Genomic DNA, 115,343 nt, shown 5'->3' with positions numbered 1-115,343 from the left:
AAAGGTCTTGCTAGCTCTCTGGGAGATCCGTATACAGTTTACATGGATAAAAAAGACTATCAAGATTTTACGACACAGACGACAGGTTCTTATGCAGGTGTCGGCATCGTAGTTTCAGTTGATAATGATGGACACATAGTTGTTGTATCTCCAATGAAAGGCACACCTGGTGAGAAAGCTGGAATAAAATCGGGTGATATAATAGTTTCTGTTAACAATGTAAAAGTCAGTGGAAATAACCTTGATCAAGCGGTATCTTTAATGAAGGGGCCTCAAGGCACAAAGGTTTCACTTGTGTTAATGAGGGATAACAAACTTATAAATAAAACATTGACGAGAGAGATAATCAAATTGCAGACAGTAAGCAGCACAATGCTGCCAAACAAAATAGGCTACATCAAAATGACGATGTTTGATGAAAATACATCTGCTGATTTTACTAAAGCACTGAATAATCTAAAAACTCAGGGTTTGAATGGATTGATAATAGATTTGAGGGATAATCCTGGAGGGATTTTAGAGCAGTGTGTCAATGTGGCTAATGAGCTTTTGCCGAAAGGGCTTATTGTATCGACTAAAGGCAGAAACAAGAAGGATAATCAGGTTATATATGCAAAAGGCCCGGGATTACAAAAGCCAATTGCCGTACTTGTAAATGGAGGAAGTGCCAGTGCATCTGAAATCCTTGCTGGTGCCATAAAAGACAGAAAAGTTGGAGTGCTGGTTGGAACCAAGACATTCGGAAAGGGTCTAGTGCAATCAGTTATAGATTTTGGCGATGGTACAGCACTTAAATATACTTCTGCAAGGTATTATACTCCAAGTGGAGTAAATATTCAGGGGAAAGGCATTGAACCAAATTACGTTGTTGAGCTTCCTAAAAATTACGTTGTGACAGATACACCTGATTTAAAAGGTGATACACAGCTTGTAAAAGCATATGACATAATAAAATCGGAAATCAAATAAGGTGTTTATATGGTATATTTAAAGTTAATCTGGCTGATAGTAAAGTCTATTGCTCTTATGATATTAAACCCATTTATGTGGGTAGTCGTGGCATTTATATTTTTTCAGTATAAAAAAAATATAGAAATTGAAAGACAGATGGTGGGTAAAGAGCAGACTTCTCTTAAAGATCAAGTTTTGGATTCCACCATATACGGGTTTTTGACAGGAATTTTAGGCAGTGTCATCATAGTTTTGCTGGGTATAACAATCGACAATATAGGAATAGAGTATGTATTTCCTCTTGCAATACTATTGATGATTATAAATCCTAGATATATATGTTTCTCTTATGCAGGAGGCATTGTATCAATCATAAGCTTAATAACGGGCTTTCCTAATGTTAATGTATCTGGCCTTATGGCTATAGTCGGAATACTTCACTTAATGGAAAGTATACTTATATACATTGATGGCTCTGTAAACAGCATACCGATTTTTGTAAGACTGAGAAATGGTAAAGTAGCTGGTGGATATACCATGCAAAAATTCTGGCCAATTCCCTTTGTGGCATTATCCACGACCACAGCCATACTAGGTGGAGCATCGTCTGTAAATATGCCTGATTGGTGGCCTCTTTTAGGTCCTTCATCAAATTTAAAAAACATAGTTTTTATTATGATGCCTGTAATTGCAGCATTGGGTTATGGAGACATTGCACTTACGGAGATGCCACAGAAAAGGGCCCAAAAATCTTCAAAGAGACTTTTTGCGTTTAGCTTAATTCTTATAACATTTTCCTTGCTAGGCAGCAAAATTTATATTTTTAAGTGGGTTGCCGCAATTTTTGGGCCATTAGCACATGAGGTACTTATAATTATTGGCCAAAAGGAAGAAAGGAACAGAAAGCCGTTGTTCGAATCACAGGACAATGGATTGATGATTCTGTCTGTAATGAAAAATTCTCCTGCTGAGCATATTGGCTTAAAACCCGGCGATATCATATTGAAAATAAACGACATTCCTATAGATAGTGAGGAAGATATAAAAAGGCTGCTTTACAATAATCCCACAATATTGTTTATCATTGTAAAGGAACCTGATGGCAATTATGTGAAATATGAATACAGAAATTGCAAAGGCGTAAATTGGCTCGGTGTTTTAGTAGTACCACGTTATCCGGAAAATATATATCGTATAGATGAAATGGAAAATGGAGGTTTGTTAAAAAGTCTAATCCGAAAATTCAGGAAGAAAAACTAGGAGGTCATGCAAGTGTTTGTAGAAACTTATGAGACATATAATGCAGTTTACGACAAAATTCTAAAAGGTAAAGTAGTAGTTGTAATAGATACATTGAGAGCCACCAGTGTCATTACTACTGCTCTTGTCAATGGTGCAAAAGAGATAATTCCTGTTGCAGATATTGAAGATGCTATAAATATTTCTGGCCATTTAGAAAGAGACATGATTTTACTAGGTGGTGAAAGAAATGCTGTAAAGATTGAAGGATTTGACCTATCAAATTCACCTCTGGAGTATTCAGAAGATGTTGTGAAAGGCAAAACTATTATAATAACTACAACAAATGGTACGAGGGCATTAAAGAAAGCCTCATCATCAGATGATGTAGTTGTTGGGTGTCTTCTAAATGTGACGTCTGTAGCAGATTACATTTACAAAGAAAATAAGGATGTAGTAATTATTTGCGCCGGAACAGAAGGGAAATTTTCTATCGATGATATCATTACTGCCGGTGCTATATTGGATAGGCTTGAGAAACTTTCTCCGTATGAAAGTGATGATTTGTCTAAAGCGTCGTATTTTTTATATAAATCATTTCAGGACAATATTTTAAACATAATGAAGTATGGGTATCATTTAAACAGAATTGAAAAGTTAGGTTTTCATGAAGATGTGGAGTTCTGTACGACTATAGATAAATTTTCAGTAGTTCCGAAATACGTAAATGGTGTAGTAAGATTGATATAAAGCCGGCATTTGCCGGCTAAAAACATATGTTTGTGTTGATTTTTTATATATGGTATAATATTATAAAATGTTTGGAATGGATTTATAGAAGGTGTTAATCATGAGTGAGTTTAAACTTGTGTCAGACTACAAGCCAACAGGTGATCAACCAGAAGCGATAAAAAAATTGACGGAAGGCGTCAATATGGGTCTTAAGTGCCAGACATTGCTTGGTGTTACTGGTTCTGGAAAAACATACACGATGGCTAATATCATAAAAAATGTTGATAAGCCTACGCTTGTTATAGCCCATAATAAGACTTTAGCAGCTCAGCTTTGCTCAGAATTTAAAGAATTCTTTCCGGAAAATGCCGTTGAATATTTTGTAAGTTACTATGATTATTACCAGCCTGAAGCATATGTTCCACAGACTGATACGTATATAGAAAAGGATGCATCTATCAACGAGGAGATTGATAAATTACGCCATTCGGCTACTGCGGCTCTTTTTGAGAGAAGGGATGTTATAATTGTTGCCAGTGTTTCATGTATATATGGACTGGGGGATCCAGAAGATTATGAAGACTTGATGCTTTCCCTAAGACCAGGCATGGTAAAAGACAGAGACGAGATTTTAAAAAAATTGGTTGATATACATTACGAGAGAAATGACATAAATTTTGTCAGAGGCAAGTTTAGAGTAAGAGGAGATGTCATCGAAGTTTTTCCTGCATCATCATCTGATAAAGCTATCAGGATAGAGCTTTTTGGAGATGAGATAGACAGGATTACCGAGATAGATGTACTGACTGGAGAAATAGTTGGAGAGAGGAACCATGTGGCTATTTTCCCGGCTTCCCACTACGCCACGTCAAAAGAAAAATTAAAAAGGGCAATAGAAAGCATTGAAAAGGAATTGGAAGAAAGGTATAAAGAACTTAAAGATCAGGGTAAAATTTTGGAAGCAGAGAGACTTAAACAGAGAACAAATTATGACATAGAAATGCTCCAAGAAGTAGGCTATTGCTCAGGAATAGAGAATTATTCAAGGCACATATCAGGGAGGCCTGCCGGAAGCCCACCATATACGCTACTAGATTATTTTCCTGATGATTTTTTGATGTTTATTGATGAATCGCACGTCACAATACCTCAGATTAGAGGCATGTACAATGGAGACAGGGCTAGAAAGGAATCTTTAGTAGATTTTGGATTTAGGTTGCCGTCAGCATTTGATAATAGACCGTTAAAATTTGAAGAATTTGAAGATAGGATAAATCAGCTTATATGTGTATCCGCAACACCTGGGCCTTATGAGCTGGAGCATTCTGAAAGGGTTGTGGAGCAAATAATACGTCCTACAGGATTAGTAGATCCTGAAATTAAAGTAAAGCCTGTTAAGGGGCAGGTAGATGACCTTTTAAGCGAGATAAAAATGACTGTAGAAAAAGGTTACCGCGTATTAGTGACGACGTTGACCAAGAAAATGGCGGAAGACTTGACAGACTATTTCAATGACATGGGTGTGAAAGTGAAGTATCTCCATTCAGATATTGAGACGATTGAGAGGATGGAGATAATAAGGGATTTGAGGCTAGGAAAATTTGATGTCCTAATTGGAATAAATCTGCTGAGGGAAGGTCTTGATATACCAGAAGTAGCATTGGTTGCCATTCTTGATGCTGATAAAGAGGGCTTTTTGCGTTCTGAAACTTCGCTTATACAAACTATAGGTCGAGCTGCTAGAAACGCAGAAGGAAGAGTTATCATGTACGCTGATACAGTGACAGAATCTATGAAAAACGCAATAAACGAAACCAATAGAAGAAGAGCCATACAGATGGATTACAATAAAAAGCACGGTATCACCCCAAAGACAATTGTAAAAGGGATAAGAGATGTAATAGAAGCAACAAAGGTAGCTGAGGATAAAGCTCCATATAGTATAAAGGAGGCAGAAGTAGTAGACAAGGTATCTATTGAAAAAATGATAAGTGAACTTGAAAAAGAAATGAGAAAAGCTGCGAAGGAACTGGAATTTGAAAAAGCTGCTAAACTCAGGGACAGAATATTTGAACTTCAAAAGATGATTGAAAATGCTATATAATTATCTAAGAAATTATTTATACCACTTTGTTTCAATTGAAAGGAAGAAAGTAAATTGGCAATAGATAAAATCGTCATCAAAGGTGCAAAAGTTCATAATTTAAAAAATATAGATGTGGAGATACCGCGGGATAAATTTGTAGTAATAACTGGTCTATCTGGTTCTGGCAAATCTTCCCTGGCATTTGACACCATCTACGCTGAGGGTCAAAGAAGGTACGTTGAATCTCTCTCTGCGTATGCAAGGCAGTTTTTAGGGCAGATGGATAAACCTGATGTGGAGTACATTGAAGGCTTATCGCCTGCGATTTCCATAGATCAGAAGACTACCAATCGAAATCCTCGCTCAACGGTTGGGACAGTTACAGAAATATACGATTATTTGAGGTTATTGTACGCAAGGATAGGCGTGCCGCATTGTCCTAAGTGCGGTAAAGAGATTTCAATGCAGACGGTAGACCAGATGGTAGACAGGATAATGAAATTAAGTGAAGGTACAAGGATACAAGTACTTTCTCCAATAGTTAGAGGACGGAAAGGCGAATACCAGAAGCTTATAGAGGATATCAAGAAAAGCGGATACGTTAGAGTGAGAATAGATGGAATAATGTACGATTTAAGCGAAGAAATAAAATTAGAAAAGAATAAGAAACATACAATTGAGGTTGTAATAGATAGAATCATTATAAAACCACATATCGAATCAAGACTTACAGACTCAATTGAATCTGCTTTGAAATTATCCGACGGCGTTGTTACAATCGATGTTATAGATGGAGAAGGGTTTACCATGTCTGAAAAGTATTCATGCCCTGACTGCAATATAGGTATAGAAGAACTATCTCCAAGGATGTTTTCTTTCAATAGTCCATACGGGGCTTGCCCAACTTGTGCAGGACTTGGCGAATTTATGAGAATAGATCCAGAGTTGCTTATAAGGGATAGAAGCAAGTCGTTGAAAGATGGAGTGTTTTCTGGATTTATCGTTTCACAGGAAAGTTACACATATCAAAATATTTTAAGCCTAGTAGAAAGTTATGGATATAGTGAGAATACTCCATTAGAAGAGTACAGCGATGATTTAATAAATATATTGTTGTACGGGAAAGATAAAAACGGTAAAAGGCATGGATTTGAAGGAATTGTAAATAATCTTGAGAGAAGATATAATTCTACAAATTCAAGCTTTATGAGGGAAGAAATCGAAAAGTATATGAGACCAATTGTTTGTCCTGATTGCCATGGTGCTCGCCTAAAACCTGAAGTGCTGGCTGTTACAGTAGGCGGTATGCCAATAAATAAGATAACCGATCTATCTGTGACAGAACTTTTGAGATTTATGGATGAGCTTAAATTGACAGAGAGAGAAGAGTTTATAGCGCATCAGATAATAAAGGAGATTAAAGCGAGACTTAATTTCTTAAAAGACGTAGGACTTGATTACCTTACTCTTTCAAGAAATGCAGGCACTTTGTCAGGTGGAGAGTCTCAGAGGATAAGGCTTGCTAGCCAGATAGGTTCAGGATTAGTAGGGGTCACTTATATACTTGATGAGCCTAGCATTGGGCTACATCAAAGAGACAACGAAAGGCTTTTAAATTCCCTTAAAAAGTTAAAAGATCAAGGAAATACGTTGATTGTTGTAGAACATGACGAGGATACGATGTTTGCGGCTGATTACATTGTTGATGTAGGTCCAGGGCCTGGAGAACACGGTGGTAAAATCGTGGCAGCAGGAACAGTAGAAGATATCATGGCATGTGAAGAATCTCTTACTGGTCAATATTTAAGTGGAAAGAAAAAAATAGATGTTCCTAAAACGAGGAGAAAACCTAATGGTCACTATTTGACAGTGCGTGGTGCTAGCGAAAATAACTTAAAAAACATCGATGTGACATTTCCTCTTGGGATTTTGATATGCATAACAGGTGTGTCCGGGTCAGGTAAAAGTACACTCATAAATGAAATACTTTATAAAGCGCTTGCACAAAAATTGTACAAAGCAAAAGACTTGCCTGGCAAATACTCATCTATAGAAGGGATTGAATTTATCGATAAAGTGATAAACATCGACCAGTCACCTATAGGCAGAACTCCTAGGTCAAATCCAGCCACATATACAGGTGTATTTGATCCAATAAGAGAATTGTTTTCAAATACGCCGGATGCCAAGATGAGAGGTTATAAACCTGGCCGCTTTAGCTTCAATGTTAAAGGCGGAAGGTGTGAGGCTTGCAGTGGAGATGGTATAATAAAGATAGAGATGAATTTCCTTCCTGATGTATATGTACCGTGTGAAGTCTGCAAAGGCAACAGGTATAATAGGGAAACTTTGGATATAAAATACAAAGACAAGAATATTTCTGATGTTTTAAATATGACGGTGGAAGAGGCATTAGAGTTTTTTAAAAACATACCAAGGATAAAAAGCAAACTTGAGACATTAAATGATGTTGGACTGGGGTATATTAAGCTGGGGCAGCCTTCCACACAGCTTTCTGGCGGCGAAGCCCAAAGGGTTAAGCTTGCAACAGAATTGTCTCGTCGTTCAACAGGGAAGACTGTGTATATACTTGACGAGCCGACTACAGGTCTTCATTTTGCTGATGTAGATAGGCTTCTAGACGTTTTAAACAGGCTTGTGGATGGAGGCAATACGGTCATAGTGATAGAACACAACCTTGACGTCATTAAATCAGCCGATTATATTATCGATATGGGACCTGAAGGCGGTGACAGAGGAGGAAGGATTGTGGCTACCGGTACACCGGAAGAAGTGGCTGAAAACAACTTTTCATATACTGGGCAGTTTTTGAAAAAAATTCTTGCCAGACAATGAGGTGTTTTTATGTATCAACTGGCAGCAAATATATTAAAATATGTATTATTACTGCTTATATATCTATTTTTGTACAGAGTTTTTAAAATTATATATCTTGATATAAAAGGCGTAAGAAAAGAGAGAGAAGTGACAAAGGCAAAACTGGTGTCACTTTCTGGTAGGGGCAGCTTTAATCTTTTTGAGGTGACTACGATAGGAAGAGCTGATGACTGTGATATAGTCGTGGAGAATCCTTACGTTTCCAGCAAACATGCCATGATAAGGAAGAAAGGTAAAAAATTCGTCATACAAGATTTGAATAGCACCAATGGCACATATGTAAATGGAAAGCGTGTCAAAAATATAGCTAGGATTAAAAACAATGATGTAATAAAATTTGGCAATGAAGAGTACAGATTTTTGATTTAAGGTGGTATTTTAATGGAAGAATATGTTAAGACAGGCTCAAAGGCTATGAAAGATATCTTTTTGATATTCGTAATAGCGTTTATGCTGCTTTTCATATATCATAAGCCTAAAGGCTTTGATACAATATACCTTACAATAGCCTTTTTGCCACTTATTTATATCGTATATTATCTACATGTCAGATTATTTCCAATGGGAGAAATTCAGCTTATAATTTTAAGCTCTTTTCTGGCAGAGATGGGCCTTATAATGATATACAGAGTAGCGCCGGATTTGATTTTAAAACAGATTGCGTGGATTTTTATTGGTTTCATCCTGTATTTTGTTTCATCTTACGCTTGCAAATACTATGACTTCTTTTATAAATTCAAATATGGAAATTATGTGTACTTGGCAATATCATTTATATTGCTATTTTCTACGTTTGTATTAGGTAAAGAAATTGGAGGTTCTAAAAACTGGCTTACTTTTGGCTCCATTTCAGTGCAGCCGTCGGAAATTGTAAAGATAATATATATAATTTTTCTTGCAAGATACCTAAAGGATAATAAAACTGCAAAAGATATAATTAAAGTTGGTGCAATAACAATCGTTATTGTTGGAATTTTAGTCATTGAAAAAGATCTGGGTACTGCCCTTTTGTTTTATTTGACCACTACATTTATGATATTTGCTGCAACGTCAAGCCTTTTGTACACTGCAGCAAGCGTTGCTTTTCTTGGATTTGGTGGAGTAATTTCATATTTTCTTTTCAACCATGTTCGCGTGAGGATTCAGGCATGGCTAAATCCATGGATGGATGTTCCTGGAAAGACGTATCAGATAGCTCAATCGCTTTTTGCAATTGGTGCGGGTGGATTTTTCGGTACCGGCCTTGGTATGGGGCATCCTGAATATATTCCTGTTGTGGCCAGTGACTTTATTTTTTCTGCTATAAGCGAAGAATTTGGTATGTTAGGTTCAGTTGCGATAATTCTAGTGTATTTTGTAATCATGTATAGAGGCATAAAAGTTGCACTTGATGCAAAAGATGACTTCGGAGCATTAATTGCGATAGGTCTTACAAGCATGTTTAGCTTGCAGGTTTTTACTATTATAGGCGGCGTCATTAAGTTCATACCACTTACAGGTGTAACACTGCCTTTTGTAAGCTATGGAGGCAGCTCAATGGTAATGAGCTTTATCACATTGGGTATGTTGAATGGTATCGCAGTAAGAGAGGATGAGGATGTTGAACAGTATGAACCGCAACATTAAAATACTTTTTGCCGTCTTTTCAATTCTATTTTTAAGCCTTATTGCATATTTATCGTATTTTCAGTTATATGAAAAAAACAAGCTTATAACTAGTTCATATAGTGTATACAACAAAAGACTCATTGAGCAGGAAAAGAAGATTTTAAGAGGCAGTATATACGATAGAAATGGCAATGTTCTAGCAAAAAGCACTATTGTAAATGGTGAGCAGATAAGGCAGTATCTTGATGGTGTTCCATTTGCAAATATAATTGGCTACAGCCGGAGAATATATCAGCAGGGTAGTACAGGAATAGAAAACACATACGACAGAGAGCTTCTCGGAATGATAAATACAGATCCGATGACTTTTTTAAGGGAGACTGTTTTAGGGAAAAGCCAGACAGGTGATGATGTTGTACTGACTGTAGATAAGAGATTGCAGGATTTGGCTTACAATTTATTAGGCGGCAGAAAGGGTGCGGTGGTTGCACTAAATCCAAAGACAGGTGAAGTTCTGGCATTGGTATCATCACCATCATACGATCCAAACACGCTTAGTGAAAATTGGGACAGCATCATGAACAGCCCTGATCATCTGGTCTTAAATAGAGCGACACAGGGCTTGTATCCACCTGGTTCAATATTTAAAATAATTACTGCTTCTGCTGCTTTGACATATAAGCCTGACATTTATAATCAAGTATTTAATGATCCAGGTTATGTAATTGTTGATGGAGATAAAATAACCAATTATGACAGTATAGCATATGGAACAATAGGCTTTCAAAAGGCGTTTTACGTTTCTTCAAATACATCATTCGTAAAAATTGGACTTCAGGTGGGAAGGTCTGATCTTGAGTCTATGGCAAATAAATATGGGTTAAACGATAGTGTTCCATTTGATATACCTGTTGAAAAAAATCAGTTCCCGTCAATTCCTTTAATAAATGGGAAAGTTCAATTGGCAGAAAGCTCTATAGGTCAGGGTAAAACATTAGTTACGCCATTGACAATGGCATTGATGGCATCTGCGCCTGCCAACGGTGGAGTAATAATGAAGCCTTATCTGATGGATTACGTTAAAAACCCTGTTACGGGCGAGATATTAGAAAAGACAACGCCAGAAAAATATCTAAATCCTATAAGCAAAGATGTGGCAGATAAGATAAAGCAGCTTATGATAGGTGTTGTGCAACAGGGTACGGGCACAGCGGCACAGATACCGGGCATAACAGTTGCAGGAAAGACCGGCACTGCTGAAAATCCACAAGGACAGGCACATGCTTGGTTTGTAGGATTTGCGCCTGCAGAAAATCCTAAAATTGTTGTTGCTGTCATAGTTGAAAATGGAGGTTCTGGCGGAGCTGTTGCGGCACCTATTGCTAGGGAAATAATGAGAGCATATTTGGGATATTGAGATTATTCTTTTTCAGCATACATTAATGAGTCTCATAAGGTGATGATATGGTTAATATTGAGGAAAAATTGAAGTTGCTGCCGGAAAAACCCGGCGTTTATATAATGAAAGATTCAAGCGGAAAGATTATCTATGTAGGGAAAGCTGTAATTTTAAAAAATCGAGTAAGACAGTATTTTCAAAATCAGGCAAACCAACTACCAAAAGTTAGAACAATGGTGAAACATATTGCTGATTTTGAATACATTGTAACAGATACAGAGCTTGAAGCACTCATATTGGAATGCAATTTGATAAAAAAACATAAGCCTAAGTACAACATATTATTAAAAGATGACAAAAATTATCCGTATATAAAGATAACCGTAAATGAAGATTATCCGAGAATACTCTTTACAAGAAGAGTTGAAATGGATGGTGCCAAATATTTTGGACCTTACAGTAGTGCCTTTGCAGTTCGTGAGACTATAAAACTTTTGAGGCATATGTTTCCACTTAGATCGTGCAATAGAAATATAGAAAAAGATATTGGCAAATGCAGAGAGTGCTTATATTATCACATAGGATTGTGCTCTGCTCCATGTACAGGACAAATATCAAAAGACGATTATATGAAATTGGTAGATGATGCCGTAATGTTTTTAGAAGGCAAACACGATGTACTGCTTAAAAAATTGAAAGAAGATATGGAGAAGGCCGCAAAAAACATGGAATTTGAAAAAGCTGCAAAGCTTAGAGATCAGATATATGGTATCGAGAAGACATCTGAAAAACAGAAGATAATTTCTACATCAGGTGAAGATCAAGACGTCATATCAATGGCTAGAAGTGCGGATGATACTTGCATCCAGGTGTTTTTCATAAGGGGTGGAAAAGTAAGTGGAAGAGAGCACTACTTCTTGAAAAATACTGATGAAATGAGCAGAGGCGATATAATGTCATCGTTTATCAAACAGTTTTACGATGGTGCGCCGTATATACCAAAGGAAATAATAACAGACGTTGATATGGATGAAAAGCATGTTTTAGCAGAATGGCTGTCAAATAAAAGAGGAAACAAAGTTATGATTTCGTTTCCTTTAAGAGGAAAGAAAAAAGAACTTGTCGATATGGTTTATGAAAATGCCCTCGAAGCGTTGAAAAATGACATCAATTTAAAGATGAAAAGGCAAAAAAATGATGCTGTATCGGAGCTATCCAAATTGCTTGGTCTGGAATATGCAGAGAAAATTGAAGCCTTTGATATTTCAAACATAAGAGGGACTGACAATGTTGCATCTATGGTTGTATTTCTTGACGGGAAACCCCACAAATCGTCATATCGGAAATTCAACATAAAGACCGTTGAAGGTCAGGACGATTATGGAAGCATGAGGGAAGTCATTTTAAGAAGGATAAAACATGGAATAGAGGAGCGAAAATTGATTGACGATGGAGAGCTTCAAGAGGATAAAGCTAAGTTCCATATAATGCCTGACTTGATACTTGTTGATGGTGGACTTGGCCATGTAAATACGGCAAAAGAGGTGTTACGTGAATTAAATATGGATATACCTGTATATGGAATGGTGAAGGACTCAAAACACAGAACAAGAGGGCTAGTATCGCCTGATGGGGAAATAGATATGCCTATGACGGGGAAAGCTTTTAGACTTGTGGCAGAAATACAAGAGGAAGCACATAGATTTGCTATAACATTTCATAAGGAAACGAAAAGCAAAAAATTAAGAAGTGATCTTTTAAACATTTCAGGCATTGGAGAAAAACGCATGAAAGCTTTATTTGAGGCGTTTAAGACGATAGATGGCATCAAAAATGCTACAGTAGAGGAGTTAAAAAAGTAGATGGAATGAATGAAAAAGCGGCTAAAGCTGTCTATGATTATTTTAGGAAATAGAGGTATCATTGGGTAGATGATACCTTTTCAAACGTAACCAAGCAAACCTCTGACGGAGACGTCGCCGGATGCGATAGTTTTTTTCTCACCATTTTTAAATACAACAATTAGATTGCCGTCATCGTCGATATCAACAGCACGCCCTATGCATTCATTGTTGTTTATTATTACTTTTACATCTTTGTTTAGCGTCAATGAATATTCTTTGCATAAATTTCGTATAGATGAAAATCCATTTATTAAAAATATCCTATAGTATTTTTCAAAATTATTAAGTATCGATGCTGTCAGAGGCTTTCTATCTAAAATTTTGCCTGTTTCAATAGAGAGGGATGTTGCCTTGCCACACAAATTTTCTGGAAAATTTTGTACATTTACATTTATACCGATTCCAATTACTATGAAATTTACTCGATCTATTTCCCCATTCATTTCTGTAAGTATTCCGCAAACCTTTTTACTGTTTATTACTATATCATTTGGCCATTTTATGCCAGATCTTATATCAGCTATTTCTTTAATGGTTTCTATGACAGCTACTGCTGCAACTTGCGTCAGCTTGACTGCTTCATTAGGACTTAAGTTCGGCTTAAGAATTATAGACATCCATATTCCTTGCCCTTTATTTGAAACCCAGTGCCTGCCCATGCGGCCTCTTCCCGATGTTTGTTCTTCTGCAACAATCGCTGTACCGTCTGTGGCGCTTGGTGCAATTTCTTTTGCATAATCATTTGTGGATGATATGCTTTCAAAGTGTAAATAATTCCTGCCTATGAATTTTGTTTTTAAATATGGAGAAATTTCCATATAATCTATGATATCGGGTTCTTCCATCAAAAGATATCCAGATTTGTGTTTCGACTCTATGATGTAACCATCCGATTTCAATTCATTTATGCATTTCCACACTGCCGTTCGAGACACGTTTAGCATTTCGCATAATTCTTGACCTGATATATGTTTGCCTTTATTTGATTTTAAAATTGATAAGATATCATTTTTTAACAAAGCCCACTCACCTTCAACTATAGATTCAAGTTTATTATACAGTAAAAATAATTTTCGACAAATAGTTTTGTTAAACAAAGAGACAATTTTAACTTTTCAGGATTAACATTAATTGAAATAAATGTTCAGATAATTTTTGAATTACAATGAATAAAAATGTATTGACAACATATATAGAAGATGATAAAATAATTACGAAAATACGTTATAAAATTTAGGGTTGTTACTGATTCGATCAGGCGATACCTTAGCTAATCTAGGATATTTGATTAATATTCTGGATTGACTAAGGTTTTTATTTCTTTAATGAGCATATATGTGAGGTGGGAGTGGGCACAAATGATAATAGAAAAGATATTTAATAACAATGCCATAGTAGCCAAGGATTCAGATAATCGTGAGTTAGTTGTTATGGGGCGTGGAATTGGATTTAAGAAGAGTGTTGGCGAGAAGGTAGACGAAACTTTAATTGAGAAAACGTTCATACTTAAACAAAATGATGCTTCAGAAAAATTTAAATTATTGTTAGAGGATATTTCCACTGAATACGTTTCGGTATGCTATGACATTATTGAATATGCAAAAAATATGCTAAATACAAAACTAAATGATTATATATACGTTACCCTCACTGATCATATTTACAATGCTATTAAAATGTTTGATGAAGGTTTAGAAAATCCTAACCCATTGATTTGGGAAATTAAAAAATTTTACCCTAAGGAATTTCAAATTGGATTAAAAGCATTGGAGTTTATTGAAGATGAGTTAAATAAAAAACTTCCAGATGATGAGGCTGGCAATATAGCTCTTCATTTAATAAATGCACAGATAAATAGCTCATTCAATAAAGTGGAAAATGTAGCTGAACAAACAAAAAAAATACATGACATTTTAAATATTGTTATGTATACCTATGGCATCACACTAGATGAAAAATCTATCAGCTATGAAAGATTTGTTACTCATTTAAGATTTTTTTTCCAAAGGCTGAATAAAAAAGAACAGGTGAAGGAAGTGGATGATTATCTATTTAAAAAAGTTAAGACAAAGTATAAAAAAGCTTACGATTGTATGCTTAAGATAGAAAAATATTTAGAAACTGAGTTATCAAATGAGGAAAAACTATATTTAACTCTTCATATTCAGCGTGTTACTCAAACATAAATTGAATAATTTTTGGATTGTTACTGGTAATGCAGGCGAGACCAAATCAGATAGTATAAAAATTATACTGTCTATTTGTTCTCGCCTTTTTTATACAAATTAAAAAAATTATTAATTCAAAAAGGAGAGATTGTCATGAAGTATGAAAAATTAGCCAAAGACATTATAAAAAATGTTGGCGGCAAAGAGAATGTAATTAGTTTAACCCACTGTATTACACGTCTTCGCTTTAAACTAAAAGACGAAAGCAAGGCAAATACAGAAGCTCTTAAAAAAATGGATGGTATTGTTACCGTTGTAAATAGTGGTGGGCAATATCAGGTTGTTATAGGAAACCATGTACCAGATGTATATGCTGATGTTGTTGCTATAGGAGGTTTTCAGACAGAAGGTAAAGAAGAAGCAGCCTCAAGTGAAAAGAAAAATTTATTTAACAGTTTCATTGATACCATTTCAGGTGTATTTGCGCCAACGCTTGGTGTACTTGCCGCAACAGGCATGATAAAAGGCTTAAATGCATTATTTGTGGCTTTACATCTTCTAACTGCTACTTCAGGAACTTATCAGATTTTAAATGCCATAGGAGACAGCTTTTTTTACTTCTTCCCAATATTCCTTGGCTTTACAGCTGCTAAGAAATTTAATGCCAATCAGTTTGTTGGCATGACGCTGGGTGCAATACTTGTTTATCCAACGTTTGCTAGTATAATGGCAGGAAAGCCTTTGTACACATTATTTAATGGGACGGCAATTCAATCGCCTGTGTATTTAACTTTCTTAGGTATTCCTGTTATATTAATGAATTACTCATCAAGCGTTGTTCCTATTATATTAACCGTATATGTTGGATCTAAAATTGAGAAATTCTTTAGGAAGATAATACCTGATGTAGTTAAAACATTCTTAGTGCCGTTCTTTACGCTTTTAGTAGTTGCTCCTTTAGCTTTAATAGTTATAGGACCTATAGCAACTTGGGCAGGTAAATTACTTGGCGCATTAACGATTGCTATATACAACTTAAGTCCGATCATTGCAGGATTATTTATGGGTGCTTTTTGGCAAATATTTGTTATTTTTGGATTGCATTGGGGACTTGTAGCAATATTGATCAACAATTTAGCGGTGCTTCATTATGATCAAATTATTGCAACCTATTTTGGAGCTTCTTTTGCACAAATAGGTGTTGTATTAGCTATTTTAATTAAAACAAAGAATTCTAAATTAAGAACAATAGCAATACCTGCATTTGTTTCAGGGATTTTCGGTGTTACAGAACCGGCAATATATGGTGTTACATTGCCTCGTAAAAAGCCATTCATACTAAGCTGTATAGCAGCTGCAGTAGGCGGTGGCATTATGGGATTTATGGGAACTAAAATGTATATGCTTGGTGGACTTGGTATTTTTGGAATTCCAAGCTACATTGGTCCGCATGGAATAGATAGAGGATTTTACGGTGCTATAATAGGCATTATCGTAGCATTTGTATTAGGCTTTATATTAATGTTCTTTGGTGGTTTTAAAGACGAAGAAACTAAAGAAGAGGTAACTAGTGGAGACACACTAATAAAGCAAGAAACTGTAGTTAGCCCATTAAAAGGGGAAGTCAAAGCCTTATCAGAAATAAAGGACGAGGCTTTTTCAAAGGGTGTACTAGGCAAAGGTGTTGCAATCGAACCAACAGAAGGCAGGATAGTTGCACCTGTAGATGGAACTGTAACAACTCTATTTCCAACTGGCCATGCTTTAGGAATTACAAGCGATAAAGGTACAGAAATTTTAATTCATATTGGTATGGATACAGTTCAATTGGAAGGGAAATATTTTCATGCTAAAGTAAAACAAGGTGATAATGTAAAGGCAGGTCAGGTACTGGTAGAATTCGATATTGATGCTATAAAGAAGGAAGGCTATTCTTTAACAACACCTATAGTGATTACAAATTCAAATAATTACTTGGATGTTATTGAAACAGATAAAAAGACTGTCAACTATAAAGATGATTTATTAACAGTGATGATCTAGATATTTAGCAGAAATTAAAATATTCAAGCATCAGAGGTGAAGCTAAGTGTCTCTGATGCTTAAAAACCAATTTACAAGGAGGAGAAATGAGATATGGAAAATTTGATTAAGAAATTCCCGGAAGGATTTTTATGGGGAGGAGCTACTGCTGCTAACCAATGTGAAGGTGCATATAATGAAGGTGGTAAAGGATTGAGTACTGCTGATATTTTGACAAGTGGAAGCCGTACAACTCCAAGACGTATTACTCCAGTCTTAGAGGAAGGAGCATATTATCCAAGTCATGAAGCAATAGATTTTTACCATCGCTATAAGGAAGATATAAAATTATTTGCTGAAATGGGCTTTAAAGTCTTTCGTATGTCAATTGCTTGGACAAGAATATTTCCAAATGGTGATGATGCTGAACCAAATGAAGAAGGTTTAAAGTTTTATGACAATGTTTTTGCAGAATTAAAAAAATACAATATAGAACCTTTAGTTACAATATCACATTATGAAGCACCATATAATTTGACTAAAAAGTATAATGGATGGGCAAATAGAAAAGTAATAGATTTCTACGTTAAATACTGCGAAACTATATTTAAGAGGTACAGAGATGTAGTTAAGTATTGGCTGACATTTAATGAAATTAATGCCTTAACAATGCCTTTTGGAACTTTTATAGCTGGTGCAATTATGCCAGAGGGAAATGGTGAACTCACCAACAGCAAATCAAACAATGAGCAGATTAGATATCAAGCACTTCATCATCAGCTTGTAGCAAGTGCAAAGGCAGTGAAATTAGGCCATGAAATTAATAAAAACTTTAAGATAGGCTGTATGATTGCATATATGTGCACTTATCCTTTAACCTGCAAGCCTGAAGATGTATTATTAGCACAACAAAAAGATAATTTAAGCAACTTTTTGTGTTCAGATGTTCAAGTAAGAGGTGCTTATCCTGGTTTTGCAAAAAGGTATTTTAAGGAAAATAATATAAATATAGTGATGGAAGAAGATGATGAAAAGACATTAAAAGAAGGCTGTGTTGATTTTTATACATTTAGCTATTATATGTCAAACTGTATAAGCTCTGATCCTAATCAAGAAGAAATCGGCGGTAATCTATCAATGGGACTAAAAAATCCATATTTAAAAGCAAGCGATTGGGGATGGCAGATTGATCCAAAAGGATTAAGATGGACTTTAAATAACATATACAACAGATATCAAATTCCTATTATGGTTGTTGAAAATGGCTTAGGTGCAGTTGATACTGTTGAAGAAGATGGTTCAATCAATGATGATTACAGAATAGAGTATTTAAGAGAGCATATTAAGGAGATGAAAGAAGCAATTGCTGATGGAGTTGATTTAATTGGTTATACTACATGGGGATGCATAGATTTAGTTAGTGCATCTACAGGGGAAATGGAAAAACGCTATGGCTTTATCTATGTGGATAAAGACAACGAAGGAAAAGGCACACTAAAAAGAATTCCGAAAAAAAGTTTTTATTGGTATAAGAAAGTAATTGAAACAAACGGTGAAGAATTATAATAACAAGTATTTTAAATAAATTTGATGCCCTACTTTTGATGTATGATAAGTAGGGCAATTTATTTAGGTAATTTATTTACATCTTAGATATAAAATAATATAATTAATGTAAAGCCAGCAAGTGCCGATTAGGAGGTAATAGATTTGTTAAGTGTATCAGTTCCGGATTTGATAAAAGATTTGGATTTGGAAGTAGTAGTAGAAGCTAACGAGAAGATCGATATAACGACAAGTGATGTAAACAGGCCTGGTCTTCAGTTTTCGGGATTTTATGAACATTTTGCAAATGAACGTGTGCAAGTTATTGGAATGGTTGAAACAGCGTTTATTGATAGGATGCCTTTAGATGTACTTGCAGAACGTGCCGATAAGTTTTTTGAATATCCGGTACCGTGCGTAATTGTTACAAGAGGATTAAGCATAAAGAGGGAGATTGTGGAGGCGGCTCAGAAATATGGCAGATATCTTTTAAGGACAAAGGAATCCTCTACGAAATTTATAAGCAGGCTTATCAACTATTTAGAAGAAAAATTGGCACCTCAGATTACTATTCACGGTGATCTCGTTGATGTCTATGGTGTTGGGGTCCTTTTGCTTGGAGAGAGTGGTATTGGGAAGAGTGAGACTGCACTAGAGCTTATAAAGAGAGGTCACAGGCTTGTGGCTGATGATGCTACAGAGATTAAAAAAATAAGCGATTATGTTTTGCAGGGCAGTTCACCTGATATAATAAGGCATTATATAGAGATAAGAGGAATAGGGATTCTTGATATTAGGACACTTTACGGTGTGGGTTCTGTAAGGGATACTATGAATATTGATTTGGTTATACAATTGGAAGAATGGGATGAGGACAAGTATTATGATAGGCTTGGTCTTGATGACGATTACATAAAGTTTTTGGACATCAAGGTTCCAAAATTGACGATACCTGTAAGACCAGGAAGGAATCTTGCCATAATTGTGGAGGTTGCAGCGATGAACCATAGACAAAAACAAATGGGTTATAATGCTGCACATGAGCTTAACAAAAAATTGTTGAAACAAATTTCAACTTAAAATATAATTGTTGTAGCAATCGTATTGAATTTCTTACATATGAAGGGGATGTAAATTCTGATGAATCTTTTACTTGACACACATACACATACAGTAGCAAGCGGTCATGCGTACGGCACGATAATGGAAAATGCAAAAGAGGCTTCAAAGAAAGGTTTAAAGCTTATTTGTATGACGGATCATGGTCCTAAGATGCCGGGAGGACCTCATATTTTTCACTTTGGAAATTTAAAAGTCATGCCTAAAGAGATAGACGGTGTAGAAATATTGAAAGGTGTTGAAGCTAATATAGTGGACAGAGATGGGAGCCTTGACATTCCGGAAGAAATTTTAAAAAGATTGGATGTGGTTATTGCCAGCCTTCATGATGTATGTTTTCCTTATCGGGATATAGATTCAAATACTGAAGCGATTATAAATGCAATGAAAAATCCATACGTAGATATAATTGGACACCCAGGAAATCCTATTTTCGAGATTGATGTTGACAGGGTTCTTGATGCAGCAAAAGAATATGATACATGCATTGAGATTAATAACAGCTCTTTTGTTTCATCTAGAGTTGGAAGCTACGACAACTGTTTATTAATCGCCAAGAAGGCTGCAGAAAAAAATGTCAAGATTTGTGTTGGAAGCGATGCACACATATCATTTGATGTAGGCAGGTTTGACAAAGCATTGGAAGTAATAGAAAAAGCTAATTTAAATGAAAGTCTTATATTAAATACAAATGTAGATAAATTTAAAGAATACTTAAAGAACAAGGGAAAGCTGTAAAGATTTATTCAACAGGGGGAAAGATAACATGAGAATTGGCGTCGATATTGGTGGAACAAACATAGCTGTAGGATTAGTCAATGAAAAAGGCAAAATAATGGCAATGGGTTCGAGACCTGCAGAGCCTAAAAGAGGCTATGCTGCAATCGCAAAAGACATTACAGAAATTTCATTGGAATTAATAAAAAGATGTGGTCTTGATATTTCAGATGTAGAGTCTATGGGGATTGGTGTTCCCGGCGTTGCAGATAACGAAAAAGGTATTGTTTTAAGAGCTGTAAATCTTTATTGGACAAAAGTTCCGTTGGTAAAGGAAATACATAAATACATCGATATACCTATAAATATGGACAATGATGCAAATGTTGCTGCACTGGCAGAAGGAATATTTGGAGCAGGAAAAGGAACAAATTCATCTGTCACTATAACTTTAGGAACTGGTGTTGGCTCAGGATTCATATTAAATGGAAAAGTGTTTAATGGCGCACACCATTTTGCGCCAGAGCTTGGGCACATCGTTTTAGGGGACAATGGCGTTATGTGCAATTGTGGCAAAATTGGCTGTTTTGAGACGTATGCGTCTGCAACGGCTCTCATCAGAGAAGGCAAGAAGGTTGCAATGAAGGACAGCAATTCACTTATCTTGAAACTGGCAGGCGGTGAAATAGAGTCTATTACAGCTAAAAATGTCATTGATGCTGCAAAACAATTTGATGAAGCAGCTATGATGATTTTCAATGATTATGTGAAGTATCTTGCAATGGGAATTGTGAACATTATAAATATACTTGATCCAGAAGTTATAATAATCGGTGGCGGTGTCGCTAATGCTGGAGATTTTCTTTTAAAGCCGCTTAAAGAAGAAGTAAGTAAAAATATATTATTCAAGGATCTGCCGTATGCTGACATTAGAAAAGCTGAGCTTGGAAATGACGCAGGAATAATAGGTGCGGCAATTCTCTAAGAAAAGGGGTTTTAATGTGAAGATATATGAATTTTACGAAAGAAATACAAAATTAAAAGATCATGTTGCAATAAAATTTAAAGATGAAATAATTACATATGGTGAGTTGCCAAAATACGTCGATAGCTATGCAGCTTACCTGCAATCACTGGGTGTTAAGAAGGGTGACAAAGTAATACTTAGCATGCCTAACTGTCCTGAATTTATCTTTGCATATTTAGGATCGGCAAAGGCTGGTGCTATAACAATTCCATTAAATCTTATGTATACAATGGAAGAAATACAGTATGTTGTGATGGAATCTGGTGCAAACACTATTGTAGTTCATCCTGTTGTACTTAAAAATGTAGATACTTCAGCATTTAGTAAGCTAAATTTAAAAAATGTAGTTGTTTTAAACGACGATACAAAGAAAAAAATAATGAAACACACTAATTACGTTCCTGTAGAAATAAATGATGATGATGTATGTACATATCTTTATACATCTGGTACAACTGGTAAACCTAAAGGTGCAATGCTTACACATAAAAATTTTGAAGCAGATGTTGTTGCGATGGATGAAATATCGGATCTTGGTCCAAGTGACAACTTTTTATGTGTGTTGCCGCTTTTTCACAGCTTTTCTTGGGCTGTAAATGTGCTGCTTGCATTTTATCTTGGAAGTACTGTAACTATAAAGGACAGCTTTATGCCCAAAGACACATTGGAAACACTTTTAAATGAAGATATAACAGTATTTTGCGGTGTGCCATCTATCTTTGCATTTTTAATAAGAATGGTAGAAAAAGGTCAATTTAAAGCATTGAGGCTTGCTATTTCAGGTGGTGCGCCGTTAGCACCGGAGATACAAAGGGGATTTGAAGAGAAATTTAATTTTCCGCTTGTTGAAGGTTATGGATTGTCAGAGGCTGCGCCTGTAGCATTACTGAATCCCCTTGGAGCTGATGAAATAAGGAAGCCAGGCTCTATAGGGCTACCTCTTCCATGCAATGAAGCTAAGATAGTAGATGAAGACGACAATGAGGTGTCAGTTGGCGAGGTAGGTGAGCTTATTTTAAAAGGCTCCAACATAATGGTAGGATATCATAATATGCCTGAGGAGACAGCAAAAACTTTGAGAAATGGATGGCTTCATACGGGTGACCTTGCGAAGAAAGACGAAGATGGATATTATTACATAGTTGATAGACTGAAAGACATGATTATCTTGGGCGGGTTCAATGTATATCCCAGAGAAGTAGAAGAAGCACTTATGGAGCACCCTGCAGTAAAAGAGGCTGCAGTAATTGGAGTAGGCGATAAATATAAGGGTGAGGAAGTAAAGGCATTTATCGTGCTAGAGGATGGAAAGACTGCAGACAGAAAAGAGCTGCAAAGCTTTTTGCACGACAAATTGGCAAAATATAAGATACCTAAAATATTCGAGTTTGTAAATGAGCTTCCAAAGAGCCCAACAGGTAAAGTCATGAAAAAACTTCTCAAATAAATTAATAGAAAACTTGAAAGTCATGCTTAAAGCGGCATGGCTTTTCATTTTGAGACAATCTCGGTTTTAGTATAAAATAGAAGTATTTTGAAGAAATTCGATGATAGATGTTGTATATCATTCTAAATCAAATATCTAGATAAATTATTGGGATTGACTTATGGCAAAATCTGTTTTACTATTGTTATGTAATCCGTTACGTAAATTGTTTTTGCAGTAGTGAAAAATAAGTTATTATTCCTAAAAATTCACCTAAACTACATAGTAATCAATTACGAAGGAGTTGTTATGATAACGATAAAAGATGTTGCAAAAGAAGCTGGTGTTTCAGTTGCTACAATATCAAGAGTCCTTAATAACAAACCTGGCGTTTCAGATGAAACTAGAGAAAAAGTTTTGTCTGTGATAAAAAGACTAAACTACAACCCCAATCTTTTAGGCAGAAATCTGCGTAGAATGGAAACAAAGATGGTACTTGTGCTGCTTCCTGCAATATCAAATCCATTCTATGCCAGAATAGTTAAAGGAATAGAAGATGTGGCACAAAAAAATGGATATGGTGTAATGCTTTGCAACACTGATTCTGATATTGAGAGAGAAAGGATGTATTTAGAGCTTTTAAAAAATAAGCTTTCTGATGGAGTTATTTTTATGGCTCCTGAGATTGATGAGGAAGAGCTTAATGACATAGGAGAAAAATATGCAGTTGTGCAGTGCTGCGAATACAAGGAAGGTGCTAATGTTTCACATGTGTCTATAGATAACTACAAAGCATCATATAAAGCGGTAAAACACTTGATAGGATTGGGACATAAAAATATAGGGTTTATAAGCTGTAAGAATAATTTTCTGTCGACGAAGCACAGAGAAGCAGGATATAAAAAAGCTTTGGAGGACTCTGGAATTGAATTTAATACTGATTACATCCGGTATGGTGATTATTCATTTAAAAGCGGCTTCAGAGCAGCACAAAGTCTCTTAAATGATTTTAAAGAAATAACAGCAATATTTGCCATATCGGATATCATGGCAATAGGTGCTATAAAAGCATGTTATGAAAATGGGCTGAAAGTTCCTGATGATATTGCTATAGTTGGATTTGATAACATAAGTTTTGCTCCAATGTACAATCCATCTCTTACAACGGTGTCCCAGCCTAAATACGATATCGGTTGTACGGCAATGGAGTTGCTTATAAAGCAAATAAAAAATAAAGGGGGGTATAGAGAGAATATAGTTTTAGAGCATGAACTTATAATAAGGCAGTCTACTGTAAAATAGAAGGAGGAATTTTTGTGGGAGAAAAAGTTAGAGTTGGAATAATAGGATGTGGTGGCATAGCCAGTGGAAAACATATGCCAGCATTATCAAAGTTAAAAAATGTCGAGATGGTGGCGTTTTGTGATGATGATGAAGAAAGAGCATTAAAAGCTGCGAAAGACTACGGCGTAGATGGTGCAAAAACTTATAAGGATTATAGAAAACTGCTGGAAGATAAGACGATTGATGTGGTACATGTTTGCACTCCAAATAAGTCACATGCTGATATAACGGTTGATGCATTGGAATCTGGGAAACACGTAATGTGTGAGAAACCAATGGCAAAGACTGCTAGTGATGCAAAGAGAATGCTAGATGCAGCAAAAAAGACAGGGAAGAAATTGACTATAGGATATCAAAACCGTTTTAGACCTGACTCACAATATTTACATAAATTGTGTCGAGATGGTGTACTTGGAGAAATATACTTTGCAAAAGCACATGCAATAAGACGCCGTGCTGTTCCTACATGGGGAGTATTTTTAAACGAAGAAGAGCAAGGAGGAGGCCCGTTAATCGATATAGGGACACATGCTCTTGATCTTACATTATGGATGATGAATAACTATAAGCCTAAATACGTTGTTGGCAATACTTATCATAAACTGGCAGAAAGAAGAAATGCAGCAAATGCTTGGGGACCATGGGACCCGGATAAATTTACCGTTGAAGATTCGGCTTTTGGCTTTATAACCATGGAAAATGGTGCAACGATTATACTTGAGTCAAGCTGGGCTTTAAATTCCCTTGATGTGGATGAAGCAAAGACGACGTTGTGCGGGACAGAAGGTGGAGCAGACATGAAAGATGGGCTTAGAATCAATGGAGAGATGAATGGACGATTGTACACTACAAAAATCGATTTAAGTTCAGGTGGTGTGGCATTTTACGAAGGAAAGGCAGAAGATGCTGCTGACTTAGAGGCAAGGTTGTGGATAGAAAGTATCATCAACAATACGGAACCTGTTGTAAAGCCAGAAGAGGCATATGTAGTATCACAGATATTAGAGGCTATATACACATCTTCAAAGACTGGTAAGCCAGTATATTTTAACGAATAGGGTGATTTATATGGATATACCTTTGTCATTACAGCTTTATACCTTAAGAAATGAGATGAAAGAAGATTTTATAGGGACTTTAGAAAAAGTTGCTGAAATAGGATATAAAGGTGTTGAATTTGCTGGATATGGTGGCCTAAAGGCATCAGAACTAAAAAAACACCTTGAACGTCTTGGATTAATTCCTACTGGAAGTCACATAGGATTAGAAATTTTAAAAAATAGACTTAACGAAGAAATAGAGTACAATTTGGAAATAGGAAATAAATACATTGTATGCCCCTGGAATAAATACGAAACAAAAGATGATTTCATCGAAGCCTCAAAACTTTTCAATGAAATTGGAGAAAAATGTGCCGATAAAGGATTGATTTTTTGCTATCACAACCATAACCATGAATTTGTAAAATTTGATGGCGAATATGGATTAGATCTAATTTATGAAAATACTGATTCAGAATTTTTAAAAGCGGAGATAGACACGTATTGGGTTAAGTATGCAGGTGAAGATCCTGTTAAGTACATTAAAAAGTACAGTGGAAGAGTGCCATTGGTTCATTTAAAGGACATGGAAAGTGATACGAGGGACTTTGCAGAAATTGGCGAAGGAACTATGAATATTGAAGATATAATAAGTGCATCAATAGAGGCTGGTGTTGAGTGGTTTATAGTCGAACAGGATATATGCAAAAGACAGCCTATTGAAAGTGCTAAAATAAGCTTTAACAATATCAAAAAAATGTGAGGAGAGATAAAATTATGCATCTTGGATTTTTAACAGTATGCCTTGGAAATATGGAGCTTAAGGACAAAGCGAAGTGGGCATCGGAAAATGGGTTTAAATCTTTAGAAATTGCTTGTTGGCCACAGGTAAACAGCAGAGATTACTCTAGCTGTGATATAGATGTTGAAACATTGACAGAAGAAAAAGCTGAAGAGATAAAGAAATACATGAAGGATTATGGTCTATCTATATCATCTTTGGCTTATTACGACAACAACTTGGATCCAGATTCTGAAAAAAGAGCTTATATAAATAATCACACTAAGAAATGCATTGATGCTGCAGTTATGTTAGGTACATCTATGGTTGGAACTTTTATAGGGAGAGATCCCAATAAAAATTTGAAGGAGAATTTTGATGAATTTGAAAAAGTGTTTGGCGACATTGTTGGTTATGCAGAGAGCAAAGGTGTAAAGATTATAATTGAGAATTGCCCTATGGAAGGCTGGCAGAAAGAAGGACTTCCAGGAACAATATCATTTACTCCTGAGCTTTGGGAAGAGATGTTTAGAAGGATACCATCTATGAATTTTGGGCTCAACTTAGATCCATCGCATCTTTTATTTCAGCTTATAGATTATTTAAAAGTTGTTCCAGCGTTTAAGGACAGGATATTTCACGTTCATGCGAAAGACGCTGAAATCTTTAAGGATAAGCTTGAATGGTACGGGGTATTTAATAGACAGTTTCCTAAAAAAGGTGAAACGGGTTATTGGAGGTTTAGAATGCCAGGTCTTGGCCAAGTAGATTGGGATAGATTTATAAAGGCGCTAAAAGACATAGGTTACGATGGCGTTATAAGCATTGAGCATGAAGACCCACTGTATGAAGGCAGCGAGGAAAAAGTCAAAGAGGGATTGAAATTAGGGTATGATCATTTAAAACAATTCATATAAATACTTCACATAGGCAAGTAGTCGAGTCTACTTGTCTATAAAATGTTTTTATTTAATCACAATAGGAGGTAGAAAGATGCCAATAAAACTTGGAATAATAGGCTATGGTGGCATGGGAATGTGGCATCATAAAAATGCCCCAAAAGTTAAAGGTGTTGATGTAGTAGCGGCGTACGATATTGATGCATATCAAGTCGATGTAGCGAAAAAGGCTGGACTTAGAGGATATGATAAGTTGGATAAATTTTTAAAGGATGATGAAGTAAATACTGTATTAATCGCAACTCCCAACGATGTGCATAAGGATCTTGCAGTTGCATCAGCCAATGCTGGAAAGAATGTCATAGTTGAAAAGCCTGTTGCAATGTCGATGAAGGAAATAGATGAAATAATAGAGGCTGCAGGAAAGAATAATGTAGTATTTACAGTACATCAAAACCGCAGATGGGATAAAGACTTTAATAAAGTAAAAAAGGCTATAGAATTAGGCATGATTGGTGATGTATATACAATCGAAAGCAGAGTACACGGTGCAGGTGGATTGATTTACGGTTGGAGGAATAAAAAAGAGTGCGGCGGTGGGATGCTTTTAGATTGGGGTGTCCACCTTATAGACCAGATTCTGTATATGATTCCCAATAAAGTAGTTAGAGTGTACGCTGAACTATTTAGCGTATTAAACAAAGATGTGGACGACTATTTCAAGCTATTGATGAAATTTGACAATGGGTTATCTGCACAAATAGAAGTTGGAACATTTTGTCTAAAGCCGTTACCGAGATGGTTTGTTGGAGGAGACAAAGGGACATTGGTAGTAGATGATTTTGAAGGGCATGGCGAAATTGTCAAGCTAAATAAGCTTGCCGACAGATTTGATGCGGAAATAGTAGAGACAACAGCAGGACCGACCCGTACATTTGCGCCGAGGCCGGAAGAAGTAAAAGATCATTTTGAGCTTCCAAATGTAGATACGGAGTGGATAGAGTTTTATGCAAATGTCCGCGATACGATCGAAGGAAAAGCAGAGCTTATAGTAAAACCAGATGAAGTAAAAAGAGTTTACTCGATAATAGAAGCTGCGTTTAAATCAAGCGAAACAGGAAAAGCTATTGAGCTATAAAATAAAATATATTGCGGGAAGCGACGATAATCGATCACAAAGCTTTTATTTTAAACAAGATTAACTAGATGGAAAGGTATGTATTTTGCAATATTTTTGCTATATACATACCTTTTTATATTTTTAAAAAATGATATAATTAAAGAAGGAATAATAAATGGTGGTGATAAAAATGTCAAACTCAATCAATGATAAATTGGATAATATAATATATGAGAAAGTAAAAGCAATGCCTAAAGATGAACAGAAAGAAGTTTTAGATTTTGTAGAGTATCTAATACAAAAGAGGTTAAAGATTGTAAAAGATATGTTTGAAACAACAAAGGAAACTAAAAAGATATTAGAGGGATACGGCTATTCAGAAGAAAATATTTCTGATTTGGTAAAAGAAATAAGGTATACAAATGATTAGAGCATAATCCCCTTTGCATAATGCACAGGGGATTTTTTATATCATATTGAAAAGAGCATCTTTTTCTTGGAAAAACCTCATTATATAGCATATTTCATCATCTGGTATTATTATAGAATATTTTGTGTTTAAATGCGTCAATGCTTTTTTTACTGCGTTGTACAATGATTTGTTGTTTTTAATATATTCTTCTTTTCCTATATACTCAATGCTTTTTTCTCCTTTTTTGATTCTGCTTACCATAAAAGCAAAGTGAAGTATTATGCCAAGCAGCATGTCATCATCAAAGCAAATTGACAGCGTGTCGCAAAGCTTCATTATAGTGTTTTGTATATCGATGTAGAGTTCCTCGCCATCGATGTTATGGATGTTTTCTTTCAATACATTGCCCATCTTGATAAGGGTTGTCTTAATATCAACTATCTCCTGCAATTCTTTTATGACTTTCAAGCTTAAGACGTCATTCATGCTGTACTGTTTAATATTAGTATCCAATGGAAAAGACGATACGATAAAAGCTATTTCCATGTTTTCCTGGATTTCGTTTATTTTCTTCATTGTCATGTGTTTATCAAGGCTGTCAATTGGTATTATGTCAAATAAATCTTTGTCGTACTTTAAGTTGTTTTTTAAGAAACTTTTGATTGCAACAGAGGCGCCTTCCCCAGTGAGACATGCTGTTATGATTGCGATTTTCTTTTTGCCGCTTATCAGTGGGGCGAAATCCATGTTGTTCTCCATGTACGAATTTATCGATTGTACGCTCATGTAAATATTGTTAAGAGGCATACCTAATAGCGCTTTTCTGGTAGCTTCGATGACGTGGAGAGTGGAAATAAGCGGTATAACTTTTACTGGAACATTAAACTCTTTTTCAATCGTTTCGCCAAATGTTGTAAGGGAGCCCATGTCTACTAAAAGAAGGTATCCTGCCTGATTCATATCATTCCTCACGTAGTCTTTCAAGCTTTCTAAGACTTCAAGAGGACTTTTGTCAAGATGAGCGTCTAAACCTATTGCATAATTTTCGCCCAACAACTTATTAGCCACATCTGCCATGGAGGTAGCGGTAGAATTGCCGTGGGCGATTATTATCACCTTGACTTTCTCGCTTTGCTTATTGATGTATTCTTTGTCCGAAATGAGAAATATTGCGATAAATCCAGCTTCATCTTCTGGAATCGAAACGTTCAAATATTTCTCTATGATTTTTTTAGCTTCAATCGCAACTTCAAATTCTCTTGGGTACAATTGCTTTATTTTTGACAGTTGAGGATTTACAATAGGCTTATTTTTGTTGACCCTTTCAATAAGCGTGTTTAAGTGCAAAGCAAGTGCAGTATAGCTGTTTTGACTGAGATCTTTCCCAAGTAGTTCGGATACCAGTTCTGCAATCCTGTCTGTAATGCTTACTATGTCTTCTCCTAAGATATGAATTAAATTCTGCTTGTTTTTCTCATCTGTTATACCGTATATCTGTTTGTGGAAGTACTTTGCTATGTCTTTTTCCAAAATTGATTCAATGTCTATATCAGATATACCTTTTGCTTTAAGCTGCCTTAGTCTGTCGTTTATTATCTCGTAAATGCTGTTATCGTTAGATGCGGTTGGAATCTCCTCTATTTCATTTGTAGGAGAAAACTTAAAGAACTCTATATCATCGCCTATGACTTCATTCCAAAGCATTCTATGCTGTTTATCTGTGTATAATCCCTTCTTTATATAATCAGGCAAGTCTCTGCTGCAGATCCTTATGTCGTTTTTCTTGTTAGTCAAAAATTCTGAATAGACCTTTGCGCATATAAGTTTGACATCACTTTCTAATTGACCGATATTGTTTGGACAGTCATATGAACAAAATGCCCTCATGGAATTAAGTGATACAAATATATCCCTGTTTAGCTTTATGCTTTCGTGTTTAAAGAACCTTTTTAAAAGGTAAAACCTTTCTTCCAAAGTCCTATCTCTAAGTGGCGGTATTTTAATTATCATCGGTATTCTTCTGGTAAATGTATTTAAAAGGGATGAAGAAGGATCCTCAGTTGTAGCCGATATGATTAGTACGTCAGATGTCCTGTTTTCCACATCGCCAACTCTTCTAAAATACCCAGTATCGAGGAAAGTGAATAAGATCTCCTGCCCTTCAGGCGGCAAGCGATGAACTTCATCAAGAAATAAGATTCCTCCATTTGCCTTCTCGATTAACCCTTCTTTGTCTGTATCAGCGCCTGTATAAGCCCCTTTTTTGACTCCAAATAACTGCGCTGTCAAAAGCTGAGGATTGTTGCTGTAATCTGCACAGTTAAATGCTATAAATGGAGCGTCAGGCTTTTTCACACCCATATCTATGGCGTATTTGTGCATAATTCGCGCAAAAGTTGATTTTCCTACACCTGTTTCACCCAATATCAAACAGTGGATTCCCTTGGGAGGATATAAAATAGCAGCTTTTGCTTGTTCTCCAGCTTGTTTTAGGCTTATATTGTTTTTAATAAGCATGTCCAGTTCATACAATTTGCTGTCACTGGAGTTGCTTTTTGTGCTTTCAAACACGGGTGAAAACAGTACTGGCCTGCCATCTGACTTTACGACTTTTCCCTCTTTACACAAAAGATTTAACTCATGACTAACGTTTGCTCTCGACATATTTAAAGCATCTGCTAATGTTTTTGCATCTATACCTTTGCCCTTATTTAGCTCTATTAATTTTTTAAAAATCAAGTCTTTTCTTTTCAATTTAAAGATCCCCTTTACCATGACGATTTCTTTCTATCATACCTCTATTATATATTTTGCTGTAAGTTTTTCAATAGTGATTTAATAGATTAAACACTATTAAAACATTAAAACACTAAGAAAAATTTATAAAACAATATGCGATTTTTATTAAACACTAAAAAACACTGTTTATTTTAATATGTTTTTCATGTGAAAAATGTGGTGTTTTTCAATGTTCTAGTGTTTTGGCATAGTTCTTGCATATATTATTAGGTGAACCCCAAAATAGATAAAACCAATTCAAGGAGGAAAATAATATGGATATGCAGCAAATAGTTATGGAAATAATTATACAATCTGGTGAAGCAAGGGCATATGCACATGAAGCGCTTAGGAAGGCGTATGATGGCAAATTTGAAGAAGCTGATAAGTTAATCGCTCAAGCTAATGAGGCAATTGAGAAAGCACATAATGTGCAGACAAGCATGTTGCAAAAAGAAGCATCAGGCGAAAAATTAGATTTTTCTATATTGTTTGTGCACTCACAAGATCATCTTATGACTGCTATATCAGAGAAAAATCTCATATCAGAGATTATTGAACTTAGAAAGATGTTGGAACCAGTTCTTCATACATGCGTGACAAAATAAAAATTAAACACTAAATAGGAGGATAAAATGATTAAAGCGGTACAATTTTTGAATCAAGTTCAAGCAGGATACGGAACAGATGAAAAAATGAATATGGAACCTCAGTCTCAGTTTGGGGCTATAGGATTGGGTATGCTTTTGAAAAACACCATGATGAGAAACGGCGGTGACATAATCGGCACCGTAATATGTGGTGATAACTATTTTCTTGAAAATAAAGATGAAGCTATTGAAAAATTATTAAACATGATAAAGGCATTTAATCCAGATGTTGTCATATGCGGTCCTGCATTAAACTACAAAAGATACGGTGATTGCTGTGGATATTTGACAGAAGCCGTTATAGAGAAATTAAATATTCCTGCGTTTGCGGCTATGTCAAAAGACAACACAGGTACAGAATTGTTCAGAAAAAAGATATACATTATAGAGACTCCCAACAGAGGTGGCATAGGACTAAACGATTCATTGAGAAAGATATCAAAGTTTGCAGTGAAGTTGGCTCAAGGGCAGCCTATAGGATCTCCTGAAGAGGAAGGATATTTTCCACAAGATTAAGGGGTGATGCCGATGTTTTTGGATTGAATACTTTTGCTTTCAAGGGATTTCCCTCTTTTTAAGCTGTTTTAATAGTTCTTGTCTTGATATGTTGAAGTAGGGAAATCCTTGAAGATAAAATGAAAAATTGCTTTAACAAACTGAGATTTTTTTGAAAGGAGGGAAAACGTTAATGCTTAAAATTATTCTATTTTGCTCTTCAGGTTCATCCACAAGCATGTTGATTGGAAAAATTGAAGAAGCAGCAAAAGCAAGAGGCATAGAGGTTGCTGTCGATGCATACCCTGAGGCACAGATGGAAAAATACGTAGAAGAAGCAGATGTAGTTCTCTTAGGTCCACAGGTAAAATTCATCTTGCCAAAAGCAAAGAAAATATGCAGTGAAAAAGGTGTGCCTGTAGATGTGATAAATCCAGTCGTCTACGGCATGATGGATGGGGAAAAAGTGTTAGACCAAGCTTTAAGCATGGCTAATAAATAGTTCTCATTTATAAGTTTTAAAACCAAAAATCTAAATTTAAGATAAGGAGTGTTATAAAAATGAGTAAGTTTACAGATTCGCTTGAAGAAAAATTGATGCCTATAGCAGGCAAAATCTCCGAAAATAGGTACTTGACATCAATTCGTGATGGCTTTATGCTTGCTGTTCCACTCATTACAATAGGTGCTGTTTTCTTGTTGCTGGCGTTTTTGCCCATACCTGGATACTCTGATTTTATGGCAAAGGCTTTTGGACCAAACTGGAATACATTCTTTATGAGGCCCTTTGAGGCTACAATGTCAATAATGAGTATATTTGTAGTATTTGGCATTGCGTACAGCCTCGCAGGGCATTACAAGATTGATGGTTTAAACACGGCTGCAACTGCACTCGTTGCATTTTTGATATTTACACCGTTTATAGTTAATTATACACCTGAAGGAGCTAAAAAAGCAATCCAAGTAAGTGGTGGCATACCAGTTGATTGGATGGGCTCAAAAGGTCTATTTGTAGGTATTTTGACGGCGATACTGTCAGTTGAAATCGTAAGATTTGTTATAAAAAGAGGCTGGGTAATTAAGATGCCAAAAGGTGTTCCACCTGCAGTTGAGAGAGCTTTCTCTGCATTGATACCTGCGGCTATAGTTGCTATCATCATCGATGTTATAAGAATGTTGTTTGCTATGACATCTTATGGCACAATACATCAATTTATTTACACGGTATTGCAGATACCTTTGACAAGACTTGGAGATACACTGCCTGCTACGTTGATTGCTAACTTCTTCGAAGGACTTTTCTGGTCATTTGGTATACATGGTGCAAACGTAGTTGGATCTGTTATGGGTCCAATATGGTTGGCACTTGCAGCAGAGAACTTGCAGGCATTCCAAGCTGGTCACCCAGTTCTACACATCATAACACAGCAGTTCCACGATATGTACATGCTAGTAGGTGGCTCAGGCAGTACATTAGGACTTGTGCTTGCTATGCTTTTCTTCTCAAAATCAAGACAGGTTAAGACTGTTGGAAAACTTGCTATAGTTCCTGGTTTATTCAATATCAATGAACCGGTAATATTTGGACTTCCAATCGTTTTAAACCCAATAATGGTAATACCATTCATATTGACACCGATGATCTTGGCTACTTTGACTTACATCGTCATGTCAATAGGTCTTGTTGGGCACCCAACAGGTGTTGTAATACCATGGACTACACCACCTATCATCGGAGGACTTTTGGTATCAGGCTTTAGCGGTGCTATATGGCAGATAATTGAATTAGTGATTTCATTCTTCATATACTTGCCATTCTTAAGAGTCGTAGATAGACAGTACCTTGAGCAAGAGCAAGCAATGGCTGCTGAAAGCCAAAAAGGCTGATATAATTGCAATTAGGCGGTTACAGTTGTAATCGTCTAATTGCTTTAAACATTTTAGGTGTAAGGAGATAAAATTTATGGGTGTCTTGGAAGAGCTAAAAATAAGCCTGTTTATGCCTCAAAACTACAAAAGATTAAAAGGCGAATCTATAATAAAACTTCTCAGGTTTGACCTTATCTTGACGATTTTTGGTGTTGTTTATTTAACGGTTATTAAACTTATAATATCACTATTTACAGGCAATTTTTCAGTGTTTTTAAATAGCTATTTAAAACTGTCAATAAAAAATATTGCATCTTCACTACTATTTCTGTACATTGGTTTGATAGCATCGTCACTTGTACTATCATTTGTCTTTTATGTTGTGGCACTTATAAAGAAGCAAAGAGAATTGAATTATTACGATTTGATAGTTTATGCGACGCATGCACTGGCAATATGTATTGTATTGGAAGAATTCTTCGGTCCCTTAGTGATAATATTTTCCGTAGGCTATTTTCTAATATCATTAGGTGGGGAAAAATTTATTGCAAGCTATGTGACTAACAAAACAAGAGGAGGAAAGAAAAATGGCAAAAGAGTATAAATTTCCGGAAGGTTTTTGGTGGGGTTCTGCCACATCTGCAACACAGATAGAAGGTGCTGCAAGCGAAGACGGGAAAGGAATGAATGTATGGGATTATTGGTACAGGCAAGTGCCAAACCGATTTTTCAATGGTGTAGGACCTGAAGTGACATCTGATTTTTACCATAGATATAAAGAAGACATAAAATTGATGAAAGAAATAGGACACAATTCATTTAGATTTTCTATATCATGGTCAAGATTGATTCCAGGCGGAGTAGGTGAAATCAATAAAAAGGCAGTAGATTTCTACAATAACGTCATAAATGAGCTTTTAGAAAATGGTATTATGCCTATAGCTACTTTGTTTCACTTCGATATGCCGATTGAAATGCAGCACATAGGAGGATTTGAAAGTCGTCAAGTTTTGGAGAATTATAAGAACTATGCCAAGACATGCTTTGAGCTTTTTGGAGATAGGGTAAAAAGGTGGATTACTTTCAATGAACCTATAGTTCCAGCAGAGGGAGGATACCTTTATAACTTTCATTATCCTGATATCGTGGATTTTAAGAAGGCTATACAGGTATGTTTCAATACAGTTTTGGCAAGCGCAATGGCGATAAACGAGTTCAAAAAGTTAGACATAAAAGATGGAAAAATCGGGATTGTATTAAACTTAACTCCATCATATCCTCGCAGCAATCATCCTGCAGATCTTAAGGCGGCAGAGATAGCTGATCTTCTTTTCAATAGAAGCTTTTTAGACCCATGTGTCAAAGGAGAATATCCTGAGAAACTTGTAGAACTTTTAAAGAGTTACAATCATTTACCGGTGTATACTGAGGAAGATCTTGAGCTCATAAAGAGTAATACGGTTGACTATCTTGGAGTAAATTACTATCAGCCAAGAAGGGTTAAAGCAAAGGAAAATATGCCAAATCCTTATGGTGTATTCACACCTGATTGGTTTTTTGATGAATATGTAATGCCAGGAAGAAGGATGAATCCCTACAGAGGATGGGAGATATACGAAAAAGGAATATATGACATCTTGATAAATGTAAGGGACAACTACGGAAACATTGAATCGTATATTTCAGAAAACGGCATGGGCGTGGAAGGAGAAGAACGTTTCATAAAAGACGGTATAATCCAAGATGATTACAGAATAGACTTTATCAAAGGTCATTTAAAATGGCTTCATAAGGCGATTGAAGAAGGATGCAATGTAAAAGGCTATCACCTTTGGTCTTTCATGGACAACTGGTCATTCCTAAACGCCTATAAAAATCGCTATGGGCTCGTATCAGTCGACATATCAACACAAAAGAGGACTATCAAGAAAAGTGGATATTGGTATAAAGAATTATCGAAAAACAATGGGGTTAGTGAGTGAATTTTTCCCTCTTTAAGAGGGATTTTTTTCTTTGTTATAGAAATTGTTATCTATAAAATCATTTTTCGACAAATTTCTTAAAATTAAGACAGTAGCAAGAATACGATTAGTACGTGATTTACAACACTTTTTTGAGATAAAATTTTTTTGTGACAAAGCAGGAATTTTTGAATTTTTGTAGAATAAATATTATAGTATAGAAATTGATTACTATGGAGGTATTTGATTTGGAAAATGTAACGATAAAAGATGTTGCAAAGTATGCACAAGTATCGATAGCAACTGTCTCAAGAGTTTTAAACGATAATTATCCTGTTAGCAAAGAGACTAAAGAAAAAGTTTTAAAAGCAATGAATGAGTTAAACTTCAGACCGAATAGCATAGCCAGAAGTTTGAAGAGCAATATTACGCATTTAATTGGCGTAGTCCTTCCTGACATTTCTAATTCGTTTTTTATGGAAATAATAAAAGGAATTGATAGTGTTGTCAGCAAAGAAGAATACAGTTTAATTCTTTCATACACAGATGAAAATTTTGAAAAAGAATTAAATGTTCTTAGAAGATTGTCACAAAAACGGGTTGATGCGATAATATTAGCATCTTCTAACACAGACAATAAGTATGTTGATGACCTAATAAAAGAAAATATCCCTGTTGTTTTGATAGATAGAAAGATTAAAACCAGCAATGTGGATGTTATTGTAAGTGATGACTTTGGAAGCTCATACACGTTGACTAAATATTTAATAGAAATGGGACATAAAGATATTTGCATTGTAAATGGCAATTTAAATGTTAGTACTGGTATAGAAAGATATGAAGGATTTAAAGCTGCCATGATGGACCACAATATTGAGATTAAAGATGAGTTTGTCCTTAATGGATATTATTCTTGGGAAAAAGCTTATGAAGAAGTAAAAAAACTTATTACAGATAAAAAGAAGATACCTACGGCAATATTTGCAGCAAACAATAGAATGGCAGAGGGTACGATGTTAGTTCTGAAAGAGAATCGTCTAAAAATTCCTGATGATGTTTCACTTGTGACTTTCGAAGAAATTGAAAACCAGAAATTGATAGAACCAAAACTTACATGTATAAAACAAAATGCGTTGTTGATGGGGAAAAAAGCTGGACAAATGATTTTAGAAAGAATAAAAGATAAAGAAACGAATCCTAAAGAAATAGTTGTGGTGTCTGATCTCATTATTAATGGTTCTGTCAAAAAAATAAATTAAATTATAGGTGGTGAATATAATGCCTGGAACAAATAGTATTTTAGTGATATCAAAAAATCAGATTAATAAAATCAACACTTGGATGTTTTTGATTCGTGGATGTGCGATTTTGATTTTGATATCTACATTTATTCCTGCATTAAACCCAGCGATGGTCAGCAGTTTGATCGATAAGAATTCTGCTTTATTTACTATGGCAGCATCATACAGTTCGCTTGTAGAAGGATTTACACGAGCGATAAACAGAGGATGGGTTAATAGCAGTACAGTGCTAAATATATATATTTCTTCGCTTCTAACCTTTCTTAGCGTTGCGGCGATTGTAGCAGGTTGTTGCATGACGCTGGGTAAGTTGAAATTACAAAGATTAGGTATAAAAATTATTATTATAGGGTGTGGAGGAGGTTTAATTTCTTTGCTTCTTTTGTTTCCAGCATATTATGCTCTTTGCGGAAGTGCTAACCTTAATGCAGTTCAACCTATGATATCATATTCATATTTGATTTTTGCCATCTTTTTAATTGTTTGTGCTATATTAGGGCTTGCCAATATAAAATTACTACCCAAGCCTTCGGAAAACGATAAATATGAAATGGAAGCAAAATATAAGCTATTTTTAATGGCGCTCCCGTTTGTAATCCTTTGCTTTTTGTTCTCGTATTTACCTCTTTGGGGATGGCGCTATGCATTCTTTGACTATACTCCAGGACTTGGACTGAGTTGGAATAATTTTGTTGGACTTAAATGGTTTGAATTTTTATTTAAAAATGCAGCTAGTAGAGCTGATATTGTAAGGGTTATGACAAACACTCTTGCAATGAGTGGAATTGGCATTGCGACGTCGTTTCTTCCAATGGCTTTTGCAATTTGTCTTACAGAAATCAGATCGTTAAAATTGAGAAAAACAATTCAGGTTGTTACTACGATACCGAATTTCATTAGTTGGGTTTTGGTGTACAGCTTGGCTTTTGCTATGTTTTCTACTGAAGGCTTTGTCAACACAGTTTTGATAAATTTAGGTTTGGAAAAGACAGCCACTAATTTTCTGATGAGTGGAAGTCATATTTGGCTTAAAATGTGGTTATGGGGAACATGGAAAGGTCTTGGATGGAGTGCAATTATATACATAGCAGCTATCTCAGGTATAGATCAGCAGCTATATGAAGCAGCTACTGTGGATGGTGCTGGACGATTTAAGAAAATATGGCATATCACTATACCGGGACTGATGCCGACATTTTATGTGTTGCTTCTTTTAAGCATTGCTGGGATTCTTTCAAACGGAATGGATCAATATTATGTATTTAGGAATGCGGCAAATCAAAATTCAATTGAGGTGTTAGATTTATATGTATATCTATTAGGGCTTGGCAGCGGAGGAACTGGAAATATACCACTGGCGACGGTTGTTGGTATGTTGAAATCTGTAATCAGTATTACATTATTAATGGCTGCAAATTGGTTTTCTAAATTGCTACGTGGTGAAAGTATAATTTAGGGGGATTAATTATGAATGCAGATAGTGTAAATAAGCCTAATTTATCATCTAAAAAGTTTACGATATTTAAGGTCAGAAATGATAGAGGTTTAGGCGATATAATTTTTGATTTCTTTAATCATGTGTTCTTCATATTATTTGGGTTAATTTGCTTATTTCCATTTTATTATCTTTTTATAAACACCATAAGTGATAATAATTTAGTGAGTTCAGGACAGATATTATGGTACCCTAAAGGAATTCACTTTGATAATTACTTGGCTTTGCTACAAGTACATGATCTTGCAACTGCAACATTTGTATCTGTAGCCAGGACTATCATTGGAACAGCATTAATGGTATTGGCATCGGCTTTTGTTGGATATTTAGTCACAAAACAAAAAATGTATGGTCGTAGATTTATTTATCGATTTATAGTAATTACCATGTATTTTAATGCTGGTTTGATTCCTTGGTATTTAAATATGTCTATGTTAGGTTTAACTAATAACTTTTGGGGATATATAATTCCGGGTATAGTATCACCATTTAATATTATATTAGTAAAAACGTACATTGAATCAATACCACCAGATCTTGAAGAAAGTGCTGAAATAGATGGGGCAGGATATTTCACTATATTCTGGAAAATCATTTTACCGCTTTCTAAGCCTATTTTAGCCACGATTGCCATATTTGGTGCTGTTGGTAACTGGAATAGCTTTACTGATTCTATGATATTAATGTCTGGAAATCCGTCATTATACACATTGCAGTATAGGCTATATATATATTTGACAAGTACGTCAGATTTAGCGACTCTCATGAATTCAGGAGGATCGGTTTCTCAAAATGTCATAAATTCAGTTATGAATATGAGGACGATGAGAATGACGGTAGCGATGGTTACTCTTATTCCAATTTTGCTGGTATATCCATTTATGCAGAGGTACTTTGAAAAAGGAATCATGATCGGTGCTGTTAAAGGATGAAACAGAAAAAGCCATCAAGGTTAAGTTAGGAAAAAATTAATATTTTTAAAATATTAATTTTTATAAATATCATAATTTTAAAGGAGGTTTTAATGTGAAGATGAAGAAAATTATAGCCATCTTGGCAGCCAGCTCCATAGTGTTATTTACACTATCTGGCTGCACTCCTAAAGTCACTCAAACCAAAACAAATAATTCAAATGCTGTTTCAGCTAATGCAAAAGAAGGCGACATTGCCTCAATTAAACCAAAGAGTCCCATAACTCTTACTGTTTATAGTCAGCTAGCTAATTTTCAAGGTGAACAGACTGGATGGTTTGCGAAAGTCCTTTTGGACAAATTCAATGTAAAATTGAATATTGTCAAGGATGGAGATGGTGTTTTTGCTACAAGATTGGAATCAGGTAATCTTGGCGATATAGTGGTATTTGGAGATGACTCTACAGATTACCAGACAGCTGTAAAAGCTGGCGCGTTACTTGACTGGAATAAAGACAATTTACTTGATGATTATGGCCCGTATATTAAGTTTCACATGCAATTGGCTTTAGAAAAAAATAAATCCATATCTGGTGGTCATATATGTGGATTTGGACATGATGTGGGTAGTAGCGCTACAGAGCATTCAGCATCATTTTATGGACCTTTCATCAGATGGGATCTGTATAAGCAGTTAGGATATCCCAAGATAAATACATTGGAAGATTTTATTCCACTTTTGGAAAAAATGCAGCAATTGGATCCTACTTCTGATACCGGTAAGAAAACGTATGGAGTCTCTCTATTTAAAGACTGGGATGGCAATATGGTTATGTTTGTAAAAGCTACGGCGGCTTTATATGGCTGGGACGAGTTTGGATTTGGGTTATATAACGTAAATACTGGAGAGTATCAAGATGCACTAAAACCGGGCGGAGAATACTTAAGGATGTTAAAGTTCTACAATACTTTATATCAAAAGGGGTTACTTGATCCAAACTCCATGACTCAGACTTTTGACGACGTAACACAAACTTACAAAACAGGTGGTGCATTCTTTAATATATTTGACTTTATGAGCAGTGCTATTTATAATACACCAGATCATCTGAAAGCAGGAAAAGCAATGTTGCCTTTGGTAGCTGCCGATCAAAAGAATGTAGCTTATGGTTTAAACATGTACGGAGGGAATCGCATTTGGACTATTGGTGCAAAAACACAATATCCTGAATTGTGCATGGCTATAATTAACTGGTTAAGTACACTTGAAGGGGTAATGACAAATAACTATGGACCTAAAAGTGTAACTTGGGATTACGATAAAGAAGGCAGACCGATTTTAACGCAACTGGGTGAAAAAGTCATGAGTGACGGTAATACAGAGCTTCCTGTTCCATACTCGGGAAAATTCAGTGATGGAATTGACAAAATAAATAACACTACTTGGGCAATAGATTCTAAAAATCCAGACGCGAAAAACGGCGATACTTACAACTATAAATTCTGGGAGACGCGGCAATCACTACCTGTAAGTTCAATTGAACAGGATTGGAGAGAGAAAATGGGCGTTCCCAACTTAGATCAGTATTTGGTAAAAAACAACCAATTGGCAATTTCACTGGGAACTACTTATTCTGCTACTCCAATGTCTAATGAATTAACTACTACTTGGAACCAAGTAAAGCAGATAATTGTTAACGGTTCATGGAAAGCAATATATGCAAAATCAGATGCGGAATTTGACTCTATTGTAAAAGATATGACAAATCAAGCATACGCTCATGGATATGAGGACTGCGTCAAGTATCAACAGCATGAAGCAGAGATACGCAAGTCATTAGATGACAAAGTGAGAAGTAAATAAGCAGTATTGGGGTCTTACGCTTATTGGGGAAGATCCCAATTTTTCAACCAGTTCAAATGAAAGGAGTGGAATTTTTAATCATGTGCATTGAAGAAAAAAATCGCTTTTCGGATGAGAGATTTGGCAAGAAAAATTATAATAATTTTAAAGCTGCAATATACTGCCCTGTTGGCGACTTGATAGGCATTACAGATATAGAGCTCTTTGCAAAAAAGTTTGAATGGATAGAAAAGCACATAAATGTAGGAAAAGTCTACTTGGAAACATATCGGCAAGGCATAACTATTCAGAAGGAACAGGTTAGAAAGTTAATAGACTTTTTTAAAGAAAAAGGAATTGAGATTGCAGGAGGAATTACGACTGACAGTGCTCCAAATGGGGAAGGAGGTTTTAATCCACTATGTTATACAAATCCTGATACAGTGCAATTGTTAAAAGATGTGGTGGAATTTACTGCTTCGTTATTTGATGAAATAATTTTGGATGATTTCTATTTTACAAATTGTAGATGTCCATCATGCATCAAAGCAAAAGGAAATAGATCTTGGAAAGATTTTAGACTAGAATTGATGAAGGAAATCTCTGAAAAAATAATAGTCGGTACGGCTAAAGCTGTGAATCCAAAGGTAAAGATGATTATAAAATATCCAAATTGGTATGAGCATTATCAGGAGACAGGTTATAATCTTCAAGAAGAACCAAAGATTTTTGATGGAATTTATACAGGCACAGAAACACGAAATCCTATGTATACTCAACAACATTTACCAAAGTATCTAAGCTATTTTAATATGTGTTATATGGAGAACGTGGCACCTGGGCGGAATGGTGGCGGTTGGTATGATCCATTTGAGTGTTCATACAATCTTACATCATATGCGGAACAAGCTTACTTGACATTGTTCGCAAAAGCGAGAGAGGTAATGATGTTTAGCTTAGGTTCATTATTAGATCCAGAATTTTCATTATGCGTGCCTATAAATGGTCAAATTTTTGTGGATTTGGATTCTTATTTGGGGGAGCTGGGCGAACCGATTGGTATTGCTACGTATTTGCCATACCACAGCCATGGTGAAGATTATCTTCACGATTATATAGGCATGTTGGGAATTCCACTTGAGCCATATCCTCAATATCCAGAAAGTGCCAAAACAATATTTTTAACAAAAAGTGCAGCTATGGATAAAGATATTGTTTTTAAAGTAGCTAAAAGTTTATCAAATGGCGCAGATGTGGTAGTCACTTCTGGTTTTGTTGAAGCAGCAACAAGCCTTGGATTTCATGATGTACTGACAAATGTTACAGTAACAAACAGAAAGATAAATGTTAACAGTTATGCTTACTCAAATGATGGAGGAATTACATTCGGCGGTTGTGAAGAGTCAGCAAAAGCAATTAAAATACCGCAGGTGGAATTTCAGACTAATGATACTTGGGAGCTTATTGCAGGTTTTGGAGAGGATAACAACTTTCCTATATTGACAAAGACAGTTTATGGGAAAGGGTATCTATATATTCTTACTATACCTGAAGACTATGGTGATTTGTACAATTATCCCAGAAAAATTCTCTATATAATTCGATCTGTATTTTTGAAAAATAGTCCCATAATGTTAGATTCAGTTTCGAAGATAGGATTGTTTCTTTATGATAACGACTGCTTTATTTTGCACTCTTTTATACCGTGGTATGATGAAGTCCGCTTAATATTGAAAAATGGGTATACGGCTGTAAAAGATTTGGTGAGCAAAAAGATTTTAAAATCGGAAATTGAGAAAGGGAATAATGTCATAAGGCTTCGTGTTTCTCCAGGAATAAATAAAGTATTTAGGCTTATAAAAGAATGAATAGTGCTATCGGGTATGAATTTTTATGTTCAAAGTTGATAAAAATGGAGGTTTTGTTATGGGGCCAAATAAAATGGAATCCATTGATTGGTTTACAAATGCCCGCTTTGGTATGTTTATACATTGGGGATTGTATGCGATTCCTGCGCGAGGTGAATGGGTACGAAGTCAAGAAAGAATATCTAATGAAGATTATGAAATATATTTTAGTGAATTTAACCCAATAAATTATGTTCCTCAAAAATGGGCCCAATTGGCTAAATATGCAGGAATGAAATATGCTGTAATGACTGCGAAACATCATGATGGATTTTGCTTATTTGATAGCAAATTGACTGATTATAAATCTACAAATACACCAGCCAAAAGAGACATTATAAAGGATTATGTGGATGCATTTCGAAAGGAAAATTTGCGTGTCGGATTATACTATTCATTACTTGATTGGCATCACGATGAATATCCGGCATATAATGATCCTTATCATCCAATGAGAGGGAATGAATTATTTAGAAACAAGAAGTATGATTTTTCCAAGTATATAGATTACATGCACGGTCAGGTGAGAGAGCTTACAACAGATTATGGTAAGTTAGATATTATATGGTTTGACTTTTCTTATGATGATAAAACAGGAGATGCATGGCGAGCATCAGATCTTGTCAAAATGGTTCGCTCTAATCAACCAGAAATATTAATAAACAGTAGATTGGGCGGCAATCTAAAATCAAGAAATCCTGAAATATATGCGGGTGATTTTGCAACACCTGAGCAGATGATTCCAACTGAAGGCGTTTTTGATGAATTGGGCAACCCTGTGCCATGGGAAGCATGCATAACAATGAATGATCATTGGGGGTATTGTGCAATAGATAAAAACTTTAAATCCGCAAAACAGATTATAAGACTTTTGGTAGAATGTGTGAGTAAAGATGGCAATTTGCTTTTAAATGTTGGTCCAAATGCCAAAGGGGAAATACCAGAAAAATCTGTGGAGGTACTTTTACAAATAGGTAAATGGATGAATAAAAATAGTGATAGTATTTACAATTGCGGGTCATCTGAACTGCCAAAGCCAGAGTGGGGAAGGTACACAAAAAACGGAAAAAAACTATATGCACATATTTTTGAAAGAGGTTTAGGACCAATAGTATTGAAGGGATTAAAAGGGAAAATAAATAAGGCCAGATTGCTATCTGATCTTTCAGAAATTAAAGTCAATGATAATTGGCATGACAATTTAGATGATCAAGATTGCGCATTTCTTGACGTTCGGTGGACAGAACTTCCGGACGAAATCGATACTGTAATTGAGTTGGAATTAAAATAACAAAAATATGTTTTAACATAAAGTTTACTGGAGGTAATTTTATGTGTAAGTGTAAATCAATAAGTGAAAAATATCCACACTTTCTTCATGGTGGAGATTATAATCCTGACCAATGGTTAGATTATCCTAAAATTTTGGACGAAGATATAAGATTGATGAAATTAGCCAATTGGAATGTGGTAAGCCTTGGTATATTCGCATGGGCAGCCATAGAACCAGAAGAAGGCAATTATCAATTTGAATGGCTGGACAGTATAATGGATAAATTGTATGATAATGGAATATATGTCATACTTGCAACACCTAGTGCTGCACCTCCGGCATGGCTTGTGCAAAAGTATCCAGAAATAGCGAGGGTTGATTCAAATAGAGCAAGGCATCTTTTTGGAGGAAGGCAGAACCACTGCTTTACATCACCAATATACAGAGAAAAAGTAAGTAATATTAATAGAAAATTAGCAGAGAGATATAAGGACCATCCAGCTTTAATTGCTTGGCATGTATCAAATGAATACGGTAATGATTGCCATTGCGATTTATGTCAAGAAGCATTCAGAACTTGGCTTAAGAAAAAATACAATAACGATATAAAAAGATTAAATCATGAGTGGTGGAGCTACTTTTGGAGCCATACATTTACAGATTGGTCACAGATACAAACGCCTTCACCGCGCGGTGAAACAACGATACATGGATTAAATTTAGATTACAAGAGATTTGTAACAGATCAGACGATAGATTTTTTTAAAAATGAGATTGCACCTTTAAAAGAGTTAACACCCAATATACCTATAACAACTAATTTTATGGGGACTTTTCCTGGGCTTAACTATTGGAAATTTGCTAAACATCTTGATATCATATCATGGGACAGCTATCCGACTTGGCATGGAAACGAAGAGGATTGGGTAGTTGCATATAAAACAGCATTTGTCTACGACATCAATCGTTCACTTAAAGGTGGGCAGCCATTCATGCTTATGGAGAGCACACCAAGTGTTACAAATTGGCAGCCTGTCTCAAAATTGAAAAGACCAGGAATGCATGCTTTATCATCAATACAAGCAGTTGCACATGGAGCAGATACTGTTCAGTATTTTCAATGGAGAAAAAGCAGGGGAGGATATGAAAAATTTCATGGTGCAGTAGTAGATCACTGTGGACATGAAAACATAAGAGTATTTAAAGATGTTAAAGAAGTAGGAGAAATACTAAAAAGGTTAGATCCGATTATAGGCACATCTGCAAAACCAGAGGTGGCTATAATTTACGATTGGGAGAACAGTTGGGCGATAGAAGATGCAAAAGGTCCGAGGCAAGAAAAAAAGGATTACCTTTTGACGTGCCAATCACACTATAGACCATTTTGGAGTAAAGGCATTCCGGTAGATGTAATCGACATGGAAAGCGATTTTAATAAGTACAAATTATTAATAGCACCAATGCTTTATATGTTAAAGGAAGGTGTAGCTGAAAAGATAAAGCAATTCGTAAAAAATGGTGGAACTTTTGTAACGACTTATTTAAGTGGCATAGTAAACGAAAATGATCTTTGCTATCTAGGTGGCTTTCCTGGACCGCTGAAAGAGGTATTGGGGATTTGGAGCGAAGAAATAGACGCATTGCACGACAAAGATGAAAATTATGTAGTCTTTAATGAAGCTAACGAATTAGGCGTTAGAGGTGAATATAAAGCAAAGGAGCTTTGCGAAATTATTCATCTTGAAGGAGCAAGAGATTTAGCCAAATACAAAGAAGGCTTCTATGTAGGTTATCCTGCAGTAACTGTCAATAGTTATGGCAATGGGAAAGCCTATTATATATCATTTAGGAACAATGAAGATTTTGTCAATGATTTTTATGGCAAAATAATAGAACTTTTAAATATAAAAAGATCGATAGATATTGATTTGCCAATTGGAGTCACTGCTCAATCGAGGACAGATGGAAATAGAGAATTTGTATTCTTGTTAAACTTCACAGATGAGAAAAAGGAAATAGATTTGAAAGACATTGAATATATAGATATAGTAGATAACGGCATATTAAGCGGAAAAGTTATATTGCCGACTTATGGATTTAAGATTATAGAAAAGAGAAACTAAGGGGTTGATAGAAAATGAAATTTACAGATGGAAATTGGCTTGTGAGGAAAGAATACAACATTTTTGGAGCTACTGAAGTAAATGATTATGAGATTAGTAGTAATAGCGTAATTTTATATGTACCTACATTTCATGTAAACAGTAGAGGAAATTCATTAGGTGGTCCTCTTTTGACTGTAGAAATAAGCTCGCCGATGGAAGATGTGATTAGTGTTAAATTATATCATTTTAAAGGCAAGACAAAAAAGAGTCCTAAATTTGAAATAAACATAAAAGATGACGTAGAAGTAGATATAAAAGAAGGTGATGGCTATATTGCTTTTACAAGCGGAAATCTTACGGCGATGATAAAAACTGAAGGAGATTGGTCAATTGATTTTTTCATAGGTGATAAGCGCATTACTGGTACAGGTTTTAAGAACATGGCATATATAACATCGCAAAATGGAGAGACTTACGTAAGGGAACAATTAGACTTAGGTGTTGATGAATATGTATATGGCTTAGGCGAGAGGTTTACGCCTTTTATTAAAAATGGTCAACAGGTAGATATATGGAATAGGGATGGTGGTACCAGCAGTGAACAAGCGTATAAAAACATACCTTTCTATGTGACAAACAAAGGATATGGTGTGTTTATCAATGATACTGGACTCGTATCATACGAGATAGCTTCTGAGAGAGTATCTAAAGTGCAATTTAGCGTAATGGATGAAGAGATGGAATATTTTATAATAGGAGGAGGAACCATAAAAAACGTACTTATAAATTATACTTCTCTAACAGGGAAGCCATCATTGCCTCCTCCATGGTCATTTGGATTGTGGCTTACAACATCTTTTTTAACAAATTATGATGAGAAGACGGTTAGCTTTTTCATAGATGAAATTCTAAGGAGGGACATACCACTTAGTGTATTTCACTTTGATTGTTTTTGGATGAAAGAATTTCAGTGGTGTGATTTTGAATGGGACTCAAGATACTTTCCTGATCCTGAAAATATGTTAAAAAGGTTAAAGGAAAGAGGTGTTAGGATATCTGTATGGATAAATCCATATATAGCCCAAAAGTCGAAACTTTTTGATGAAGCAGCAGAAAAGGGCTATCTTCTGAAAAAGGCAAATGGGGATGTCTGGCAATGGGATCTATGGCAGCCTGGAATGGGAATAGTTGATTTCACAAATCCTCATGCGAGCCAATGGTTTTCATCAAAATTAGAAAAACTTATTGACATGGGAGTAGACTGTTTTAAGACAGACTTTGGTGAAAGAATACCAACAGATGTTGTATATTACGATGGCTCTGATCCTGAAAAAATGCACAACTATTATACATTTTTATACAATAAAGTAGTTTATAATACACTTGCTAAAAAACTTGGGAAAGATAAAGCAATTGTTTTTGCAAGATCGGCAACGGCAGGCAGTCAACAGTTCCCAGTTCATTGGGGTGGTGACTGTAATGCCACATATGAATCAATGGCAGAAAGCTTACGCGGTGGTCTATCACTAAGCATGTCGGGATTTGCTTTTTGGAGTCATGACATAGCTGGATTTGAAAGTACAGCCACACCGGATATATATAAACGGTGGACAGCTTTTGGGCTTTTATCATCACATAGTAGACTTCACGGTAATGCAGCATATAAAGTGCCATGGTTATATGGTGAAGAAGCTGTCGATGTTTTAAGGTATTTTACAAAATTGAAAAACAAACTGATGCCATACCTTTATTCAAAAGCTTATGAAGCATCAGCTACTGGAGTGCCTGTCATGAGACCAATGGTTGTGGAATTTTTAGACGATCCAACTTGTGCGTACATTGATAAACAGTATATGCTTGGAGATTCTTTATTAGTCGCTCCAATATTTAACGAAGAAGGAATTGCAAAATACTATTTGCCAAAGGGAAAATGGACTAATTATTTAAATAGCACAGTCGTAAATGGTCAACAATGGATTCAAGAGAAACATGGCTATATGAGCATACCGCTGATGGTTAGACCCAATACGATTATTGCAACAGGAAATATCGATAGTAGACCTGACTATGATTATTTGGACAATGTAACTTTTGAGATATTCCAATTAGAAGATGGTTTAGAGGTATCTACAATAGTTTATGGAATAAACGGAGAAGATCAAGTGACTGTAACTGCTAAAAAAGAAGGAAATTTAATTGTAGTAAATGTAGATGGTGCCGAAAAACCTTGGAATGTATTGCTGAGAGGAATTTATAATGTAAAAAAAGTAATAGGTGCCTCATATGGTGAAGATGAGTTTGGAACACGTATAAAACCTGAAAAAAACAGTTCAGAAATAAGCATTATATTGTTGTAGATATTGCTATTAACAGATAAAAGGTTTCCATTAATAAATCAAAAAAATGGGAGCCTTTATTTTCGTATAAAAAAATTTTTAAACCAAAGAAGGAATTTTAGAAATGACGTCGAATATAATATATTAAGATGTACGTACAATTATAAAATTACACATAATTTATAAGCACGTAAATGAAAATGCTTCATAATCATTGATAATCCAATGGAAGAATGCCAAGCATAAAAATTTTTTAAAAAATTTTTAAAAAACAAGGAGGAATTTTAAAAACATGTAGAATACATATTAATATAAAATATACGTATAAATAAAAAATATTACTCCAAATGTATATATAAGTGTAGTATTTGCGGAGGATGAGGCAAACTTTTATATAAAGGAGAATATCTATGTTAGCAAAAATCGTTATCAATACAGACATCAAAAAAGGCAAAATCAGCAAAAATATCTACGGCCATTTTGCAGAGCATTTAGGAAGATGTATTTATGGTGGTTTTTGGGTTGGAAAAGATTCGGAAATCCACAATATAGATGGGATTAGGAAAGATGTCGTTGAAGCATTAAAAAAGATTAAGATACCTGTATTGAGATGGCCTGGTGGATGTTTTGCAGATGAATATCACTGGAAAGATGGCATAGGCCCTTATGAATCAAGACCTAAGATGATCAATGTATATTGGGGTGGTGTAATCGAAAACAATCATTTTGGAACACATGAGTTTTTTGAATTATGTAATCTTTTAAATGCAGAGCCATATATTTGTGGCAATGTTGGAAGTGGCACAGTTCAAGAGATAAGAGAATGGATAGAGTACATGACATTTGATGGAGAATCGCCAATGGCAAATTTGAGAACCTCAAATGGAAGAAAAGAACCGTGGAAGCTTAAATACTTTGGTGTTGGCAATGAAAGCTGGGGCTGCGGTGGTAATATGCGTCCAGAATATTATGCTGATGTATATAGAAGATATTCCACATATGTCAGGAATTTTAGCGGTAATAAAATATTTAAAATTGCTTGTGGACCTAATGTAGACGATTATAATTGGACAGAAGTGTTGATGAGAGAAGCTGGCAAGTACATGGATGGCCTAAGTTTGCATTACTATACAGTACCAGGCACATGGGAAAGAAAAGGCTCAGCTACAGATTTTGATGAAGAAGAATGGTTTATCACCATGAAGAAAGCCTTGCACATGGATGAATTAATAACAAAACATTCCACTATTATGGATAAATATGATTCTGAAAAAAGAGTTGCATTAGTTGTAGACGAATGGGGTACATGGTATGATGTAGAACCAGGCACAAATCCTGGATTCTTGTATCAACAAAATACAATGAGAGATGCTTTGGTTGCAGGCATTCACTTTAACATATTTAATAAACATTGCGATAGAGTCAAAATTGCTAATATAGCACAGACTATAAATGTTTTACAAGCAGTAATTCTTACAGATGGAGCTAAAATGGTACTTACACCAACATATCATGTATTTGACATGTATAAAGTTCATCAAGATGCAGAATTATTAGATTTTAATATTGATACGCCTGAATATAATATAAATTCGAAAGAAAGCATTCCTCAGGTAACAGCAACTGTTTCTTCTGATGATAGTGGAAGAATTCATATTTCTCTATGCAATCTAAATCCTGAAGAATCAGTAACAGTGGAATGTGAACTTAGAGGAGCGAATGTAAGCAAAGTAACAGGTACAATTTTAACTGCTGATGAAATGAATGCGCATAATACTTTTGACAATCCTAATAAAGTTGTACCAAAAGAATTTGACGAAATTAAAATTGCTGAAAATAGGATAGTCATGACAATGCCTAAGATGGCTGTTATAGGGGTAGAAGCAAGCAATGAGTAAAAATGATTTAAGTAATTTATTTTATAATTTGGTTTCATAAGGATTTTTCCATTATAGTTAAAGGACAAACTAAATATGTTTTAGGCATCTGACTGGAAAAATCCTTTGAAATAAATTAATACCCAATATAATTATACAATCAATTACACAAAAAATAAATGAAAGGAGAGTTATCAGTGAAGAAAATGAAAAAAATTATTGCTTCAATTTTAGTTCTTGCAATGTTATTTTCATTAAGCGCATGTGGCAATACTAACTCAAACAAGACAGCACAAAATAATAGCACTAATAGCAGTGGTTCAACAACATCAAATTCAAACTCTAATAATAAAAAGATTAAAATTGGTGTATCTATTTGGAGCTCAACAGACGTTCTTGGTAGTCAATGCAAAAAAATGCTTGATGAGGCAGCAAATGCACTTGGAATAGAATTGATGTATGTGGATCAGGGACATATTTCTGAAAAGGTCACAGCCAGTGTCAAGACATTAGCTGCTGCCGGATGCCAAGGTATAATAATTTGCAACTCCGCTGATTCAGAAATGGCATCAGCAATTCAAACTGCCGATCAATATCATGTGTATCTTGCACAATTTTTCCGTATGATCAGCAAAGATAGGAGTCCGCAAATATATGAACAAGCACAAAAGTCTAAATATTTTGTTGGTGCAGTCCATGAGGACGAAGTTGTTAACGGATATAATCTTGTAAATATCTTAATAAACAAAGGTAAAAGATTTATAGGATTAATAGGATGGAATCCAGGAGATGCTACATTCCTCTTGAGATGGGAGGGTTATAAAAAGGCTGTTGCTCAATGGAATCAAAACCATCCAGATGATAAAGTTTTCATGACACAACCTGTATACGCGGGTACTACCGCTGATGGTGGTGCATCTTCAGCTACTTCATTAATGAACTCATATCCAAAGATGGATGCATTGATTGTTGCAGGCGGTGGAGGAGATCCTCTAGTTGGCGCATTAAATGCCATAAAAAATGCTGGGAAGACCGGGAAAATAGGTGTTGTTTCTACAGACTTTTTGCCTGACTTAGGACAAGAATTACAAAGTGGTGCAATGACTGCTGAATCAGGTGGTCACTTTGCAGATCCATTATTTGCTCTTATGATGGTATACAATGCAATAAGAGGTAATTATGTAAAACCTGATAATAGTTTTTACGAGATAAAGTTCCCGTATCTATATGTTTCATCTCCAAGTGAATACAACGATTATCAGAAATATTTTGTAGACAGTTTGCCTTACAATACTGAAGAGCTAAAAGCAATGGCAAATGATTCATTCCAGCAATTAGCTGAGCAAGCATTGAATTTGTCTATAGATGATGTAAAGAAACGTCATGGTGGACAGTAAAATTTGTAAATTTGATTAATTTAATTTGAGAAGCCGTCAACCATAGCGGCTGACGGCAAAATATAATAAAGGCGGTGATAGCTATGGATAATGCTGAATTTGTCAAAAAGAAAAGCATTGAAGTATATTTCAGAAAGTATTTTGGTGTTTTATTGTTAATATTTCTTACAATAATATTTTGGCTTATTTTTAAAATAATTTCGCCAAATAATTTTGGAACTCCAGGAAGACTTTTATCATATTTGCAATCAAGTTTAATTTATGCGGTTGGTGGATGTGGCTTATATTTCATTGTTGCTATGGGATTATGGGATTTTAGCATTGGTGCTAACCTTGTTTTATCGTCGATATTGGCATGCTATTTTTCTCAACAGTATGGATATCTAGGATTAATTTTGGTACCCATTGTTAGTGGGACATTGATAGGTTTATTGAATGGTATTGTTTATATAAATTTTCATATACCTTCAATGATAGTTACTGTTGGACTTTCACTTATATATGAAAGTTTAAGTGTGTTTGCGACACATGGACAAGAACAGATTTTGGGTCCAAATTATCGTGCTTTTGGTATGTATCCATATAATGTAATTTTGGCAGTATGTGCTTTTATATTTGTGAGTTTGGTTATTAAATACACTAAAATGGGAACTTATATGTATGCAATAGGTAGCAATGAATATTTAGCTAAAAATATGGGCGTAGATGTAAATAAATTTAAAGTATTATCGTTTGTAATATGCGGTTTTTTAGTCGGGATTATGAGCATTCTAAATATCAGTTATGGAACTTCTATGACTGCTGCATCCGGTATGTCATCTATGAGCATGAATTTTACACCTTTAATGGGAACTTTTTTTGGAATGTCTTTTAGGAAATATGGAACGCCTGTAATAGCTATCATAATTGGTGAATTTATAATTTCACTAATTTTTAACGGATTTGTCGCTATTGGTGCTCCAACTACAATTCAAAAGGTTGTTACAGGAATAGCTTTGTTGTTGATAGTTACAATTACTACAAAACCAGTTAGAGGCATTGTCGTCAAGTGAGGTGAAAAATATTGAAAGAAGAAATTTTAAGGGTAGAAAAATTAAATAAATATTTTGGTAGTAATCATGTTGTAAAAGATGCTACTTTGTCATTTAAAAAAGGAGAGATACATGGTCTAATTGGGGAAAATGGTTCTGGAAAATCTACGTTAGTTTCTATGATAGCTGGTATTTATGAAATAAATAGTGGAAAAGTTTTTTTGGAAGGCAGAGAAATTAAGGCAAGATCACTTGTTGAAGCAAATAGAAATGGTATCTCAATAATAGTTCAAGAAGCTGGTACAATATTAGGTTTAACTGTAGCAGAAAATATTTTTTTAGGTAATGAAGAAAAATTTATAAAACATGGCATTAAAAATATCGTTTCTATGAACAGAGAAGCACAAGGATTGTTGGAAAAATACGAATGTAGTAACATAAATGCGACAGATTTAATCGATAAATATAATTTTGAAGAGCGAAAACTTATAGAAATAATTAAAGCAATATATATTGGACCAAAAGTTTTTATTGTTGATGAAACAACTACTGCTTTGAGCCAAAATGGCCGTGAACTATTATATAAGCAGATGACACGAATAAAAGAAGAGGGAAATACTGTTATTTTTATTACTCATGATTTAGATGAATTAATCAGATGGACTGATCGCATTACTGTAATGCGTGATGGTGTAGTTGTTGACACGGTAGATAGTGGTTCGGTTACTGAAGATGATATAAAAAGGCTAATGGTAGGAAGAGAATTAAGCGGACATTATTATCGCACAGATTACGAAAAACCTGTATTTAAAGAAACAGTATTAAAATTAAGCAATGTAACCGTACCAGAACAAATCAATAATATTAGCTTTGAATTACACAGAGGAGAAATACTCGGAATTGGTGGACTTAGTGAATGTGGAATGCATGAGGTAGGTAAGGCAATTTTTGGAGCATCATTTAATAGATCTGGTGATGTTATTCTTGGTAATGGAGTCAAAATTAACTCTATTGAAGTTGCCATAAGAAACGGTATTGCTTATGTCTCAAAGGATAGGGATAATGAATCTCTTATAGTTAATGATACAATTTCAGATAATATTTGCATTACATCATTAGATGATTTAAAAGAGCATAACATAATATTTAATAGTAAACTTAATAAATTTGCTAATAAATACGCAGAGGTATTAAGTGTAAAAATGGAAAATGTAAACCAGTTGGTATCTGACCTATCTGGTGGCAATAAACAGAAAGTTGCTTTGGCAAGGTGGATTGCAAAAAATTCTGAAATATTTATATTAGATAGCCCTACTAGGGGTATTGATGTTAAAGTAAAAGCTGATATTTATGAACTGATGACTGAGATGAAAAAACAAGGAAAGTCAATACTTCTAATTTCCGAAGAAATCTTAGAATTAATTGGTATGTGCGACAGAATTTTAATAATGAAGGATGGAGAAATCAACGGCGAATTTATGAGAGATATTAATTTGACAGAAGAAGATTTAATAATGAAAATGATTTAAGTGAGGGTGAAAAGAATGACTGACTTGCAAAATAGTGTTGAAATTAATGGTTTTAAAAGTAAATTACAGAAGTATTTAGAGAAACCAATTGCACGAAATATTTTGCCGGTAATTGGGCTTATAGCTGTATTAATCGTTTTTACAATATTAACAAGTGGAAAGATTATAAGTCCATTAAATATAACATTATTGCTTGATGGAGTATATGTATTAATGATTGCCTCAATTGGAGTATTTTTTATCATGACTATGGGTTGTTTAGATTTTTCTCAAGGTTCTATACTTGGAATTGCATCGATAGTATTTTCTTATCTATCTGGTTTTAATATTTTATTGGCTATTATAGGTGCAATAATTGCAGGTGCACTTATTGGAACAATAAATGGTTTTTTTCATGTGAAGCGTAAAATACCTTCATTTATTGTCACAATATGTACAATGTTTTTATTTCGTGGGTTTATTGCGTATTTAACGACAAATTCTCCTGTTTATGCAGTGAGTGACATTTTAAATTATAATACGGTATTAGTTAAATTAATATCAACAGTGGTAATTCTATTGCTTGCTTTCTTAGTTTTTCATTTTACGAAACTAGGAATTTATTTAAAAGCGATTGGTGCGGGAGAAATTGGTTCAAGATTTGCAGGAGTGGATGTTGATAAGATTAAGTGGTTAATGTATATAGTAGCTGGAATGATTACAGGATTTGCAGCATTCATAAATGTTATTGAGGTTGGTTCTGTAACAGCATCAGGTGGTAGCATGTTTGAAACGGAAATTTTAATTGCCTTAGTTTTAGGTGGATTACCAATTACAGGAGGTGTGATGGCACGTTTTTCCAACATTATCACAGGTGTGCTGACATACAAAGTATTATCTGCAGGACTGAATATGATAGGTCTTACAACTCAGACTCAACAGTTAATAGAAGGTGTTATATTTTTGTTAGTTGTGGCGTTGTTTAGCGATAGAAAATCATTGCATATTATTAAATAAATTTCCTACGAATATTTCAATTATAAAAATTGAGAAATGACTATTATTGCAAGAAGGCTTATAGATAAAGTTTTTTAATAAGTTGATTTAAAAATGGAAGGAGGTGTTAAGATTATCTTTGGGAGTAGTTATGAATATAGGAAGTAAAATTAATTGATCGAGGAGGTAACTTAAATGAAAAAATTTCTAAGCTTTTTACTTGTAATTACTTTGCTTATGACAACAATGCTAGCTGGATGCGGACAGAAAAGTCCATCATCGTCCGCTAACCAAGGCAACAGTAGTAATGCTAATAGTAGTACAAATACAACTACAGATTTGACATTATGGACTTTTGTCGGTTTACATGCGCAAATGTATAACGCAGCTGCAAAAAGATGGAATGAAACATATCCAAATCAAAAGATTAATTTAAAAGTAGTAACATATCCGTATGAAGATATGCATAATAAGTTGTTGGTAGCATTACAATCAGGTGTTGGAGTACCAGATATTGCTGATGTTGAACTGGGAAGATTTCCTCAGTTTTTAAAAGGGACACCTCAATTAGCAGATCTAACAGATTTGGTAGCTCAAGATAAAGACAAGTACATTGAGTCAAGATTGGAATTATACAGCAAAGACGGAAAGCTTTATGGTTTGCCTACACATGGTGGTGCAGTAATGGCATTTTATAATAAGGATATTCTTGATAAAGCTGGCATTGATCCTAGTACAATAAAGACTTGGGACGATTTTATTGCTGCGGGTAAGATAGTTAAAGAAAAAACGGGGAAACCTATGTTGGCTGTTTCTCAAACTGCAATGTGGGAATTTAACACAATGATTGGTCAACAAGGTTCTGATTACTTTGATCAAGACGGGAATGTAATTTTAGATAATGATACTAACATTAAAACGTTACAATTTCTACATGACATGATTTACAAAGATCAGATAGCAGTTATACCTCCTGGAGGTCAACCAGATACTACCCAAGCATATGGTTGGATTGACAAAGGAAATGTTGCAGCAGTTGTTATGCCTTTCTGGTTTATGAGCAGATTTGTTAGTTATATGAAAGATTTAAAAGGAAAGATAATAGTCGAACCAGCTCCAATCTGGAAAGATGAGAATAAATATCCGACAGTAGGTCAAGGTGGTACAGGCACAGTAGTTCCATCAGCAGGTAAGCATGTAGATATAGCTAAAAAGTTTTTAGCGTTTGCAAAAGAAACGAAAGAGGCTAATTTGGAGATTTGGAACACATTAGGATTTGATCCACCACGTTGGGACGTATGGCCGCAATTGGCAACCGATCCCGGAGATAATCAATATACACAATATTTTGTTAACGGGAAAGATATATTTAAAATCTTGTATGATTCAACTAAAGGAAATATAGTGTCATTGAGAAGTACCCAATTAAGTGTTACTGCTAATGATCTAATGGCAAATCAAGTTTTATATAAAGTTTTAAAAGCAAATAGTGCTACGGCTGAACAAGCTTTAAAAGCAGCTGCCAATGAATTAAGAAAGGATAAAAATAGTGGTCAATAATAAATAGAGTGAAATTCATGGGATTTATGAGTACAAAAATGTTTTTCTCATAAATCCCATATAGCACAAGTTGAAAGGAGAAAATCATAAATGGGTAAAAGGAAAAATTTCTTGACTGATATATTATACACTCCAAAATGGGCACCATATTTCTTTGTATTACCATTTTTGATAACATTTTTATTATTCTTTTTATATCCTTTTATAAATGCTTTTGTAATGAGTTTTGAAAATATAATAGGTCCTAATCAAGTAGAATTTGTTGGATTTCAAAATTATAAAAGTCTACTTAATTATCATTTTTACACTGCTTTATGGAATAGCACACGTTATACATTTTGGACATTACTTATTTTAATTCCGTTTCCTTTAATTTTGGCGGTTTTATTAAATTCGGAAAAGTTAATTGGAAAAAAATTTTTTAGAGCGGCGCTTTTTATTCCGATTTTAACATCTGCAGTAGTAGCGGGTATAGTATTTAGTTTGATTTTTGGAGATCCACAACTTTCGCCTGCAAATAGTTTTATTAAAATTTTTGGAATGGCACCAAAAACTTGGCTGCGTGATGTTAATGTTGCAATGTTTTTACTTGTTCTTTTAGCTACATGGAGATGGACTGGAGTGAATATTGTATATTTTTTATCTGGTTTACAAAGCATACCAAAAGATTTATATGAATCAGCAGAAATTGATGGAGCAGGAACTTTTTCAAAATTTTTATATATAACTATCCCTCTTTTGAAGCCAGTAATTATTTATGTGTTGACAATTAGTATATTTGGTGGATTCGCAATGTTTACTGAATCTTATATTTTTTGGGGAACACATTCACCTCAAGATTCTGGTTTAACCATAGTAGCATATTTATACCAGCAAGCATTTGAAAATGGCAATTTAGGACTTGGGTGTGCAATTGGAGTAGTGTTATTAGCCATAGTTTTGATAATTAATATAATTCAGCTAAGATTTTTTGGTTTGTATAAGAAAGAGGAGGTTTAAATATGGAATCCCATGCTTCAAATATTGGCAGTAAAGAAAAATATAATGATTCTAGCTATAAGAATAATTTATTTGCAAGAAATATAATAGGTAGATTCTTTATTGTTGCGTTTTTTGTTGTATTGAGCATAATTGCTTTATTTCCTTTATATTATTTAATTGTTAGTTCGTTCAAACCAGCGGATCAGTTGTTTACAACAGGACTTGATGCAACAATAAATTTAAAAGTTATGAATTTGAAAAATTATATTAGTTTGTTTGGAAGTCAAGGAGGCTTGTATTTGTCATGGTATAAAAATAGTCTTATCATTACAATTTTAGGAACGATTTTGACGTTGCTATTATCATCAATGGTAGGATATGGACTGGCTGTTTATCAATTTAGAGGAAGAAATTTAATATTTACATTAGTTTTATTTATAATGATGGTACCTATGGAAATGCTTTTATTGCCTATGTATAAATTAATGGTTTCACTAAATTTATTAAATACTTATTGGGGCGTTATTTTACCAGGTGTGGTATCCCCTACTGCGGTTTTCTTTTTTAGGCAATATGCAGCAGGACTGTCTAAAGATTTTATGGATGCAGCGAGAATAGATGGGTGCACTGAATTTGGCATATTTTGGAGAGTAATGGCTCCATTAATGATACCAGCATTTGGGGCAATGACAATACTTGTAGCATTGGGAAATTGGAACAATTTTTTGTGGCCTTTAATTGTTATGCGTACTGATCAAATGTTTACACTCCCTGTTGGATTAATGTCGTTACTAACGCCTTATGAAAGTAACTATAGTGTATTGTTGTCAGGTTCAGTATTATCAATATTACCAATAGTGATAATATATTTAATTAACCAAGAAGCATTTATGTCAGGACTGACTGTAGGTGGAATTAAAGGATAATAAATTTTGTCAAAAAATATTAATAAAAAACAGGAGGAGATTTGAATGCAGAAGAAGGCAAAAATGATTTTGGATAAAGATTTCAAAATAAGTAAAGTAGATAAACGTATCTATGGATCGTTTATTGAACATTTAGGGCGTGCAGTTTATGATGGTATTTATGAACCAGATCATAAAGAAGCGGATGAAATGGGTTTTCGAAAAGATGTAATAGAATTAGTTAAAGAATTAAAAGTTCCAATTGTGCGTTATCCGGGAGGAAATTTTGTTTCGGGGTATAATTGGGAAGATGGTATAGGGCCTAAAGAAAAAAGACCGAAAAGGTTAGAATTAGCATGGAGTTCTTTGGAAACAAATCAGATTGGCATTAATGAATTTTCGGATTGGGCTAAGAAAGCTAATACAGAAATTATGATGGCAATCAATTTGGGAACTAGAGGAATAGATGCAGCAAGAAATATAGTAGAATACTGTAACATTCGAGAAGGATCTTATTGGAGTGATTTAAGAAAATCACATGGCTATAAAGAACCACATAATATAAAATTATGGAATTTAGGTAATGAAATGGATGGACCATGGCAAATAGGGCATAAAACGGCTGATGAGTATGGTAGAATTGCTTGTGAAGCTGCAAAAGTAATGAAAATAGTTGATCCATCAATTGAATTAGTGGCATGTGGAAGCTCAAATAGCAGTATGCCAACTTTTGGACAGTGGGAAGCAACTGTTCTTGAACACACGTATGACTACGTAGACTATATATCAATGCATACTTATTATGGGAATGAAGAAAATGATATTGAAAATTTTTTAGCAAAATCCTTAGATATGGATGCATTTATTAAAGCAGTTGTATCTACTGCTGATTATGTAAAGGCTAAAAAAAGAAGCAGAAAGACAATTAATATTTCATTTGATGAATGGAATGTATGGTTTCACTCAAGAGAAAATGATAAGAAAATAGAACCTTGGACTATAGCCCCACCATTGTTAGAAGATGTATATACATTTGAAGATGCACTTTTAGTTGGCTGTATGCTTATAACGTTACTTAAACATGCTGATCGAGTGAAAATAGCATGTTTAGCACAACTTGTAAATGTTATTGCACCTATAATGACTGAAAAAGGAGGTAAAGCATGGCGCCAAACAATTTATTATCCTTATTTACATGCTTCTACTTATGGCAGAGGGGAAGTATTAGCATCTGTTATCGACTCTCCCAAATATGATAGTAAAGATTTCAGCGATGTACCATTTTTGGAATCTACTGCCGTAACAAATGATGAAAATGATGAGATTACAATATTTGCTGTAAATAGAGACAAAGATGATTCGATGCTTTTTGAATGTGAATTAAAAGGTTTTGAAAATTATAGATTTATCGAGCATATAGTACTTGAAAATAATGATATAAAAGCAACTAATACAAAAGAAAATCCAGACAATGTTGTTCCTCATAGTAAAAATGATGTTGTAATTGAAGATGGATTGGTAAAGGTGATTTTGCCTAGATTATCATGGAATGTTATTCGGTTGGAAAAAGTTAAAAAATAATTTTTTATGGATAACCAAAATAATAATGTTTTTGGTTATCCATAAACTAAAGTTTGTAAAAAGGTATGGTGGCGACAATGATTAATAATCAAAATTTCATATCATTGAAACAGATTTCAATTAATAAAGGTTTTTGGTCATATTATATAAAACTGATAAAAGATGCGATGATACCATATCAATGGGAAGCATTAAATGATCGTGTTCCTGATGCTGAACCTAGCCATGTAATTAAAAATTTCAAGATAGCAGCAGGTGAAGCACAAGGCGAATTTGCTGGAATGGTATTTCAAGATAGTGATTTGTATAAATGGCTTGAAGCAGTTAGCTATAGTTTAATTGTATTTCCGGATACGGAATTAGAAAAAACTGCTGATGATGTTATTGAATTGATTGCAAAAGTTCAACAAAGTGACGGCTATTTAAATACTTATTTTACAATTAAAGAACCTGATAAAAAATGGACGAATTTAAGAGATTGTCATGAGCTGTATTGTGCAGGTCATTTGATAGAAGCAGCAGTTGCTTATTATGAGGCGACAGGAAAGAAAAAATTGCTTGATGTAGCATGTCGCTTTGCTGATCACATAGATTCTGTATTTGGTCCAGAACCACACAAGAAAAAAGGTTATCCGGGGCATGAGGAAATCGAGTTAGCATTGGTAAAATTATATAGGGTTACTAACGAGAAAAGATATTTAAATCTGAGTAGATATTTTATTGATGAACGTGGAAAGAAGCCGCTTTATTTTGAAATAGAAGCTTACACTTACAATAGAGGAATAAGGAATATTCATAATATACGGGGAGAATTGGGAGAAAGATATTTTCAAGTGCATTTACCTGTAAGAGAACAAACTACAGCTGAAGGACATGCAGTTAGAGCTGTTTACTTATATTCAGGGATGGCTGATGTTGCATTAGAGATAGGGGATCAAAGCCTAATTGATGCTTGCAAGAGATTATGGGATAATTTAACGAAAAAGAGAATGTATATTACAGGAAGTATTGGCTCTATGTCGATAGGGGAGTCTTTAACTTTTGATTATGATCTTCCAAATGATACTAATTATTCGGAGACATGCGCGTCTGTCGGACTTGTATTTTTTGCGCATAGGATGTTACAGATTGATCCTGATAATCAATATTCTGATGTAATGGAGAGAGCTTTGTATAATACAGTAATAAGTGGAATGACATTAGATGGAAAAAAATTCTTTTATGTAAATCCACTTGAAGTATGGCCAGAAGCTTGTGAAAAGAACAAAGTTAAGTCGCATGTAAAATATACAAGGCAGCCATGGTTTGGATGTGCATGTTGCCCACCTAATATTGCGAGATTGCTGACATCGTTAGGTAAATATATATATTCTAAGAAAAATAAAGAGATATTTGTTCATTTATATGTTGATAGCGAATTAAAAGAAAAAATTTCAGAAAGTCAAGTAAATATTAAGCAGAGTACCCAATATCCATGGGATGAGAAAATAGATATAGAAGTTGATTGTGAAGAAGAAACAGAATTTACATTATCTTTGAGAATACCTGGTTGGTGCAAAGAGGCTAAAATCAAAGTTAATAATGAAGAAATTGATTTGAATAGTGTTACGATGAAAGGATATACGAAAATTAGTCGCATATGGAAACATGATAAGGTAGAAATATATTTTTCAATGCCTGTTATGAGGATAAAAGCTAATCCTAATGTAAGAGAAGATGAGGGTAAAGTTGCTATTCAAAGAGGACCGATTGTTTATTGTCTTGAAGAAGTTGATAATGGTAAAAATTTAAATAATATCGTATTACCAACTGATAGTAAGTTTGAAATAAAAAAAGATAAAGATTTAAATGATGTATGCGTTATTGAAACGGATGCTTTTAGAGAGAAATATAATGATTGGAATGATGAATTGTACAAATCTGACGTAAAAGTTTCTTATGAAAAAACAAGGATAAGATTTGTGCCATATTTTGCATGGGCAAATCGTGCGCCTGGAGAAATGGAAGTTTGGGTAAGGGAAAGATAAGTATTAAATTTATACGAGGGTGTGGTATAGTGAAACGAATAGTATTTCTAATTTTGACAGGTTTATTAAGTGTAATTATGTCAGCATGTTCTAGCAGTAGTTCGAAAACAACCATAGTATATCCCAAAGAACCTCCTAGAGATGATCTTTATGATACATCCATAATAAATGACGAATCAAAATGGGGAACAATGAATGTTCATGATCCATCGATTTTTAAAGATGGAGATTGGTATTATATTTTTTCTACAGATGTGAAAGTAGGTGGAACACCACGTGCGGGAATACAAGTACGAAAATCTAAGGATTTGATTCATTGGCAATGGGTCGGATATGCTTTAGATGGAGTGCCAAAAGAAGCTGAAGAGTGGACTGATGCAACAAATTTGTGGGCACCAGACGTTACTAAAATTGGTGATACGTATTATTTATATTATGTAGCATCAACGTTTGGCACGAATCAGTCATTTATAGGTTTGGCAACAAGCAAATCAATAGAAGGGCCTTGGCAAGATCAAGGGGCTGTATTTAAATCTCAACAGGGTGATGAATGGAATGCTTTAGATCCTAATATTGTATACGCTGCTGATGGTACTATGTGGATGGATTTTGGATCCTTTTTTGGGGGAATATACATAGTACAGCTTGATCCAAAGACGGGAAAATTATTGAACAATGCTACACCAAAATTAATTGCGAGGCGTAATGGTGCAGATGCAATTGAAGGACCATACATTATATACAATAAACAACAGAAAAAATATTATTTATTCACATCTTTTGATTCGCTGTTTAGTGACTATAATGTTAGAGTATCACGTTCTGACAACATAGATGGACCATATGTGGACTTTAATGGCAATTTAATGACAGATACAAACGTTGATAGTGGCACAAAAATCTTAGGAAGTTATAAATTTGATGGAAATGATGGCTGGATAGCACCAGGACATAATTCTGTACTAGTAGATGGAAATAATTATTATATTATCCATCATGCAAGAGGAGAAAAAGATACAAATTGGCCGTATCTACATGTAAGGAAAATATTGTGGTCAGATGATGGGTGGCCTATGGTTTCACCAGAACGTTATGCAGGGGAGACTGAGCAGCAAATAGATAAAAATGAGATAATCGGGAAATGGGAAATTATAGAGCTTGATAAAAATGTTAATTCGGAAATAACATCTACTAAGATTGAATTACTTAGAAATGGTAAAATTAACACAAATGATAGTAAAGATCATTGGGAACTTAGTGGTAAAAATACAATTAAATTATATTTTTATGATCCAGACCATGTACAGAAAGGACAATATTGGATTGAAACGGCTAAAATTATTCCAGCCTGGGATTGGGAAAATTGGAATCCAACTTTAGTATTTACAGGCTACGATCAAACTGGCACAGCAATATGGGGTAAAATGGATAAAAAATCTAAATAATTAGCTAATAAGTTTTTTATACAGATATAAAAGAGATAAAAAGTTTTATCTATTAGCAGGAATTTTTGATAGTATGTAGAATATAAATAATATAAATGTACGTACATTTAAATATACAAAATATGATATACGAATATATAATAGTGCTTTAAATAAATCCAAAGGAGTGATTATTGTGTACAAAGATGAAAAGCCCAGGATAGGTTTTTTAGGTATTATGCAGGAGTTATACGATGATATGCTACCCGGTATCACTGAAAGGCAAGAGATGTATGCACAACAGGTTATAAGTAGATTAGGTGATATTGCTGTTTTTTATTTTCCCGGTGCTGCAAAAAACAGAAATGATATAGAAAGGATAGTTAAGGAATTCAATGATAAAGATCTTGATGGAATAATGATCGTGATGCTGACATACGGGCCTGCTACAAATCTTGTGAATGCTCTAAGAAATAATAGGCTTCCAATTATGCTGGCAAATATACAGCCAGAAAGCACTGTGACAGACGATTGGGATATGGGGGACTTGACATACAATCAAGGTGTTCACGGTGCACAGGATACTTCAAATATTATCTTGAGAATGGGTATAACATGTCCAATCATAACAGAGGATTGGCACTCTGAGGAATTTAAAGATTTTGTGAATGATTGGGCTAAAACTGTAAAGACAGTGAAAGCCTTGAGGAATATGAAGATTGCACAATTTGGAAGAATGCATGGCATGTATGACATAATGGGAGATGATGCGGCTTTTACAAGGAAAATAGGGCCGCAAATAAACCAAGAGTATATTGGCCAAGTTTTTAGATACATGGAAGAAGCGACAAATGAAGAAATCGACAAAGTAATAGAGGAAAACAAGGAGAACTTTTATATAGATCCTGAATTAAGTGAGGAGAGCCACAGGTATGCTGCAAGGCTTCAAATAGGATTTAAGAAATTGCTTGAGGATAAAGGATACACTGGCTTTAGTGCCCATTTTGATGTATTCAAAGGCGATGGAAGGTTTAAACAGATACACATGATGGCAGCATCAAACTTGATGGCAGAAGGATATGGCTATGCGGCAGAAGGTGATGTAGTTACAGCAAGCCTAGTGGCAGCAGGCCATGTATTGATAGGTGATGCACATTTTACTGAGATGTATGCGATGGATTTTAAGAGAGATTCGATTTTGATGAGCCACATGGGAGAGGGCAATTGGAAGATAGCTAGAAAAGACAGGCCTATAAGATTAGTCGATAGAGAGCTTGGCATAGGAAAGCTTGATAATCCTCCGACAGTTGTTTTTATGGCTCAACCTGGTATTGCAACACTTGCATCTCTTGTGTCTTTAGAAGGTGAAAAATATAGACTTGTTGTCGCAAAAGGGGAAATTTTAGATACAGAAGAAGCAAAGAATATAGAAATGCCTTATTTCCATTTTAAACCTGATAATGGAGTTAGAGAGTGCTTAAACGGTTGGCTTAAGAATGGTGGCACACATCATCAATGTTTGACATTAGGTGATGCTACTAAAAGATGGAAGCTTTTATGCGAGTTATTAGATATCGAGTATGTTGAAGTGTAAAGGGGTTGATGACATGGCAAAATTTTCAATAGGTATTGACTATGGCACAGAATCCGCAAGGGCATTGCTTTTAAATCTTGATACAGCAGAGGAAGTAGCTTCTTCAACGATGAACTATCCGCATGGCGTCATGGATGAGAGACTTCCAGACGGGACAGTATTGCCGCAGGATTGGGCATTAGAGCATCCTGATGATTATATAGAAGTTTTGAAAAAGATAATTCCAGATGTGATAATAAAGTCTGGAATAAATAAAGATGATGTTGTGGGGATTGGCATAGACTTTACAGCATGTACGATGCTTCCTATAAAAAAAGATGGTACACCTTTATGTGATTTACCAGAATATAAATCAAATCCCCATGCGTATGTCAAGCTGTGGAAGCATCATGCAGCCCAGCCGGAGGCAAATATGCTAAATAAAATAGCATCGGAAAGAGGCGAGGATTTCTTAGCAAGGTATGGTGGAAAAATTTCCTCTGAATGGCTGATACCAAAGATATGGCAGATCTTAAATGAAGCACCAGATATCTACGAAGAAGCAGATAAATTCATAGAAGCAACTGATTGGGTCATATTGAAGCTTACTGGCAATGAAAGGAGAAATAGCTGTACAGCAGGGTATAAAGCGATTTGGCACAAGAGAAAGGGATACCCTTCAAAAGAATTTTTTAAGGCGTTAGATGAAAGACTTGAGAATGTAGTAGATGAAAAGCTGTCAAGAGACATATATCCTTTAGGCACAAAAGCAGGAGAATTAACTAAGGAAATGGCTGAGATGATTGGTTTGAAACCCGGTATTGCTGTTGCTGTTGGCAATGTTGATGCACATGTTTCGCTTCCTGCAGTAGGTGTAGCATCTCCAGGAAAGATGGTTATGATAATGGGTACATCTATATGCCATGTAGTTTTAGGTGATAAGGAAGTCGAAGTTCAGGGAATGTGCGGAGTTGTTGAAGATGGCATTGTACCAGGATTTTATGGATATGAAGCTGGACAGTCAGCGGTAGGGGATATATTTGCGTGGTTTGTAGATAATTGCGTTCCAGATGATTACAAAAAAGAAGCCCAAGAAAGAGGCGTATCTGTACATCAGCTTTTGACAGAAAAAGCCTCAAAGTTAAAACCGGGTGAAAGTGGTCTTCTGGCACTTGATTGGCTTAATGGAAATAGGTCTGTCTTAGTTGATGCGGATCTTACTGGTTTGATTTTAGGATTGACTCTTAGGACAAAACCTGAAGAGATATACAGGGCTTTGATAGAGTCAACAGCATTTGGTACACGTATGATAATAGATACATTCAATGAGTATGGCATAAAGATAGATGAGCTTTACGCATGTGGCGGACTTCCTGAAAAAAATCCGATGCTTATGCAGATATACGCTGATGTGACAAACTTAGAGATAAAAGTTTCTAAGTCCAACCAGACACCTGCGTTAGGTGCAGCAATGTTTGGTGCAGTTGCGGCAGGAAAGGAAAATGGCGGTTTTGACAGTATATTTGAAGCAGCTAAAGTCATACCAAAGTTAAAAGACGAGACATTCAAGCCTATTTCAGAGAATGTGGAAATTTACGAGAAGCTCTTCCAGGAGTACAAACTGCTTCATGATTACTTTGGAAGAGGGGCAAATGATGTGATGAAGAGGCTTAAAAACATAAAAGAGGTGGTTTCAGATGTTAGAGAACCTAAAACAACGTGTATATAAAATGAATATGATGCTTCCTAAAAACAATTTAGTGACAATGACAAGCGGCAATGTAAGCGGTAGAGATCCTGATACAGGTCTTGTCGTCATTAAGCCTAGCGGGGTTTTGTACGATGATATGACTCCAGATGACATGGTTGTTGTGGATTTAGATGGCAATGTTGAAGAGGGCGAGTTAAAGCCTTCTGTTGATACAGCAACACATCTATATGTTTATAAACATAGGAATGATGTAAATGGCATTGTCCATACACATTCACCGTATGCTACTAGTTTTGCAGCACTTGGCCGGTCAATTCCAGTTTATCTTACAGCTATTGCAGACGAGTTTGGGTGCGCAATTCCTGTAGGACCTTATGCGAAGATTGGTGGAGAAGAAATAGGGAAAGCTATCGTAGATTATATAGGGGAAAGTCCTGCAATACTTATGAAAAATCACGGCGTTTTTACCATTGGCAATTCACCTGAAGCAGCTTTAAAAGCTGCAGTGATGGTAGAAGATACGGCTAAGACAGTGCACTTATCACTGCTTTTAGGTACACCTGATGTGATACCAGATGAAGAAGTGAAAAGAGCTCATGAGAGATATCTTACAAAATACGGTCAATGAAAAATATGATGTCAGTTTAATGAAGGAGGATTTTGCATGATAAACATACCAGAAGTTAAAGTAGGAATTGTAGCTACCAGCAGGGATTGTTTTCCAATCACTTTAAGTGAAAAAAGAAGAAATGCGGTAGTAAAAGCATGTATTGAAAAAGGCATGTCTATAAATGAAATCACCACAACTGTAGAAAATGAAATAGATGCAATGAATGCACTGAAGGAAGCTTACGACTTAGGTGTAAATGCGCTTGTCATATACCTTGGCAACTTTGGACCGGAAGGTCCTGAGACGATGCTTGCCCAAAAGTTTGATGGTCCAGTGATGTTTGTAGCCGCAGCGGAGGAGACGAAGGACAATCTTTACGATGGACGTGGAGATGCGTATTGTGGGATGCTTAATGCATCGTACAACATAAATTTAAGGAATTTAAGGGTTTATATACCGGAATATCCGGTTGGTTATGCAGATGAAATAGCTGATATGATATCAGATTTTAAAAATATTTCAAGAGTGGTACTTGGACTTAAGAAGCTAAAAATAATGAGCTTTGGTCCAAGACCGCAGGATTTTCTTGCTTGCAACGCTCCTATAAAGCCTTTGTATGACTTAGGAATTGAGATAATGGAGAACTCAGAATTAGATCTATTTGAATCATTTAACAATCATAAGGATGATAAAAGGATTCCAGATGTTGTAGAAGACATGGAAAAAGAGTTAGGCGTAGGAAATAAGTACAGCGGCATATTGCCAAAACTTGCTCAGTATGAACTTACATTAAAGGATTGGGTAGAAAAAAATATAGGTGCATCGGAGTACGTTGTGTTTGCAAACAAGTGCTGGCCAGCATTTCAGACTCAATTTGGATTTGTTCCATGCTTTGTAAATTCAAGGCTTGCGGCAAATGGCATACCTGTGGCTTGTGAGACAGACATTTATGGAGCACTTAGCGAGTACATTATAACATGCGCTACAGACTTGCCAGCTACGCTTCTTGACATAAACAATACAGTGCCCAAAGATATGTACGAAAGCAATAAAGAAATCATAGGTGATTATAAAAATAGCGATCTTTTTATGGGATTTCACTGCGGGAATACCAGTAGTTGCATGATGAAAAATTTCTCTATGAAGTATCAGAGAATAATGCACAGGTTATTAGAGCCTGATAAAGAGCCTGACATAACGAGAGGTACATTGGAGGGTACTATAAGACCTGGTGATATAACTCTGTTTAGGCTTCAAAGCACTGCAGATACGAAGCTTAGAAGTTACGTCGCAGAAGGTGAAGTGCTGGATATAGATCCTATGTCTTTTGGCAGCATTGGAGTATTTGCGGTAAAAGAGATGGCGCGCTTTTACAGACATGTATTGATAGAAAAGAATTTTCCGCATCATGTTGGAGTTGCGTTTAAACATGCTGGTAAAGTTTTGTACGCTGCCATGAAGTTATTAGGCGTAGACGATGTTTCATTTAATCAGCCAGCTTCAATGTTGTACAAAAACGAGAACCCATTTAAATAAGATGTTTTTAAATTATCACCTGTTGAGATAATTTCAGGTGATAATTTTATTACCTTATTTTAAAGGTAAAATAATTGTGACGAATATTTAATAAATATTTTGTCAGATTTGAGATTTAGTAATATTCTAAGTAAGCGATATAATTATATATAGGTAGATAGGTAGATATGATGTGAGGGAGGATGTTTGATTTTGGAAGAAAATGTGCCAAAATATCAAATTGTAAAAGATTATATTACAAATTTAATAATAAAAAACAATATAAACATAGATGATCCGCTGCCGACTGAAAGTGAGCTTATGGCAAAGTTTGGAGTAAGCAGACACACTATAAGGAAAGCACTTGATGATCTTGAAAATGAAGGCTGGCTTTATAGAAAGCAAGGTCTTGGGACTTTTTGCGCCGATAGAAATTCTGTGAAAAGCTATGATAATAAAAATATTGCGGTTATAACGACGTATATAAATGATTATATATTTCCTAGGATCATAAAAGGAATTGACCAAATACTGGCTAAGAATGGATATTCAATATTGCTTTTTAATACAAATAACCGCATTGAGACTGAAATGGATATATTAGAAAACATCCTTGCGAAAGACATCAGAGGATTGATCATTGAGCCTACAAAAAGCGCCTTACCACATATAAATCTAAATTATTTTGATGAGTTGAAAAACAAGGGGATACCGTACATCTTTATAAATAGCTTTTATGAAGAATTAAACCCATCTTACATCATTCAAGATGATGAAGGCGGCGGATACATGGCAACAGACCATCTTATAAAGCTTGGACACAGGAATATCATAGGCATATTTAAAAGCGATGACAATCAGGGCCTTAATAGGTACAAAGGGTATGTGAAGGCACTGAGGGAAAACAATATTAAAATCAAGGAAGACAACATAATCTTTTACACGACAGAAGAGATGAAGACAAAGCCGAGAGAAAAAATATACGAGATATATTCAAAGTGGGTCAATAAGCCGACGGCCATTGTCAGCTACAACGATCAAATCGCCATGTGGATATTAGACCCAATAAGAGAATTAGGCTACAATGTGCCTGATGATATTTCAATCGTAAGCTTTGATGATTCTGATTATGCAGAGCTTTCCAATGTAAAACTTACGTCTATCATACATCCTAAAGAAGAGATGGGAAGGCTTGCTGCTTCAACTTTGTTTGAACTTATAGGTAAAGGAAAGAAAGCTTTTAATAAGCCTGTGAATATATGTATAAAGCCTGAAATAAGGATTAGGAATTCTACTAAGGAGATCGAATTGGAGGAAGTGCGATGAATGATGGTGCAAAGATAAAGGAGATACAAATTAGCAGTAATGCCTTATACGATGTTCCTGATATATTGAATAGCTTAGGGATTAAGTATTGCGTACTGATTGTATGCGATAAAAATACTTATAAGGCTGCAGGTTCACTATTAAGAGATATATTGATAGATAAAAATTTTGACGTATTGTTATGTATGTTAAATAGGGAAGGTAATCTAGTACCTGATGAAAGAGCAGTTGGAGAAGTGCTGACGTCACTGGAAAACAAAGTTGAAATGATGATTGCTGTTGGCTCTGGGACCATAAACGATATTGTGAAATTTGTAAGCAGCAAGACAAAGATACCTTACGGCATTGTAGCAACGGCACCGTCAATGGATGGATATGCGTCATCAGTGTCTCCACTTATTGTAAATGGGTTTAAAAGGACGTACGATGCTACGTACCCTTTATTCATAGTAGGAGATACTAAAGTGCTAAAAGATGCTCCTTATGACATGATAACATCTGGCTTTGGTGATATAATCGGCAAATTTACATCTTTAGCAGACTGGTATATAAGCAGTATTATAACAAAAGAAGATTATTCAAAAGAAATTGCAGAAGATACGAGAAAGTCTTTAAATGAGTGTATAGAAGTGAGTAAAAACTTAAAAAGCAAAGATGAAAAAGCTATTAAGAAGTTAATGGGAGCATTGATATTGTCGGGACTTTCAATGCTTAAGTTTGGAAATTCAAGGCCTGCTTCGGGGGCAGAGCATCATCTGTCACATTTCATCGAGATGAAAGAGCTTTTAAGCGGTGATATTCAGCATTCACATGGTGCAAAGGTAGGCATAATGACAAAAATTTCTGTCAAGTTGTACAATATCGTATTTTCACTGGATAAAGATGAAGTTAAAAAAATGATGACAGAAAAAAAACATGAAACAAGAGAGGAATTTGAATCGAGAATTAAGAATAACTTTGGTCCATTGGCTTATGAAGTTTTTAAAGATATTGATTATTATTATATTAACGAGAAATTACGGAAAGCGAGACAAGAGCGCATACTTAAGAATTGGGATACGATGAAAACATGGGTATCAGAAAATGTGCCATCAAGTGATTATATAGATGAGCTTTTAAATTATGTTGAAGCACCATCTGATATATCATATTTAGGTTTGCAGAAAAGCGAACTTAAAAATATTTTGCTGAATGCGAAAGAGATGAGGAAAAGATATACAATATTGAGACTTGCAGAAGATATAAACTTAGATAGAATATTAGATTTAGCAATAAAGAATTGAGAGCTTATTTGCCTCAATTCTTTATTTTTTATATTCTGCTTGTGATAACAGAACTTACAAGTACTATAGGCACATTGACAGAAGGTAAACCAATTGTAAGTGAAATTTTACCGTCATCAAATTATGATAGAGAACATATATTAAGAATAGCTGCATCAATAAAAAATGGCATTATACATCCGATTGCGCTGACAATAATGAAAAATCGATAAGGAAGCTTTAAAATCTATAATGCCATTAGGCGTGGATGATAATTATATATTATCAGGTGATGGTAAGGAATCTATGGAAAGAGTAGCTTATGAATTAGGCATAGATAAAATATACAGTTCTGCTGCACTGGAAGGTAAAAAATTTTTGTAGAAAATATGAAAAAAAGTTTATAAATATTCATCAAGGAGGATTATTTCTGATGGAAGAAATGAGGAAAAGATTCGAAGAAGCTTCGAAAATATTACGTCAGACGGTTGATATATCTTTTGCAGAGTACGCGAAGGATAAGTCTACGAAAAATGAAATTGTAAAATTATGGCAAGAAACTATTAACGATTTTTTGCAATATGCTGTAAAGATGAGCGAAAAACACCAGGCAAAGGATTTATATAAATCTATTGCAAGAACACTCATATTTGGTAAATAGCGATTTAATATTATACTGTAAACGGGATAAAATAATAAAAGAACCTATGAAGGGAGGAAACTTCAATGGGTATCGCTAAAATGTTAGGAAGTAGAAGCTTTTTCTGGGGAATTGGTGTTGCCGCATTAAGTTTTATCTTATTTCCTAAAGCAAAAGAAAAGGTAAAGCCTGTACTGGTAAATAGCATGAAAAGCACTTATAATATGGCTGATAAAGCATCTTCTGTAATTAATAAAGGAAAAGACAGAATAGCAAAAATGTTCAACGATAATGAAACAAATGACATGGAAGACGAAAACTTATATCAAAGTGAAATAGACAGCTTAGAAGAAGAGAGAGAAAAGGCTGTAAAAGAAGTTAATGAACTCAAAAACAGGATTGAGATGTTAGAAAGCCAATTAAGTAGATTAAAAACTGTTGAATGATTCATAAAACCCAACTAACCGTTGGGCTTTTTTTAGAAAAGTTAAGCCATTCTTTGACTATGTCTATTTTTTTCATATAATAATACCCCATCTCTTGCAATTTTTCTCTCAAGCGTAGGGAGGTGCCTGCGGCTATTAAAATCGCTTGATTTAGATACAATTAAATCAATTGGTTTTGTTTGTACTTTATATAATAAATCGCCTAAAAGCTGCATAGCTTCTATTGGTCGAATACTGTTGTCAGGTATAATTACAAATATGTCATAATCGCTCTCTTCTGATGGTGTGCCATAAGCATATGATCCGAAAAGATATATTTTGTCAACATCAAGGTTATTGAGAATTATATTTTTTATTTTCTCGAGATCAGATTTATTTTGAATATTCATTTAATCACCTGCCATTTTTCATAATCATTATTATTATTTTACAGTTTAAATAGGATATTATGAGGGATATATTACAATTAATAATACCCTCTATAAATTATTATAGAATACGACTGTACTTGAAGCAAGTAAATAAAATTATCCAACAGGAATTCTTATAAAACCCAACTAAACGTTGGGCTTTTTTTCATATATATTGACTTTATTAAAATATTGAAAAAAGTAGAGGAATGTAGTATTATGTTATTAGGATGACAATGAATATGAAAGGATTGTGTGCAATGGATGTTAATACCGCTTCACTAAAAATAGAAGAATTGCTTATTTATGCATTAAAGCATGGCATTATAGAAGATTTGGATTATATACAATGCCGAAATTCGCTACTGGATTTATTTGGTATAAGTGAGCCATACAGTGGTACTATTGGCGATGTGGATTTAGATGATCCTCATGAAATACTTAATCCTCTTTTAGACTTCGCGTATGAAAGAGGATTAATCAAAGAAAATACAATAACAAATAGAGACTTGTTTGACACCAGGATAATGGGGTTGTTGATGCCTAGAGAGTCTGAGGTTATAAGAAAGTTTAATGAGTTAAAGAAATATAAAGGAATAAAGGAAGCTACAAATTACTTTTATAGTTTATCAAAGGATTCATATTACATCCGCATGGATAGGATAGCAAGAAATAAATATTGGAGAGCTGATACTGATTATGGCAGCCTTGAAATAACTATAAATCTGTCAAAACCAGAAAAGGATCCAAAAGACATTGCTGCTGCAAAACTGATGAAGCAGACAAATTATCCTAGATGCCTTTTGTGCCTTGAAAATGTAGGCTTTAGTGGCAATTTGAACCATCCAGCAAGACAAAACCACAGGGTGATACCTGTCACTGTTGCGGGTGAGCAGTGGTATTTTCAGTATTCGCCTTATGTATACTACAATGAGCATTGCATATTGTTTTACGAAAAACATGTTCCGATGCAAATATCAGAAAAGACATTTATCAGATTGTTGGACTTTATAGACCAATTTCCACACTATTTTATTGGTTCTAATGCTGACTTACCTATAGTAGGTGGCTCAATTTTGTCACATGAGCATTTTCAAGGTGGGCGTCATGTATTTCCTATGGAAGAAGCACCTGTAGTTAAGCATTATAGAAATGAATCGTATAAAGATGTAAAAGCAGGTATTTTAAAGTGGCCTTTATCAGTTATACGATTGTCAAGCAAAAATAGAGATGAATTAATTGAAGTTTCTTCAATGATACTTAAAGCATGGAGAGGTTATAGCGACCCATCTGTAGACATATTATCGTACAGCATAAAAGATGGAGAAAAAGTGCTCCACAATACGATAACTCCTATAGCAAGGAAAAATAAGGATGGGCAGTATGAGATGGATTTAGTCTTGAGGAACAACAGGACTACTGATGAATATCCATATGGCATATTTCATCCACATGAGGAACTCCACCATGTAAAGAAGGAAAATATAGGGTTGATTGAAGTGATGGGACTTGCTGTGCTTCCTGGAAGGCTTAAAAAAGAACTTGATGAAATAGAAATGATATTGTCTGGTGATAGAAAATACGACAAAGATAAGATTTCTGAAGATGATTTGCTTTTTAAGCACATACCATGGATTGATGAGCTTGTAGATAAATACGGTGTGAATCTTAAAAAAGAAGAAGCAGAAGTTGTATTAAAAGATGAAGTAGGTGAAATCTTCTTAAAAGTGCTGCTTGATGCAGGTGTATTTAAACGAGATGAGAGAGGAAAAATGGCATTTGATAAGTTTTTAAACAGCATACATTTTAAAAAAATTTAATAAAGGAGAGGAATTAAATGGCAACAAAGGTTTTGGAAGAATTTAAAAGAATCTATGGAAGCAGTGATGGAGTGAGGCTATTTTATTCACCGGGAAGGGTAAATTTAATCGGGGAGCATACAGACTACAATGGTGGTTATGTGTTCCCATGCGCACTTGACTTTGGAACGTATATGGCAGTAAGAATGAGAGACGATGGAAAAGTTCGCCTTTCTTCATTGAATTTCGACCTAAAAGTTGAGGTAGACATAAACGATTTAGTATACGATAGAAAAGATGACTGGGCAAATTATCCAAAAGGTGTATTGAAAGTTTTGCAAGATGAAGGTTATAAGCTAAAAGGGTTTGAAGCGTTGTACGAAGGGAACATACCAAATGGAGCAGGACTTTCTTCTTCTGCATCGATAGAGCTTGTGACTGGTGTGGCTATGAATGAAATTTTAAATTTGGGAATTGACAGAGTCAAATTGGTAAAGCTCTGTCAAAAAGCTGAAAATAACTTTGTTGGCGTCAATTGCGGCATAATGGATCAATTTGCTGTAGGAATGGGTAAAGCCGACTATGCTATATTTTTAAAATGTGATACAATTGATTATAAATACGTTCCACTTAAATTAGATGGTTACAGGATAGTTATATCAAATACAAACAAGAGAAGGGGGCTTCAGGATTCTAAGTACAACGAAAGAAGAAGTCAATGTGAGATGGCTTTAAGCTATCTTAAGAAAGAATTGGATGTAGACAATCTTGGACAGGTTACACTGGAAGAATTCGATAAGTACAAATACTTGATACCGGATGATGTATTATTAAAGAGAGCAAGACATGTTGTGACAGAAGATGAGAGAGTTTTGGATGCTGTTGAGGCGTTGAAAAACAATGATATTGAAAGGTTTGGACAGCTAATGGTAGAATCTCACAATTCATTAAGAGATGACTATGAAGTTACTGGCAAAGAATTGGATACTTTAGTCGATGAAGCACTTAAGCTAGATTATGTTTTAGGCTCTAGAATGACAGGTGCTGGATTTGGTGGCTGTACCGTAAGTATTGTCAAGGAAGAATTTGTAGAAGATTTTATTAAAGAAGTGACGAATGGATACAAAGAAAAAATAGGCTATGAACCATCTATGTATGTGACGGGAGTTGGAGATGGAGCAAAAGAAATCAAAATTAAGTAGAAAGGGGATAATTTTATGGCTATTTTAGTATGCGGTGGTGCCGGATACATCGGCAGTCATACTGCTTATGAACTCTTTAAAAGAGGAGAAGATGTAATAGTAGTTGACAACTTGATAACAGGGCATAAAAAAGCTGTACTTGGAGGTAAGCTTTACATTGGCGATCTTAGGGACAGCGAATTTATGGACAAAATTTTCGAACAAAATGATATAGAAGCTGTCATAGACTTTGCAGCCTTTTCCCTTGTGGGAGAAAGCGTCGGTAAGCCATTGGATTATTATGAAAACAACGTGTATGGAACGATGTGCTTATTAAAGAAAATGTTTGAGTTTGGTGTTGATAAGATAGTTTTTTCATCAACGGCTGCAACGTATGGAGAGCCTGAAAGAATACCTATTAAGGAAGAAGACAGTACAGTTCCCACAAATCCATATGGTGAAACGAAATTAGCTGTTGAGAAAATGCTTAAATGGTGCGACAACGCCTATGGTATAAAATATGTTGTTCTAAGGTATTTTAATGTGGCTGGTGCAGATGAAAGCGGAATGATAGGTGAAGATCATAATCCTGAAACACATCTGATACCGCTTATTTTGCAGGTCCCGTTAGGGAAAAGGGATTTAATAAATGTTTTTGGCGAAGATTACGAAACAAAGGATGGAACTTGCATAAGAGATTATATTCATGTTACAGATCTTGCAGATGCCCATATCTTGGCATTAAACAAATTGAGACGGGATAATAGCAGCGCAATATACAATCTTGGAAATGGGGAAGGCTTCACTGTAAATGAGGTGATTGATGCAGCAAGAAGGGTGACGGGACATCCCATACCAGCAAAGGTTGTTGCAAGGCGTCCTGGAGACCCTGCAAAGTTGGTAGCATCATCAGAGAAGATTATAAATGAGTTGGGATGGAATCCTCAACATGACACTCTTGAAGAGATAATAGATAGTGCTTGGAAATGGCATAAATCACATCCTAATGGATTTAATGATTAATTGAGGTGGTAATGTTGGCGGATTTGATTCCAGTAAGTTACAAATTATTAAAAGGCATGAATGAAAGCCTTATATTAAATGTGATACGCCATAATAAATATGTATCAAGATCTGAAATAGCTAAAATAACAAATTTGACGCCACCTACAGTTACAAATATCATAAATAAGCTTTTAGAAGACGGGCTTGTGAAAGAAGACAAATTAGGAGAATCCAGCGGTGGCAGACCTCCTGTTATCTTAAAAATCAACAATGAGGCATTTGATCTCATTGTTATAATAATTGGCACGGATATAATGGAAGAATATCTATTAGATGCAGAGCTAAACATAAGAGAATCACAGGTTGACAGCATAAAAAAAGAAGATGCGGAAAGCATATTCAAACTTTTGTTTGACAGAATAAGGCATTTAAAAGATATTTCAAACAAGGAAATAGCTGGAATTGGCATTGTCGTAAGGGGCCCTGTAAAATCAAGTGAAGGCATATCTGTGTTTTCTCCAAACATAGGATGGAGAAACGTTCCTATAAAAGACATGATGGAAAAAGAATTTGGTATCCCTACGTTTGTTGAAAATGACGTAAGAGCAATGGCTTTAGGCGAATTCTACAACGGAATTGCTAAAAATGTCGGCAATGTTGTGTTTTTAAAAGTCGGACATGGAATAGGTTCCACAATAATATTGGATGGTAAAATATACAGAGGAATTAACGACATGGCTGGTGAGATAGGCCATACAACGATTGATGTTGCCGGTCCCAAGTGCAGTTGCGGTAATTATGGCTGCTTTGAGGCTTTGGCATCTGAGAAAGCGTTGGTAAACAATGTAGTAAAAAGGATAAAAGAGGGATCTTATTCCATTGTATCTGAATACGTCAATGGAGATTTAGAAAATATAACCACCAGGTTTATATATAAAGCCGCAGAAGAAGGCGACGAAGTTGCCTTGTCCGAATTAGACAAGATCGCCATTTACTTAGGCATAGGCATTGCAAATATAGTCAATGTCTTTAGTCCAGAGCTAGTGCTTATATCAGGTGGGATAGTAAGAGGTCGAAAGTTTATAGAAGATGTGGTATTGGAGACTATCAAAAAGAGATCTTTTGAAGCAAATTATTCATCTTGCAGCATTGCCTTTTCAAATCCAGATTACAATACGGCACTAATGGGCATATCAAATATAATATTAGATAGTATTTTGTAATACTATCTAATATTTTGTAATAATGGTTTTTATAAAAAACAAAATAAATTCTTAAGTTATAAGAGTATGTACGGTTGTATATACTCTTTTTATTTTCACACAAGTTTCACAAAATTTTCACATTGTATTTATAAAATCTTATATAATAATTTCAATTACAGAAACAAAATTTTTAAATTAATTTTATTAGTCAATTATGGATGCTGCTAAAAAAGAGTATACAAATGTTAAGGAGGCGATAAATATATGGATATTGAAAATGAGCAAACAAAAAAATTAAATGAGAATGACATGGAAAATTTAAACGAAAATACAGATGGTGTTTTTACAGAAAACTTTACAAATAATGATTTAAATAAAATACGCGAAGTTCCTATGACAAATGATTACCAGGACAAAAATGATGGAGAAAAGGCAAAAAATGATTTGGAAAATAGCAAAAAAAGCCTAGGTAAGATGGTTAAAAGATTTAGAAGAAGAATGCTTGTTTCATTTGTGACAGTCGCACTTATTGCAGCACTTATTGGTGGTGGAATTGTTGCAGGAATTATGGAATACACTAATCTGGGTCAAAAAACACAAGTTATAAACAGATATTTGCCACTATCGTCTAATAATAGTAATGCTAACTTGATTACAAATATAGCTAAGATTGTAAGTCCTTCTGTTGTTGGAATTGATACTAGTGCAACATACTCTAATGGCTTTAGAAGTGCTTTTGTGTCTGAAGGAAGTGGTTCAGGTATTATAATTGATTCACAGGGTTATATAGTTACAAATTATCATGTTATCGAAGGCGCTTCTACTATAACGGTTAGCTTATCTGATGGCAGAAAATTTTCTGCGCAATTAATAGGTAAAGACTCAAAAACCGATTTGGCAGTATTAAAGATTAATGCTACAAATTTGACTGCTGCTAAATTAGGTGATTCATCAAAACTTGAGGTAGGAGACCTGGCTGTTGCTATTGGAAATCCTCTCGGTGAAAGTTTTGCAGGAACAGTAACATCAGGTATAATAAGTGGTCTTAACAGAAATCTTCAAAGCGATTATGGAGCAGTTAACCTCATTCAGACAGATGCAGCTATAAATCCTGGCAACAGCGGTGGACCTCTTGTAAACAGCAATGGTGAAGTAATAGGCATAACAAGTGTAAAGCTAACATCTACAGATGATAATAGTACACAAGGCTCATTTGGCATGTATCAAAGTCAAAGTACACCTGTTGAAGGAATGGGATTTGCGATTCCGATAAATGAAGCAAAACCTATAATAGACGAGCTTATAAAACACGGATATGTAGAAAGACCAATGATGGGTGTAAGCGTACAGGAAGTAACCCAACAAGATGCAGCACAGTACAATATACCAGTTGGACTTTATATAGCACAAGTACAGCAAGGAAGTGGTGCTGATGAAGCTGGACTTCAAGCAGGAGATGTAATAACAGCAGTAGATGGCACAAAAGTACAGACTTTTGATGCACTGCAAAGCATAATATCTAAGCATAAAGTTGGTGATACGATTACTGTTGCATTCTGGAGAAATGGTAAGACACTTAGTACAAAAGTAAAACTTATGAGCAGTTCAAATGCACAATAAAATGCAAATAAAGTTAAATGGTTCTTTACCAGTCTCCTCCCGCTGGTAAGGAACTTTTTTAAAAACATTCTATATTAACTTTTGGAGGAGGTGTAAACATGTCAAATCTTATATATGTTGTTGATGACGATAAAAATATTAGTGAATTGATAAGTATGTATATTAAAAAAGAAGGGTACAGCGTAAAAATATTTGATAATGCTGAAGGTGTTCTTGCCTATTTTAATAGAGAGAAACCTGATATGTTAATCATAGACATAATGTTACCTGGAATAGATGGTTATGAGCTTTGTAAAAAAATAAGAATGACAAGCGATGTACCGATAATAATCATTTCAGCAAAAGGAGATGATATAGACAAAATAGTGGGTTTCGAGATTGGAGCAGATGATTATATTTCAAAACCATTTTCACCCAGAGAACTTATAGCGAGAATAAAATCTATTTTTAAAAGAACAAATGCACCTCAAAACACTAACAAAATAAAGATTAAGGATATATTAATAGTAATTGATGAGAGAAGAATACTGCATAAAGGGAAAGAAATAGAATTTACATCAAAAGAATTTGATCTTATATTGTATCTTTCAAAAAATGCAAATAAAGCATATACACGAGAACAACTTCTAAAAGAAGTATGGAAATGCAATTTAGATATAAAAACTAGAGCAGTAGATGATATGATAAAACGAATAAGAAAAAAATTGCAAAACTGCGAATGTGAGTTTGACATTACTACAATATGGGGTTATGGATACAAAGTCGAATCATAAGAAATAATTTTTGCAATACGATGACTGTATTTATGAAAAAAACAAAAAACTTCTGAAAGGATGTTTGTGGGTATGAAAAAAATTAACTATATCAAGTTTATTTTAGATCTTATAATGGGAATTGTATTTTCAATGTTATTTAACAAAAATGTTCTTGGTGGATTGAAATTTCATGAAATTGCAGGTCTAGCTGTAGGTTTTGCCGTGTTGATACATATTGCTTTAAATTGGAAGTGGGTCAAAAATGTGACTTTATCGATTTTTAATAAAAAAATAGCCTTAAAAACTAGAATAGGATATATTCTTAATATACTGCTTTTATTGGATATTGCTGTCATAATTATAAGTGGAATTTTTATCTCAAAAGTTTTGTTCCCAGGGATTATGATACAGAATAATTTTTTTAATCAAAGAACTCATATTGCATCAGCTTACTTAGGTTTAGCTCTTATAGGGATTCATCTAGGATTGCACTGGAAATGGGTTATGGGTATGTTTGGAAAAGTTATTAAGGTAAATCAGACAAGTAAGATATTGCAATATATTGCTAAAGTGGTAGCAGTGTTAGTATTAGCCTTTGGAATATACAGCATGGTATCAGTTAATTACTTTTCAAAAAGTGTACAGATATTCGGAATAGCATCTCCAGGGGCTTTTGAGCATAATGGTAATGGAGCGGCAGATGTTCAACAAAGTGAAAGCAATATCGGTATTTCAAAAGGCATTCCCCAGCATTCTCTATAATAGGTGGAAATCCTCACTTTGCCTATGGTGGAAAAGAAATGGGCAGTGCGAATATCTTTAACGTATTAACTACATACATGTCTATTATGGGAACATTCACAGTACTTACATATTATATTGAGGAATTTTTGTTAAAAAGAAAAGAAGCGTAGATTTAAAGGCTTACAAAGTGAGTATTGAAAAAATATGAGAAAATAATGCCAATATTTTTTCTAAAATAATACTGCAGTAAGCAATTCATCAATGGCTGTACTCAAAAATTGTTAAAATGATGAATCCTATGTATTATATAGGGACAAGCGGTATTACGAGTGCTCGTTACTGGAGGATTCGTTATGGTTCAGTTGACAACAATACCTCATTAGCTATACCGTTAATTTTAGCTACAAAGTTACAAAATGCTGGATATAATGTTGATTTTGCTGTACCTTGGGGTATAGGGCATGCTGGAGATTATGATTTAGATGAACTTTTCGCATGGATTGATAAAATTTGTCAAGGTAAATAAGGTAAGTATCATAATAATTGCAATAAAAGAGGTGATAATACTGTGAAAAGAAGAATTATGCTAATGCAGGTTATAAGGTTTTTTGTCCAGCTTTTTTCTTTAATACTTTTTCCCATATCTTTTGCTATATTATTTTCACAGATAAAAAGCTTGTATTTAGCTTTTATAGGAAAAGAAAGTTTCAACTGGAACCAAAATTTTATTCTTCTAATTGTAACAGTGATTGTGACAATTTTCTTAGGCAGACTTTTCTGTGGTTGGATATGTGCTTTTGGAACAGTTACTGAATGGATAAATGTTCTCTTTAGAAAGTTTTTTAAAATTAAACTTGAGATTCCAAAGAAGATTGACAAAGTTCTAAAAGGCTTAAAGTATCTTGTGCTTCTTTATTTGATTTTATACATCTGGACCTTTGGATACAAACAATTTGCAGATCCATGGGATGCATTTGACAATCTTATTTCTTTAAACTTTAATATTTCTTTTTATTTAGCAAGCTTTGTTTTCTTAGTATTGATAATTTTGCTTTCCATATTTGTTTCAAGACCATATTGCAGATACTTTTGTCCACTTGGCGCAGTTTTTAATATTGTATCAAGACTGAGATTAGTATTTGTCAAAAAGAAAGAGAAAAATTGTGGTCAGTGTAGAATATGTGAGGTATCTTGTCCAATGGGAATAGAAACTGAAAATGTAGAAAAGTACAAAGGTGAGTGTGTAAGCTGTTTAAAATGTGTTGAAGTTTGTCCCCGTTACAATATGCAGTTAAATCTGGGAAATCAGTTTGTCAACCAAAAATATACAAGGAGACTAACAGTTGCAGGGCTGTTTGCTGTATTTGCTGCATTTTCTGCTTTGATCTTTTTGCCAAGTGTAAAAAAGATTGATACAGCAAAGTATAGCGTAAAACCTTCTATGGCAACTGAGCAAGCTTCTTTACCAAGTCCAATTGAAGCTAACTCACAAAATTCCGCGACTGCCAATACTACAGAAAGTTCCAAAAGTACATCTAAAATATATAAAGATGGTACATATACAGGCGAAGGATTCGGCTACAGACCCGGTCTTGTTGTTGAGGTTACAATTAAAAACGATAAGATAACAAAAATTGAAATAGTTTCTAATAATGAAACACCAAGGTTTGCCCAGCTACCATTTGAAATTATTCCTCAGGAAATTATTCAAAATCAGTCTACAAATGTTGATGCAGTCTCTGGCGCAACAAAGACATCTAATGGAATAATCATGGCAGTTGAGGATGCTTTAAACAAGGCTAAGATTGAAAACTCACAAGGTACACAAGATTAACAAAAATATTTTTTTCATAAAATCTAAAGCTACCTACAAATATAAAAAAAGGGTAGCTTTCTGTTCGTTAGGTATTCCACGATCTTAAAAAAATATTCATATTTTGAAATGGTATCAGCAAATTAACTGTTGCTAAACTCAGTACTTCCAATCTTTTTTATAGGAAAAATCTTTTTGACACTACTTGGTATAAAACACTCATCTTACAAATATTATTCTTAAATCTTCAAGAACATCAGTAGAAAATAGTTGCATCTCATCTAATATTATGCAAGGAGTTATCTTCTGACCATAGTAAAGTTCTGTTATTGCCCTTTGTATTTGACTAAATAGTGTTACTTTTTTGTATGCGGGTGTTTCGCCTAAAATCATGGCTAATGCTTGATAGAACTCTCTAACAGTTAGTGTAGAAAGAGCAAAGTAGCATACTTTAAACGTTGAACGGTTAAGGCTTTCAGTATATCTTCTTAATGTTGTAGATTTGCCTGAACCAGCCTTTCTAATGATAAGTCCTAGTCTCTTGTAAATATCTGAATGCAGGAAAAATGAGCTGGACAGAAAAAGGAGCAAACAATTTAGCAGAGATATTAGCCTTAAAGACAAGCGGAAAACTTAATAGTGTAGTAGAAACATATGTTAATGTGATAATATTCAGAAGAAAAATTAGCAGAGATAAAAGAAGAAATAAAACTATCAGCAGCGGATGTAAACAAAAAGCAGAAAAAAGCAAAAACATATCACATACAAAGAGGCGGTATGCCGTTTGAAGGTTGTGCAATGACAAACGGCAGAAAAACAATAAGAGAAATAGTCAGATACAAATGTTTAAGTGAATTAAAAGTCATATAAAAGGCGCAATATGAAGACAAAAATGGAGCAAAAACAATTGCACAAAAATTCACAATACATTAAACATTATGTGGATAAAATTTGAAGAAAAAAATTTGCCAACAACTACTTGACACAAACACTAACTTATTTTTGCTTTTTTGTCTGTCTAGTTTTCTGTTATAATTATAAAAGAGGTAATTTCTAATTATCAATACATTTTATTAAGTTTTAAGAGATGAGACAAATTTATTGTCTTTAATGATAATTATACGAGGAGGAAAGACAATCTAATGTACGATTTAAATGATTTTAATATTAGTAAAAAGCAGCAAAGATACTTAGGTAATAAAGGTTTAATTATTTTTTTAGCACTTTTGAGTGCATTTGTACCTTTGTCAACAGATCTTTATTTACCCGCTTTGCCAACTATGTCAAAGTATTTCAATATAGCGGTTTATAAGACGAATCTCACTTTAATCCTATTTTTTGTTTTTTTCAGCTTTGCTACATTAATATGGGGACCATTGAGTGATAAGTATGGTCGTAGACCGATTTTGATTTTAGGACTTATATGTTATATGGTTGCGAGTTTTTTGTGTGCACTATCACTGAATATCTATCAACTTATAATTTTTAGGATTCTACAGGCTGTAGGCGCAGGTGCTGCTAGTGCAGTAGCTACTGCGATTGTAAAAGATGTTTACGAGGGTAGAAGACGTGAATCAATTTTAGCATTGGTACAGTCAATGGTTGTGATTTGTCCTGCTGTTGCACCTACAATAGGTGCACTTTTACTGAAATTTACCTCATGGAGAGGTGTTTTTTTAACTCAAGCGATTTTAGGTGCAATCATTGTTGCTGGTTCGGTTGCGTTTCAAGAGACTATAGGATTAAAAAATAATGGTAGTTTTCTTTATACTGTAGGGCGTATTGGGGTAGTTATCAAAAATTTAAAATTTACGGCTTTGCTGATTATTTTTTCAATGGTAAGCATTACTTTAATGGCTTTTATATCTTCTTCATCTTATATATATCAAGATTACTTTGGATTGAGTGAACAGAAGTATAGTTATTTTTTTGCATTTAATGCAGCAGGCATGTTGATTGGACCATTGCTTTATGTAAGACTTTCATCGTATTTTAAGCGTTATTCAATTATTAATGTCTGCTTTTTAGCTATTATTTTAAGTGGAATCATTATTTCTATTTTAGGCCGCTTTGCTCCTTGGCTTTTTGCAATATCGCTATTACCGTCTACTATTGCAGGAAGCTGCATTCGTCCTCCAGGAACATACCTTATGCTAGAGCAACAAAAGGAAGATACAGGTTCTGTGTCATCATTGATAAGCTCTTTCTCTACTATAATGGGTAGCGTAGGGATGATTATTGTTTCTTTTAATACTGGCAATCTTGTAGAAATGGTAGGTATAGTTAATATCATTTTTGGAATATTATGCGGTTTTTTATGGTTTGTTGCTAAAAAGGTTTTATTATGTGAAAAATAAAAGAGACATAAGATGATATTGTACTAAAAATAATGATACTAGTAACTTGCAGATTTCCATTGCCAATAGGAATATTGTTATTAGTCTTTTGCATATTTAGAATTGTTTTGGTTTTGTGGATGTCTAGATTATACTGAACCAGCGGTAATGGCCATTATGTTTATGTTTTTCTAAAAATTTTGATAATACTAAGAATACTATGGAGGGAAGGTTATGGATAAAAAATATATTCCAATTAGTGAAATGGCTGCCATGCATAATTTATCACGGCAGACGTTGATTTATTATGACAAATGTGGTTTATTCAAGCCTGCTTATACTAATGAAAAGGGTTATCGATTCTATAGCTTATCCCAGATTCCTATTTTAAGGGAAATTTGTCTTATGAAAAATATAGGATTTAGTCTAGAAGAAATTAAAGAAAGTTTTGAAAACAGAAATCCAGTTTCTATATATGCATTATTGAAAAATAAATTAAAAAAATTGGAATCAGAAATGTTTGAATTGGAACAAAAACGTACATATATACAACATCGCCTTGAAGTTTATGATCATCTTTCTGTAAAAATTAAAAATATTAATTTACCTCATGTTGAATGGTTACCGGAACGGCATGTGATATTTGTGCCATTTGAGAAAGATCATATGGAAAAAAATCAACTTCATTTAACTTTGATGAAAGCATGGAATATTTTATCAAAACATAAAATGATTCCATCAAAGGGATTTGGCGCATTGCTTCGATATGAATCAATATGTCAGAATAATCCTCTCAAAAATGCCGGAAGTATTATAATTTTGCCATATGATGAATATAATTATCAAATTGAAAATCTTATAACAATTCCTGAAGGTGAATATGTAATCATGTATAAATATGGAATGCCATATGACATGGAACCAGTTTATAAACTTATGAAATGGGTTCATGAACATCATTTTAATGTAGTTGGAGATATAGTAGATCTATGTCTTATGGATACAACATTTTATAACACACAACATAATACTGATTTTTGTTGTCTGCAAGTACCTGTTAAATAAATTATTATGTTTCTACTGCAAAAAGTCCTTATTTAAGTACCTTTTTAGGTTAAATGATAAAATCTATTTGAATTATATCCATTTTAAAAAGCCTGCGGTCTTATTTATGTCTTCTTTTTTTGCAATTTTTATTGGCATTCACATTTTTTTATTATTTTTGTATGCAAGTGCCCCTTAAATAAACGAAACCATTTATGATATTTTCATCCTGTAATGTAGCTATATAGTTTTTAAAAAAATTTAATAGATGAAATTGTATAATTCAAAAACACAAAGCAAATTGTCAATATATAGTATTATTATCAAAAATAAAATACAATATATTGATATATTTTAGTAGAATAGCTAATTATGAAATTTCTTCATTAAAAACTATTTATTGTGTATAACATATTCTTTCTCAACAAGCTTTTATGCCTACATTGTAATTGAGGAAATTGCACAATTAAGCTTTTAATTTTTGAACCAAAAAAGGCAATAGCAAAGCTAAGCATATTAATGCCTGTGGATAACTTATGAACTTTGAAAATTTAACAAAAATAGTTTATAAAATAATTTTCATCCCATGGTTATACAGCTGGTTAAACACAGGTAGTTAATTAAGCTACTTTTGGCAATGATTTAGTAACATTAACAGCAATAGTACCTGCAACAAGTGTAATACAGTTTAATAAAGCAAAGGTTTTAGCTTTCTTAATACCCGCTGAGCGCAGATTGTCAGTATTTAAATAGTCTTTTAATCGGCTGTTACATCTTTCAATAGAAGTTCTAAGGTTATATATCTCTTGCCACTCATCAGAACTCCTTATTGGAAAGCTAAAATATCTGTTATTTTTCTTGTAATTGATTTTAAGGCAATACCCATAGTTTGAATTGCTGCACCAAGAAGAACCATGAGGACAATCTATCTTTCCTAATACATGTGGACATCTGAATTTTAAATAATCACCGTCCTTACCCCAATATACAAGTTCATATCCCATAGAACAAATTGGGTGAAGCCTTTCATTTAATCCTTCTGGTGGAGCAAAACTTCCTCTTTTGTTGTAGGCTATGATTGGTTGTGCATGAAATTCGTTCATAATATAATCGTAATTTTCTTTTATATCATAGCCTGAATCCATAATACAGTGTTTTACATCAAATGTATTGCCGTAGAACTCTTTTAGCTTCTTTAATAAGGGTATTGCTAAAATACTATCATTTACGCTTGCAGGAGTAATTTCTATGGCAAGTGGAAGTTCACTTTTGCAGTCGGCTATTATATGTAGCTTCCATCCAAACCATTTTATATCATTGCCATCAGTATCTTTTTTCTTTCCCCAGTTAGGAGATTTACCATCATCCTTTAGTTTGGATTTAGGTTTTGGTTTTTCAAAAGCGTTCAATTTAGTTGAATCAATAGCTATATTAGTGCTATCAATTATGTTGAGGTCTTTAGCTTTAAGTATTAATTGCTTAAAGTCTTCCTCAAGAGCTTCCGACTTTGATATTAGGTTTAAAAATCTGCTAAAGGTTGATGCAGATGGAGTAGGACCAAATACACTAAAGCCACAGTTATATCTAAATACAGGGTCTGATTTTAATCTATCTACAAGCTTTGCTATATTGGGAATTTTCTCAAGTTGCATAGCAACTAAGGCATAAAGCAAAGGCAGTGGATCATATCCTTTAGGTCCTCTTTTATATTCAGATCTTGATAGTGAAAGCACGACATTTGAGAAATCAAGTTGTGAAAAAAACATTTCAAGTTTTGTCTCTGGTTGAAATTTTATTAATTCGTCGAAGGAAAATAAGCATTCTTGTCGAATATACATAAGTAGGTTCACCTCTTTTGTTAAAATTGGGTTGCTACTTATATATTCGACATTTGGGGTGAACTTCCTTTTTTTATCTTTTAAAAAGTTAAGAATATCAAGCTATTTAAAATATGAAATTCGCTCAATTTTTAAAAATTAGTGTTGACTGTATTGTAACTATATAAATTATAATAACACATGATTGGATCAGTTGATTTATTTAAATCAATTCTAAAATTGGTAAGGAGGAAGAAAAATGTTAGAAAGGAAACAGGTGAATGATTTAAGATCTGCATTGGAGCTCTTAGAGTCTGTTCCAGGACAGTTAGTGAAGACGGACATTGAAGTTGATCCTCATGCTGAAATAGCAGGAGTTTACCGCTATGTAGGAGCAGGCGGTACTGTGATGAGACCTACTAAAGAAGGCCCTGCAATGGTCTTCAATAAAATTAAAGGATTCGACAATTCGAGAGTTGCTATTGGAATATTAGCAAGTAGAAAACGTGTAGGCTTGTTGTTGGATACAGATCCAGAAATGTTAGGTTTTCATTTAGCAAATGCTGTTAAGAATCCTATTCCGCCGATAGTAATCGACAACAAAAATGCAAAGTGCCAGGAAGTTGTTCATTATGCTGATGAACCTGGTTTTGATCTTAGAAAATTAATTCCGGCTCCAACTAATACGGAAGAAGATGCAGGCCCTTATATTACTATGGGCATGTGCTATGCATCTGATCCAGAAAATGGAGATAGTGATATTACAATTCATCGTCTGTGCATACAATCCAAAGACGAAATTAGTATGTTTTTTACACCTGGTGCACGCCATTTAGGAGCTTTCCGTGAAAAAGCAGAAGCTGTGGGGAAACCGCTCCCAATTTCTATCAGTATTGGCGTTGATCCGGCAATTGAAATAGCAGCTGGATTTGAACCGCCTACTACCCCTATCGGATTCAATGAACTGCAGATTGCGGGTGCTCTTCGTAATAAACCAGTTGAATTAACAAAATGTTTGACCATCAATGAGTATTGTATTGCAAATGCAGAATATGTAATTGAAGGTGAGCTACTTCCAAATGTAAGAGTACAGGAAGATCAGAATACACATACAGGAAAGGCAATGCCGGAATTTCCTGGTTACACTGGAGTTTCAAAAGAAGTACCTATCATTAAAGTAAAAGCAGTTACACATCGTGTTAATCCGATTATGCAGTGCTGTATCGGACCAAGTGGGGAACATGTATCTATGGCAGGCATTCCAACAGAAGCAAGTATCATTCAAATGATCGAACAAGCAATGCCCGGCAGATTGAAGAATGTATATGCTGCACCTTGCGGAGGAGGCAAATACGTAGCTATTATCCAGTTTAAGAAGAGTGTGCCAAGTGATGAAGGGAGGCAGAGACAGGCAGCAATCCTTGCTTTTTCAGCTTTTAGTGAATTAAAGCATGTATTCTTGGTCGACGAAGATGTTGATATATTTGATATGAGCGATGTAATGTGGGCAATGACTACCAGATTTCAAGGGAATGAGGATGCAATATTTATTCCGGGTGTCAGGTGCCATCCACTTGATCCTTCAAATGATCCTGCTTATTCATCAAGTATCCGTGATGTTGGTATCGCATGTAAAGCAATCTTTGATTGCACGGTTCCCTTTAATCAGAAAGATAGATTTAAGAGGGCAAGATTTATGGATATTGATAAAGAGAAATGGGCTAAGTTTATAAAATAGGAGTAAAACTAATTATAGATTTTAACTGGCAGATAGTAAGAATGTAAGAATTTTACTAATTTAAGGTTTTGGGATAAAAGTAATTGCACATACGTTAGAATAAATGGATTGTTAATAGTCTTTTCCCATCAACTGTTCCGTCGAATATATTCATCCTAGCATTACTTATAGCATTAATTACAGTAATTGTACATATGCTTATGGGTTCTGTTATTGCAGTTATGGGTGTTTGCATTCCTGCTTTAGTGGCATTTACTTCAAAAATGGGAATCAGTCCTTTGGCAGTGGCTATGATGGTTTTCTCTGCAATTAATATACACTATATTTTACCTTTTCACAATTTAGCCATACTGGTTGGCTGCGAGCCAGATACTGGTGGATATACACAAAAAGAATGTATCAGATTAGGTGTTCCATTGACTGCAGTTGTATTTATCGTTGTACTGGTAGAAGCTGCATGGTTTCAGATTACCGGATTAATATAAAAATGTATCATAATTACTCTTTTTTAGAAAGTCTACAGGTTCAGGGCTAATACCGATCATTTTAAAATTAAATGATAAAATAAAAGCAAGGTAAATATAGCATAATTCAGAAAGGGAAAGGATTTCGATGAAAATTATTGTTGGAGTAACAGGTGCTTCAGGCGTTGAAATGAGCTATTATCTACTCAAAGCTTTAAAAAGTATAGAAAATTGTGAGATACATTTAATAATATCAGAAAAAGCAAGAATAAATTGGGGATATGAAACAAATAGACCATTGGATGATTTACTTCGAATGGCTGATATAGTCTATGAACCTAAAGATATGGCAGCATCTATTTCAAGTGGTTCTTTCATAACGGATGGAATGATTGTTATGCCATGTAGTATGAAGACATTAGCAGGAATAGTAACTGGTTATGCTGATAATCTAATAATTCGTGCTGTGGATGTTTGCTTAAAAGAATGTCGTAAAGTTGTTTTAGTTCCGAGGGAAATGCCTTTTGGAAAAGTGCATCTTAGAAACATGAAAGAAGCGGCCGATCTCGGCTGTGTTATCATTCCTCCTGTGCTTACTTTCTATAATGGGCCCATAACAATCGAAGATCAAATTAATCATATTATTGGGAAAATATTGATGCAATTTGGCATCCATTATAGTAAATTTGTTTCTTGGGCAAGTCATGATGAATAAGCATCTTATGTCCTATGAAAAATTCGTATTACTAAGGCTTTGGATGATTTGCGCTTTAAGCAAGACGAAAGGAATGATCATTTTTTATGAAAGAATATCATATTATTATTGCCGAAAATAGCAAATATCAGATCGAATTGAAAGCATTTTGCTGTGACACAGATTATAGTGTTACGATATGTGGAGGTACTCATTATCATGTTGGGGCAGTAGCTTTTGGCTGTGCCAAAATGGAAACCGATAATTTACCAGGACACAAGGCGACGGTTAGTGTAATTTGTGGATTTGGTCATAGAGATGATGAGGTGGCCAGATGGGCCGCCAGATATCTAGCAACAGAATTGAAATGCAACGTCAGTGTTTCAGCAGGTGTCCATATTGATAATGCAAGTCATGATGAGTTAAATGTTTTAATGGAAAATTGCAAAGAAGCTTGCAAAAAATTGGTGTTACAGATTTTAGATTTAGAAAAGCAAATTGTCTTAGCATGCTTAAAAGAATCTTAAAGTAGGTAATATTCAATAGCTTTGGCTACTCTTCACGGTAAATGGTGAAGAGTAGCTACAAGTATTATTAAAAATCAAATTATTTCTATCTTAATTTAGTAGTAAAATCAATACATAGAAGAATTTCTTATTGAATTATGCATGTATTTTTTTATTATTACTTTTTTTAGCAATAATAATACCAGGGGCTATTGAGCTTTGATCATATAAATATGAAGATTTTTTATTGTCGGTTTTTTGTGTTATAACTATAGCTGGAGCTATTGAACTTTGCAAATGTTGATACTCAAACATTTAATTTCACCTCTTTTTTAAATGTAAATTTAGCTTTTCATTGTAAATTGTAACTAAAGATCATCGTATAAGTATCAAATGATTATGTGAATTTTAAGTGATAAAAAATGTTTTTGAGTTAAGATAAATGTTTTAATGTGGTAAAATATATATAAGGGAATTTTATAGGGAAAAATAGAATTATTATGATGCAATATTGAACAATGTCAAAGGCAGTATTTATTATTATAAAACAATATTACATATCTGTGAGATCTGATGCATAAGTACGATTATTTTTCAATTATTGTAAAAAGAAAAATAAATATCAGAGGTGTGGTATTTATATGGAGTATAAATATGAATTAATTAAAAATGATGATAATTTACCTATAAAAATAATATTTCATACATCTGATGATGCACAATTAGTACCAAGACATTGGCATGAAAGCATAGAAATATCGTATGTGCTTTCTGGCAAAATTGATGATATCTATGTTGATGGTATTCATTACACGTCACAGCAAGGAGACATTGTTTTGATTAATTCCAATGCTATACATTCTTTTTCTGTTGTTCAAGGAAAGAATCGTAAGGCAGTTACTTTTTTTATTTCATATGAGTTCCTAAAAACAAATTATCCCGATATAGATCAAATTGCATTTGATTGTGTTTCAATTGATCAGAATGATGAACATAAAATAAAAATATTCAATGAGTTACGTGAAAATTTAGATTCCATAATAAGAGCTTTCTCAAATTTAAGAGATGATTCATTAGCACATATAAAAGTTATAGGGTTGTCTTATGAATTAATTTATCTTTTGTTGAAAAATTTTAAAATAAGCAAAAAAAGCTTTGGAGAAATCAAAACGAAAAAATACTTAGATCGATTAACTGAAATTACAAATTATATAAAGGAAAATTACAGTCAGGATTTATCAATAGATATAATTTCTGCAAAGTTTAATTTATCTCCAGAATATCTTTCACGTTTCTTTAAAAAGTACATGGGCATGACAATACATAATTATATAAATACCGTTCGTCTAGAAAAATCTTATCGTGATTTGATGAATACTGATCAATCTATTACAGAAATAGCATTAGAGCATGGTTTTCCAAATGAAAAATCCTTTAATAAGGTGTTCAAGACTTTTTATAATATTACTCCAAATCAATATAGAAAAAAGATTAAAGCTTTAAAATCTGTGATAAAAACAGAAAACTAGTTTGTATTTTTGGAATAATTGGTCCCCAGAATTTGTATTTTTTGCAAATCAAAAATTGACTGTTGATAAATCAAAATTGAACTTGTTGTGTGTTTTGATTTCAATTAAAATTTATATGTAAGCGTTTTAAAAAGCGATTACATATAAATTTTAGGAAAGGGGACCTTTATGAAAAATTTTGAAACAACTTGGAAAGAAAGGATCAGTTATGGGCTTAGTGACACTGCTTCTAATTTAGTTTATCAGATGATTACCACTTATTTAATGTTTTTTTACACTGATGTTTTTGGAATAAGTGCTGCAGCTGTCGGAACACTTTTTTTAGTAGCAAGGATCATCGACGCATTTGATGGACCATTTTTTGGCATTCTAATAGATCATACAAATACAAAGTGGGGAAAATGTAGACCATACTTCCTTTGGTTATCAATTCCATATGGAGTATTAGCAATACTAGCATTTACGACTCCAAGTTTTAATGCTACTGGTAAATTAGTTTATGCTTATATTACATATATTCTTTTAGGAATTATCTACTCTGGAATTAATATACCAATTACATCAATTTTGCCGAGTTTAACAGATAATTTAGAAGAAAGAAATATTTTGGTTAGTACCAGAATGATTTTAGCTACAGTTGGTGCTACAATTGTCAGTGTAGGGACGTTGCCTCTAGTTAAAGTATTCGGCAATGGCAATCAGCAAAAAGGTTTTATGATGACTATGACTTTGTTTGCTGTTTTAGCTGTTATATTATTCTTAGTAACTTTTTTCAATACTAGAGAAAAAGTAAACGAAGCAAAAGAGCAATCAATTACTTTAAAAGAAGAACTAAAAGCATTGAAAGGAAATACTCCTTGGTTTATACTTTTCTTTGTAGCGTTCATTAATTTCATAGCTTTTATAATGAAGGCACAAACGACAGTTTATTATTTGACATATAATTTAAAGATGCCTAACTTAATCAGCATAGCTTTAGGATTAGGATCATTAAATGTTGTTTCATTACTTGTCATGCCGTTTTTAGCAAAGAAAATAGGGAAAAGAAATGTTATGATTACGGGATTTATTTTTTCAATATTAGCACAATTTATATTGTATTTGTCATCGTTGACATCAAGTGCATTTATATTTTTAATAGGCACTGTAATTGCAGCTTTTGGAAATGGATTTGTTATGGGAGCAATGTTTTCTATGACAGCGGATACAGTTGACTACGGTGAGTGGAAGTCGGGTGTTAGAGCTCAAGGACTTCTTTCAGCTACGCCAGCATTTGGAGTCAAGGCAGGAATGGGAATAGGTGGAGCTTTAGCAGGTTGGATATTATCAATTGGTAAATATGTTCCAGACCATCCGCAAACCTTATCCGCATTAAAAGCGATAGAAATTAACTTTATTTGGCTACCGTTAATTGGTTTTATTATCAGTGCTGTATTACTTCTATTCTATAATTTAGATAAACAACAAGAACAGATGACTAAAGAATTAAATGAAAGAAGAGCTAAGTTAAGCGCATGATAATGATTCAAAATAATGAAAGGAGCGAATAGTATGTGTAAAGATTACGATCAGTTAGTTAAATTACTGGAAAATGGATATATACAACGTGAAAATGGATTGGAATTTGTGATAAAAAATATACCGGAAGGTGATAATACCGAGGGTAAGCTCGATCCAAGGGTATTTCAAATATTAAATGAGCAATATAAAAAACAAAGAACAAATGAAATGCCCGATCTTAGCTTACTTAACATAAAAGATATTCCTGTTGGCATGTTAAGAAATCAAATGGGTTGGGATAATAGAGATATTACAAAAATAGAGATAAAAACAAGTGACGAGGTAATTGATGGAAAATACGGAACTATTCCAATTAAAATTTATTCACCACAGAGTAATACACATTTACCGGCAATCGTATATTTTCATGGAGGAGGTTTCTTTGGTGGTACTGTTAAAGTAGTAGAAAATCCATGTAAAGCATTAGCGGAAAGAGCAAATGCAGTGGTTATATCTGTTGACTATCGCTTAGCACCAGAAAATCCTTATCCGGCTGGATTAACGGATTGCTTTGATTCTATAAAATGGGTATATAAGTATGGTGAAAAGTATAGTATTGATTCAACTAAAATTGCGGTTTCAGGGGATAGCGCTGGTGCAAACTTTGCAACTGTTTGTGCCATGATGGATAGGGATTTAAAAACTGATATGATTAAATTTCAAGCATTAATTTATCCAACAGTTAACATGGCAGCAGTTGATACCGAAGAATATAAGTGGTCTCTTGATCAATACAATATTTCTGATGAACATAGAAAATTAATAATATCAGGATTAGAAGGCATGAAAAATTCACAGCCACTGGTGAAAAAGCTTTACTTACAAAATAATGAAGATGCAACACATCCGTATATATCTCCTATTTTTGCTGAAAGCTTAAAAGGAATGCCAGAGACTCTAATTTTTACAGCCGAATTTGATTATTTAAGGTTGGAAGCTGAAGCATATGGAAGAAAGCTTGCTAAATTTGGTGTTAAAACAAAAATTATACAATACAAAGGAATGGATCATGCATTTATAGATAAACTCGGTATTTATCCTCAAGCAGAGGATTGTATAAATGAAATCGCAAAAGGAATAAAAAGTTTGTTTAAAGACTAAATTAATAAATCATTCAAGGAGAATTTTATTTGAATAAATTCTCCTTGAATGATTTAAATGTATTAAAGTATTTTAAAAATTGAGGAGGTTCAAAATGAAAAGAGATATCAAAAAGCTCATTTCAGAGATGACATTAGAAGAAAAAGCAAGTTTATGCTCAGGATTAAATCTTTGGCAAACTAAGCCAATAGAAAGATTAGGGATTCCATCAATAACGATGACTGATGGACCACACGGTTTGAGAAAAGCAAACAAATCAGATGAACTTGGACTCAATAATAGTGTGCCGGCAACCTGCTTCCCGTCTGGCAGTGCTCTTGCAGCGTCTTGGGATAGAGATTTAGTTAAAAAAGTTGGTGAGGCCATCGGAGAAGAGTGCATAGCAGAAGATGTTAATATATTGCTTGGACCAGCAATCAATATAAAACGATCTCCACTTTGTGGACGTAACTTTGAATATCTATCAGAAGATCCATATTTAATATCTGAATTAGCTGCAAACTATATAAAAGGAGTTCAATCAAAAGGCGTTGGAACATCTATAAAACATTACGCAGCCAACAATCAAGAAGACTATAGAATGACTGTAGATGTAAAAGTAAATGAAAGAGCGCTACGTGAAATTTACTTAACAGGATTTGAAGGAGCTATAAAGCAGTCACAACCATGGACAGTTATGGCATCGTACAACAAAGTAAATGGAGTATACGCAACAGAAAATGAGCACCTGATAAATGAGATACTTAGAAACGAATGGAAGTTTGACGGAATAGTCATATCAGATTGGGGAGCAGTCAACGATAGAGTCGCAGCATTAAAAGCGGGATTAGATATAGAGATGCCAGGAAGTGGAGGAGAAGAAGACAAAAAAATAGTTGAAGCCGTAAAAGAAGGTCAAATATCAGAAGAATATTTAAACTTGGCAGTTGAACGCATTTTAAATATAGTCTTTAAAGCATATGAAAACAAAAAGAAAAACCAAAACTATGATGCAGAAAGACACCATCAATTAGCTCGTCAAGTCGCATCAGAATGTATGGTACTATTAAAAAACGAAGATGAAATACTTCCACTAAAAAAACAAGGTAAAATTGCAATAATAGGAGAACTTGCCGTAAAACCAAGATATCAGGGTGGAGGAAGTTCACATATAGTACCAACGAAATTAGATATTCCGTATGACGAAATATTAAAAATTGCAGGAAATGAAGCAGAAATTAAATATACGCCAGGTTATGAATTAGAAAAAGACGAAACAAACAATAAATTAATTGAAGAAGCAGCATATATAGCAAAAAATTCTGATGTTGCTGTTGTATTTGCAGGTTTGCCAGATAGCTATGAATCAGAAGGATATGACAGAGGACACATGAGGATCCCAGAAAGCCACAATAAATTAATACAAGTTATTGCAGAGGTTCAGCCAAATGTTGTTGTTGTACTTTGCAATGGATCACCAGTAGAAATGCCCTGGATCGATCAAGTAAAAGGTATATTAGAATCATATTTAGGAGGTCAAGCATCAGGAGGAGCAATTGCAGATATACTGTTTGGCGAAAAAAATCCATGCGGAAAACTTGCAGAAACTTTTCCAAGAGAACTTAGAAACAATCCATCATATCTAAACTTTCCAGGAGAAAAAAACGTAGTAAACTATGGCGAAGGAATATTTGTAGGATACAGGTATTATGACACAAAAGGTGTCGAACCATTATTTCCATTTGGATATGGTTTAAGCTATACAACATTTGAATACACAGACATTTCTACAAACAAAAACAAAATAACAGATGAAGAAACAATAGAAGTAAGAGTAAAAGTAAAAAATACTGGAAAACGTGCTGGAAAAGAAACAATTCAATTATATGTTCGAGACATACAAAGCAGTGTAATGAGACCATACAAAGAACTAAAAGGATTCCAAAAAGTATATCTTGAACCAGGAGAAGAAAAAACAGTTGTTTTCAACTTAGACAAAAGAGCATTTGCATACTATGATGTTGACTTAGAGGATTGGTACGTCGAAACAGGAGATTTTGAAATTTTAGTAGGAAGCTCATCAAAAAATATTTTATTAAAAACAGTCATTCATGTAACATCAACTACATCAGTACAAAAAGTGTATACTAGGAATTCAACAATAAACGATGTAATTACAAATCAATACGGTAGACAAATTATTTATAACATAATAAAGAGAATAAAGTCTGACACAAACGACTCACAAGACATGTTAAATATATTAAAAAAACAGTTAGAGATAAACAGCCAAGAAATAAGTAGTTTATCTCAAAAAGACATGATGAATGCGTTTTTAAAAAATATGCCTTTAAGAGCTTTAACTATCTTAAGTAATGGAATTTTTACCGAAGATATGGTTAATGAAGTTGTTGACGGCTTAAATACAATTTCTAATTGATAAAGTAAATAAAAACTATACGATTGCAAAGCTTTGTATAATAAAAAAGTTGCATAGGCTTTGCTAACGTATAGTTTTATTATTTACATATTTCGTAAAGTTATTAACATGACATGGTGCATACTTCAATTTTATCATTGAAAAATCTATACATACCATTTATAATTGAAGTATAGACTGATATAGGAGAGGTAAACGATGTTTGGAAATTTTTTTAATAGAATGTACTATGGCGATCCACATAGGCCTGATTTGAAGGCTGATGATATTCCTAAGAAGGGCGTGTCGTTGTTTTTTGATATTTTAAAGAACAATTTTTGGCAGCTTATAAGCCTTAATCTTTTGCTTATTGTATCGTGCATACCTATTGTGACGATAGGACCTGCTTTGGCAGGATTCAATAATGTGCTTAGGAATCACACACTTAACAGAAATGTGTGGCTTTGGAATGATTTCAAAGATGGGTTTATTAAAAATTTTAAGCAGAGTTTTGTTATAACTTTGATAAATGGGATAGCAGCTATTATTCTTATAAATAATTATAAGATATATTCGTCTTACAGTACAGGCTTTATAAAAATTGCAGGGACTTATATTACGATTTTTATTGGCTTTATACTTGTTCTGATGAATGTTTATATTTATCCATTGATGGTTACGTATGATCTAAAAATTAAGCACATTTATAAAAATGCTTTAATATTTTCTATAATTAAACTGCCTCAGACCATTGGAATGGTGCTTTTAAGCTTAATTTTAATTGCTATATGTATTTTATTTGCGTTTATTCCACTTTTATTGATAGGCTTAAGTTTAGTTGGTCTTGCCATTAACGTATATGATAGAGGTGTATTTGAAAAATATATTGACAGTAAAGTTAATGAGCAAAGTGGAGAAACAGATGACAAAGCTGATAAGTAAAAATTTATTATATAAGATTTTCTATATTGACAAATTAGAAAAAGAGATAGATGTGCTTAATAAAATAAACAGTGATACGGATTGTTTAACGTGAATATAGATAGAGTAAGAGGTGGATTTTATGAAAAAGCCTTTTACTCTTTTTCTGATATTATTAATAATAATGTTTTTATTGTCCTGGCCTTACTATATGTATTTGCATGAAACTGGTAAAATAGATTTTTCGCCAATTGAGGAGGAAGATTATAGAGGAATAATCACATTTTGGGATTTTCCACATTGGTCAACTGATGATCCAACAGGTTATAATTTTATAAAGAAAAAGATACAAGATTTTGAATATTTGCATCCAGGGGTTATAATTGAATTTGAGCCAATTAAAAATAGCAATTTTTACTATGATCTCAATGATATAATTGGTGATGGTAAACCTGATATAATTCCTATAACTTCAGACAGTCCATTTATCTACAATGATAAATTAGAACCGCTTGACAAATATCTGGATAAAAGTTATAAGAATTCATTAAAAGAAAATGTCCTCAATGGATTCATGTATAATAAAAGTATTTATGGCATTCCTTTGGGAATGTACACAAGCGTGCTGTATATAAATAACGATTTGTTTAGCAAGAAAGAAATTGAGGTTCCTCAGGATAGCGAATGGACATATGATGAATTTTTAGAAGATATGACAAAATTGACGTATCAAACGGGTAAAAAGGAAAAGAAAAGTTACTATGGCCTGTCAATGTACATTGAAGGAAGTTATAATCTTTGGGGTATATTGATGTCAGACGGTGCAAATATCGTCAATGATGAAGGTGTAGTATCATTTAAAGGTCCGCAGGCGGAGTCTGGACTCAAAAAATTGATTGAATTAAGCGAAAGGGGTGTAATAGATCCAGTTTCATACGGTGATGATTACAACAAAGTATGGGATAGCTTTACAGTCCTTAAGGAGAGTGCTGTTTTAATCGATGAAAGCTATAAGATACAGTACCTTAAATATCTTCAAAATAAAAATAAACTTTTTGATTTTGATGTTGCACTATATCCGGAAGGGGATAGCGATGTTCCTCTTACACTGTCTCCAAAAGTCTATGGATATGGTGTAACAAAACAAAGCGATAAAAAGAAATTGGAAATGGCATATAAGTTTGTAAAGTTTATTACAGATTCTCAAGAAAGCGTAGAAAAGATAGGATATATTCCTGTTAAAAAAAGCATCGCTTTAAATGATGAACTCATGAAAAAAATTGATAAAGCTGTCAAATACACAGATTATCCGCCACCAAATTGGCATGGTAAAAACGTAAAAATAAATAAAGCAATAATAGATGGATTAATAAATAAGGAAAATGAAAAGATGATATTGAATAAAATCGAAAAAATAATAAATTAGTAGCGACTGTTAATTGTATTTTTTGTAATTAATACCATCTTTGATGTAAACTTATTGTCCCGCAGCCGCTTAAAACCATCAGGATGAAATATAGCTAAAAGCAGCATTTCATAATGAGTAACTATGAATTTTTCTAAAGGCGATTTTATATCTCTGACTTCGAAGCCCAGCATTTCAATGCCTTCATTGAATAGAGTGTAACCCATAAATACATTTACATCATCAAATTCATGGTGATCGTCTATGTAGGTTTTTAATGCCTTTATAGATTTTTTAAATCTTTTTAATGCTATTATTCCAATGGCTATAGGTGAGCTGCTGCTAGATGTGATTTGTGTAAGGGCATTGTTGTTTAAGTGCAGTTCACCAAATTTATCTCCATTGTTCAACACAGTTCCATCATTTAGCAGGAGTTTCTCACCTTTGTATTTCTTGATTGCGATTCTGATTTCAGAATCGTCTCCTCCAACCGTGTGTATCCTATTCAGCTTTGCAAAAATGAATTCCCACAAAGACCAAATGTACATAAAAATTTTTTTCATTTGTAATACCCCATTTAAGAAAATATAAATTTATTTATGTCAACAATTTCTAAGTTTTTCTTTTTTATTCCGCTTATTATCTTATCAAGAGCTATAAGCATTGTCTCAGGAGCCTCTTTGTCTGACCCTATGTTGTCGCTGCTATCGTGAAATATCAAAATGTTTCCGCCTTTTACTTTGTTTAGTACGCGATTTACTATCAGATTTGGATCTTTTACTTTCCAATCCCAGCTCATGTAGCTCCATAAAATTATTTTGATGCCTAATTTTTTTGAATACTGGTAGATAAAAGTTGTAAATAATCCCCATGGAGGCCTATAATATGAAGGATACTTTCCAGTGATCTGAGAAATAATTTCAACTGATTTCAATAATTCCTTGTACGTAGCAATAGGTCCCAAAAACCAGTTTATGTGATGCTTATAACCATGTATGCCAATTTCATGGCCTCTATTTACGATTTCTCTAGCTAGATCCGGATACTTTTCAACTTTGTCTGCCAACAAAAAAAAGCACGCTTTAACATTGTATTTATCAAGAATTGATAGGAGTACAGGCGTGTATTCTGGATCTGGCCCATCATCGAAAGTGATTACTATCCAGGGTACTTTCTTTTTTCTGCTGCTATAGATAACATTATAATGGAATATACGACCAAGCATTGTAGGAAGCAATGCTACCAATACTAAATAAAGTATATAAATCTTTATCATGAATTTTATCATTCCGCTAGTTTCCCCCCTTACAATAAAATTATATACGTAAAAATGGGAACTTACAAGTTGATAATGGTATCTATTGTTTCACTTGAATAGATTATTAAAAAAAATTATAATAAAATATGAGTTTCACAAATAGATATACTGAGAGGATTGTATAATTATATGAAACAAATTGTTAAAAAAGTCATTGCAATTTTAATGGTAGTTTTTATACCCCTATCTTTAATTGCCTGTGGAAACAATAATCAGCAGTATACACGTACTGATTTTATGATGGATACGGTTATTCAAGTGACGGCCTACGGTAGAAATGCTAAAAAAGCAGTTGATGAGTCGATGGAAAAATTGAAAGAAATTGATAACATCATGAGCAGCCAAAAGAGTGGTAGCGATGTAGAAAAGATAAATGAAAATGCAGGGAAAAAGTATGTCAAGGTAAATCCAGAAACATTTTACGTGATAAAGACGGCTTTAAAGTACGGGGAAATAAGTGGGGGCAACTTTGATATAACTATTGCTCCATTGATAAATTTGTGGGGAATTGGCACAAATCATGCCCATGTTCCGACGGAAAGCCAGATTAAGGATGCTATGAAGTACATAAACTACAAAGATGTCTTGCTGGATGAAAAGAACGATGAAGTTAAATTAAGTAGAAAAGGTATGGCTATTGACTTAGGAGGAATTGCTAAAGGATACGCTGCTGATGAAATAGAAAATATTATGAAGAAAAATGGGATTAAGCATGCACTTATAAATCTTGGCGGCAGCAGTGTTTACATGTATGGTTCTAAGCCTGATGGTTCAAATTGGAATATAGGCATACAGGATCCTTTTGGAGATAAGGGTAAGTATTTTGCCATCGTTTCTGGAAAAGACATGCTGATTGATACATCTGGCAATTATGAAAGATATTTTATTCAAAACGGGAAAAGATATCATCATATATTAAATCCCTTTACAGGATATCCTGCAGAAAGCGGTGTCGTCAGCACTACAATAGTGTCTACAAATATAAAATCAATTGATGCTGATGCATTGTCTACAATTACTTTTATTTTAGGCGTTGATAAAGGGATGAAATTGATAGAGAGCATGCCTGGTGTAGATGCAATCTTTGTCACACCTGATTATAAGGTCTATGCAACATCAGGCCTTAAAGGAAAGTTAAAAATAACAGATTCGAGGTTTAAACTGTATGAAAATAGGTGATAAAATCTTAATAGGTGTGCTTTTGATTATTTCTCTTGTTTCTGCTTATTTTACTTATGACAAGGCGTTGTTAAGAACCGGAACCAATGTCGTAATTGAAGTGAATGGTTCTAAATATCAAGAATTGCCTTTAGATGTTGACAAGACGGTTACTGTACACAATGGCAAACACATAAATGTTGTAGAGATTAAAGATGGAAAAGTCAGAATGAAGGAGTCTGATTGTCCAGATCAAATATGTGTTAATACAGGCTGGATAGAAAAAGAAGGACAGCAGATAGTATGCCTTCCAAACAGAGTAGTAGTAAGAGTTACAGGAGGCAAAAAAGGAGAAGTAGATGATATAGTATATTAAATAGCCGCACATTTTAAAATGTACGGCTATTTTTTTATCATCAGATATCTTAAGGTGTTTGAAAGTATGTCTTTTACGACAGGTGCTGCAATTTCTCCGCCCATGTGGCCGTTTTTAGTAGGATTTCTGATGACTACTAAAACTGATACTTGAGGATTGTCTACTGGTGCAAATGCTGCGAAAGATGCTGTGTATTTTCCTGGTGAGTAATTCTCAGTTGTACCGGATTTTCCTCCTACAGTAAAGTCAGGTATTTGACATGCTGTTCCCGTTCCCTCATCGACGACTTTTTTAAGCAGCTCTTTCATGGTGTTTGATGTGTCTTGTGATATAACCTGCCTTATGACTTGAGGTTTAAATTCTTTTATGACTTTATCACCTGATTTTATCTCTTTTACTATATTTGGTTTCATTAAGTATCCGCCATTTATAGCTGCTGAAAAGGCATCTATCATTTGCAGTGGTGTTACCGCGATGCCTTGTCCAAAAGACATCGATGCAAGGTCAACAGGATATACGTTTTTCTCGTTGATTATCATGCCTGATGCTTCACCTGGAAGCTGTATTCCTGTTGGATTTCCGAATCCAAAGGCGTTTATGTACTTGTACAATGTATTTAATTTAAGCCTTTCAACTATTATCTTCATAAATACCGTATCACTGGACATTGCCACCGCTTGTGAGAAGTCTATATTTCCTAATTTCGTCCAGCTATTTATCTTGTGACCGGATACTATATAATAACCGGGATCGTAAAATTGCTCATTTGGTGTAACAAGTGATTCTTCTAAAGCTGCAGATGCTGTTACTACTTTAAATACTGAACCAGGTTCATATATGTATGATATAGCCGGATTTGCCCATGTATCAAGCGAGCTTACCTTATTTGGCTCATTTGGGTTAAAGTCAGGTATATTGGCCATTGCAAGTATATCTCCAGTTTTTGGATTCATTACTATGGCTGTGATACCATTGGCTGGATCGTATGTTTCATAAGCTTTCTCTATGGCTGTTTCTGCATATCCTTGTATAACAGAATCAACAGTAAGGACCAAATCATCTCCTTTTTTAGGTTCATACAATTTTTCAGGGAGTCCTACGACATGACCAATTTCATCAGTAGTTGCTATCTCTAAACCTGGTATGCCATTTAGGTATTTGTCAAATGAATATTCAAGTCCATATAGTCCATTCCCATCAGTGCCGGTAAATCCTAGCGTCTGTGACAGCAAATTGCCATCTGGATAACTTCTGATGCTTGTATCTTCGATATAAATACCCTCAAGATTTAGCTTTTTTATTTTGTTTATATTGTCCAGAGAAACATTTTTTTTAAGGACAGTCCACTCAGAATTTTTATTGTTTAGAAGCTTATACAGTGAATCTTTTTTCATCCCTAATAAGCTGTACAATTGATTTGCAATTTTATCTGGATGCTTTATATTCTTTGGTGCAACATATACATCACCGCCGGCTACGTTAGTTGCGAGGATATTTCCATTTGCATCATATATTATTCCTCTTTGAGGTTTTAATACAATATTTGATGTAGTCTGCTTTTTAACAGCCAATGAATATTTAGGTGCCATAACAACCTGAAGCCATATAAGTCGTATTACAAGGCATGATATTAAAAATAAAAATGTAATAAGCACAACTAAAATCCGCTTTTTATTTATTGATGACAATTGAAAGTATCCCCCTTGTACATTTATAATTTTATTTTAAATCAATAATGTGTATATTTCAATTAATTTACGTAAATCTACATTCATAAGGTTTTGCATTGTAGATAAACTCTAAAAAAGATGGAGCTCTCATTTTAAAATTTTCTGACCACTCCATAAACTTTACTTTACAAACAAGCACAGGCATGATCCATTGAACATTGTTTATTTTAGCACCGTAAAAATTATTTTTAACTTTTATATCTTTTGCTACCTCCATAAATGCTGTAAGTTCTTTCTGCGAAATGCCAGATTCTACATTTCCAATGTGTACAAGTTTGCCTTCTTCATTGTAAAGCCCCAGCACTAGTGCTGTTTTATCTGTCCTATAGCCTAATATTACAGCATTTAATACTATGTGATGTTTAAATTTCTGCCATAGTCTGCTTCTTTTTCCTAAATAATATTTTGAGTCTGCCTTTTTGGCCATTACACCTTCTAAATGATTTTTACCGGTTTCTTCAAATAAATCTTTTCCATGTTCAAATATGTAATCTGATATTCTTAGTAGGTTACTTTCAATGACAACTTTTTTTAAAATTTGTTTGCGTTCAATCAGCGGATAGTTTAAAAGCTCTTTTCCATCAAAATATATTACATCCCAAGTTATAAACATTGCGGGATTAGATTTACTTAAAAGATCGATTTTTAGTTTGTTTTGTTGATGTTTTCGCATCATTATATTTCTATAACTGGGCTTATTGTCTTTTAAGACTATTAACTCTCCATCAAGTATTACTTCATTAGCCTTGATAAATTTGTTAAGATTCATGAGATCCGGAAATTGATGACTTACATCCACAAGCCTTCTATCCTGCAGCCTCGTTGTTGATGAAAGGAATGCAATAGTTCTAGAGCCATCCCATTTGATTTCATACAACCAATCTGGGTCATCAAAGACTTTGCCTGATACTGCTAGCATAGGTGGGATTTTTTCATCCATCATCGACATCTTTTATGCACCCTTTTTCTTTTTACTCTTTTTTGCTGTACTTTCGCCATTTACCGATTCTATGCTGGCTTTTAAAGCGCTTACAAGATCTAGTACATTTTCTTCTTTCGGTGACTCAGGTATTTCAATTTTTCTATCTTGTATTTTTGACTCAATTATATCAATTAAGGCCTTTCTATAGTTATCATCGTATTTTTCGGGAGAAAATTCAGATGTCAACGTATCTATAAGCTTAATCGCCATTTTTACTTCATTCTCATGCAGGTCTACATTGCGAATCGGTGGAAGCCCATTTGTATTTCTTATTTCATCAGGGAAATGCATTGTTTCTAACACCATGTAGTCATCATTGTAAACTCTGATGCAAGCTAAATCTTGTCTTGAACGTATAACGACTCTTGCAACTGCAACACGGTTTAATTTTTTCATAGAATCTCTTAAAAGCACGTATGGCTTTGCTCCGATTTCATCTGGTGCTATATAATATGTTTTATCGAAATAGATTGGATCGATTTTATTTAAATCTGTGAAGTCAAGAATATCTATCGTCTTAACTGTTGACTTCGGAATTCTTTCTAAATCTTCTTCATCGATAATGACAAATTTTCCTGGTTCATATTCATATCCTTTAACTATTTCATCTTCTGATACCTGTCTGTTGCAGACAGGGCAGATTTTTTCGTATTTGATAGGTGATTTGCAGTCTTTATGAAGCTGTCTGAAATGAACTGAATTGTCCTCTGTTGCTGCATAGAGTTTTATAGGTATGCTGACTAAACCAAAGCTTATGGCACCTTTCCACATTGAACGCATGTTTTAACACCTCATTTTTAATAGTTCAATATTATTATGTGCACGTACAATTTTATATTACAGGTAAAATATAGCTTAGTGTATAATTTTAGTAGGCGGTAAAAAATAGAAAAAGGAAGGTATCCAAAAAATACCTTCCATTCGCATGAATCATCCGCTATAATGTTTAAATAGAAAAAACAAAAAAAGCGTTATAGAGGTGATTACATGCTAGATATAAGTTTAAACGAAAATGAAATAAATTTCAAGGATTTAGAAGCGGAAATTTACAAATTAGTTTGCGAAGAAGCTTGTAAAATAATGGCTCAAATCCTCATGAAGATAGATGATATGTTACTAGAAAAAAGGGACAAAAAAGAATATAGATGTAAAGGTAAAAAGCATACAAACATAAAAACAATTATGGGCACTGTTGAATTTGATAAAAGAATTTATGAACATATAAATAGTGAAGGGAAAAAGGAATATGTTTATCTTTTAGATGAGTATTTAAAAATGGATACAATAGGGCATATATCAACAAATCTTATTGAAAAAGTTGTAGAAAATGTAACAGAAATGTCATATAGAGAAGCAGCGAAAAATATAGAATCATTAACAAATCAAAGCATAAGCCATACAACTGCATGGAATATAATACAAAAGGTTGGAGAAAAAATAGCAGAATTAGAAAAACAAGATATAAAACTATTCAAAGAAAACAAATTAAGAGGAGAAAAAGAAACAAAAATATTATTTCAAGAAATGGATGGATTATGGTTATCAATGCAAGGCAAAGACAGACCAAAAGGCAAAAAAAGCAGGGGAAAAAAAGAAATAAAATTAGCAGTAGCATACGACGGATGGGTAAAAAGAAGCCCGGGAAGTAATGAATATATAACACATAATAAAATAGTATGTGCAGGATTTGCAAGCAGCAAAGAATTTAAAGAATTAGTAGATGCAACGATAGCAAAAGAATACAACATAGACGAAATAGAAATAAAGATAATAAATGGAGATGGAGCAAGTTGGATTAAAGAAAGTTTAGGAGAAGAAGGAGTATATTTTCAATTAGATCCATTTCATAAAAGCCAAGCAGTAATAAGGAATATAGAGAACAAAAAAGATGCCTGCAAATTGATGAAAATGCTAGATGAAGGGAAAGCAGAAGAAAGTCTAGAATACATAGCGAAATTAATGATAGAGCAAAAAGATGATGAAAAGCAAATGAAGAAATTAGAAAAACTATATAACTATTTAGTAGCCAATAAGGAAGGGATAAAACCATACCAAAAGAGAGAAGAAATAAAAATACCAGAAGCCCCAGAAGGGATAGAATACAAACATTTAGGAACAATGGAAAACAATATATTTGACACATTGGCGCGCAGAATGAATGCGGGAAAAATGAGTTGGACAGAAAAAGGTGCGAACAATTTAGCAAAGATACTAGCCTTAAAGACAAGCGGAAAACTTAATAGTGTTGTAGAAACATACTTTAATGTTATAATATCAGAAGAAAAATTAGCAGAGATAAAAGAAGAAATAAAATTATCAGCAGCGGATGTAAACAAAAAGCAGAAAAAAGCAAAAACATATCATATGCAAAGAGGCGATATGCCGTTTGAAGGTTGTGCAATGACAAACGGCAGAAAAACAATAAGAGAAATACTCAGATACAAATGTTTAAGTGAATTAAAAGTCATATAAAAGGCGGAATATGAAGATAAGAATGGAGTAAAAATAATTGCACGAAAATTCACAACACATTAAACATTATACGGATAAAATTTGAAGAAAAAAATTTGCCAACAACTACTTGACACAAACAAAATATAGTACCACATTGACTTCGATTGATTTTGCCTGTATAATATTAAGTAATTATTAAAAATATAAATTTTTTATTAAATTTATTAAAAAATATGCCTAATCGAAAGAACGGGGGATAATTTTGGGGTGAATCCGCATTTGCGGTAGGGTTACTCTTTACCGAACCCGTCAACTAACCTCGTAGGCATAAAGAGAGGATGAATGAATTGAATCACAAAAAGTTAGTTGCATCAGTAGTTTTGTCAATAACACTTATGCAAGCACCAAGTGCGTTTGCAATGGAGCTTTTGAAGTACGGTTCAAGAGGACAAGCAGTGGTTAGCTTGCAGCAAACGCTGAATCGACTTGGTTATAGCACAGGTGGTATTGACGGTATTTTCGGCAGCAAGACGAAAAGTGCTGTTATTGCATTACAGAAGAAATTTGGCTTATCTCCTGATGGTATAGTGGGACCAGCGACAGAGGCGGTTTTAAATAGGACAACTGCAAGTGGAGTTTCATCTAGAGGTGCTTATGATCGCACGTCAAACTTGAGCGTAGTTAGCATTGCGGAAAGGTATCTAGGGACACCGTACGTTTACGGTGGTACGACACCTGCTGGCTTTGACTGTTCTGGCTTTGTCCAATACGTATATAAGCAGGCAGGAAAAAGCATCGGCAGGACTACATACGATCAGTATGCTGGTGGAAGGCCTGTAAGCTTATCAGATTTACAGCCTGGTGATATACTGTTTTTCTCTACGTCAGGTAAAGGGCCTACACATGAAGGAATATACATAGGTAATAATCGCTTGATACATATGAGCGATTCTTCAAAAAAGGCAGCATATGATGATTTTAGCGGGTGGTTTAGGACTTACTATATAGGTGCAAGGAGATATTATTAAGAAAGAGTATATTGCTAAAGCGAAAGAACACGTATATGTTAATTAGCCGCAACATATACGTGTTCTTTTTTTTAAAAATTTTTACTTGTAGTAGATTTGCTAAGTCAGAGCAAAATTATTTATATCTTAATATCAATTTTGTAATTTTCACAATAAACTTTTGCAATTCCATATATAGACTTTTCAAAAGTCAAAGTTAGAAAAACGTATGTTCGCATAATATAATTAAAGCACAGTGCAGCACTGAAAAGGACCGGTCCTCACTATTTAGTGAGGTGTAGATAATGATAAGCTATAATGAACTGTGCTTTAAAGCAAAAAATGGTGATGAAAATTCTACTGTGGAAATTTTAAACAAGTTTAATCCTCTTTTGATATCACTTGCTAAAAAATTTCCTTATGATGATTTTAACGATATGCTTCAAGATGGAAGAGAAATTCTGATTACAGCCATAAAGGAGTTTGATGAGAAGAAAGGGAGAGAATTTATAGCATATGCCAGCATGCAGCTTAAATTTCACTTTTTAGGAATGTATAGAAAGAGGAAGCCTAGCCTTTCTTTGAATGCAAAAGCTAATGATGATGACGATGAAATAATAGATTTGTTGGAAAGTGACGGCTTATCACCAGAAGAGGAGTTTTTTAAAGGTATTTCAATGAAAGATTTGAAAGATGCCTTAAATAGCCTGACGGAAAAGCAAAAAAATATAATTTTATTATACTTCTTTAATAGAAAATCATTGGTGGAAATAGCAAAAGAGGTAGGCATAGGATATCAAAGTGCAGTAAAATTAAAAAACCGAGCTATAGAGAGATTAAGATTTGCGATAAAAAATGATATAATTATGTAAAAAGACATGAAAGGATGGTAAAAGTTTGGAAGTAAGGAATAATGGCATAAACGAAGATTTATTCAAAAAAATAATTGAATTAAATAAGAATGCACAATATCATAATCTAATTGGAATGGATATAGTTGAGCTAGATAGTGGCAAAGTTACAATGGAAATTATAATTTCAGAGAAACATTTAAATATTTTTGGGATTGCACATGGAGGAGTGGTGTTTTCACTTATGGATACGGCAATGGGAATTGCAGCAAAGACGATGGGAAGAAATATGGTCACTCTTGAAATGAATATAAACTATATAAAATCTGTTAAGATCGGGGATAAAATTGATGCTTTTGCAAAGATAATTCACTTAGGAAAATCTACTGCTGTTGCTGTATGCGATGCTTACAACCAAGATGGTAAACTTGTAGCGTCAGCAAGGGAGACGTTTTATAGTCTAAATTAAAGGGGCTTTAAGGCTAAAGCCTCTTTTTTTGGTATATAATTTGATATAAAATTAATATATATATTTAACTAAATGGAAGGAGGTTTTTTAAATGAATTTTGATAGTTTTTTGTACAATACAAGACCTTTTTTAAATTATTTGTTTGACTTTTATAGCAACTTGGATGATATGAAGCTTAGTACAGTTATAAATGATTCCGGAAATGCTGACAATGTATCATTGATTGTGGTAGACATGGTAAATGGTTTTTGCAAAAGTGGTGCACTATCAAGTCCCAGAATTGGAGGCATAATAGAACCTATAAAGAATTTGATAAATGCGTCTTACAGAATGGGCATAAAAAATATACTGTTTATAAATGATGCCCATATTAAAGATGCAGCGGAATTTGCCGATTATCCACAGCACTGTGTAAAAGGAACTGATGAAAGCTCTATCGTTGAAGAACTTTTAGAGATAATAAAAGGACAGCCACAGATATATGAGAAAAATTCACTAAATGTGTTTTTTGGTGGAGAATTTGACGATGGGAACTCGTTTTTAAAAAAGATAATCAGCATGCTTAAAGAAGGAAAGTCTACTTTTATCATCGTTGGAAATTGCACCGATTTATGTGTATATCAGACAGCAATTTCTATAAAGATGGTTGCAAATGCCAACAATTTAAGTGTTAATGTCATTGTGCCAGAAAATTGTGTTGAGACTTATGATATAAGTGTAAAAACTGCTGAGAGGCTTAAAATTATTCCACACGATGGTGATTTGACACATGTGATGTTTTTATATCATATGAAGCTTAATGGTATAAACATTGTTAAAGAATTGTTGGAAGAATAATACAAATCAATATAGTAATGGTTATGTTAAGAGCTCTTTTAAACGTCTAAAGAGCTCTTTTTGTTAATAAATATTTATGAGATATTTATATTTTATTTATATGTTGTAATGCTTTTGTAATATTGATAATATATAATGGATTAAAGAAAAAAGGTTATTTATGAGATATATTGAAAAATTTTGTAATATTTTGAATTTTATTCAAAAATATAACATTATAACATTTGATATACATATTATTTATGCTAAGATAAGGGAATCAGACTATAGGAGGGGATCTCGATGCCAAGGCCTTTAAACAGCAATGTGAGATATATGGCAGGGCTTGATGGCCTTCGTGCAATAGCCGTGCTTGCTGTCATAGGGTACCATCTCAATTTAAGCTTTATGCAGGGGGGATTTTTGGGTGTCAGCATATTTTTTGTTTTGTCTGGGTATTTGATAACAAATATAATTTCTGCTGAATGGGAAAGAAGCGGCAAAGTAGATTTAAAAAATTTTTGGCTGCGAAGAATGCTCCGATTATTTCCTGCACTTTTTATAATGGTAGTTTTGGTGGTTTGCTATGTTACATTATTTGATCCTGGAAGGCTAGCATCTATAAAAGGTGATGCAATAACAAGCATATTGTATATTAACAACTGGTGGCTGATTTTTCACAAAGTTTCCTATTTTGCAAAATTTGGTCCTCCATCTACGTTTGGGAATTTATGGTCATTAGCTGTGGAAGGTCAGTTCTACCTTATATGGCCTCTTGTTTTGATTATTTTATTTAAATATTTGAAGAAAAAAAGATATATTGTGTTTTTGACTTTACTGCTATCTGTAGCATCTGCTTTGGCTATGGGAATGCTGTATGAGCCTGGTATGGATCCCAGCCGTGTTTATTATGGGACTGACACACGTGCTTTTGGGCTGCTTTTAGGATCGGCTTTAGCATTGATTTTACCAAGTGATAAGCTTTCAAACAATATTTCAAGAAATAAGAGGTTGATTTTGGATGTAATTGGATTTTTATCAATATTAGTAATTTTCATAATGTTTGTCTATGTTAATCAATATGATACTTTTGTATACAGAGGTGGAATGTTTTTATTATCTATAGTAGCTGCGGTTACAATAGCGATATCAGCACATCAAGAGAGTTTATTAGGTAAGGCATTGGGATGTTTTCCCTTAAGATGGCTTGGTGCAAGGTCTTATGGTGTATATCTTTGGTATTTTCCTGTACTCATTTTGACTACTCCAGCAGTTGATACAGAAGGTATAAATCCAATACGGGCAGTACTTCAGATATTTTTGATTATACTTATATCTGCCTTGTCATGGAGATATATAGAAGATCCTATTAGGCATGGTGCACTTAAAAGAATGATTCAGGATATAAAATCTTTAAGGCTTAGAAAAGGGAAAATATTCCTTCAATTTAAAACATCCGTGTTAGTTATAGTATCTACAGTTTTAGTGTCTATATTTATAGCAGGAATGAGCGGGATAATGCCTGCTAATGCGTCAGTATCTTTAAACTCCAGTGGAGGTGGAAATGGCAAAAATGTTTCACCATCTTATGTAGAAAATAGCGATGTTACAAGTGATGGTATTGTACAAGAAGACAGTTCTAATATACCAGATAATAGGAGGGATATAAAATATTATCCATATAAAGGTGGAAAGGCGGACTCAAGTGTAGAGTCAAATGATAGTGGTCAAACTGATGTTAAGATTCAGGACGGGAAAGGGATAACGATTATTGGTGATTCTATATTGATCGATACGAAGCCTTATTTGGAAGAAATGCTGCCCGGAATTACAATAGATGGTAAAGTGGGACGCCAGATGTATCAGGCGAAAGATGTCGTAAAATCTCTTAAGGCAAAGGGAAAAATCAGCGATACTCTGATAGTTGAGTTAGGTACAAATGGACCTTTTACAGAAGATCAACTGCTGTCCCTTTTAAAAGCTGCAGAACCTGTAAAACATATAATATTAGTGAATGTGCGTGTTCCTCGACCATGGGAAAGCGTGGTAAATAAAACATTAAATAAAGTATCTTCTGAATATCCGCATACAACATTGATTGATTGGTATAAAGCAAGTTATGGCCATGATTCATTCTTTTCACCAGATGCAGTACATCTGGAGCCTTCTGGAGCAAAATACTTTGCTTCACTTATAGCAAAGACGATAAAAGACAACAATACAGATAGCAATTAAATAATGAATAAATAAAGGCTGCACTTTTTGCAGCCTTTTTAGCTTTTTAAGACTTTTCGTACTTCATCCAATTTTACTGAATTTTTGTATTTCATATAAATATAGAATGGTATTCCGCACATAAGCATTATGAATCCGTACATGACTGTCTCGGCTCCAGATCCGTATAT

Annotated in this window: 97 protein-coding genes, 2 pseudogenes and 1 riboswitch (2 of these 100 running past the window's edge); of the genes and pseudogenes, 87 read left to right on the top strand and 12 right to left on the bottom strand. The window is 34.2% G+C overall.

The annotated features are described in order from the left end of the window. The 9 genes and pseudogenes from Q2T46_RS05025 to uvrC all read left to right on the top strand — a co-directional run. Positions 1 to 969, top strand: the 3' portion of a protein-coding gene (locus Q2T46_RS05025) for a S41 family peptidase (RefSeq protein WP_303264003.1). The gene continues 231 nt to the left of window position 1, outside the view; only the last 969 of its 1,200 coding nucleotides appear in the window; the start codon falls outside the window, past its left edge; the stop codon is at positions 967 to 969. 9 nt (positions 970 to 978) lie between these two features. Further along, positions 979 to 2,211 (top strand): PDZ domain-containing protein, encoded by a 1,233-nt coding sequence (locus Q2T46_RS05020; protein WP_303264004.1) that lies wholly within the window; start codon positions 979 to 981, stop codon positions 2,209 to 2,211. A 12-nt stretch (positions 2,212 to 2,223) separates the two neighbouring features. Continuing rightward, positions 2,224 to 2,940 (top strand): 2-phosphosulfolactate phosphatase family protein, encoded by a 717-nt coding sequence (locus Q2T46_RS05015; protein ID WP_311062351.1) that lies wholly within the window; start codon positions 2,224 to 2,226, stop codon positions 2,938 to 2,940. A 100-nt stretch (positions 2,941 to 3,040) separates the two neighbouring features. Next, positions 3,041 to 5,026, top strand: a complete 1,986-nt coding sequence (uvrB, locus tag Q2T46_RS05010) for an excinuclease ABC subunit UvrB (RefSeq protein ID WP_303264006.1) — start codon at positions 3,041 to 3,043, stop codon at positions 5,024 to 5,026. A gap of 54 nt (positions 5,027 to 5,080) precedes the next feature. Then, positions 5,081 to 7,864 (top strand): excinuclease ABC subunit UvrA, encoded by a 2,784-nt coding sequence (gene uvrA / locus Q2T46_RS05005; RefSeq protein ID WP_303264007.1) that lies wholly within the window; start codon positions 5,081 to 5,083, stop codon positions 7,862 to 7,864. A 9-nt stretch (positions 7,865 to 7,873) separates the two neighbouring features. Next, positions 7,874 to 8,275 (top strand): FHA domain-containing protein, encoded by a 402-nt coding sequence (locus tag Q2T46_RS05000; protein WP_303264008.1) that lies wholly within the window; start codon positions 7,874 to 7,876, stop codon positions 8,273 to 8,275. Between the two features lie 12 nt (positions 8,276 to 8,287). Beyond that, positions 8,288 to 9,532: an FtsW/RodA/SpoVE family cell cycle protein gene (locus tag Q2T46_RS04995; protein WP_303264009.1), complete on the top strand. Its 1,245-nt coding sequence runs from the start codon at positions 8,288 to 8,290 to the stop codon at positions 9,530 to 9,532. Beyond that, positions 9,504 to 10,931 carry a penicillin-binding protein 2 gene (locus Q2T46_RS04990; RefSeq protein WP_303264010.1) on the top strand — a complete coding sequence of 476 codons (1,428 nt, stop codon included), beginning with the start codon at positions 9,504 to 9,506 and terminating at the stop codon, positions 10,929 to 10,931. The genes Q2T46_RS04995 and Q2T46_RS04990 overlap by 29 nt, the downstream gene beginning before the upstream one ends. Positions 10,932 to 10,978: 47 nt before the next feature. Beyond that, positions 10,979 to 12,828: pseudogene (gene uvrC, locus Q2T46_RS04985) on the top strand (excinuclease ABC subunit UvrC). Between the two features lie 27 nt (positions 12,829 to 12,855). Here uvrC and Q2T46_RS04980 read toward each other — a convergent pair. Then, on the bottom strand, positions 12,856 to 13,836 hold the full coding sequence (locus Q2T46_RS04980) for a biotin--[acetyl-CoA-carboxylase] ligase (protein WP_303264011.1): 981 nt from the start codon (positions 13,834 to 13,836) through the stop codon (positions 12,856 to 12,858). 339 nt (positions 13,837 to 14,175) lie between these two features. Here Q2T46_RS04980 and licT point away from each other — a divergent pair, with 339 nt between their 5' ends. The 13 genes from licT to Q2T46_RS04915 all read left to right on the top strand — a co-directional run bounded on the left by licT (position 14,176) and on the right by Q2T46_RS04915 (position 28,455). Beyond that, positions 14,176 to 15,003, top strand: coding sequence for a BglG family transcription antiterminator LicT (licT, locus tag Q2T46_RS04975; RefSeq protein ID WP_303264012.1), 828 nt, complete (start codon positions 14,176 to 14,178; stop codon positions 15,001 to 15,003). Between the two features lie 135 nt (positions 15,004 to 15,138). Next, the gene (locus tag Q2T46_RS04970) at positions 15,139 to 17,028 is read left to right on the top strand and encodes a beta-glucoside-specific PTS transporter subunit IIABC (protein WP_303264013.1); all 1,890 of its coding nucleotides are present in this window, start codon (positions 15,139 to 15,141) and stop codon (positions 17,026 to 17,028) included. Positions 17,029 to 17,121: 93 nt separating this feature from the next. Then, on the top strand, positions 17,122 to 18,573 hold the full coding sequence (locus Q2T46_RS04965) for a glycoside hydrolase family 1 protein (RefSeq protein WP_303264014.1): 1,452 nt from the start codon (positions 17,122 to 17,124) through the stop codon (positions 18,571 to 18,573). A gap of 144 nt (positions 18,574 to 18,717) precedes the next feature. Then, a complete protein-coding gene (gene hprK, locus Q2T46_RS04960; RefSeq protein WP_303264015.1) occupies positions 18,718 to 19,632 on the top strand; it encodes an HPr(Ser) kinase/phosphatase in 915 nt (304 codons plus the stop codon). Between the two features lie 60 nt (positions 19,633 to 19,692). Beyond that, a complete protein-coding gene (locus Q2T46_RS04955) occupies positions 19,693 to 20,409 on the top strand; it encodes a phosphatase (protein WP_303264016.1) in 717 nt (238 codons plus the stop codon). A gap of 28 nt (positions 20,410 to 20,437) precedes the next feature. Next, a complete protein-coding gene (locus tag Q2T46_RS04950; protein WP_303264017.1) occupies positions 20,438 to 21,373 on the top strand; it encodes an ROK family protein in 936 nt (311 codons plus the stop codon). A 16-nt stretch (positions 21,374 to 21,389) separates the two neighbouring features. Further along, positions 21,390 to 22,862: a long-chain fatty acid--CoA ligase gene (locus Q2T46_RS04945; protein WP_303264018.1), complete on the top strand. Its 1,473-nt coding sequence runs from the start codon at positions 21,390 to 21,392 to the stop codon at positions 22,860 to 22,862. A 288-nt stretch (positions 22,863 to 23,150) separates the two neighbouring features. After that, the gene (locus Q2T46_RS04940) at positions 23,151 to 24,143 is read left to right on the top strand and encodes a LacI family DNA-binding transcriptional regulator (protein WP_303264019.1); all 993 of its coding nucleotides are present in this window, start codon (positions 23,151 to 23,153) and stop codon (positions 24,141 to 24,143) included. Positions 24,144 to 24,157: 14 nt separating this feature from the next. Then, positions 24,158 to 25,243 carry a Gfo/Idh/MocA family protein gene (locus Q2T46_RS04935; protein WP_303264020.1) on the top strand — a complete coding sequence of 362 codons (1,086 nt, stop codon included), beginning with the start codon at positions 24,158 to 24,160 and terminating at the stop codon, positions 25,241 to 25,243. 10 nt (positions 25,244 to 25,253) lie between these two features. Then, positions 25,254 to 25,988 carry a sugar phosphate isomerase/epimerase gene (locus Q2T46_RS04930; RefSeq protein WP_303264021.1) on the top strand — a complete coding sequence of 245 codons (735 nt, stop codon included), beginning with the start codon at positions 25,254 to 25,256 and terminating at the stop codon, positions 25,986 to 25,988. A 14-nt stretch (positions 25,989 to 26,002) separates the two neighbouring features. Beyond that, positions 26,003 to 26,923, top strand: coding sequence for a sugar phosphate isomerase/epimerase (locus Q2T46_RS04925; protein ID WP_303264022.1), 921 nt, complete (start codon positions 26,003 to 26,005; stop codon positions 26,921 to 26,923). A 76-nt stretch (positions 26,924 to 26,999) separates the two neighbouring features. Further along, positions 27,000 to 28,043 (top strand): Gfo/Idh/MocA family protein, encoded by a 1,044-nt coding sequence (locus Q2T46_RS04920; protein WP_303264023.1) that lies wholly within the window; start codon positions 27,000 to 27,002, stop codon positions 28,041 to 28,043. Between the two features lie 157 nt (positions 28,044 to 28,200). After that, complete coding sequence (locus Q2T46_RS04915; protein WP_303264024.1) at positions 28,201 to 28,455, top strand: DUF2281 domain-containing protein; 255 nt, start codon at positions 28,201 to 28,203, stop codon at positions 28,453 to 28,455. Positions 28,456 to 28,491: 36 nt separating this feature from the next. On the opposite strand, the gene Q2T46_RS04910 is transcribed toward Q2T46_RS04915, so the two are convergent. Then, positions 28,492 to 31,191, bottom strand: coding sequence for a sigma 54-interacting transcriptional regulator (locus Q2T46_RS04910; RefSeq protein ID WP_303264025.1), 2,700 nt, complete (start codon positions 31,189 to 31,191; stop codon positions 28,492 to 28,494). A gap of 299 nt (positions 31,192 to 31,490) precedes the next feature. On the opposite strand from Q2T46_RS04910, the gene Q2T46_RS04905 reads away from it, so the two are divergent. The 35 genes from Q2T46_RS04905 to Q2T46_RS04735 all read left to right on the top strand — a co-directional run bounded on the left by Q2T46_RS04905 (position 31,491) and on the right by Q2T46_RS04735 (position 73,731). Beyond that, positions 31,491 to 31,823, top strand: a complete 333-nt coding sequence (locus Q2T46_RS04905) for a PTS lactose/cellobiose transporter subunit IIA (protein ID WP_303264026.1) — start codon at positions 31,491 to 31,493, stop codon at positions 31,821 to 31,823. Between the two features lie 27 nt (positions 31,824 to 31,850). Further along, positions 31,851 to 32,381 carry a glycine/betaine/sarcosine/D-proline family reductase selenoprotein B gene (locus Q2T46_RS04900; protein ID WP_303264027.1) on the top strand — a complete coding sequence of 177 codons (531 nt, stop codon included), beginning with the start codon at positions 31,851 to 31,853 and terminating at the stop codon, positions 32,379 to 32,381. Between the two features lie 172 nt (positions 32,382 to 32,553). Then, positions 32,554 to 32,862, top strand: a complete 309-nt coding sequence (locus Q2T46_RS04895) for a PTS sugar transporter subunit IIB (RefSeq protein ID WP_303264028.1) — start codon at positions 32,554 to 32,556, stop codon at positions 32,860 to 32,862. Between the two features lie 59 nt (positions 32,863 to 32,921). Further along, positions 32,922 to 34,247 carry a PTS cellobiose transporter subunit IIC gene (gene celB / locus Q2T46_RS04890; protein ID WP_303264029.1) on the top strand — a complete coding sequence of 442 codons (1,326 nt, stop codon included), beginning with the start codon at positions 32,922 to 32,924 and terminating at the stop codon, positions 34,245 to 34,247. A 76-nt stretch (positions 34,248 to 34,323) separates the two neighbouring features. Further along, the gene (locus Q2T46_RS04885) at positions 34,324 to 34,833 is read left to right on the top strand and encodes a hypothetical protein (RefSeq protein ID WP_303264030.1); all 510 of its coding nucleotides are present in this window, start codon (positions 34,324 to 34,326) and stop codon (positions 34,831 to 34,833) included. After that, positions 34,817 to 36,211: a glycoside hydrolase family 1 protein gene (locus Q2T46_RS04880; protein WP_303264031.1), complete on the top strand. Its 1,395-nt coding sequence runs from the start codon at positions 34,817 to 34,819 to the stop codon at positions 36,209 to 36,211. Before Q2T46_RS04885 ends, Q2T46_RS04880 begins: the two co-directional genes overlap by 17 nt. Before the next feature lie 227 nt (positions 36,212 to 36,438). Then, the gene (locus Q2T46_RS04875) at positions 36,439 to 37,449 is read left to right on the top strand and encodes a LacI family DNA-binding transcriptional regulator (RefSeq protein ID WP_303264032.1); all 1,011 of its coding nucleotides are present in this window, start codon (positions 36,439 to 36,441) and stop codon (positions 37,447 to 37,449) included. A 19-nt stretch (positions 37,450 to 37,468) separates the two neighbouring features. Beyond that, positions 37,469 to 38,947 (top strand): sugar ABC transporter permease, encoded by a 1,479-nt coding sequence (locus Q2T46_RS04870; protein WP_303264033.1) that lies wholly within the window; start codon positions 37,469 to 37,471, stop codon positions 38,945 to 38,947. An 11-nt stretch (positions 38,948 to 38,958) separates the two neighbouring features. Beyond that, positions 38,959 to 39,918, top strand: a complete 960-nt coding sequence (locus Q2T46_RS04865; RefSeq protein WP_303264034.1) for a carbohydrate ABC transporter permease — start codon at positions 38,959 to 38,961, stop codon at positions 39,916 to 39,918. Positions 39,919 to 40,018: 100 nt separating this feature from the next. Continuing rightward, positions 40,019 to 41,761: a hypothetical protein gene (locus tag Q2T46_RS04860; protein WP_399388544.1), complete on the top strand. Its 1,743-nt coding sequence runs from the start codon at positions 40,019 to 40,021 to the stop codon at positions 41,759 to 41,761. 56 nt (positions 41,762 to 41,817) lie between these two features. Continuing rightward, positions 41,818 to 43,608 carry a hypothetical protein gene (locus Q2T46_RS04855; RefSeq protein ID WP_311062350.1) on the top strand — a complete coding sequence of 597 codons (1,791 nt, stop codon included), beginning with the start codon at positions 41,818 to 41,820 and terminating at the stop codon, positions 43,606 to 43,608. Between the two features lie 58 nt (positions 43,609 to 43,666). Next, a complete protein-coding gene (locus Q2T46_RS04850) occupies positions 43,667 to 44,938 on the top strand; it encodes an alpha-L-fucosidase (RefSeq protein ID WP_303264037.1) in 1,272 nt (423 codons plus the stop codon). Between the two features lie 41 nt (positions 44,939 to 44,979). Continuing rightward, a complete protein-coding gene (locus Q2T46_RS04845; RefSeq protein WP_303264038.1) occupies positions 44,980 to 47,043 on the top strand; it encodes a beta-galactosidase in 2,064 nt (687 codons plus the stop codon). A gap of 14 nt (positions 47,044 to 47,057) precedes the next feature. Next, positions 47,058 to 49,382, top strand: coding sequence for an alpha-xylosidase (gene yicI / locus Q2T46_RS04840; RefSeq protein ID WP_303264039.1), 2,325 nt, complete (start codon positions 47,058 to 47,060; stop codon positions 49,380 to 49,382). A 389-nt stretch (positions 49,383 to 49,771) separates the two neighbouring features. Then, positions 49,772 to 51,259 (top strand): alpha-N-arabinofuranosidase, encoded by a 1,488-nt coding sequence (locus Q2T46_RS04835; RefSeq protein WP_303264040.1) that lies wholly within the window; start codon positions 49,772 to 49,774, stop codon positions 51,257 to 51,259. Between the two features lie 185 nt (positions 51,260 to 51,444). Then, positions 51,445 to 52,635 (top strand): sugar ABC transporter substrate-binding protein, encoded by a 1,191-nt coding sequence (locus Q2T46_RS04830; RefSeq protein WP_303265809.1) that lies wholly within the window; start codon positions 51,445 to 51,447, stop codon positions 52,633 to 52,635. Between the two features lie 83 nt (positions 52,636 to 52,718). After that, positions 52,719 to 53,687, top strand: coding sequence for an ABC transporter permease (locus tag Q2T46_RS04825; protein WP_303264041.1), 969 nt, complete (start codon positions 52,719 to 52,721; stop codon positions 53,685 to 53,687). A gap of 11 nt (positions 53,688 to 53,698) precedes the next feature. Then, a complete protein-coding gene (locus Q2T46_RS04820) occupies positions 53,699 to 55,195 on the top strand; it encodes a sugar ABC transporter ATP-binding protein (protein ID WP_303264042.1) in 1,497 nt (498 codons plus the stop codon). Positions 55,196 to 55,210: 15 nt separating this feature from the next. After that, positions 55,211 to 56,191, top strand: coding sequence for an ABC transporter permease (locus Q2T46_RS04815; RefSeq protein ID WP_303264043.1), 981 nt, complete (start codon positions 55,211 to 55,213; stop codon positions 56,189 to 56,191). A gap of 174 nt (positions 56,192 to 56,365) precedes the next feature. Beyond that, a complete protein-coding gene (locus tag Q2T46_RS04810; RefSeq protein WP_015311080.1) occupies positions 56,366 to 57,730 on the top strand; it encodes an ABC transporter substrate-binding protein in 1,365 nt (454 codons plus the stop codon). A gap of 90 nt (positions 57,731 to 57,820) precedes the next feature. Next, positions 57,821 to 58,729 carry a carbohydrate ABC transporter permease gene (locus tag Q2T46_RS04805; RefSeq protein ID WP_015311081.1) on the top strand — a complete coding sequence of 303 codons (909 nt, stop codon included), beginning with the start codon at positions 57,821 to 57,823 and terminating at the stop codon, positions 58,727 to 58,729. A gap of 2 nt (positions 58,730 to 58,731) precedes the next feature. Beyond that, entirely contained in the window at positions 58,732 to 59,637 is a 906-nt protein-coding gene (locus Q2T46_RS04800) for a carbohydrate ABC transporter permease (protein WP_245301108.1), read from the top strand. 45 nt (positions 59,638 to 59,682) lie between these two features. Beyond that, positions 59,683 to 61,197, top strand: a complete 1,515-nt coding sequence (locus Q2T46_RS04795; protein ID WP_303264044.1) for an alpha-N-arabinofuranosidase — start codon at positions 59,683 to 59,685, stop codon at positions 61,195 to 61,197. A gap of 77 nt (positions 61,198 to 61,274) precedes the next feature. Continuing rightward, positions 61,275 to 63,224: a glycoside hydrolase family 127 protein gene (locus tag Q2T46_RS04790; RefSeq protein ID WP_303264045.1), complete on the top strand. Its 1,950-nt coding sequence runs from the start codon at positions 61,275 to 61,277 to the stop codon at positions 63,222 to 63,224. A gap of 29 nt (positions 63,225 to 63,253) precedes the next feature. Next, positions 63,254 to 64,669 (top strand): arabinan endo-1,5-alpha-L-arabinosidase, encoded by a 1,416-nt coding sequence (locus tag Q2T46_RS04785; RefSeq protein WP_303264046.1) that lies wholly within the window; start codon positions 63,254 to 63,256, stop codon positions 64,667 to 64,669. 175 nt (positions 64,670 to 64,844) lie between these two features. After that, positions 64,845 to 66,242 carry an L-fucose/L-arabinose isomerase family protein gene (locus Q2T46_RS04780; protein WP_303264047.1) on the top strand — a complete coding sequence of 466 codons (1,398 nt, stop codon included), beginning with the start codon at positions 64,845 to 64,847 and terminating at the stop codon, positions 66,240 to 66,242. Between the two features lie 13 nt (positions 66,243 to 66,255). Then, positions 66,256 to 67,950, top strand: a complete 1,695-nt coding sequence (locus Q2T46_RS04775) for a ribulokinase (protein WP_303264048.1) — start codon at positions 66,256 to 66,258, stop codon at positions 67,948 to 67,950. Then, entirely contained in the window at positions 67,919 to 68,560 is a 642-nt protein-coding gene (locus Q2T46_RS04770; RefSeq protein ID WP_303264049.1) for an L-ribulose-5-phosphate 4-epimerase, read from the top strand. Before Q2T46_RS04775 ends, Q2T46_RS04770 begins: the two co-directional genes overlap by 32 nt. Positions 68,561 to 68,596: 36 nt before the next feature. Next, positions 68,597 to 70,078, top strand: coding sequence for an L-fucose/L-arabinose isomerase family protein (locus Q2T46_RS04765; RefSeq protein WP_303264050.1), 1,482 nt, complete (start codon positions 68,597 to 68,599; stop codon positions 70,076 to 70,078). Positions 70,079 to 70,270: 192 nt separating this feature from the next. After that, positions 70,271 to 71,383 (top strand): GntR family transcriptional regulator, encoded by a 1,113-nt coding sequence (locus tag Q2T46_RS04760; protein ID WP_303264051.1) that lies wholly within the window; start codon positions 70,271 to 70,273, stop codon positions 71,381 to 71,383. Continuing rightward, complete coding sequence (locus Q2T46_RS04755; RefSeq protein WP_303264052.1) at positions 71,380 to 72,666, top strand: sn-glycerol-1-phosphate dehydrogenase; 1,287 nt, start codon at positions 71,380 to 71,382, stop codon at positions 72,664 to 72,666. The genes Q2T46_RS04760 and Q2T46_RS04755 overlap by 4 nt, the downstream gene beginning before the upstream one ends. A 41-nt stretch (positions 72,667 to 72,707) precedes the next feature. After that, on the top strand, positions 72,708 to 72,878 hold the full coding sequence (locus tag Q2T46_RS04750) for a hypothetical protein (RefSeq protein ID WP_311062349.1): 171 nt from the start codon (positions 72,708 to 72,710) through the stop codon (positions 72,876 to 72,878). Positions 72,879 to 72,897: 19 nt separating this feature from the next. Next, the gene (locus Q2T46_RS04745; RefSeq protein WP_303264054.1) at positions 72,898 to 73,029 is read left to right on the top strand and encodes a hypothetical protein; all 132 of its coding nucleotides are present in this window, start codon (positions 72,898 to 72,900) and stop codon (positions 73,027 to 73,029) included. A gap of 49 nt (positions 73,030 to 73,078) precedes the next feature. Next, the gene (locus tag Q2T46_RS04740; RefSeq protein WP_013297206.1) at positions 73,079 to 73,306 is read left to right on the top strand and encodes a hypothetical protein; all 228 of its coding nucleotides are present in this window, start codon (positions 73,079 to 73,081) and stop codon (positions 73,304 to 73,306) included. 65 nt (positions 73,307 to 73,371) lie between these two features. Further along, entirely contained in the window at positions 73,372 to 73,731 is a 360-nt protein-coding gene (locus Q2T46_RS04735) for a hypothetical protein (RefSeq protein WP_303264055.1), read from the top strand. A gap of 41 nt (positions 73,732 to 73,772) precedes the next feature. On the opposite strand, the gene Q2T46_RS04730 is transcribed toward Q2T46_RS04735, so the two are convergent. Then, positions 73,773 to 74,120 (bottom strand): nucleotidyltransferase domain-containing protein, encoded by a 348-nt coding sequence (locus Q2T46_RS04730; RefSeq protein WP_303264056.1) that lies wholly within the window; start codon positions 74,118 to 74,120, stop codon positions 73,773 to 73,775. A 281-nt stretch (positions 74,121 to 74,401) separates the two neighbouring features. Here Q2T46_RS04730 and galT point away from each other — a divergent pair, with 281 nt between their 5' ends. From galT to Q2T46_RS04685, 9 genes and pseudogenes are all read left to right on the top strand, one after another. After that, entirely contained in the window at positions 74,402 to 75,961 is a 1,560-nt protein-coding gene (gene galT / locus Q2T46_RS04725; protein ID WP_303265810.1) for a UDP-glucose--hexose-1-phosphate uridylyltransferase, read from the top strand. A gap of 17 nt (positions 75,962 to 75,978) precedes the next feature. Next, positions 75,979 to 77,142: a galactokinase gene (locus Q2T46_RS04720; protein ID WP_303264057.1), complete on the top strand. Its 1,164-nt coding sequence runs from the start codon at positions 75,979 to 75,981 to the stop codon at positions 77,140 to 77,142. Between the two features lie 15 nt (positions 77,143 to 77,157). Then, on the top strand, positions 77,158 to 78,144 hold the full coding sequence (galE, locus tag Q2T46_RS04715; protein WP_303264058.1) for a UDP-glucose 4-epimerase GalE: 987 nt from the start codon (positions 77,158 to 77,160) through the stop codon (positions 78,142 to 78,144). A gap of 14 nt (positions 78,145 to 78,158) precedes the next feature. Further along, positions 78,159 to 79,349: an ROK family transcriptional regulator gene (locus Q2T46_RS04710; protein WP_303265811.1), complete on the top strand. Its 1,191-nt coding sequence runs from the start codon at positions 78,159 to 78,161 to the stop codon at positions 79,347 to 79,349. Positions 79,350 to 79,595: 246 nt separating this feature from the next. Beyond that, positions 79,596 to 80,951 carry a S1C family serine protease gene (locus Q2T46_RS04705; protein WP_303264059.1) on the top strand — a complete coding sequence of 452 codons (1,356 nt, stop codon included), beginning with the start codon at positions 79,596 to 79,598 and terminating at the stop codon, positions 80,949 to 80,951. 98 nt (positions 80,952 to 81,049) lie between these two features. Continuing rightward, positions 81,050 to 81,724: a response regulator transcription factor gene (locus Q2T46_RS04700; protein ID WP_303264060.1), complete on the top strand. Its 675-nt coding sequence runs from the start codon at positions 81,050 to 81,052 to the stop codon at positions 81,722 to 81,724. Between the two features lie 72 nt (positions 81,725 to 81,796). Next, positions 81,797 to 82,468 carry a DUF4405 domain-containing protein gene (locus Q2T46_RS04695; RefSeq protein ID WP_303264061.1) on the top strand — a complete coding sequence of 224 codons (672 nt, stop codon included), beginning with the start codon at positions 81,797 to 81,799 and terminating at the stop codon, positions 82,466 to 82,468. Positions 82,469 to 82,727: 259 nt separating this feature from the next. Next, a pseudogene (locus Q2T46_RS04690) lies at positions 82,728 to 82,976 on the top strand (alpha/beta hydrolase); the annotation flags it as partial. 42 nt (positions 82,977 to 83,018) lie between these two features. After that, complete coding sequence (locus Q2T46_RS04685; protein WP_303264063.1) at positions 83,019 to 84,284, top strand: 4Fe-4S binding protein; 1,266 nt, start codon at positions 83,019 to 83,021, stop codon at positions 84,282 to 84,284. Between the two features lie 198 nt (positions 84,285 to 84,482). Here the strand turns inward: Q2T46_RS04685 and Q2T46_RS04680 are convergent, their stop codons facing one another. After that, positions 84,483 to 84,854, bottom strand: a complete 372-nt coding sequence (locus Q2T46_RS04680) for an AAA family ATPase (RefSeq protein WP_399388173.1) — start codon at positions 84,852 to 84,854, stop codon at positions 84,483 to 84,485. Between Q2T46_RS04680 and Q2T46_RS04675 the strand changes: the two genes are divergently transcribed. From Q2T46_RS04675 to Q2T46_RS04665, 3 genes are all read left to right on the top strand, one after another. Then, positions 84,830 to 85,051, top strand: coding sequence for a hypothetical protein (locus Q2T46_RS04675; protein WP_303264064.1), 222 nt, complete (start codon positions 84,830 to 84,832; stop codon positions 85,049 to 85,051). The genes Q2T46_RS04680 and Q2T46_RS04675 overlap by 25 nt on opposite strands. A gap of 354 nt (positions 85,052 to 85,405) precedes the next feature. Further along, positions 85,406 to 86,620, top strand: coding sequence for a Bcr/CflA family efflux MFS transporter (locus Q2T46_RS04670; RefSeq protein WP_303264065.1), 1,215 nt, complete (start codon positions 85,406 to 85,408; stop codon positions 86,618 to 86,620). 213 nt (positions 86,621 to 86,833) lie between these two features. Further along, entirely contained in the window at positions 86,834 to 87,664 is an 831-nt protein-coding gene (locus tag Q2T46_RS04665; RefSeq protein WP_303264066.1) for a MerR family transcriptional regulator, read from the top strand. 599 nt (positions 87,665 to 88,263) lie between these two features. Here Q2T46_RS04665 and Q2T46_RS04660 read toward each other — a convergent pair. Next, entirely contained in the window at positions 88,264 to 89,481 is a 1,218-nt protein-coding gene (locus Q2T46_RS04660) for a transposase (protein WP_303263300.1), read from the bottom strand. Between the two features lie 238 nt (positions 89,482 to 89,719). On the opposite strand from Q2T46_RS04660, the gene Q2T46_RS04655 reads away from it, so the two are divergent. The 4 genes from Q2T46_RS04655 to Q2T46_RS04640 all read left to right on the top strand — a co-directional run bounded on the left by Q2T46_RS04655 (position 89,720) and on the right by Q2T46_RS04640 (position 92,883). Beyond that, the gene (locus Q2T46_RS04655) at positions 89,720 to 91,198 is read left to right on the top strand and encodes a UbiD family decarboxylase (RefSeq protein WP_399388168.1); all 1,479 of its coding nucleotides are present in this window, start codon (positions 89,720 to 89,722) and stop codon (positions 91,196 to 91,198) included. 200 nt (positions 91,199 to 91,398) lie between these two features. Beyond that, complete coding sequence (locus Q2T46_RS04650; protein WP_311062347.1) at positions 91,399 to 91,683, top strand: hypothetical protein; 285 nt, start codon at positions 91,399 to 91,401, stop codon at positions 91,681 to 91,683. A 127-nt stretch (positions 91,684 to 91,810) separates the two neighbouring features. Then, complete coding sequence (locus Q2T46_RS04645) at positions 91,811 to 92,377, top strand: UbiX family flavin prenyltransferase (RefSeq protein WP_303264069.1); 567 nt, start codon at positions 91,811 to 91,813, stop codon at positions 92,375 to 92,377. 86 nt (positions 92,378 to 92,463) lie between these two features. Beyond that, positions 92,464 to 92,883 (top strand): hypothetical protein, encoded by a 420-nt coding sequence (locus Q2T46_RS04640; RefSeq protein WP_303264070.1) that lies wholly within the window; start codon positions 92,464 to 92,466, stop codon positions 92,881 to 92,883. Between the two features lie 135 nt (positions 92,884 to 93,018). Here the strand turns inward: Q2T46_RS04640 and Q2T46_RS04635 are convergent, their stop codons facing one another. Continuing rightward, positions 93,019 to 93,177, bottom strand: a complete 159-nt coding sequence (locus tag Q2T46_RS04635; RefSeq protein WP_209453031.1) for a hypothetical protein — start codon at positions 93,175 to 93,177, stop codon at positions 93,019 to 93,021. Positions 93,178 to 93,503: 326 nt separating this feature from the next. On the opposite strand from Q2T46_RS04635, the gene Q2T46_RS04630 reads away from it, so the two are divergent. The 6 genes from Q2T46_RS04630 to Q2T46_RS04605 all read left to right on the top strand — a co-directional run bounded on the left by Q2T46_RS04630 (position 93,504) and on the right by Q2T46_RS04605 (position 101,797). Then, the gene (locus tag Q2T46_RS04630; RefSeq protein WP_303264071.1) at positions 93,504 to 94,391 is read left to right on the top strand and encodes an AraC family transcriptional regulator; all 888 of its coding nucleotides are present in this window, start codon (positions 93,504 to 93,506) and stop codon (positions 94,389 to 94,391) included. Positions 94,392 to 94,559: 168 nt separating this feature from the next. Then, positions 94,560 to 95,909, top strand: coding sequence for a glycoside-pentoside-hexuronide (GPH):cation symporter (locus Q2T46_RS04625; protein ID WP_303264072.1), 1,350 nt, complete (start codon positions 94,560 to 94,562; stop codon positions 95,907 to 95,909). A 33-nt stretch (positions 95,910 to 95,942) separates the two neighbouring features. Beyond that, complete coding sequence (locus Q2T46_RS04620; RefSeq protein ID WP_311062346.1) at positions 95,943 to 97,052, top strand: alpha/beta hydrolase; 1,110 nt, start codon at positions 95,943 to 95,945, stop codon at positions 97,050 to 97,052. Between the two features lie 94 nt (positions 97,053 to 97,146). Then, complete coding sequence (locus Q2T46_RS04615; protein WP_303264074.1) at positions 97,147 to 99,471, top strand: glycoside hydrolase family 3 protein; 2,325 nt, start codon at positions 97,147 to 97,149, stop codon at positions 99,469 to 99,471. 198 nt (positions 99,472 to 99,669) lie between these two features. Further along, entirely contained in the window at positions 99,670 to 100,392 is a 723-nt protein-coding gene (locus Q2T46_RS04610; RefSeq protein WP_303264075.1) for a YesL family protein, read from the top strand. A 121-nt stretch (positions 100,393 to 100,513) separates the two neighbouring features. After that, positions 100,514 to 101,797 carry an ABC transporter substrate-binding protein gene (locus Q2T46_RS04605; RefSeq protein ID WP_303264076.1) on the top strand — a complete coding sequence of 428 codons (1,284 nt, stop codon included), beginning with the start codon at positions 100,514 to 100,516 and terminating at the stop codon, positions 101,795 to 101,797. On the opposite strand, the gene Q2T46_RS04600 is transcribed toward Q2T46_RS04605, so the two are convergent. Both Q2T46_RS04600 and Q2T46_RS04595 read right to left on the bottom strand, forming a co-directional pair. Next, positions 101,794 to 102,339, bottom strand: coding sequence for a YkoP family protein (locus Q2T46_RS04600; protein WP_303264077.1), 546 nt, complete (start codon positions 102,337 to 102,339; stop codon positions 101,794 to 101,796). The genes Q2T46_RS04605 and Q2T46_RS04600 overlap by 4 nt on opposite strands. A gap of 14 nt (positions 102,340 to 102,353) precedes the next feature. Further along, positions 102,354 to 103,064, bottom strand: coding sequence for a polysaccharide deacetylase family protein (locus Q2T46_RS04595; protein ID WP_303264078.1), 711 nt, complete (start codon positions 103,062 to 103,064; stop codon positions 102,354 to 102,356). Between the two features lie 159 nt (positions 103,065 to 103,223). On the opposite strand from Q2T46_RS04595, the gene Q2T46_RS04590 reads away from it, so the two are divergent. Together Q2T46_RS04590 and Q2T46_RS04585 are read left to right on the top strand one after the other, a co-directional pair. Continuing rightward, the gene (locus Q2T46_RS04590; RefSeq protein ID WP_303264079.1) at positions 103,224 to 104,273 is read left to right on the top strand and encodes an FAD:protein FMN transferase; all 1,050 of its coding nucleotides are present in this window, start codon (positions 103,224 to 103,226) and stop codon (positions 104,271 to 104,273) included. Next, on the top strand, positions 104,260 to 104,628 hold the full coding sequence (locus Q2T46_RS04585; RefSeq protein ID WP_303264080.1) for a NusG domain II-containing protein: 369 nt from the start codon (positions 104,260 to 104,262) through the stop codon (positions 104,626 to 104,628). Before Q2T46_RS04590 ends, Q2T46_RS04585 begins: the two co-directional genes overlap by 14 nt. A gap of 26 nt (positions 104,629 to 104,654) precedes the next feature. On the opposite strand, the gene Q2T46_RS04580 is transcribed toward Q2T46_RS04585, so the two are convergent. The 3 genes from Q2T46_RS04580 to Q2T46_RS04570 all read right to left on the bottom strand — a co-directional run bounded on the left by Q2T46_RS04580 (position 104,655) and on the right by Q2T46_RS04570 (position 108,120). After that, positions 104,655 to 106,316 (bottom strand): penicillin-binding protein 2, encoded by a 1,662-nt coding sequence (locus tag Q2T46_RS04580; RefSeq protein WP_303264081.1) that lies wholly within the window; start codon positions 106,314 to 106,316, stop codon positions 104,655 to 104,657. A 67-nt stretch (positions 106,317 to 106,383) separates the two neighbouring features. Next, positions 106,384 to 107,307, bottom strand: coding sequence for a DNA ligase (locus Q2T46_RS04575; RefSeq protein ID WP_303264082.1), 924 nt, complete (start codon positions 107,305 to 107,307; stop codon positions 106,384 to 106,386). A 3-nt stretch (positions 107,308 to 107,310) separates the two neighbouring features. Further along, positions 107,311 to 108,120, bottom strand: a complete 810-nt coding sequence (locus tag Q2T46_RS04570; protein ID WP_303264083.1) for a Ku protein — start codon at positions 108,118 to 108,120, stop codon at positions 107,311 to 107,313. A 207-nt stretch (positions 108,121 to 108,327) separates the two neighbouring features. Between Q2T46_RS04570 and Q2T46_RS04565 the strand changes: the two genes are divergently transcribed. From Q2T46_RS04565 to Q2T46_RS04540, 6 genes are all read left to right on the top strand, one after another. Then, positions 108,328 to 109,812, top strand: coding sequence for an ISLre2 family transposase (locus tag Q2T46_RS04565; RefSeq protein ID WP_303263777.1), 1,485 nt, complete (start codon positions 108,328 to 108,330; stop codon positions 109,810 to 109,812). Between the two features lie 206 nt (positions 109,813 to 110,018). After that, positions 110,019 to 110,136: riboswitch (cyclic di-AMP (ydaO/yuaA leader) on the top strand. A gap of 5 nt (positions 110,137 to 110,141) precedes the next feature. After that, positions 110,142 to 110,822, top strand: coding sequence for a C40 family peptidase (locus tag Q2T46_RS04560; RefSeq protein ID WP_311062345.1), 681 nt, complete (start codon positions 110,142 to 110,144; stop codon positions 110,820 to 110,822). 284 nt (positions 110,823 to 111,106) lie between these two features. Next, on the top strand, positions 111,107 to 111,673 hold the full coding sequence (locus tag Q2T46_RS04555; RefSeq protein WP_303264085.1) for a sigma-70 family RNA polymerase sigma factor: 567 nt from the start codon (positions 111,107 to 111,109) through the stop codon (positions 111,671 to 111,673). A 25-nt stretch (positions 111,674 to 111,698) separates the two neighbouring features. Then, the gene (locus Q2T46_RS04550; RefSeq protein WP_303264086.1) at positions 111,699 to 112,121 is read left to right on the top strand and encodes a PaaI family thioesterase; all 423 of its coding nucleotides are present in this window, start codon (positions 111,699 to 111,701) and stop codon (positions 112,119 to 112,121) included. A gap of 91 nt (positions 112,122 to 112,212) precedes the next feature. Next, a complete protein-coding gene (locus tag Q2T46_RS04545; protein ID WP_303264087.1) occupies positions 112,213 to 112,959 on the top strand; it encodes a cysteine hydrolase family protein in 747 nt (248 codons plus the stop codon). Between the two features lie 282 nt (positions 112,960 to 113,241). After that, positions 113,242 to 115,173, top strand: a complete 1,932-nt coding sequence (locus Q2T46_RS04540; RefSeq protein ID WP_303264088.1) for an acyltransferase family protein — start codon at positions 113,242 to 113,244, stop codon at positions 115,171 to 115,173. Positions 115,174 to 115,211: 38 nt separating this feature from the next. Here the strand turns inward: Q2T46_RS04540 and Q2T46_RS04535 are convergent, their stop codons facing one another. Next, on the bottom strand, positions 115,212 to 115,343 hold the 3' end of the coding sequence (locus Q2T46_RS04535; protein ID WP_303264089.1) for an APC family permease. Its footprint extends 1,224 nt past the window's final position; 132 of the gene's 1,356 nt are visible here — the last part of the coding sequence; its start codon lies off the right edge, out of view — the gene reads right to left on this strand; it ends in the stop codon at positions 115,212 to 115,214.

Source organism: Thermoanaerobacterium sp. CMT5567-10 (assembly GCF_030534315.2).
Taxonomy (GTDB): Bacteria; Bacillota; Thermoanaerobacteria; order Thermoanaerobacterales; family Thermoanaerobacteraceae; genus Thermoanaerobacterium.
The sequence above is the reverse complement of the archived record's forward strand: the minus strand, read 5'-3'. Positions and strand labels throughout refer to the sequence as shown.

Bases quoted from the DNA above. Each gene is read 5' to 3' on its own strand.
- Q2T46_RS04695 (WP_303264061.1), top strand. From the start codon at position 81,797: ATGAAAAAAATTAACTATATCAAGTTTATTTTAGATCTTATAATGGGA.
- Q2T46_RS04555 (WP_303264085.1), top strand. From the start codon at position 111,107: ATGATAAGCTATAATGAACTGTGCTTTAAAGCAAAAAATGGTGATGAA.
- Q2T46_RS04865 (WP_303264034.1), top strand. From the start codon at position 38,959: ATGAATGCAGATAGTGTAAATAAGCCTAATTTATCATCTAAAAAGTTT.
- Q2T46_RS04830 (WP_303265809.1), top strand. From the start codon at position 51,445: ATGAAAAAAATTATTGCTTCAATTTTAGTTCTTGCAATGTTATTTTCA.
- uvrB (WP_303264006.1), top strand. From the start codon at position 3,041: ATGAGTGAGTTTAAACTTGTGTCAGACTACAAGCCAACAGGTGATCAA.
- Q2T46_RS04845 (WP_303264038.1), top strand. From the start codon at position 44,980: ATGTGTAAGTGTAAATCAATAAGTGAAAAATATCCACACTTTCTTCAT.
- Q2T46_RS04630 (WP_303264071.1), top strand. From the start codon at position 93,504: ATGGAGTATAAATATGAATTAATTAAAAATGATGATAATTTACCTATA.
- Q2T46_RS04900 (WP_303264027.1), top strand. From the start codon at position 31,851: ATGATTAAAGCGGTACAATTTTTGAATCAAGTTCAAGCAGGATACGGA.
- Q2T46_RS04905 (WP_303264026.1), top strand. From the start codon at position 31,491: ATGGATATGCAGCAAATAGTTATGGAAATAATTATACAATCTGGTGAA.
- Q2T46_RS04645 (WP_303264069.1), top strand. From the start codon at position 91,811: ATGAAAATTATTGTTGGAGTAACAGGTGCTTCAGGCGTTGAAATGAGC.
- Q2T46_RS04970 (WP_303264013.1), top strand. From the start codon at position 15,139: ATGAAGTATGAAAAATTAGCCAAAGACATTATAAAAAATGTTGGCGGC.
- Q2T46_RS04735 (WP_303264055.1), top strand. From the start codon at position 73,372: ATGGGTATCGCTAAAATGTTAGGAAGTAGAAGCTTTTTCTGGGGAATT.
- Q2T46_RS04540 (WP_303264088.1), top strand. From the start codon at position 113,242: ATGCCAAGGCCTTTAAACAGCAATGTGAGATATATGGCAGGGCTTGAT.
- Q2T46_RS04570 (WP_303264083.1), bottom strand. From the start codon at position 108,120: ATGCGTTCAATGTGGAAAGGTGCCATAAGCTTTGGTTTAGTCAGCATA.
- Q2T46_RS04915 (WP_303264024.1), top strand. From the start codon at position 28,201: ATGGTGGTGATAAAAATGTCAAACTCAATCAATGATAAATTGGATAAT.
- Q2T46_RS04955 (WP_303264016.1), top strand. From the start codon at position 19,693: ATGAATCTTTTACTTGACACACATACACATACAGTAGCAAGCGGTCAT.
- galT (WP_303265810.1), top strand. From the start codon at position 74,402: ATGGATGTTAATACCGCTTCACTAAAAATAGAAGAATTGCTTATTTAT.
- Q2T46_RS04615 (WP_303264074.1), top strand. From the start codon at position 97,147: ATGAAAAGAGATATCAAAAAGCTCATTTCAGAGATGACATTAGAAGAA.
- Q2T46_RS04925 (WP_303264022.1), top strand. From the start codon at position 26,003: ATGCATCTTGGATTTTTAACAGTATGCCTTGGAAATATGGAGCTTAAG.
- Q2T46_RS04825 (WP_303264041.1), top strand. From the start codon at position 52,719: ATGGATAATGCTGAATTTGTCAAAAAGAAAAGCATTGAAGTATATTTC.
- Q2T46_RS04565 (WP_303263777.1), top strand. From the start codon at position 108,328: ATGCTAGATATAAGTTTAAACGAAAATGAAATAAATTTCAAGGATTTA.
- Q2T46_RS04605 (WP_303264076.1), top strand. From the start codon at position 100,514: ATGAAAAAGCCTTTTACTCTTTTTCTGATATTATTAATAATAATGTTT.
- Q2T46_RS04880 (WP_303264031.1), top strand. From the start codon at position 34,817: ATGGCAAAAGAGTATAAATTTCCGGAAGGTTTTTGGTGGGGTTCTGCC.
- Q2T46_RS04740 (WP_013297206.1), top strand. From the start codon at position 73,079: ATGGAAGAAATGAGGAAAAGATTCGAAGAAGCTTCGAAAATATTACGT.
- Q2T46_RS04940 (WP_303264019.1), top strand. From the start codon at position 23,151: ATGATAACGATAAAAGATGTTGCAAAAGAAGCTGGTGTTTCAGTTGCT.
- Q2T46_RS04815 (WP_303264043.1), top strand. From the start codon at position 55,211: ATGACTGACTTGCAAAATAGTGTTGAAATTAATGGTTTTAAAAGTAAA.
- Q2T46_RS04775 (WP_303264048.1), top strand. From the start codon at position 66,256: ATGGCAAAATTTTCAATAGGTATTGACTATGGCACAGAATCCGCAAGG.
- Q2T46_RS04665 (WP_303264066.1), top strand. From the start codon at position 86,834: ATGGATAAAAAATATATTCCAATTAGTGAAATGGCTGCCATGCATAAT.
- Q2T46_RS04600 (WP_303264077.1), bottom strand. From the start codon at position 102,339: ATGAAAAAAATTTTTATGTACATTTGGTCTTTGTGGGAATTCATTTTT.
- Q2T46_RS04870 (WP_303264033.1), top strand. From the start codon at position 37,469: ATGCCTGGAACAAATAGTATTTTAGTGATATCAAAAAATCAGATTAAT.
- Q2T46_RS04625 (WP_303264072.1), top strand. From the start codon at position 94,560: ATGAAAAATTTTGAAACAACTTGGAAAGAAAGGATCAGTTATGGGCTT.
- Q2T46_RS05000 (WP_303264008.1), top strand. From the start codon at position 7,874: ATGTATCAACTGGCAGCAAATATATTAAAATATGTATTATTACTGCTT.
- Q2T46_RS04770 (WP_303264049.1), top strand. From the start codon at position 67,919: ATGTTAGAGAACCTAAAACAACGTGTATATAAAATGAATATGATGCTT.
- galE (WP_303264058.1), top strand. From the start codon at position 77,158: ATGGCTATTTTAGTATGCGGTGGTGCCGGATACATCGGCAGTCATACT.
- Q2T46_RS04995 (WP_303264009.1), top strand. From the start codon at position 8,288: ATGGAAGAATATGTTAAGACAGGCTCAAAGGCTATGAAAGATATCTTT.
- Q2T46_RS04575 (WP_303264082.1), bottom strand. From the start codon at position 107,307: ATGTCGATGATGGATGAAAAAATCCCACCTATGCTAGCAGTATCAGGC.
- Q2T46_RS04860 (WP_399388544.1), top strand. From the start codon at position 40,019: ATGAAGAAAATTATAGCCATCTTGGCAGCCAGCTCCATAGTGTTATTT.
- Q2T46_RS04620 (WP_311062346.1), top strand. From the start codon at position 95,943: ATGTGTAAAGATTACGATCAGTTAGTTAAATTACTGGAAAATGGATAT.
- Q2T46_RS04855 (WP_311062350.1), top strand. From the start codon at position 41,818: ATGAAAGGAGTGGAATTTTTAATCATGTGCATTGAAGAAAAAAATCGC.
- Q2T46_RS04885 (WP_303264030.1), top strand. From the start codon at position 34,324: ATGGGTGTCTTGGAAGAGCTAAAAATAAGCCTGTTTATGCCTCAAAAC.
- Q2T46_RS04610 (WP_303264075.1), top strand. From the start codon at position 99,670: ATGTTTGGAAATTTTTTTAATAGAATGTACTATGGCGATCCACATAGG.
- Q2T46_RS04720 (WP_303264057.1), top strand. From the start codon at position 75,979: ATGGCAACAAAGGTTTTGGAAGAATTTAAAAGAATCTATGGAAGCAGT.
- Q2T46_RS04950 (WP_303264017.1), top strand. From the start codon at position 20,438: ATGAGAATTGGCGTCGATATTGGTGGAACAAACATAGCTGTAGGATTA.
- licT (WP_303264012.1), top strand. From the start codon at position 14,176: ATGATAATAGAAAAGATATTTAATAACAATGCCATAGTAGCCAAGGAT.
- Q2T46_RS04800 (WP_245301108.1), top strand. From the start codon at position 58,732: ATGGAATCCCATGCTTCAAATATTGGCAGTAAAGAAAAATATAATGAT.
- Q2T46_RS04895 (WP_303264028.1), top strand. From the start codon at position 32,554: ATGCTTAAAATTATTCTATTTTGCTCTTCAGGTTCATCCACAAGCATG.
- Q2T46_RS04810 (WP_015311080.1), top strand. From the start codon at position 56,366: ATGAAAAAATTTCTAAGCTTTTTACTTGTAATTACTTTGCTTATGACA.
- Q2T46_RS04790 (WP_303264045.1), top strand. From the start codon at position 61,275: ATGATTAATAATCAAAATTTCATATCATTGAAACAGATTTCAATTAAT.
- Q2T46_RS04585 (WP_303264080.1), top strand. From the start codon at position 104,260: ATGAAAATAGGTGATAAAATCTTAATAGGTGTGCTTTTGATTATTTCT.
- Q2T46_RS04705 (WP_303264059.1), top strand. From the start codon at position 79,596: ATGGATATTGAAAATGAGCAAACAAAAAAATTAAATGAGAATGACATG.
- Q2T46_RS04835 (WP_303264040.1), top strand. From the start codon at position 49,772: ATGTTAGCAAAAATCGTTATCAATACAGACATCAAAAAAGGCAAAATC.
- yicI (WP_303264039.1), top strand. From the start codon at position 47,058: ATGAAATTTACAGATGGAAATTGGCTTGTGAGGAAAGAATACAACATT.
- Q2T46_RS04595 (WP_303264078.1), bottom strand. From the start codon at position 103,064: ATGATAAAATTCATGATAAAGATTTATATACTTTATTTAGTATTGGTA.
- Q2T46_RS04795 (WP_303264044.1), top strand. From the start codon at position 59,683: ATGCAGAAGAAGGCAAAAATGATTTTGGATAAAGATTTCAAAATAAGT.
- Q2T46_RS04635 (WP_209453031.1), bottom strand. From the start codon at position 93,177: ATGTTTGAGTATCAACATTTGCAAAGTTCAATAGCTCCAGCTATAGTT.
- Q2T46_RS04990 (WP_303264010.1), top strand. From the start codon at position 9,504: ATGTTGAACAGTATGAACCGCAACATTAAAATACTTTTTGCCGTCTTT.
- Q2T46_RS04670 (WP_303264065.1), top strand. From the start codon at position 85,406: ATGTACGATTTAAATGATTTTAATATTAGTAAAAAGCAGCAAAGATAC.
- Q2T46_RS04965 (WP_303264014.1), top strand. From the start codon at position 17,122: ATGGAAAATTTGATTAAGAAATTCCCGGAAGGATTTTTATGGGGAGGA.
- Q2T46_RS04700 (WP_303264060.1), top strand. From the start codon at position 81,050: ATGTCAAATCTTATATATGTTGTTGATGACGATAAAAATATTAGTGAA.
- Q2T46_RS04920 (WP_303264023.1), top strand. From the start codon at position 27,000: ATGCCAATAAAACTTGGAATAATAGGCTATGGTGGCATGGGAATGTGG.
- Q2T46_RS04545 (WP_303264087.1), top strand. From the start codon at position 112,213: ATGAATTTTGATAGTTTTTTGTACAATACAAGACCTTTTTTAAATTAT.
- Q2T46_RS04660 (WP_303263300.1), bottom strand. From the start codon at position 89,481: ATGTATATTCGACAAGAATGCTTATTTTCCTTCGACGAATTAATAAAA.
- Q2T46_RS04805 (WP_015311081.1), top strand. From the start codon at position 57,821: ATGGGTAAAAGGAAAAATTTCTTGACTGATATATTATACACTCCAAAA.
- Q2T46_RS04675 (WP_303264064.1), top strand. From the start codon at position 84,830: ATGAGCTGGACAGAAAAAGGAGCAAACAATTTAGCAGAGATATTAGCC.
- Q2T46_RS04930 (WP_303264021.1), top strand. From the start codon at position 25,254: ATGGATATACCTTTGTCATTACAGCTTTATACCTTAAGAAATGAGATG.
- Q2T46_RS04590 (WP_303264079.1), top strand. From the start codon at position 103,224: ATGAAACAAATTGTTAAAAAAGTCATTGCAATTTTAATGGTAGTTTTT.
- Q2T46_RS04655 (WP_399388168.1), top strand. From the start codon at position 89,720: ATGTTAGAAAGGAAACAGGTGAATGATTTAAGATCTGCATTGGAGCTC.
- Q2T46_RS04850 (WP_303264037.1), top strand. From the start codon at position 43,667: ATGGGGCCAAATAAAATGGAATCCATTGATTGGTTTACAAATGCCCGC.
- Q2T46_RS05020 (WP_303264004.1), top strand. From the start codon at position 979: ATGGTATATTTAAAGTTAATCTGGCTGATAGTAAAGTCTATTGCTCTT.
- Q2T46_RS04730 (WP_303264056.1), bottom strand. From the start codon at position 74,120: ATGAATATTCAAAATAAATCTGATCTCGAGAAAATAAAAAATATAATT.
- Q2T46_RS04640 (WP_303264070.1), top strand. From the start codon at position 92,464: ATGAAAGAATATCATATTATTATTGCCGAAAATAGCAAATATCAGATC.
- Q2T46_RS04765 (WP_303264050.1), top strand. From the start codon at position 68,597: ATGATAAACATACCAGAAGTTAAAGTAGGAATTGTAGCTACCAGCAGG.
- Q2T46_RS04650 (WP_311062347.1), top strand. From the start codon at position 91,399: ATGGGTTCTGTTATTGCAGTTATGGGTGTTTGCATTCCTGCTTTAGTG.
- celB (WP_303264029.1), top strand. From the start codon at position 32,922: ATGAGTAAGTTTACAGATTCGCTTGAAGAAAAATTGATGCCTATAGCA.
- Q2T46_RS04745 (WP_303264054.1), top strand. From the start codon at position 72,898: ATGCCATTAGGCGTGGATGATAATTATATATTATCAGGTGATGGTAAG.
- Q2T46_RS04755 (WP_303264052.1), top strand. From the start codon at position 71,380: ATGAATGATGGTGCAAAGATAAAGGAGATACAAATTAGCAGTAATGCC.